This is a genomic window from Streptomyces sp. NPDC032822, from assembly GCF_055578825.1.
On record NZ_JBVIOL010000020.1, the window covers coordinates 1 to 115,343 of the forward strand.

The 115,343-nt window shown below is 69.9% G+C and carries 68 protein-coding genes; 39 read left to right on the forward strand and 29 right to left on the reverse strand.

Annotated elements, in window-relative coordinates; genetic code table 11:
• The first annotated feature begins 6 nt into the window (after window positions 1-6).
• Entirely contained in the window at window positions 7-18,573 is an 18,567-nt protein-coding gene (locus tag ACZ5VD_RS36780; protein ID WP_468684910.1) for a non-ribosomal peptide synthetase, read from the forward strand.
• Between the two features lie 60 nt (window positions 18,574-18,633).
• On the opposite strand, the gene ACZ5VD_RS36785 is transcribed toward ACZ5VD_RS36780, so the two are convergent.
• Window positions 18,634-19,611 carry a sulfotransferase family protein gene (locus tag ACZ5VD_RS36785; RefSeq protein ID WP_468553426.1) on the reverse strand — a complete coding sequence of 326 codons (978 nt, stop codon included), beginning with the start codon at window positions 19,609-19,611 and terminating at the stop codon, window positions 18,634-18,636.
• Between the two features lie 262 nt (window positions 19,612-19,873).
• Here ACZ5VD_RS36785 and ACZ5VD_RS36790 point away from each other — a divergent pair, with 262 nt between their 5' ends.
• The 14 genes from ACZ5VD_RS36790 to ACZ5VD_RS36855 all read left to right on the forward strand — a co-directional run bounded on the left by ACZ5VD_RS36790 (window position 19,874) and on the right by ACZ5VD_RS36855 (window position 53,866).
• Complete coding sequence (locus ACZ5VD_RS36790; protein ID WP_468684830.1) at window positions 19,874-39,733, forward strand: non-ribosomal peptide synthase/polyketide synthase; 19,860 nt, start codon at window positions 19,874-19,876, stop codon at window positions 39,731-39,733.
• 105 nt (window positions 39,734-39,838) lie between these two features.
• On the forward strand, window positions 39,839-40,771 hold the full coding sequence (locus ACZ5VD_RS36795) for an ABC transporter ATP-binding protein (protein ID WP_468553428.1): 933 nt from the start codon (window positions 39,839-39,841) through the stop codon (window positions 40,769-40,771).
• Window positions 40,768-42,318 (forward strand): ABC transporter permease, encoded by a 1,551-nt coding sequence (locus ACZ5VD_RS36800; RefSeq protein ID WP_468684831.1) that lies wholly within the window; start codon window positions 40,768-40,770, stop codon window positions 42,316-42,318. The genes ACZ5VD_RS36795 and ACZ5VD_RS36800 overlap by 4 nt, the downstream gene beginning before the upstream one ends.
• Entirely contained in the window at window positions 42,315-43,091 is a 777-nt protein-coding gene (locus ACZ5VD_RS36805; RefSeq protein ID WP_468553430.1) for an ABC transporter permease, read from the forward strand. Before ACZ5VD_RS36800 ends, ACZ5VD_RS36805 begins: the two co-directional genes overlap by 4 nt.
• A 244-nt stretch (window positions 43,092-43,335) precedes the next feature.
• Complete coding sequence (locus ACZ5VD_RS36810; RefSeq protein ID WP_468553431.1) at window positions 43,336-43,611, forward strand: hypothetical protein; 276 nt, start codon at window positions 43,336-43,338, stop codon at window positions 43,609-43,611.
• 43 nt (window positions 43,612-43,654) lie between these two features.
• Window positions 43,655-43,993: a hypothetical protein gene (locus ACZ5VD_RS36815; RefSeq protein WP_468684833.1), complete on the forward strand. Its 339-nt coding sequence runs from the start codon at window positions 43,655-43,657 to the stop codon at window positions 43,991-43,993.
• The gene (locus ACZ5VD_RS36820) at window positions 43,993-44,925 is read left to right on the forward strand and encodes a phytanoyl-CoA dioxygenase family protein (RefSeq protein ID WP_468684835.1); all 933 of its coding nucleotides are present in this window, start codon (window positions 43,993-43,995) and stop codon (window positions 44,923-44,925) included. Before ACZ5VD_RS36815 ends, ACZ5VD_RS36820 begins: the two co-directional genes overlap by 1 nt.
• 60 nt (window positions 44,926-44,985) lie before the next feature.
• Window positions 44,986-46,485, forward strand: a complete 1,500-nt coding sequence (locus ACZ5VD_RS36825) for a tryptophan 7-halogenase (RefSeq protein ID WP_468553434.1) — start codon at window positions 44,986-44,988, stop codon at window positions 46,483-46,485.
• 97 nt (window positions 46,486-46,582) lie between these two features.
• The gene (gene hppD, locus ACZ5VD_RS36830; RefSeq protein ID WP_468684836.1) at window positions 46,583-47,716 is read left to right on the forward strand and encodes a 4-hydroxyphenylpyruvate dioxygenase; all 1,134 of its coding nucleotides are present in this window, start codon (window positions 46,583-46,585) and stop codon (window positions 47,714-47,716) included.
• Window positions 47,713-49,029: an aminotransferase-like domain-containing protein gene (locus ACZ5VD_RS36835; RefSeq protein WP_468553436.1), complete on the forward strand. Its 1,317-nt coding sequence runs from the start codon at window positions 47,713-47,715 to the stop codon at window positions 49,027-49,029. Before hppD ends, ACZ5VD_RS36835 begins: the two co-directional genes overlap by 4 nt.
• A 91-nt stretch (window positions 49,030-49,120) precedes the next feature.
• Window positions 49,121-50,272, forward strand: a complete 1,152-nt coding sequence (dpgA, locus tag ACZ5VD_RS36840) for a 3,5-dihydroxyphenylacetyl-CoA synthase DpgA (protein ID WP_468684838.1) — start codon at window positions 49,121-49,123, stop codon at window positions 50,270-50,272.
• Window positions 50,266-50,997, forward strand: coding sequence for an enoyl-CoA-hydratase DpgB (gene dpgB, locus ACZ5VD_RS36845; protein WP_468553438.1), 732 nt, complete (start codon window positions 50,266-50,268; stop codon window positions 50,995-50,997). The genes dpgA and dpgB overlap by 7 nt, the downstream gene beginning before the upstream one ends.
• Window positions 50,994-52,331 carry a (3,5-dihydroxyphenyl)acetyl-CoA 1,2-dioxygenase DpgC gene (dpgC, locus tag ACZ5VD_RS36850; RefSeq protein ID WP_468684839.1) on the forward strand — a complete coding sequence of 446 codons (1,338 nt, stop codon included), beginning with the start codon at window positions 50,994-50,996 and terminating at the stop codon, window positions 52,329-52,331. Before dpgB ends, dpgC begins: the two co-directional genes overlap by 4 nt.
• A gap of 452 nt (window positions 52,332-52,783) precedes the next feature.
• The gene (locus ACZ5VD_RS36855; RefSeq protein WP_468553440.1) at window positions 52,784-53,866 is read left to right on the forward strand and encodes a prephenate dehydrogenase; all 1,083 of its coding nucleotides are present in this window, start codon (window positions 52,784-52,786) and stop codon (window positions 53,864-53,866) included.
• 1,375 nt (window positions 53,867-55,241) lie between these two features.
• On the opposite strand, the gene ACZ5VD_RS36860 is transcribed toward ACZ5VD_RS36855, so the two are convergent.
• Complete coding sequence (locus tag ACZ5VD_RS36860; RefSeq protein ID WP_468553441.1) at window positions 55,242-55,373, reverse strand: hypothetical protein; 132 nt, start codon at window positions 55,371-55,373, stop codon at window positions 55,242-55,244.
• 367 nt (window positions 55,374-55,740) lie between these two features.
• On the opposite strand from ACZ5VD_RS36860, the gene ACZ5VD_RS36865 reads away from it, so the two are divergent.
• Both ACZ5VD_RS36865 and ACZ5VD_RS36870 read left to right on the forward strand, forming a co-directional pair.
• The gene (locus tag ACZ5VD_RS36865; protein ID WP_468553442.1) at window positions 55,741-56,631 is read left to right on the forward strand and encodes a transcriptional regulator; all 891 of its coding nucleotides are present in this window, start codon (window positions 55,741-55,743) and stop codon (window positions 56,629-56,631) included.
• Between the two features lie 169 nt (window positions 56,632-56,800).
• Window positions 56,801-57,880: an alpha-hydroxy acid oxidase gene (locus tag ACZ5VD_RS36870; RefSeq protein WP_468553443.1), complete on the forward strand. Its 1,080-nt coding sequence runs from the start codon at window positions 56,801-56,803 to the stop codon at window positions 57,878-57,880.
• A 157-nt stretch (window positions 57,881-58,037) separates the two neighbouring features.
• Here the strand turns inward: ACZ5VD_RS36870 and ACZ5VD_RS36875 are convergent, their stop codons facing one another.
• The 10 genes from ACZ5VD_RS36875 to ACZ5VD_RS36920 form a co-directional block, all read right to left on the reverse strand.
• Window positions 58,038-60,104: an eCIS core domain-containing protein gene (locus ACZ5VD_RS36875; RefSeq protein WP_468684841.1), complete on the reverse strand. Its 2,067-nt coding sequence runs from the start codon at window positions 60,102-60,104 to the stop codon at window positions 58,038-58,040.
• 408 nt (window positions 60,105-60,512) lie between these two features.
• A complete protein-coding gene (locus ACZ5VD_RS36880; RefSeq protein WP_468553445.1) occupies window positions 60,513-61,385 on the reverse strand; it encodes an alpha/beta fold hydrolase in 873 nt (290 codons plus the stop codon).
• A 241-nt stretch (window positions 61,386-61,626) separates the two neighbouring features.
• Window positions 61,627-62,355: a polyamine aminopropyltransferase gene (locus ACZ5VD_RS36885; RefSeq protein WP_468553446.1), complete on the reverse strand. Its 729-nt coding sequence runs from the start codon at window positions 62,353-62,355 to the stop codon at window positions 61,627-61,629.
• Between the two features lie 112 nt (window positions 62,356-62,467).
• Window positions 62,468-64,153 carry a ribonuclease J gene (locus ACZ5VD_RS36890; RefSeq protein ID WP_468553447.1) on the reverse strand — a complete coding sequence of 562 codons (1,686 nt, stop codon included), beginning with the start codon at window positions 64,151-64,153 and terminating at the stop codon, window positions 62,468-62,470.
• Window positions 64,154-64,382: 229 nt separating this feature from the next.
• Window positions 64,383-67,751: a S8 family peptidase gene (locus tag ACZ5VD_RS36895; RefSeq protein WP_468684842.1), complete on the reverse strand. Its 3,369-nt coding sequence runs from the start codon at window positions 67,749-67,751 to the stop codon at window positions 64,383-64,385.
• A gap of 196 nt (window positions 67,752-67,947) precedes the next feature.
• A complete protein-coding gene (locus tag ACZ5VD_RS36900; RefSeq protein ID WP_468684843.1) occupies window positions 67,948-68,466 on the reverse strand; it encodes a GNAT family N-acetyltransferase in 519 nt (172 codons plus the stop codon).
• 321 nt (window positions 68,467-68,787) lie between these two features.
• Window positions 68,788-69,606 carry an SCO2400 family protein gene (locus tag ACZ5VD_RS36905; RefSeq protein WP_468684845.1) on the reverse strand — a complete coding sequence of 273 codons (819 nt, stop codon included), beginning with the start codon at window positions 69,604-69,606 and terminating at the stop codon, window positions 68,788-68,790.
• 224 nt (window positions 69,607-69,830) lie between these two features.
• The gene (locus tag ACZ5VD_RS36910) at window positions 69,831-69,992 is read right to left on the reverse strand and encodes a hypothetical protein (protein WP_468684847.1); all 162 of its coding nucleotides are present in this window, start codon (window positions 69,990-69,992) and stop codon (window positions 69,831-69,833) included.
• Between the two features lie 126 nt (window positions 69,993-70,118).
• A complete protein-coding gene (locus ACZ5VD_RS36915; RefSeq protein ID WP_468684849.1) occupies window positions 70,119-71,198 on the reverse strand; it encodes an endonuclease/exonuclease/phosphatase family protein in 1,080 nt (359 codons plus the stop codon).
• A 23-nt stretch (window positions 71,199-71,221) separates the two neighbouring features.
• Complete coding sequence (locus ACZ5VD_RS36920) at window positions 71,222-71,869, reverse strand: M15 family metallopeptidase (RefSeq protein ID WP_468684851.1); 648 nt, start codon at window positions 71,867-71,869, stop codon at window positions 71,222-71,224.
• Window positions 71,870-72,025: 156 nt separating this feature from the next.
• Here ACZ5VD_RS36920 and ACZ5VD_RS36925 point away from each other — a divergent pair, with 156 nt between their 5' ends.
• From ACZ5VD_RS36925 to ACZ5VD_RS36950, 6 genes are all read left to right on the forward strand, one after another.
• Complete coding sequence (locus tag ACZ5VD_RS36925) at window positions 72,026-72,721, forward strand: response regulator transcription factor (protein WP_468553454.1); 696 nt, start codon at window positions 72,026-72,028, stop codon at window positions 72,719-72,721.
• A complete protein-coding gene (locus tag ACZ5VD_RS36930; protein WP_468684853.1) occupies window positions 72,714-73,826 on the forward strand; it encodes a sensor histidine kinase in 1,113 nt (370 codons plus the stop codon). The genes ACZ5VD_RS36925 and ACZ5VD_RS36930 overlap by 8 nt, the downstream gene beginning before the upstream one ends.
• Window positions 73,827-74,355: 529 nt before the next feature.
• Window positions 74,356-75,171 (forward strand): oxidoreductase, encoded by an 816-nt coding sequence (locus ACZ5VD_RS36935; protein ID WP_468684854.1) that lies wholly within the window; start codon window positions 74,356-74,358, stop codon window positions 75,169-75,171.
• Window positions 75,172-75,523: 352 nt separating this feature from the next.
• Window positions 75,524-76,114, forward strand: a complete 591-nt coding sequence (locus tag ACZ5VD_RS36940; protein ID WP_468684912.1) for a TetR/AcrR family transcriptional regulator — start codon at window positions 75,524-75,526, stop codon at window positions 76,112-76,114.
• Between the two features lie 98 nt (window positions 76,115-76,212).
• Window positions 76,213-76,491 carry a hypothetical protein gene (locus ACZ5VD_RS36945; protein WP_468684856.1) on the forward strand — a complete coding sequence of 93 codons (279 nt, stop codon included), beginning with the start codon at window positions 76,213-76,215 and terminating at the stop codon, window positions 76,489-76,491.
• A 17-nt stretch (window positions 76,492-76,508) separates the two neighbouring features.
• Window positions 76,509-77,426 carry an alpha/beta hydrolase gene (locus tag ACZ5VD_RS36950; RefSeq protein ID WP_468684857.1) on the forward strand — a complete coding sequence of 306 codons (918 nt, stop codon included), beginning with the start codon at window positions 76,509-76,511 and terminating at the stop codon, window positions 77,424-77,426.
• A 317-nt stretch (window positions 77,427-77,743) separates the two neighbouring features.
• Here ACZ5VD_RS36950 and ACZ5VD_RS36955 read toward each other — a convergent pair whose 3' ends face one another.
• Window positions 77,744-78,424: a PepSY domain-containing protein gene (locus ACZ5VD_RS36955; RefSeq protein WP_468684858.1), complete on the reverse strand. Its 681-nt coding sequence runs from the start codon at window positions 78,422-78,424 to the stop codon at window positions 77,744-77,746.
• Between the two features lie 172 nt (window positions 78,425-78,596).
• Between ACZ5VD_RS36955 and ACZ5VD_RS36960 the strand changes: the two genes are divergently transcribed.
• Together ACZ5VD_RS36960 and ACZ5VD_RS36965 are read left to right on the forward strand one after the other, a co-directional pair.
• Complete coding sequence (locus ACZ5VD_RS36960) at window positions 78,597-79,265, forward strand: response regulator transcription factor (protein ID WP_468553460.1); 669 nt, start codon at window positions 78,597-78,599, stop codon at window positions 79,263-79,265.
• Window positions 79,262-80,683, forward strand: coding sequence for a sensor histidine kinase (locus tag ACZ5VD_RS36965; protein WP_468553461.1), 1,422 nt, complete (start codon window positions 79,262-79,264; stop codon window positions 80,681-80,683). Before ACZ5VD_RS36960 ends, ACZ5VD_RS36965 begins: the two co-directional genes overlap by 4 nt.
• Window positions 80,684-80,995: 312 nt before the next feature.
• Here ACZ5VD_RS36965 and ACZ5VD_RS36970 read toward each other — a convergent pair whose 3' ends face one another.
• The 6 genes from ACZ5VD_RS36970 to ACZ5VD_RS36995 all read right to left on the reverse strand — a co-directional run bounded on the left by ACZ5VD_RS36970 (window position 80,996) and on the right by ACZ5VD_RS36995 (window position 90,686).
• Entirely contained in the window at window positions 80,996-81,349 is a 354-nt protein-coding gene (locus ACZ5VD_RS36970) for a hypothetical protein (RefSeq protein ID WP_468553462.1), read from the reverse strand.
• 274 nt (window positions 81,350-81,623) lie between these two features.
• Window positions 81,624-82,022 (reverse strand): hypothetical protein, encoded by a 399-nt coding sequence (locus ACZ5VD_RS36975; protein WP_468684860.1) that lies wholly within the window; start codon window positions 82,020-82,022, stop codon window positions 81,624-81,626.
• Between the two features lie 225 nt (window positions 82,023-82,247).
• Window positions 82,248-82,643 carry an LD-carboxypeptidase gene (locus tag ACZ5VD_RS36980; RefSeq protein ID WP_468684863.1) on the reverse strand — a complete coding sequence of 132 codons (396 nt, stop codon included), beginning with the start codon at window positions 82,641-82,643 and terminating at the stop codon, window positions 82,248-82,250.
• Between the two features lie 381 nt (window positions 82,644-83,024).
• Window positions 83,025-86,609 (reverse strand): family 78 glycoside hydrolase catalytic domain, encoded by a 3,585-nt coding sequence (locus ACZ5VD_RS36985; protein WP_468684865.1) that lies wholly within the window; start codon window positions 86,607-86,609, stop codon window positions 83,025-83,027.
• A gap of 77 nt (window positions 86,610-86,686) precedes the next feature.
• Complete coding sequence (locus ACZ5VD_RS36990; RefSeq protein ID WP_468684866.1) at window positions 86,687-89,491, reverse strand: family 78 glycoside hydrolase catalytic domain; 2,805 nt, start codon at window positions 89,489-89,491, stop codon at window positions 86,687-86,689.
• A gap of 154 nt (window positions 89,492-89,645) precedes the next feature.
• A complete protein-coding gene (locus ACZ5VD_RS36995) occupies window positions 89,646-90,686 on the reverse strand; it encodes a LacI family DNA-binding transcriptional regulator (protein ID WP_468684868.1) in 1,041 nt (346 codons plus the stop codon).
• A gap of 344 nt (window positions 90,687-91,030) precedes the next feature.
• Between ACZ5VD_RS36995 and ACZ5VD_RS37000 the strand changes: the two genes are divergently transcribed.
• The 11 genes from ACZ5VD_RS37000 (at window position 91,031) to ACZ5VD_RS37050 (ending at window position 102,236) form a co-directional block, all read left to right on the forward strand.
• On the forward strand, window positions 91,031-92,359 hold the full coding sequence (locus ACZ5VD_RS37000) for an ABC transporter substrate-binding protein (RefSeq protein ID WP_468553467.1): 1,329 nt from the start codon (window positions 91,031-91,033) through the stop codon (window positions 92,357-92,359).
• Between the two features lie 66 nt (window positions 92,360-92,425).
• A complete protein-coding gene (locus ACZ5VD_RS37005; protein ID WP_468684870.1) occupies window positions 92,426-93,358 on the forward strand; it encodes a carbohydrate ABC transporter permease in 933 nt (310 codons plus the stop codon).
• Entirely contained in the window at window positions 93,355-94,182 is an 828-nt protein-coding gene (locus ACZ5VD_RS37010; RefSeq protein WP_468684872.1) for a carbohydrate ABC transporter permease, read from the forward strand. Before ACZ5VD_RS37005 ends, ACZ5VD_RS37010 begins: the two co-directional genes overlap by 4 nt.
• Window positions 94,183-94,408: 226 nt before the next feature.
• The gene (locus ACZ5VD_RS37015) at window positions 94,409-95,839 is read left to right on the forward strand and encodes an RICIN domain-containing protein (RefSeq protein ID WP_468684874.1); all 1,431 of its coding nucleotides are present in this window, start codon (window positions 94,409-94,411) and stop codon (window positions 95,837-95,839) included.
• A 78-nt stretch (window positions 95,840-95,917) separates the two neighbouring features.
• Window positions 95,918-96,241 (forward strand): transposase, encoded by a 324-nt coding sequence (locus tag ACZ5VD_RS37020; protein ID WP_468553479.1) that lies wholly within the window; start codon window positions 95,918-95,920, stop codon window positions 96,239-96,241.
• 154 nt (window positions 96,242-96,395) lie between these two features.
• Window positions 96,396-97,481: a barstar family protein gene (locus tag ACZ5VD_RS37025; protein WP_468684875.1), complete on the forward strand. Its 1,086-nt coding sequence runs from the start codon at window positions 96,396-96,398 to the stop codon at window positions 97,479-97,481.
• Between the two features lie 166 nt (window positions 97,482-97,647).
• The gene (locus ACZ5VD_RS37030; protein WP_468684878.1) at window positions 97,648-98,481 is read left to right on the forward strand and encodes a MerR family transcriptional regulator; all 834 of its coding nucleotides are present in this window, start codon (window positions 97,648-97,650) and stop codon (window positions 98,479-98,481) included.
• Window positions 98,482-99,360: 879 nt separating this feature from the next.
• Window positions 99,361-99,570 (forward strand): MmyB family transcriptional regulator, encoded by a 210-nt coding sequence (locus ACZ5VD_RS37035; protein ID WP_468684880.1) that lies wholly within the window; start codon window positions 99,361-99,363, stop codon window positions 99,568-99,570.
• 255 nt (window positions 99,571-99,825) lie between these two features.
• A complete protein-coding gene (locus tag ACZ5VD_RS37040) occupies window positions 99,826-100,419 on the forward strand; it encodes a TetR/AcrR family transcriptional regulator (protein WP_468684882.1) in 594 nt (197 codons plus the stop codon).
• A 114-nt stretch (window positions 100,420-100,533) separates the two neighbouring features.
• The gene (locus ACZ5VD_RS37045; protein ID WP_468684884.1) at window positions 100,534-101,271 is read left to right on the forward strand and encodes an NADPH-dependent F420 reductase; all 738 of its coding nucleotides are present in this window, start codon (window positions 100,534-100,536) and stop codon (window positions 101,269-101,271) included.
• 263 nt (window positions 101,272-101,534) lie between these two features.
• The gene (locus ACZ5VD_RS37050; RefSeq protein ID WP_468684885.1) at window positions 101,535-102,236 is read left to right on the forward strand and encodes a nitroreductase; all 702 of its coding nucleotides are present in this window, start codon (window positions 101,535-101,537) and stop codon (window positions 102,234-102,236) included.
• A gap of 156 nt (window positions 102,237-102,392) precedes the next feature.
• On the opposite strand, the gene ACZ5VD_RS37055 is transcribed toward ACZ5VD_RS37050, so the two are convergent.
• From ACZ5VD_RS37055 to ACZ5VD_RS37065, 3 genes are all read right to left on the reverse strand, one after another.
• Complete coding sequence (locus ACZ5VD_RS37055) at window positions 102,393-103,583, reverse strand: RNA-guided endonuclease InsQ/TnpB family protein (RefSeq protein ID WP_468684887.1); 1,191 nt, start codon at window positions 103,581-103,583, stop codon at window positions 102,393-102,395.
• Between the two features lie 246 nt (window positions 103,584-103,829).
• Window positions 103,830-104,501 carry an enoyl-CoA hydratase-related protein gene (locus tag ACZ5VD_RS37060; protein ID WP_468553473.1) on the reverse strand — a complete coding sequence of 224 codons (672 nt, stop codon included), beginning with the start codon at window positions 104,499-104,501 and terminating at the stop codon, window positions 103,830-103,832.
• A gap of 53 nt (window positions 104,502-104,554) precedes the next feature.
• Complete coding sequence (locus ACZ5VD_RS37065; protein WP_468684888.1) at window positions 104,555-105,166, reverse strand: TetR/AcrR family transcriptional regulator; 612 nt, start codon at window positions 105,164-105,166, stop codon at window positions 104,555-104,557.
• Window positions 105,167-105,666: 500 nt separating this feature from the next.
• Here ACZ5VD_RS37065 and ACZ5VD_RS37070 point away from each other — a divergent pair, with 500 nt between their 5' ends.
• Window positions 105,667-106,530: an endonuclease/exonuclease/phosphatase family protein gene (locus tag ACZ5VD_RS37070; protein WP_468684914.1), complete on the forward strand. Its 864-nt coding sequence runs from the start codon at window positions 105,667-105,669 to the stop codon at window positions 106,528-106,530.
• Window positions 106,531-106,996: 466 nt separating this feature from the next.
• On the forward strand, window positions 106,997-107,638 hold the full coding sequence (locus ACZ5VD_RS37075; RefSeq protein WP_468684890.1) for a nucleotidyltransferase domain-containing protein: 642 nt from the start codon (window positions 106,997-106,999) through the stop codon (window positions 107,636-107,638).
• An 860-nt stretch (window positions 107,639-108,498) separates the two neighbouring features.
• Here ACZ5VD_RS37075 and ACZ5VD_RS37080 read toward each other — a convergent pair.
• Window positions 108,499-109,350: a helix-turn-helix domain-containing protein gene (locus ACZ5VD_RS37080; RefSeq protein ID WP_468553476.1), complete on the reverse strand. Its 852-nt coding sequence runs from the start codon at window positions 109,348-109,350 to the stop codon at window positions 108,499-108,501.
• 16 nt (window positions 109,351-109,366) lie between these two features.
• Window positions 109,367-110,098 carry a DUF6879 family protein gene (locus ACZ5VD_RS37085; protein ID WP_468684916.1) on the reverse strand — a complete coding sequence of 244 codons (732 nt, stop codon included), beginning with the start codon at window positions 110,096-110,098 and terminating at the stop codon, window positions 109,367-109,369.
• Window positions 110,099-110,232: 134 nt separating this feature from the next.
• Here ACZ5VD_RS37085 and ACZ5VD_RS37090 point away from each other — a divergent pair, with 134 nt between their 5' ends.
• Window positions 110,233-111,423 (forward strand): RNA-guided endonuclease InsQ/TnpB family protein, encoded by a 1,191-nt coding sequence (locus ACZ5VD_RS37090; RefSeq protein ID WP_468684892.1) that lies wholly within the window; start codon window positions 110,233-110,235, stop codon window positions 111,421-111,423.
• Between the two features lie 535 nt (window positions 111,424-111,958).
• Here the strand turns inward: ACZ5VD_RS37090 and ACZ5VD_RS37095 are convergent.
• The 5 genes from ACZ5VD_RS37095 to ACZ5VD_RS37115 all read right to left on the reverse strand — a co-directional run bounded on the left by ACZ5VD_RS37095 (window position 111,959) and on the right by ACZ5VD_RS37115 (window position 115,297).
• Entirely contained in the window at window positions 111,959-113,212 is a 1,254-nt protein-coding gene (locus ACZ5VD_RS37095) for an acyl-CoA dehydrogenase family protein (protein WP_468684894.1), read from the reverse strand.
• 79 nt (window positions 113,213-113,291) lie between these two features.
• Window positions 113,292-113,864 carry a GAF domain-containing protein gene (locus ACZ5VD_RS37100; RefSeq protein ID WP_468684896.1) on the reverse strand — a complete coding sequence of 191 codons (573 nt, stop codon included), beginning with the start codon at window positions 113,862-113,864 and terminating at the stop codon, window positions 113,292-113,294.
• On the reverse strand, window positions 113,861-114,460 hold the full coding sequence (locus ACZ5VD_RS37105) for a GTP-binding protein (protein ID WP_468684898.1): 600 nt from the start codon (window positions 114,458-114,460) through the stop codon (window positions 113,861-113,863). Before ACZ5VD_RS37105 ends, ACZ5VD_RS37100 begins: the two co-directional genes overlap by 4 nt.
• A gap of 7 nt (window positions 114,461-114,467) precedes the next feature.
• Window positions 114,468-114,869: a DUF742 domain-containing protein gene (locus ACZ5VD_RS37110; protein WP_468684900.1), complete on the reverse strand. Its 402-nt coding sequence runs from the start codon at window positions 114,867-114,869 to the stop codon at window positions 114,468-114,470.
• Complete coding sequence (locus ACZ5VD_RS37115) at window positions 114,866-115,297, reverse strand: roadblock/LC7 domain-containing protein (RefSeq protein ID WP_468684902.1); 432 nt, start codon at window positions 115,295-115,297, stop codon at window positions 114,866-114,868. Before ACZ5VD_RS37115 ends, ACZ5VD_RS37110 begins: the two co-directional genes overlap by 4 nt.
• Window positions 115,298-115,343: the final 46 nt, after the last annotated feature.

Genomic DNA, 115,343 nt, shown 5'->3' on the forward strand with positions numbered 1-115,343 from the left:
TTCCGGATCGAGCCGGGCGAGGTGGAGGCCGTGTTGGCCGGGCATCCGATGGTGGCCTCGGCGGTGGTGGTGGCCTGGGGTGATGACGCGGATCGCCGTCTGGTGGCTTACCTGGTGCCGCTTGGCTCCTCGGTCGGTGTTCCGGATGTGGGCGTGCTGCGGGCGTTCACTGCTGATCGGCTGCCCGGTTTCATGGTTCCCTCGGTGTTCGTCGAGGTGGCGGGGTTGCCGCTGACCCCGAACGGCAAGCTGGACCGAGCCGCGCTGCCCGCACCGGAGGACACGCGGCTGGGCTCGGCCGTGGACTACGTGGCGCCGCGCACCGAGACCGAACGTGTGCTGGCCGGTGTGTGGGCGCAGGTGCTGGGTGTTGAGCGGGTCGGGGTCGAGGACAACTTCTTCGAGTTGGGCGGCGACTCGATCATCAGCATCCAAACCGTCGCACGAGCACGCGAACTCGGCGTTCATGTGTCGGTGGCGCAGCTGTTCGATCATCAGACGGTCGCCGGTCTGGCGTCTGTGGCAAGTGCACGCAGCTTGATCGACGCCGAACAGGGTCTGGTGGTGGGCGACTTCCTGTTGTCGCCGATCCAGCGCTGGTTCCTGGAGCGGGAGACACCCGAACCAGGGCACTTCAACCAGTCGGCTCTGCTGGAGATCACCGAGCGGGTCGAGCCCGAAGCGCTGCGGACTGCCTTGCATGCGGTGCTTGAGCAGCACGACGCGCTGCGTTCACGTTTCGTCCGTCAAAGCGGCCGGTGGACGGGCCGGCTGGTCGCAGCCGAGCCCTCCGAACTGTTGTGGGTGGTCGACGGGAGCGAGTGGGAGACCGTCGAGGCCCGTGGCGCGGAGGCGCAGGCGAGTCTGGACCTTGCGGATGGACCGCTGCTGCGCGCTGTCCTTTTCGAACGCGGTGACAAGCCGCAGTTGCTGCTGATCGTGGTGCACCACTTGGTGATGGACACCATCTCGTGGCCTGTCCTCTTGGAGGACCTGACCTCGGCGTGCGAGCAGTCCGCACTGCCGGCCAAGACGACGTCGTTCATGGCTTGGTCGGAGCGGCTCACCGAGCTGGCCCGATCGGAGGAACTGGCGGACGACGCCGCGTTCTGGCGACACACCGAAGAGGCGGCGGTCTCCCGACTGCCGCGTGATCACGACGGACCGAACGTGAACGCCTCGGTGCGCGACCTCGGTGCCGCTCTCTCGGTGGAGCAGACCGAACGGCTGCTGCGTGAGGTGCCGGGTGCGTTCCGGACCCAGATCAACGACGTACTGCTGTGCGTGCTTGGCGCGGTGCTGACGGAGTGGTGCCGGACGCCGTCGGTCGTGGTCGACCTGGAGGGTCACGGCCGTGAGGACGTGGGCGTCGACATCGACGTGTCACGGACGGTCGGCTGGTTCACCGCGGTGCACCCCGTGGCGCTCGGCGCGATCGGCGACGGCGACCTGGGCGCAGCCCTCCGCCGGACCAAGGAGAACCTACGAGCCGTCCCGCGGCGCGGCCTGAGCTACGGACTCCTGCGCCACCTCACCGACTGGACGCCCGGATCGGACAACAACGCCGAGGTGATCTTCAACTACTTCGGCCAGAAAGCCCAGATGCCACAGCAGGACGGCGCGGGCCGGGCGGTCGAGGGCGGCGGACGGTTCCGGCTGCGGCCGGGCTCGGTGGGCGACGCCCAGTCGGCAGAGGGCGAGCGCTCCCACCTGATAGAGATCAATGGTCTCGTGGTCGACGGCCGCCTGGAGATGAAGTGGACGTACGGCGGCCAGGTCCACGACGAGGCGACGGTCGACCGCCTGGCACGGCGGTATGTCGAGGTGCTGGGCGAGCTGATCGACTACTGCTGCCGTGCGGATGTCGGTGGACATACGCCGTCGGACTTCCCGTTGGCGGGTCTTGACCAGGCTGGGGTTGACCTGGTTGCGGGGCGGGCGGCGACGCTGGTCGACGATGTCTACCCGTTGACGGCATTGCAGCAGGGGATGTTGTTCCACACCCAGTTGGCCAGTGAGCCGGGGGTGTACTGGGTACAGAACGGGCTGCTGTTGGAGGGTGAGCTTGACCTGACGGCCCTGCGTCACGCCTGGGATCTGGTCTTCGCCCGCTACGAGGTGTTGCGCACCACGGTCGTCTGGGACGACGTTCCCGAGCCGCTCGCCGTGGTGTCGCGTTCGGTGCCGTTGCCGCTGGAGGTGCTGGACTTCTCGGAGCAGACGGGGCAGGGGGAGCAGGCGCTCGCGGACCACCTGGAGGCCGACTGGAGGCGCGGCGCCGACTTCGACGCCCCCACACTGGCCCGCATCGCCGTCATCCGGCTGGCGGAGGAACGGCACCAACTGGTCTGGAGCTACCACCACCTGCTCATGGACGGGTGGAGCGACCCCATTGTGCTGGGCGAGGTGCTGGAGGCCTATCACGCCTTCCGCGCCGGCCAGCAGCCGCAACTGGCTGCGCGCGCCCCGTTCCGCGACTTCGTGGGGTGGATGGCGGGGCAGGATCTGGACGAAGCGGGGCGGTACTGGCGCGAGCGGTTGGCCGGCATCACCGGGCCGACGCGGCTGGGGGTGGAGCAGTCCACTGGTGAGCAGGGCCAGGCCGAGGTCCGCGTCACCTTGCCGATGACGGTCGCCCGCGATGGTCTGGCGGAGTTCGCGCGGCGGCATCGGCTCACGGTGAACACGGTGGTGCAGGGTGCGTGGGCGTTGGTGATGGCGTGCTACTCCGGTGGCGACGACGTGGTGTTCGGTGTGACGTCGTCGGGTCGTGGCGGTCAGATCGACGGTATGGATTCCATGGTCGGTCTGTTGATCAACACGATTCCGGTGCGGATCGGTGTTGATCGTGATCTGCCGGTGGCGGAGTGGCTGGCCGGGCTGCAGGAGGAGCAGGTGCGGGCGCGGCAGTTCGAGCACACGCCACTGGTGATGGTGGCGGGCTGTGCTGATCTGGCCGCCGGGGAGTCGTTGTTCGACACGTTGTTCGTGTTCGAGAACTATCCGGTGGAGGAGTTGGAGGAGGGGCAGGAGCAGTCGGCGGCTGGGGGGCTGCGGGCGGGGTTCAATCATGGTCGTGATCAGGCGAATTATCCGCTGAGTGTGGCGGCGGGGTATGGCCGTGAGCTGATGGTCCGGTTGACGTATGACCGGTCGCGTTTCGATGAGGGTGTGGTCCGTCGGATGGCGGGTCACCTCGGGAGTGTTCTTGAGTCGGTCACGGCGGATGGTGGGCAGCGGGTCGGTGACCTGCCGGTCATGCCCGCCGTGGAACGGCATCAGCTGATCCATGAGTGGAACGACACGGCTACAGGCCTGCCGGGTGTGGGTGGGGTGCATGAGCTGATCGCGGAGCGGGCGGTGGTGTGTCCGGATGCGGTGGCGGTGGTGTGTGACGGTGTCTCACTCACCTATGCCGGGCTGATGGAGCGGGCGGGCCGGGTGGCGCACTACCTGCGTGAGGCGGGGGTGGGTGCGGAGTCCGTCGTCGGGCTGCGTCTCGGGCGCGGTGTCGACATGATCGTGGCGGTGCTGGGGGTGTGGCAGGCCGGCGGCGCCTATCTTCCGCTGGATTCGGACTACCCGTTGGACCGGCTGGAGTTCATGGTCTCCGACAGCGGTGCCGCGATGGTGATCGGTCCGCGCGAGATGGCTGCGGCGCTGGCCGGACCGTCCCGGACTCCCGAGATCGTGACCCATCCCGACCAGCTCGCCTATGTGATTTATACGTCGGGGTCGACGGGCCGTCCCAAGGGTGTGCAGGTCGCTCACGGCGGTCTGGTGAATCTGGCACTGGCATTGGGTCCGGTGCTGGGTGTCGGCGCGGGTGTGCGTTCGTTGCAGTTTGCTTCGTTCAGTTTCGATGCTTCCGTACTCGATGTGGCGGCGGTGTTGGTGTCCGGTGGCACGCTGGTGGTGGCGTCGGCTGAGGATCGGGCCGAACCTGTGCGGCTGACCTTGATGGCGGTGGCGGGTGGTGTGGCGTCCGCGAGTGTGTCGCCGTCGTTGCTGGGGACGTTGGATGCGGCTGAACTGCCTGCTGTGGGTTCGTTGTTGGTGGGTTCGGAGCGGGTGAGTGCTCGGGTGGCTGCTGACTGGGCGGCCGGCCGGCGGATGTTCATCGGGTACGGGCCCACCGAGGCCACGGTGATCTCCTGTGTTGGGGTTGCCGACGCGGAGAGTGTGGAGGCGCCGTCGATCGGGAAGCCGGTGGCCAACACCCGTGTGTATGTGCTGGATGAGCGGCTGAGCCCGGTGCCGGTCGGTGTGGCGGGCGAGTTGTTCATCGGCGGCGTGCAGGTGGCGCGTGGTTATGGCGGGCGTCCGTCGTTGACGGCGGAGCGGTTTGTGGCTGATCCGTTCGCGGGGGACGGGTCGCGGTTGTATCGCTCGGGTGACCGGGTGCGGTGGCTGGCGGATGGTGAGCTGGAGTTCCTGGGCCGCGCCGATGAGCAGGTGAAGGTGCGTGGGTTCCGGATCGAGCCGGGTGAGATTGAGGCGGTCCTGACCGCGCATCCGGGTGTGCGGGCGGCGGCGGTGAGTGTGTTCGGCGATGACACTGACCGCCGTCTCGCGGCGTACCTTGTGCCGGCTGATCAGGGTGAGGGTATTCCGTCGGTGGCCGAGTTGCGGATGCTGGCGGGGCAGGCTCTGCCGTCTCACATGGTTCCGGCCGCGTTTGTGGAGTTGGCCGCACTGCCGCTCACCGCGAACGGCAAGGTCGATCGGACGGCGCTGCCTTCCCCGGAGGGCGCCCGTCCCGAGCTCGGCGGATATATGGCGCCGCGTACCGAGACCGAACGTGTCCTGGCCGACGTATGGGCGCAGATACTCCGTGTCGAGCGGATCGGCGTCGAGGACGATTTCTTCGAACTCGGTGGGCATTCGCTGCTGGCGATCCAGCTCGCCTCCCGGATCCGGACGGTGTTCGGGATCGAGATGACGCTCGCCTCTCTGTTCGCCGAGCCGACCGTGCGCGGGCTGGCCGCCGTGATCGAGGGGCCGGGGCAGCGGGCCGAGGCGCCGCCGATGACGCCCGTCCCGCGCGACCAGGCGTTGCCGTTGTCGTTCGCGCAACAGCGGTTGTGGTTCCTCGACCAGCTGGACCCGGGATCGACCGAGTACAACGTGGTGATCCCCGTCCGGCTGGCCGACGAACTGGACGTGAGCGCGCTCGGCGCGGCCATGGACGCGGTGGTCGAACGGCACGAGGTGCTGCGGACCCGGCTGGTGACCGGCCCGGACGGGATCGCCCACCAGGTGATCGACCCGCCGACGCCGTTCTTGCTCCCGCTGGTCGACGTGACGGGCGCAGCCGATCCGATGGCCGTGGCCGGGCGGGTGGTGGGGCAGGACGCGACCACGCCCTTCGACCTCGCCGCCGGACCCCTGATCCGCGGAGCGTTGATCCGGCTCGCCGCCGATGAGCATGTGCTGGCACTGACGATGCACCATGTGGTCTCCGACGAATGGTCGGGCCGGATCCTGCGGCGTGACCTGTCGGCGCTCTACGAGGCGTTCCGCCGGGGTGGGCCGGACCCGCTGCCGCCGCTGCCGGTGCAGTACGCCGACTTCGCGGACTGGCAGCGCCGGTGGCTCTCCGGTGATGTGCTGGAGGGGCAGCTCGCTTACTGGCGCGGTCAGTTGGCCGATGCTCCGGTGCTGGAGCCGCCGATCGACCGGCCCCGTCCGGCTGTCCGTTCGTTGGCCGGCGCGCTGGAGCGGTTCGTCGTGCCGGCCGAGAGCGCGGAGGCGCTGCGCGCGCTGGCCCGCGAACACGGCACGACGATGTTCATGACGCTGCTGGCCGCCTTCGACGTGTTCCTCGCCCGCTACTGCGCCGTGGACGACGTCGTCGTCGGTACGCCGGTCGCGGGCCGCGACCGGGTCGAGACCGAGGATCTCGTCGGGTGCTTCGTCAACACGCTGGTGCTACGCACCGACCTGTCCGGCGACCCGACGTTCGACGAGCTGCTGACGCGGGTCCGGCAGACGGCGCTGGACGCCTTCGCCCACCAGGACCTGCCGTTCGAGCAGCTGGTGGACGCCCTGGTCACCGACCGGGACCGTTCTCGCACCTCGCTCTTCCAGGTGTTCTTCACCTACCTCCAGGAGGACGGCGACGACTCGCCCCCGCCGCGGGACGAGCACGAGCGCCGGACCGGGCCGGAGATGCCGGACACCGCGGCCTCGCGGCAGCTGACGTTGTCCGATCTGTCGATCACGTTCAGCGACTCCGGTACGGGCCCGCTCTCCGGCGACCTCGAATACAGCACCGCGCTGTTCGACGCGTCCACGGTGCGGCGGATGATCGGCCATCTGCTCACCGTGTTGCGGGAGGTCGTCGATTCCGGCCGCAGGATCGGCACCCTGGACCCGCTGTCGGCAACCGAGCGCGCGGAGTTGCTCTCCCTCGGTACGGGCGCCGAGACCACGGCGGACGTGGCCACTGTTCCCGCGCTCGTCCAGGAACAGGCACGGTGTGCGCCCGACACGGTCGCCGTCGTCATGGACGACCGACAACTCACCTACGGTCAGCTGAACGCCCGGGCCAACCAGCTCGCCCACCGCCTCACGGCCGACGGCATCGGCCGTGAGGACGTGGTCGGCGTGTGCCTGGAGCGCGGCCCGGAGCTGGTCGTGACCCTGCTGGGCATCCTCAAGGCGGGCGCGGCCTATCTGCCGCTCGACGTCGACCATCCCGAACAGCGGCTGCGGCACATGCTGGACGACTCCGGAGCCGTGCTGCTGATCACCGATGCCCGGTCGAAGGAACGACTGGCGTCCGTCACCACCCCGACCCTGCTCGTCGACGGCGACCACGCGACGATCGCCGCACACAGCACGGCCGACCCGGACACGGACGCCGGGCCGGACGACCTGGCGTACGTCATCTTCACCTCGGGCTCGACCGGCACGCCCAAGGCAGTGCTGATCCAGCACCGTTCGATGAGCCTGCGGCTGCTGGAGATGGGGCGCCGGTACGGGATCACCGCGGAGGACGTCGTCCTGCACCTCGCGTCCTTCACGTTCGACGCGGCACAGGAACAGCTCTTCCCGGTCCTCATGCACGGCGGGCGGCTCGTGCTGCGGGGCCCCGAGCTGTGGTCGGCCGACCAGATCGTCCGGGAGATCCGCCGTGAGGCCGTCACCTCGGTGGAGCTGACGCCCGCGCTGTGGGAACTGGTCACCCCGTACCTGGTGGCCGGGGACGCGCTGGGCCCCGGCTTCCGCCTGCTGGTCCTGGGCGGCGAGGCCGTCACGCCCGCCGCGCTGGCCCGCTGGTTCGACCGCACCGCCGTGCCGGTCTACAACACCTACGGGCCGACGGAGGCCACCATCACCTCCGTGGCCGCACCCCTTCGCGAGGCGGTCGCGGCGGTGCCGATCGGGCTGCCGATCGCGGACACGACGGTCTATGTGCTCGACTCCCGGCTGACACTGGTGCCGGTCGGGGTGGCGGGGGAGCTGTTCATCGCCGGTGCCGGTGTCGCGCGCGGGTACGGGGGCCGTTCCGCGCTGAGCGCGGAGCGGTTCGTGGCCGACCCGTACGCCGCCGACGGATCGCGGATGTACCGGTCGGGCGACCGGGTGCGGTGGCTGCCGGACGGACAGTTGGCGTTCCTGGGACGCGTCGACGACCAGGTGAAGGTGCGCGGGTTCCGGATCGAGCCGGGAGAGGTGGAGGCGGCGCTGATGACGCACCCGGCCGTCGCCACCGCCGTGGTGGCCGCCCGGGGCGAGGACGCGGACCGGCGACTGGTCGCCTACCTGATCCCGGCCGACCGTGCCACGGGACTGCCCGCCGTCGGCGAACTGCGTGAGCGACTGCGCCGGGACCTGCCGGACTACATGATCCCCTCGGCATTCACCGAGTTGGCGAGCCTGCCGCTGACGCGCAGCGGCAAGCTCGACCGGGCAGCACTCCCGGCGCCCGAACCGGCCGCGCCGGCCACGGACGGGTTCGAGGCGCCGTCGGGCGCCACGGAGGAACTGCTGGCCGGGATCTGGTCACAGGTGCTGGGTGTCGAACGGGTCGGCGCCGAGGACGACTTCTTCGAACTGGGCGGGCACTCGCTGCTGGCCACCCAGGTGATCTCCCGGCTCCGAGAGGTCTTCCAGGCCGAGGTCCCGGTCGCCGCGCTGTTCGACCGGCCCACGGTGCGCAGGCTGGCGGCGTTCGTCGACGGTGCGGCGCCCGGAGGCGTCGCACCGCCCATCACGGCCGTACCCCGCGGGCCCGACCTGCCGCTGTCGTTCGCACAGCAACGCCTCTGGTTCCTCGACCAGATGGAGCCCGGCGCGGTCGGCTACAACCTGCCGTCGCCGCAACAGTGGACCGGCGACCTGGACGTCGCAGCCCTGGGCGCCGCACTGAGCGCGGTCGTGGCGCGGCACGAGGTGCTGCGGACCCGACTGGTGCCGGGTCCGGACGGCGTGCCGCGGCAGGTGATCGACCCGCCCTCGCCGTTCCCGCTGCCGGTGGCCGACCTCTCCGGACTGGCCGATCCGGTGCCGGTCGTGCAGGGGATGGTCGCGGCCGACGCGGAGGCACCCTTCGATCTGGCGGCCGGACCGCTGATCCGCGCCATGCTGGTGCGGGTGGCCGCCGATGAGCATGTACTGGCGTTGTCCATGCACCACGTGGTCTTCGACGAGTGGTCGGACCGCGTCTTCAAGCACGAACTGGCGGCCCTCTACGACGCGTTCCGCGCGGGCGAGCCGGACCCGCTGCCGCCGCTGCCGGTGCAGTACGCCGACTTCGCGGTGTGGCAACGAGACTGGCTGACCGGGGAGGTCGTGGCGGCGCAGCTGGACCACTGGCGGGAGCGGCTCGCCGGGATGCCGGTCCTGGAGCTGCCCACCGACCGACCCCGTCCGTCCGTGCGCTCCAGCGCGGGTGCCGTGACCAGGTTCGAGATCTCCCCGCGGACCACCGCCGGCCTGCGCGCCGTGGCACGGCAGAGCGGCTCCACAATGTTCATGACGGTGTTCGCCGCGTTCGCCGCGCTCCTCGGCCGCTACAGCGGGCAGGACGACATCGTCGTCGGCACGCCGGTCGCGGGCCGCAACCGGGCCGAGACCGAGGACCTCATCGGGTTCTTCGTCAACACGCTCGTCCTACGCACCGACCTGTCGGGCGACCCGTCGTTCCACGAACTGCTGGCCCGGGTCCGGCGGACGGCGCTAGACGCCTACAGCCACCAGGACCTGCCGTTCGAGCAGCTGGTGGACGCCCTGGTCTCCGACCGCGACCGGTCCCGCACCCCGCTCTTCCAGGTGTTCTTCGGCTTCGACACCACCGACCCGCAGGACAGCGGCCGGGCCGCGACCGTCGACCCGACGACCAACGGCCGTCCCCGCGACGGCGGGCGGCGGTACGCCGACCAGCAGCACGAACCCCGTCCGGTGAAGTTCGACCTGGCCGTGCAACTGGGGGAGACCGACGGCTTCCTCACCGGTGAACTCCAGTACAGCACCGCCCTGTTCGACGCCACGAGTGTGGAACGGATGGCGGAACACCTGGCCACCCTGCTGGACGCGGTCGCGGCGGACGCGGACCGGCCGCTGTCACGGCTGCCGATCCTGACCGACCCGGAGCGGGACCAGCTCCTGGTGGCGTGGAACGACACCGCCGCGCCCGCACCCGGGACAGGCGGCGTCCATGAGCTGATCCGCGCCCGGGCCGCGGCCGGCCCCGACACGCTCGCCGTGGTCAGCGGCGACATGTCACTGACGTACGGCGGCCTGGTGGAACGGGCGGACCGGCTGGCGCACCGCCTGCACGCGGCAGGTGTCGGCGCCGAGTCGGTCGTGGGCCTGTGCCTGCCGCGAGGCCCGGAGATGATCGTCGCGGTGCTGGCCGTATGGCAGGCCGGCGGCGCCTATCTGCCGCTGGACCCGGACTACCCGCCGGAGCGGCTGGCGTACATGCTGGCCGACAGCCGGACCAGGGTCCTGGTCGGCCGCCGGGACGTGGCCGGCGGCCTCGTGGCCGAACACACGATCTGGCTGGACGAACCGGCGGCGCCCGCCGCGGTACCCGAGCCGTTCACACCGCCCGAGCCCGCCGTCACACCCGACCGGCTCGCCTACGTCATCTACACCTCCGGGTCGACCGGCCGGCCCAAGGGCGTGCAGGTCACACACGGAGGCATCGCCAACCTGACGGCGGCCCTGCGGGAGTCGATGGCCGTCGAGCCCGGCGCACGGGTGCTGCAGTTCGCCTCGTTCAGCTTCGACGCGGCCGCGCGTGACATCGCCACGGTGCTCGCGGGCGGCGGGACGCTGGTGGTGGCCGGCGCGGCACAGCGGGCCGAACCCGCCCTGCTGACCACGATGATCCGTGGCGACGGCGTGTGCTCGATGAGCATGTCGCCCTCCCTGCTGGGCGTCCTGGACCCGGCCTCGCTGCCGGGCGTCACCACGCTGAACGTCGGATCGGAACAGGTGGGCGCGCGGGTCGTGAGCGCCTGGAGTCCGGGACGCCACATGCACACCACCTACGGGCCGACCGAGACCACGGTCATCTCCTGCATCTCGCCCGCGGACCCGGACGAGCCGGCCGGAGCGCCGCCCATCGGCTCGCCGATCGCCAACACCCGGATGTACGTGCTGGACGAGCGGCTGGCCGTCGTGCCGGTGGGAGTGCCCGGCGAACTGTTCATCGGGGGCGCGGGACTGGCCCGGGGCTACGGACACCGGCCCGCACTGAGCGCGGAGCGGTTCCTCGCCGACCCGTACGCAGGCGACGGCTCCCGGATGTACCGGACCGGCGACCGGGCGCGGTGGCGGCCCGACGGGCAGCTGGACTTCCTCGGCCGGACGGACCACCAGATCAAGGTGCGCGGCTTCCGTATCGAGCCGGGCGAGATCGTGGCGGCCCTCACCGCCCACCCACGGGTGCGCTCGGCGGTCGTGACGGCCGTCGGCGAGGGCGTGGACCGGCGGCTGATCGGCTATCTGGTGCCCGCCGACCAGGCCGAGGGCATCCCGTCGGTCGGGGAACTCCGTGACCATCTGCGGCTCGGCATGCCCGACTTCATGATCCCGGCGGTGTTCGTCGAACTGGCCGGGCTGCCCCTCACCCCGAACGGCAAGCTCGACCGTGCCGCGCTGCCCGTGCCGGACGGCGTCCGGCCCGACGTGGCGGGCTACGTCGCCCCGGCCACCCCCACCGAGGAACTGCTCGCGGGGATCTGGGCCCGCGTACTGAACGTGGACCGGGTCGGCACCGCGGACGACTTCTTCGCGCTGGGCGGCCACTCGCTGCTGGCCACCCAGGCCATCTCCGGGATCCGCGAGGTGTTCGCGGCCGAGATACCGCTGTCGGCGCTGTTCGACCGGCCGACGATCGCCGGACTCGCCGCGGTGATCGACGAGATCACCCCCGGAGCGGTGGCACCACCGGTCACCGCCGTCAGCCGTGACCACGCGTTGCCGCTGTCGTTCGCGCAGCAACGGCTCTGGTTCCTCGACCAGTTGGAGCCCGGGTCGGCCGAGTACAACCTGCCGATGCCGATGCCCTGGCACGGTGACCTCGACGTCGGGACGCTGACCGCGGCCCTGACCGGTGTGGTGGCGCGGCACGAGGTGCTGCGCACCCGGCTCGTGACCGGACCGGACGGCGAGGCACGACAGGTGGTCGACCCGCCGTCGCCGTTCCCGCTCGCCGTCGTCGACGTCTCCCGCACGGCACACCCGCGCGCCCTGGCCGAACACCTGGTCGCCGAGGACGCCGGTACGCCGTTCGACCTCGCACACGGGCCACTGATCCGCGGATGCCTGATCCGGCTGGCCGCCGACGAGCACGTGCTGGCGCTGTCCATGCACCACGTGGTCTCGGACGAGTGGTCCGGGGGAATCCTCCGGCGTGAACTGTCGGCGCTCTACGCCGCCTTCGGCGCGGGAGAGCCGGATCCGTTGCCGCCGCTGGAGCTGCAGTATGCCGACTTCGCGGTGTGGCAGCGCGCATGGCTGGCCGGTGACGTTCTGGAGGCGCAACTGGCCTACTGGCAGGACACGTTGGCAGGCGCACCGGTGCTGGAGCTTCCCACCGACCGGCCGCGCCCCCCGGTGCGCTCGACCGAGGGCGCGGTCGCCGGGTTCAGCCTGTCGGCCGAGACCGTGGCCAGGCTTCACGGGGTGGCCCGGGCGGGCGGCGCGTCGATGTTCATGACGTTGCTGGCCGCGTTCGACGTGCTGCTCGGGCGGTACTGCGGCACCGATGACGTGGTGGTCGGCACCCCGGTCGCGGGCCGCAACCGGGCCGAGACCGAGGACCTCATCGGGTTCTTCGTCAACACGCTCGTGCTGCGCACCGACCTGTCGGACGACCCGACCTTCGTCGAGGTCGTCCGGAGGGTGCGGGAGACGGTGCTGAGCGCCCACGCCCACCAGGACCTGCCGTTCGAGCAGGTGGTGGACGCCCTGGTGACCGAGCGGGACCGCTCCAGGACGCCGCTGTTCCAGGTCTTCTTCAGCTACGCCCTGGGGGAGGGCTACGACAGCGGCACCGCCGCCGACCGTCCCGATGCCGCCGCCGGTTCGGCGCCCGCGATGTTCGATCTGTCCCTCGTCCTGGCGGAGAGCGGCGGCGCGCTCTCGGGCACGCTGCACTACAGCACCGCGTTGTTCGACGCCGCGACCGTGGAACGGATGGCGGCCCACCTGGTCATGCTGGTCGAGGCGATGGCGGCCGACGCCGACCTGCCGTTGTCGCGGTTCCCCCTGCTCACTCCGGCCGAGCGGGCCCTGGCGGTGGACGGCTGGAACGACACCGCCGCGGTGCTGCCCGACGTGACCACGGCACACGAACTGATCGCCGGGCGGGCGGCGGCCGTGCCCGACGCGGTGGCGGTGGTCGCCGAGGGAACGACGCTGACCTACGGAGCCCTGGTGACCCGGGCGGACCGGCTCGCACACCGTCTGCGCGAGGCGGGCGTGGGCCCAGAGTCCGTGGTCGGGCTCTGCCTGGAACGCGGCGTGGACATGGTGGTAGCGATGCTGGCCGTGTGGCGGGCGGGTGGCGCCTACCTGCCGCTGGACCCCGACCACCCCTTTGACCGGCTCCGGTTCATGCTGACCGACAGCGGCGCGTCCGTGCTGGTCAGCCACCGTGGCGTAGGCGCGGACCTCGCCGATGCGGCGGTGACGGTGTGGCTGGACGAGCCCGGCCACACCACGACACCCGGCCCCATGACACCTGGCCACCCCACGGCGGTTGATACGCCACCCACGGCTTTCCCTGTGGCCGGTGCCGCCGGGCGGTCGGCGTACGTCATCTACACCTCGGGCTCCACCGGACGGGCCAAAGGAGTCCAGGTCACGCACCACAACCTGGTGAACTTCCTGACGGCGATGGCCGAGCGGCCGGGTGTCACCGACGCCGACGTCCTGCTGGCGGTGACCACGCTCGGCTTCGACATCGCGGGCCTGGAACTCGTGCTGCCCCTCACGGCGGGCGCGCGGGTCGTCGTCGCGGGCCGTGACACCGTGCGCGAGCCGGGACCCCTCGCCGCCGAGATCGCCCGATCGGGGGCGACGGTCATGCAGGCCACCCCGGCGACCTGGCAGCTGTTGACCGGCGACGGCTGGGCCGGGGCGCCCGGCCTGCGGGTGCTGTGCGGCGGCGAGGCGCTGCCGGGCGGGCTGGCCGCGGCGCTGCTGGAGCGGACGGCCGGCGTGTGGAACATGTACGGGCCGACGGAGACCACCATCTGGTCGACCTGCGAGCGGCTCACCGCGGACGGGCGGGTGCTCCTCGGGGCGCCCGTCGCCAACACCCGCGTCCTGGTCCTGGACGAGCGCCTGCACCCGGTGCCGGTGGGCGTCGCGGGCGAGCTGTTCATCGGCGGCGACGGCGTGGTCCGCGGCTACCGGGGCCGCCCCGCGCTGACGGCGGAACGGTTCGTCGCCGACCCCTTCGCCGCCGACGGCTCGCGGCTGTACCGCACCGGAGACCTGGCGCGCCGACTGCCGGACGGGAACCTGGAGTTCCTCGGCCGCATCGACCAGCAGGTGAAGGTCCGCGGGTTCCGGATCGAGCCCGGCGAGATCGAGGCGACGCTGGTCGCGCACCCCGGCGTCCGGGCAGCGGTGGTGACGGCCTCGGGTGACGGCGTGGACCGGCGGCTGGTGGCCCACCTGGTCGCCGCCGATGCGCGGACCGGTGTCCCGGCGGTCGCCGAACTCCGCGACCATCTGCGGCGCGGCCTGCCGGAGTTCATGGTCCCCGCGGTGTTCACCGAGCTGACCGAGCTGCCCCTCACCCCCAACGGCAAGGTGGACCGGGCCGCGCTGCCGGACCCCTCCGGCGAGCGGCGGGGCACGGCGGCCTACGTGGCACCCGCCACCCCGGCCGAGGAACTCCTCGCGGGCATCTGGGCCGAGGTGCTGGACCTGGAACGGGTCGGGGCCGACGACGACTTCTTCGAACTGGGCGGCCACTCGCTGCTCGCCACCCGCCTGATCTCCCGGATCCGTGAGGTCTTCCGGGCCGAGATCCCGCTCGCCGCGCTGTTCGACCTGCCCACCGTCGCCCGGTTGGCGACGGTGGTGGAGAGCGCCGGCCGCGCCGCGGTGCCGCCGGTGACGCCGGTCGCCCGCGACCAGGTGCTGCCCCTGTCGTTCGCTCAGCAACGGCTGTGGTTCCTCAACCAGTTGGACCCGGCTTCGACCGAGTACAACATCGCGATCCGGATGGGCCTGGCCGGGGCCGTCGACCTCGCGGCCCTGGGCGCCGCCCTCTCCGCCCTCAGCGAGCGGCACGAGGTGCTGCGGACCCGGCTGGTCGCGGGCCCGGACGGTGTGGCGCACCAGGTGGTCGACGCGCCCGCCGAGCTCCGGCTGCCCGTCGCCGACGTGTCCGGAGAGCCGGACCCGAGGGCCGCGGCCGAGCGGGTGGCGGAGCAGGACAAGAACGCGCCGTTCGACTTCGCCACCGAGCACCCGGTCCGCGCGGTGCTGGTCAGGGTGGCGCCGGACCGGCACCTGCTGTCGCTCTCGCTTCACCACGTCGTCTTCGACGAGTGGTCGGGCCGGCTGCTGCGGCACGAACTGTCCACGCTCTACACCGCGTTCGCCGCCGGGCGGCCCTCGCCGCTCGCGCCACTGCCGGTGCAGTACGCCGACTTCGCGGTCTGGCAGCGACAGTGGTTCTCCGGTGAGGCCCTGGCCGAGCAGCTGGACTACTGGCGGGACCGGCTGGCCGGGATGCCGGTGCTGGAACTGCCCACCGACCGGCCGCGTCCACCGCTGCGCTCCGTCGAGGGCGCGGTGACCACGTTCACCGTCCCCGCGGAGGCCGTGGCCGGGCTGCGGGCGGTGGCGCGCGCGGGCGGCGCGACGATGTTCATGACGTTGTTCGCGGCCTACGGAGTACTGCTGGGCCGCTACAGCGGCCAGGAGAACGTGCTGGCGAGCACACCCGTCGCGAACCGGCACCGGGCCGAGATCGAGGACCTGGTCGGGTTCTTCGTGAACACGCTGGTCCTGGACATCGACCTGACCGGCGACCCGTCGTTCCCCGAAGTGCTGGCGCGGGTGCGGGAGATGGCGTTGGGCGCCTACGCCCACCAGGACCTGCCGTTCGAGCAGCTGGTGGACGCCCTGGTGGCCGGGCGCGACCGGTCCCGCAGCCCGCTCGCCCAGGTGTCCTTCAACTACGGGTACCAGGAGGCCGACGAGACCAGGACGGCGGACGAGAGCGAAGACCGGCCGGGCGACCCGGACGCGGCGGCCGGGTCGGGCACCCTGCCCGTCCAGTTCGACCTGGTGATGTCGCTGGACGAGGTGGCGGGCGGGGCCCTCGCGGGCGAGATCCGCTACAGCACGGCACTGTTCGACGCCTCCACGACGGAACGCATGGCACGCCACATGGTCGCGCTCCTGGAAGCCGTCGCGACGGACACGGACCAGGGCGTCTGGGATCTGCCGCTGCTGGCCGAGCCCGAGCGGCACCGGATCCTGGACGACTGGAACGACGTCACGACACCCCTGGCCGCGGTCGGCGGCGTGCACGACCTGATCGCCGAGCGAGCCGCCGCGATGCCCGACTCCGTCGCCGTCGTGTGCGACGACATGGCGCTGACGTACGGCGGCCTGCTGGAACGGTCGAGCCGCCTGGCGCACTACCTGCGCGGCACCGGGGTGGGCCCCGAGACCGTGGTCGGCCTGTGCCTGCCACGCGGTGTGGACATGGTCGTCGCGGTGCTCGCGGTGTGGCAGGCCGGCGGCGGCTATCTGCCGCTGGACCCCGAGTACCCGTTGGAACGGCTGGAGTTCATGCTGAGGGACAGCCGGGCGCCGGTCCTGATCGGCACCACCGAGGTGATCGACGACCTGTCCGTGGGGCGGCGCCGTACGGTCGCGGTCGACGACCCCATGGTGCAGGCGGCGCTGGCCGCGATGCCGGGCACGCCGCCCGAGGCGGTCACCCGGCCGGAACAACTGGCGTACGTGATCTACACGTCGGGTTCCACCGGGCGGCCGAAGGGCGTTCAGGTGACCCACGGGGGCGTGGTGAACCTGGTGCACGCCCAGCAGGCCGCGCTCGGTACCGGCGGTGACGACCTGGTGCTGCAGTTCGCGCCGTACAGCTTCGACGCCTCGGTGTGGGAGCTGGTCATGGCGCTGGGCACGGGCGCGACGGCGGTGGTGGCGACCCGGCGGGACCGCGCCGAGACCGACCGGCTGACCGAACTGGCCACGCGGGCCGGCGTCACCGTGGCGACCGTACCGCCGTCGCTGCTCGACGTCCTTGAGCCCGGCGACCTGGACGAGGTGGCGACGCTGATCACCGCGGGAGAGCGGCTCGACCCGCACCTGGCCGACACCTGGACGTGTGGCCGGCGGCTCTTCAACGCCTACGGCCCCACCGAGACGACGGTCTGTGCCTCGGTGGCGCTGTGTGCCCCCGAGACCGCCCCGCCGATCGGGGCGCCCCTCGCCAACACCCGGGTCTACGTGCTGGACGGCCGGCTGCGGCCGGTGCCGCAGGGTGTGGCGGGGGAGCTGTTCGTCGGTGGCGCGCAGGTGGCCCGGGGTTACCTGGGCCGCTCCGCGCTGAGCGCGGAGCGGTTCGTGGCCGACCCGTTCGCGGCCGACGGGTCGCGGATGTACCGGTCGGGCGACCGGGCGCGGTGGCTGGCGGACGGGCAGCTGGAGTTCCTCGGCCGCGCCGACGACCAGCTCAAGGTGCGCGGCTTCCGGATCGAGCCCGGCGAGGTCGAGACGGTGCTCAGCGCCCACCCGGCCGTGCGCACCGCCGTGGTGAGCGTCCACGGGGAGGGCGCCGACCGGCGGCTGGCCGCCTATCTCGTTCCCGCCGACCACGGCGAGGGCCTGCCGTCCGCGGACGAACTGCGCGACACGCTGCGGCGGAGCGTGCCGGAGCACATGGTGCCGGCGGTCTTCACCGAGCTGGGCAGCCTGCCTCTGACACCGAACGGGAAGATCGACCGGGCCGCACTGCCGGCCCCCGACGTGGTCCGGCCCGACACGGTCGAGTTCGTCGCCCCCGAGGGGGCCGCCGAGGAACTGCTGGCGGAGATCTGGCAGGAAGTGCTGGGCGTGGACCGGGTCGGTGCCCACGACCACTTCTTCGAACTCGGCGGCAGTTCGCTCCAGGTGACCCAGATCGTCGGCCTGCTGCGCGCCCGCGGTCACGACCTGAGCGTCAGCAGCCTGTTCGACCGCCCGACCGTGGCGGCCGCGGCGCCGCTCATCAAGATGCGCACCGAGGAACTGCGGTCGGCGGTCGCCATCCGGACCGGCACCGGGCTGCCCGCGCTGTTCGCCGTGCACTCGCTCACCGGCGAGGTGGCCGCGTACGCCGAGATCGCCGGGGCCGTCGAGGAGGGCCGGCAGGTGTTCGGGCTGCAGGCACGCGGCTTCTCCGGCGACGAGGCGCCGCCGGAGTCCGTCGAGGACATGGCGGCGGCGTACCTCAGTGATGTGCTCCAGGTGCAGCCGCACGGGCCGTACCTGTTCGTCGCGCAGTCCGGGAGCACGTACATCGCGGTCGAGATGGCCCGTCGGCTGGCGGCTCTCGGCAAAGAGGTCGCCGGTGTCTTCCTGCTGGCGCCCGCGCTGCAGCCCTACGCCGAGACCCTGCCCGAAAGCGCCTTCGACGAGACGGAACGGGCGATCCTGGACGATCTCAACGCCACCATCGGAGGCCCGCCCGGCACGCGGCTGGCCAAGGCCAACGAGAAGCGCCTGCTGAAGTACGGCACGCCGAGCAAGGAGATCAAGGCGGGGGTGCGCAAGGGCGACAAGCACGCGCTGCGGGTCATGCGATCCCTGGCCGTCAACCGGTCGGCGTACGCCTACTACGGCGAACTCCAGCACCGCGGGATGCGGCCCTACGACGGCCGGGTGGTCCTGTTGATCCCCGAGGGCGACCCGTCCAGTTGGAAGCGCAAGACGATCGAGAACTGGCGGACGGGCCTCCAGTCGGAGCCGGAGATCGTCGAGGTTCCCGGCAAGCACTCGTCGGTGTTCTACGGCGAGCCGGCGCGGGCGATCGGCTCCCTGCTCGGCGCCGAGCTGGAACGTCTGCGGCACAGCTGAAGCCCGGGTCCCCGGCGAGTGCCGGCCGGGGACCCGGGCTCATCGTCCTGGCGGGCGAGGTCAGACGTAGCCGTAGAGGGGGAGGACCTCGGCGAAGCGCTGCTGCGCGATGCGGCGGTGCTCGGCGGTGTAGACCTCCTTCCACGCGCCGACCTGGCCCTTGAAGAAGGTGAAGGCGTCGCGGTTGAACAGCTTCGTGGCCACGTCCTCGGGGGAGGCGTCGGCCGCGCCCAGGAAATCGATGAGACCCGCGGTGGCGCGGAGCTGCGCCTCGGCGGAACCGCCGCCGTCGGGCCCGACGAGTTCCTCGAACGAGGTCGAGTAGACGTTCGGGTGGTGGAGCAGCCACAGCATGCGCATGTAGTCGTGCGCCTGGGCGGGGAAGGACTCGTCGGTCAGCGCGTAGGTGAGCCGCTCCTCCAGGGTCGGCTTGGCGCGCAGGATGCTGCTGAACGCCTGCAGGTTGTTGATGGCGCTCAGGCCGCCCTTGGTGTGGCCGGAGACGAAGTTGATCATGGAGAGGGCCACATCGCGCGGATCACGGTAGTTGAAGATGATGCGCGGTTCGCCGTTCCTCGACCAGTCGCTCAGGAACGCCCCGTCGATGTTCCTGACGTCGAACTCGTGAAGCACCCAGCAGACGTTGGCGGGAGTCTGCGAGAACGGTGTGCCGCCTGTCCGCTCCAGGGCCTGTGCGACCAGGCTCCGGTTGACGAGCTCGGTGCTGTACTGGTTGACCAGCGGCATGCCCCACCGCAGCTTCCAGGCCCAGGCCAGCGCCTCCCACGCCTGGTCGGTCGCGTCCGTGAAGCCCGCCTCGTCCCGCGCCTTCAGCTCGGCCAGCTGCTCGTCGTCGTAGACCATGTCGGCCATGCGCCGGCGAGTCTCCAGGTCGAGCACCGGCTTGGTCTCGGGTCGGACGCGGACATGACCGTGCATTCGATAACCGAGCGCCGCCAACAGCTCGGTTATGAGATGTGTCCCCGATTTCATCATGGAGATCAAAATGATCCGCTCGGCGCGCGTGTTCTTTGGCACTCTTGCACTCCATTCTGTGCCGTGGGAAGGTCACGATAACCGGCTGTAGCTGTCGGTCGCCATGACGTGGGTGTTCAACTCGGGCTTTGCCGCAGTTGAACGCACCGACGGTCGACCGTGCTGGTGAGCTCACTGTTTTCGCCGCCCCGCCCGGCCGCGGCGGGCCGGGTCTGTCGCGGTGCGGCGCGCGATGCCATAGTGGGCGGGCCCGTTCGCCCCGACGGGTGCCGTTGACTCGGATTTCTCATCTCAGGGGACATTTATGCTTTCTGAAGCCAGGCGAGAATTGCTGAGACGGCGCCTGAAAGGGGAGCAGAGAATCGACCGGGGATGGGGGCCCAGGCCCGACGGACCCATTCCACTGTCATTCGCCCAGCAGCGATTGTGGTTCCTGGACCAATTGGCGCCGGGATCGGCCGAATACAACGTGCCGATGCGCGTCTGGTGGGACGGGACGCTGGACGTGGCGGCGCTCGGGGCGGCGCTCGACGCCGTGGTCGAGCGGCACGAGGTGCTGCGCACCCGGCTGGTCGCCGACCCCGACGGGGCGGCCCATCAGGTGATCGACCAGTCCTCCTCGGTGGCGCTGTCGGTGGCCGACGTGTCCACCGGCCCCGACCCCCTGCGTGGGGCCGAGCGCCTCGTCGCCGCCGACGCGGCGGCACCCTTCGACCTGGCGACCGGGCCACTGGTCCGGGCGTGCCTGATCCGGCTGGCCGCCGAGGAACACGTCCTGGCGGTGTCGACCCACCACGTGATCTTCGACGAGTGGTCGGCCGGGGTGTTTCGTCGTGAACTCGCCGCGCTCTACGAGGCGTTCCGCAGCGGCGGCCCCGACCCGCTGCCCCCGCTGGAGGTGCAGTACGCCGACTTCGCTTTCTGGCAGCGGGAGCTCCTGAGCGGCGAGGTACTCGAAGGCCAACTGGACTACTGGCGGCACCAGTTGACCGGGGCACCGGTGCTGGAGCTGCCCACCGACCGGCCTCGGCCGCCGGTGCGGTCCACTGCGGGCGCGGCGACCGCGTTCACCGTCTCGGCGCGCACGGCGGAGGGGCTGCGGGCCGTGGCCCGGGCCGGCGGCGCGTCGATGTTCATGACGCTGCTGGCGGCGTTCGACGTTCTGCTCGCCCGCTACTGCGGCGTCGACGACATCGTCGTCGGCACCCCCGTGGCGAACCGCAACCGCGCCGAGACCGAAGATCTCATCGGCTTCTTCGTCAACACCCTGGTCCTGCGGACGGACCTGTCCGGTGACCCCACGTTCAGCGACGTCGTGAGCCGGGTGCGGGAGGTCGCACTCGGCGCACACGCCCACCAGGACGTGCCGTTCGAGGAGCTGGTCGACGCCCTGACCACCGACCGGGACCGGTCCCGCACCCCGCTCTTCCAGGTGTTCTTCAACTACGTCGAGGCGTTCGGCGACGGCCGGGCGGCAGCCGAACGGACCGCGCTCGACCGTGACCGCGAGGTCGGCCCGGGCACCCTCTCCGCCAAGTTCGACCTCGTCCTGACGCTGGGCGAGACGGACGACGGCCTGTCCGGGACCCTGGAATACAGCACCGCCCTGTTCGACGCCGCCACCGTGGACCGCATGGCGGGACACCTGGTCACGCTGCTGGACGCCGTCATCGCCGACCCCGACCGGCACATCACGGACCTGCCCGTGCTGACCACGGCCGAACGCGACCGCGTGCTGGACGAATGGAACGACACTGCCGCCGAGCCGCCGCAGGCGCGCGGGGCACACGAACTGATCGCGGCCCGGGCGGCGGCGACCCCGGACGCAGTGGCCTGCGTCTCCGCGGACACCTCGCTGACCTATGCAGGCCTGCTGCGCCGGGCCGACCGGCTGGCGGGCCGGCTGCGCGAGGCGGGCGTCGGCGCCGAGTCGGTCGTGGCGCTGTGCCTGGAGCGAGGGCTCGACATGCTGGTCGCGGTACTCGCCGTGTGGCGGGCGGGCGGCGCCTACCTGCCGCTCGACCCCGGCTATCCGGCCGACCGGCTGACGTTCATGCTGGCCGACAGCGGGGCCGCCGTCCTGGTCGGCCACCGCGAGGTGGCAGCCGACCTGGCGGCGGGCACGGCGGTGCGGACCACCGTGTGGCTGGACGACCCGGCCGAACGCAGTGCGCCGACGACCGCACTACCCTCGGCCCCGGTGACGTCGGAGCAGGCGGCGTACGTCATCTACACCTCGGGCTCCACCGGACGGCCGAAGGGCGTCGTGGTGCCGCACGGCGGTGTGGCGAGCCTGGCGACGGCACAACTGCACGCCTTCGCCACCACCGCCGACGAAGTGGTGCTGCAGTTCGCACCGTTCAGCTTCGACGCCTCGGTGTGGGAACTGGTCATGGCGCTGGGCGCCGGCGCCACCCTGGCGGTGGCCACCACGGACGAGCGCACCGATCCCGCGCAGCTCGCGGAACTCGTGAAGCGGACCGGCGTCACCATGGCGACCGTGCCGCCGTCACTGCTGAACGAGCTGCGGCCGGACGACCTGAGCGGCGTACGCACCCTCATCACGGCGGGCGAACGCCTGGAAGCCGGCCCGGCCGCGCTGTGGCGCGGCGGCCGGAGGCTGGTGAACGCCTACGGACCGACCGAGGCCACGGTCTGCGCCAGCAGCGCGGTGATCGAAGACGACGGACCGCCGCCGATCGGGGCGCCGATCGCCCACACCAGGGCCTACGTGCTGGACCGTCATCTCCACCCGGTGCCGGCCGGGGTACCGGGCGAACTGTTCGTCGCGGGCCCGCAGTTGGCACGCGGATACGCCGAACGCCCGGCGCTGACGGCGGAACGGTTCGTCGTCGACCCGTTCGCGGGCGACGGGACGCGGATGTACCGCACCGGAGACCGGGCGAGGTGGCTCCCGGACGGGCGGCTGGACTTCCTGGGGCGCGTCGACGACCAGCTCAAGGTACGCGGCTTCCGGATCGAGCCGGGAGAGGTGGAGACGGCGCTGACCGCCCACCCCGGTGTGCGGACGGCCGTCGTGACCGCCTTCGGCGACGCCAGCGACCAACGTCTGGCGGCCTACCTCGTCCCGGCGGACCAGACCGAGGGCATCCCGGCCGTCGGTGAACTGCGGGAATTCGCGGGCCGACGACTGCCCGGCCACATGGTCCCGGCGGCCTTCGTCGAACTGGCGTCGTTGCCGCTCACGCCCAGCGGCAAGGTCGACCGGGCCGCGCTGCCCGCACCGGACGGAACCCGCCTGGGTTCGGCCGTGGACTACGTGCCGCCGCGCACCGAGACGGAACGCCTCCTGGCCGAGGTATGGGCACAGGTCCTCGGCATCGACCGGATCGGCGTCGAGGACAACTTCTTCGAGCTGGGCGGCGACTCGATCATCAGCATCCGGGTGGTGGCCCGGGCCCGCGAATCCGGCGTCCACGTCACCGTGGCCCAGCTGTTCGACCATCAGACGGTCGCCGGCCTGGCGTCGGTCGCCGGCGCACGCAGCTTGATCGACGCGGAACAGGACCTGGTCGTGGGCGACTTCCCGTTGTCGCCGATCCAGCGCTGGTTCCTGCAACGGGAGACACCCGAACCAGGGCACTTCAACCAGTCGACGCTGCTGGAGGTGACCGGAAGAATCGAACCCGCCGAGCTGCGCGCGGCGTTGACCGCGCTGATCGAGCATCACGACGCCTTGCGCTCGCGCTTCGTCCGTGCCGCCGACGGCGAGTGGCACGGACGGGTGGCCGCCGCCGAACCGGCCGAGCTGATACAGGTGATCGACGCCACCGAGAGGGGCGACGAGGACGAGTGGGCGTTCCTGGACGCCCAGGCCGGTCTCGTCCAGGCGAGTCTCGACCCGGCCGACGGGCCCCTGCTGCGGGCGGCCCTCTTCGAACGCGGTGACCAGGGACAGCTGTTGCTGATCGTCGCGCATCACCTCGTTGTGGACGCCGTGTCGTGGCCGGTCCTCCTGGAGGACCTCACCCTGGCCTGCGAGCAGGCCGAACTGCCGCCCAAGACGACCTCATTCCCGGCCTGGTCGGAGCGGCTCACCAAGCTGGCGAACTCGGACGAGACGACGGAGGAGGCCGCCTACTGGCGTGCCGTGGAGGCCGCCGCCTCCGAGCCACTGCCCCGTGACCACGACGGCCCCAACGACGCCGGATCGGCCCGCAAGGTGCGCGCGGCGCTCAACGCGGAGCAGACCGAACGGCTGCTGCGTGAGGTCCCGGGTGCGTTCCGGACCCAGATCAACGACGTACTGCTGTGTGCGCTGGGTGCGGTGCTGACCGAGTGGTGCCGGACGCCGTCGGTCGTGGTCGACCTGGAGGGTCACGGCCGTGAGGACGTCGGCACCGACATCGACGTGTCACGGACGGTCGGCTGGTTCACCAGCATGTACCCGGTGGCACTGGGCGGAGTCGGCGACGGCGACCTCGGGGCCGCGATCCGCACCATGAAGGAGTACCTGCGGGCCGTTCCCCGCAAGGGCCTCGGCTACGGCCTGCTGCGCTACCTGACCGACTGGACCCCCGGAGCGGACACCGCCGCCGAGGTGAGTTTCAACTACCAGGGCCGGGCCGGAGCGGGCGAGCGGCCCGAGTCCGCGGGCGGACGGTTCCGGCCCGCGCTGCGGGCCCTGGGCCGCGAACGTTCGACGCGCGGCGAGCGCCCTCATCTCATCGAGATCAACAGTCTCGTGGTCGACGGCCGTCTGGAAATGCTGTGGACGTATGGCGGTCAGGTCCATGAGGAGGCGACGGTCGAGCGTCTGGCGCGGCGTTACGTCGAGGTGCTGGGTGAGTTGGTCGACCATTGCTGCCGTCCGGAGGTCGGTGGTTGTACGCCTTCGGACTTCCCGCTGGCGAACCTGGACCAGCAGGCGGTCGACCATGTCGTGGCGGGTGTCTCCACGGTGGTCGAGGACGTCTATCCGCTGACCGGTCTCCAGCAGGGGATGTTGTTCCACACCGAGTTGGCCGGTGAGCCCGGCATGTACTGGGTGCAGAACGGTGTGCTGCTGGAGGGTGAGCTGGACCTGACGGCCCTGCGCCGCGCCTGGGAGCTGGTCTTCGCCCGGCACGAGGTGTTCCGGACCAGAGTGGTGTGGGACGACGTCCCCGAGCCGCTCGCCGTGGTGTCGCGTTCGGTGCCGTTGCCGCTGGAGGTGCTGGACTTCTCGGAGCAGACGGGGCAGGGGGAGCAGGCGCTCGCGGACCACCTGGAGGCCGACTGGGCCCGCGGCGCCGACTTCGACGCTCCCACACTGGCCCGCATCGCCGTCATCCGGCTGGCGGAGGAACGGCACCAACTGGTGTGGAGCTACCACCACCTGGTGTTGGACGGGTGGAGCGTCCCGATCGTGGTGGGCGAGGTGCTGGACGCCTACCACGCCTTCCGGACCGGCCGACGCCCCCAACTCGCGGTGCGGACGCCCTTCCGCGACTTCGCGGGGTGGACGGCGGGGCAGGATCTGGAGGCGGCGCGGCGGTACTGGTGGGAGCGGCTGGCCGGCATCACCGGGCCGACGCCGCTGGGGGTGGAGCAACCCACCGGTGAACAGGGCCAGGGCCAGGTCGAGGTGTCCTTGCCACCAGAGGTGGCGGGGACTCGCCTGGCGGAGTTCGCGCGGCGGCATCGGCTCACGGTGAACACGGTGGTGCAGGGTGCGTGGGCGCTGCTGTTGGCGTGTTACTCCGGTGGCGACGACGTGGTGTTCGGTGTGACGTCGTCGGGGCGTGGCGGTCAGATCGACGGTATGGATTCCATGGTCGGTTTGTTGATCAACACGATTCCGGTGCGGATCGGTGTTGATCGTGATCTGCCGGTGGCGGAGTGGCTGGCCGGGCTGCAGGAGGAGCAGGTGCGGGCGCGGCAGTTCGAGCACACGCCGCTGATGACGATCGCCTCGTGCACCGACCTGCCGTCCGGCCAGCCGTTGTTCAACAGCCTCTTCGTGTTCGAGAACTATCCGGTGGAGGAGTTGGAGGAGGGGCAGGAGCAGTCGGCGGCCGGAGGGCTGCGGGCGGGGTTCAATCATGGTCGTGATCAGGCGAATTATCCGCTGAGTGTGGCGGCGGGGTATGGCCGTGAGCTGATGGTCCGGTTGACGTATGACCGGTCGCGTTTCGATGAGGGTGTGGTCCGTCGGATGGCGGGTCACCTCGGGAGTGTTCTTGAGTCGGTCACGGCGGATGGTGGGCAGCGGGTCGGTGACCTGCCGGTCATGCCCGCCGTGGAACGGCATCAGCTGATCCATGACTGGAACGACACCGCTGTTGGTCTGCCCGCTGTGGGTGGGGTGCATGAGCTGATCGCGCAGCGGGCGGTGGTGTGTCCGGATGCGGTGGCGGTGGTGTGTGACGGCGTCTCACTCACCTATGCCGGGCTGATGGAGCGGGCCGGCCGGGTAGCGCACTACCTGCGTGAGGCGGGGGTGGGTGCGGAGTCCGTCGTCGGGCTGCGTCTCGGGCGCGGTGTCGACATGATCGTCGCGGTGCTGGGGGTGTGGCAGGCGGGCGGCGCCTATCTGCCGCTGGATCCGGAGTATCCGGTCGAGCGGCTGGAGTTCATGGTCGCCGACAGCGGCGCCGCGATCGTGATGGGCTCTGCCGAGATGGCTGCCGCGCTGGCGAGTCCGTCCAGTGGGGTTCAGGCTGTGGTTCACCCTGATCAGCTGGCGTATGTGATTTATACGTCGGGTTCGACGGGGCGTCCTAAGGGTGTGCAGGTTGCTCATGGCGGTCTGGTGAATGTGGCGTTGGCGTTGGGTCCGGTGCTGGGTGTCGGCGCGGGCGTCCGCTCTTTGCAGTTCGCTTCGTTCAGTTTTGATGCCGCGGTGTTGGATGTGGCGGCGGTGTTGGTGGGCGGCGGCACGCTGGTGGTGGCGTCGGTCGGCGATCGGGCCGAGCCTGCACGGCTCACCTTGATGTCAGTGGAAAGCGGTATTGGCTCGGCGAGTGTGTCGCCGTCGCTGCTGGGGACGCTTGATCCTGCTGAACTGCCTGCTGTGGGTTCGTTGTTGGTGGGTTCGGAGCGGGTGAGTGCTCGGGTGGCTGCTGACTGGGCGGCCGGCCGGCGGATGTTTATCGGGTACGGGCCGACCGAGGCCACGGTGATTTCTTGTGTGGGGGTTGCCGACGCGGCCAGTGTGGAGGCGCCGTCGATCGGGGTGCCGGTGGCCAACACCCGTGTGTACGTACTGGATGAGCGGCTGAGCCCGGTGCCGGTCGGTGTGGCGGGCGAGTTGTTCATCGGCGGCGTGCAGGTGGCGCGTGGTTATGGCGGGCGTCCGTCGTTGACGGCGGAGCGGTTTGTGGCTGATCCGTTCGCGGGGGACGGGTCGCGGTTGTACCGCTCGGGTGACCGGGTGCGGTGGCTGCCGGACGGTGAGCTGGAGTTCCTGGGCCGCGCCGATGAGCAGGTGAAGGTGCGTGGGTTCCGGATCGAGCCGGGTGAGATTGAGGCGGTCCTGACCGCGCATCCGGGTGTGCGGGCGGCGGCGGTGAGTGTGTTCGGCGATGACACTGACCGCCGTCTCGCGGCGTACCTTGTGCCGGCTGATCAGGGTGAGGGTATTCCGTCGGTGGCCGAGTTGCGGATGCTGGCGGGGCAGGCTCTGCCGTCTCACATGGTTCCGGCCGCGTTCGTGGAGTTGGCCGCACTGCCGCTCACCGCGAACGGCAAGGTCGATCGGACGGCGCTGCCTTCCCCGGAGGGCGCCCGTCCCGAGCTCGGCGGATATATGGCGCCGCGTACCGAGACCGAACGTGTCCTGGCCGACGTATGGGCGCAGATGCTCCGGGTCGAGCGGGTCGGCGTCGAGGACAACTTCTTCGAACTCGGCGGTGACTCGATCATCAGCATCCAGGTCGTCGCGCGGGCGCGTGATCTGGGTGTGCACGTCTCGGTGGCGCAGCTGTTCGACCTGCAGACGGTTGCCGGGCTGGCCTCGGTGGCGAGTTCGGACAGTCTGGTCGTCGCCGAGCAGGGTCTCGTGAGGGGTGACTTCCCGCTGTCGCCGGTCCAATGCCGCTTCCTGGAACGCGATACGCCGGACCAGGGGCACTTCAACCAGTCCATGGTGCTGGATGTCGTCGGACGGGTCGAGCCGGAGACGCTGCGCGCGGCGCTGCGGACGGTGCTGGAGCAGCACGACGCGCTGCGTTCGCGTTTCGTCCGGGACGGCGACGAGTGGACAGGCCGGATCGGGGCCGACGAGCCGGCCGAGTTGTTGTGGGTGGTCCACGAGGGCGACGAACGGGCCCTCGGCGCCGAGGCGCAGTCCAGCCTTGATCTGGCGCACGGACCTTTGCTGAGGGCCGTGCTGTTCGACGGCGACACGGGCGCTGACACGGACGGCGATGACCAGGGCCGTCGTCGTCGCCATGGCGAGGACAGTGGCGGTCAACGGCTGCTGATCGTCGTGCACCACCTGGTGATGGACACCGTCTCGTGGCCGATTCTCCTCGAAGACCTGGCGCTCGCCTGCGAGCAGGCCGAACTGCCCGCCAAGACCACCTCGTTCATGGCCTGGACCAGGCGTCTGGCCGAACTGGCCGACCCGGCCGAGTCCGCCTACTGGCACGGGGTGGAAGCCGAGATCGCTCCCTTGCCGCGCGACCACGAAGGCGGCAACTCCCATGCCCTGGCCTGCGAGGCACGGGCGACCCTGGGGCAGGAGCAGACCGAACGCCTGCTGCGTGAGGTGCCGGGAGTCTTCCGGACGCAGATCAACGATCTTCTTCTGAGCGCTCTGGGCGTGGTTCTCACCGAGTGGTGTGAACGTCCTTCGGTCGTCGTGGAGTTGGAGGGCCACGGCCGTGAGGACGTGGGTGCCGACATCGACGTGTCGCGTACGGTCGGCTGGTTCACCAGCATGTACCCGGTCACGCTGTCGGGACCGGGCGACGCCGACCTGGGCGCATTGCTGCGCCGTACCAAGGAGTACCTGCGGGCCGTTCCGCGCAAGGGGCTGGGCTACGGTCTGCTGCGCCATCTGCCTGACTGGACGCCCGGTATGACGCCCGAGGTGAGCTTCAACTACCTCGGCCAGACAGGCCCTCGGACCGCCGGTGATTCCGGTGGTGCCGGTGGGCGTTTCCGACCGTCCGGACCGCCGCTCGGGGAGCCCGAGTCGGGGCGGGCCGAACGGCCCCACCTGATCACGATCAACAGCCTGGTCGCCGATGGCCGCCTGGAGATGGCTTGGACGTACGGCGGCCAGGTCCACGACGAGGCCACGGTCGACCGTTTGGCGAGGCGCTACATCGAGGTGCTGAACGAGCTGATCGACTACTGCTGCCGTCCGGACGTGGGTGGCTGCACACCGTCGGACTTCCCTCTGGCGGGCCTCGACCAGACAGGCGTCGACCTGGTCACCGGACACCTGACGACGGTCGTCGAAGACGCCTACCCGCTCACAGCCCTGCAACAAGGCATGGTCTTCCACACCGAGTTGGCCGGTGAGCCCGGCATGTACTGGGTGCAGAACGGTCTGCTGCTGGAGGGCGAGCTGGACCTGGCAGCCCTGCGTCGTGCCTGGGAGCTGGTCTTCGCCCGGCACGAGGTGCTGCGCACCACGGTGGTGTGGGACGGCCTCCCCGAGCCACTGGCCGTGGTGTCACGTGCGGTTCCGCTGCCTCTGCGGGTGCTGGACCTCTCGGACCTGGACGAAGCGGCTCGACAACAGGCGGTCGCCGACCTCATGGCGGCCGACAGCGCGCAGGGCGCCGACTTCACCGCGCCGACACTCGCCCGGCTGACAGTGATCAGACTCGCGGATCGGCAACACCAGGTGGTGTGGGGCTATCACCACCTGCTGTTGGACGGCTGGAGCGTCCCGATCGTCCTCGGCGAGGTGCTGGAGGCGTATCACGCCTTCCGCGCGGGACGGCAGCCGCAACTGCCGGCGCGAGCGGCCTTCCGTGACTTCGCCGCCTGGGTGGCCGGACAGGACACGGACGAGGCCCGCCGCTACTGGCGGGAGCAGTTGGACGGCGTCACCGAAGCGGCACCGCTGGGCGTCGAGCGGGCCACCGGCGAGGAGGGCCAGGGGCAGGTACGGGTGCCGATCGCGGGCGACGGGCTCGCCGATTTCGCCCGGCGGCACCGGCTGACGCCGAACAGTGTCGTGCAGGGCGCGTGGGCGCTGGTCCTGTCGCTCTACTCCGGCAGCGACGACGTGGTGTTCGGTGTGACCTCGTCGGGTCGTGGCGGACAACTCGACGGCATGGACGCCATGGTCGGCCTGCTGCTCAACACCACCCCCGTCCGCATCGGTGTCGACCGTGACCGGCCGGTGGTGGAGTGGCTGGCCGCCCTCCAGGACGAGCAGGTACGGGCGCGGCAGTTCGAGCACACGCCGCTGATGACGATCGCCTCGTGCACCGACCTGCCGTCCGGCCAGGCGCTGTTCAACAGCCTCTTCGTCTTCGAGAACTACCCGGTCGAAGCGTTGGAGGCGGGCCGGGAGCAGTCGGCGGCCGACGGACTGCGGGCCGGGATCACCCATGGCCGCGAACAGGCCAACTACCCGCTGAACCTGATCGCCGGCCATGGTCGCGAACTCATGATCCGGCTGACCTACGATCGTGCGGTCTTCGACGCGGACACGATCGAGCGCATGGCCGGGCATCTCGCGACTGTGTTGGACGCGGTGTCCGAGGACCGCGGGCAGTGTGTGGGAGAGCTGCCGGTGCTGTCTGCTGCTGAGCGGCGTCGCCTCGTTCACGAGTGGAACGACACGGGCGGGCCGGTGCCGTTGGCCGGTGGGGTGCATGAGCTGATCGCCGCGGAGGCCGCGCTGCGTCCGGATGCGGTGGCGGTGGTGTGTGACGGTGTCTCACTCACCTATGCCGGGCTGTTGGAGCGGGCCGGCCGGGTGGCGCACTTCCTGTGTGAGTCGGGGGTGGGTGCCGAGTCCGTCGTCGGGCTGCGTCTTGGGCGTGGTGTCGACATGATCGTCGCGGTGCTGGGGGTGTGGCAGGCCGGTGGCGCCTACCTTCCGCTGGATCCGGAGTATCCGGTGGACCGGCTGGAGTTCATGGTCGCCGACAGCGGGGCCGAGAGGGTGATCGGTCCTGCCGAGATGGCTGCGGCGCTGGCCGGACCGTCGCGGACTCCCGAGATCGTGACCCATCCGGGCCAGCTCGCCTACCTGATCTACACGTCGGGCTCGACAGGCCGTCCCAAGGGCGTACAGGTCACGCACGGTGGTGCGGTCAATCTGACGGCGACCCTGCGGCCGTTGATGGGTGCCGCCCCAGGGATACGGCAGCTGCAGTTCGCCTCGTTCAGCTTCGACACCTCGGTGTGGGAACTGGTCATGGCACTGGGCGCGGGCGCCACACTCGTCGTCGCCACCGCACAGGAGCGCACCGAACCCCGCCTGCTGACCGCCATGTTGAACCGGGAGGGGGTGGGCCTGGCGACGGTCACGCCGTCCTTGCTGGGCGTACTGCGCCCTGCCGATCTGCCCGGCCTGCGGACCCTTGTCACCGCCGGGGAGAAACTGGATCCGGCGCTGGCCGCCGCCTGGCGTGGCGGACGCCGGATGCTGAACTCCTACGGGCCGACCGAGAACACGGTCGGCGCCACGCTCGCGGCGGTCGACGACGACGGGCCGCCGACGATCGGCGCGGCGACCGCGAACACCCAGGTGTATGTGCTCGATACCCGGCTGCAGCCGTTGCCGGTGGGCGTCGCTGGGGAGCTGTTCATCGCCGGTGCCGGTGTCGCGCGCGGGTACGCGGGCCGTTCCGCGCTGACCGCCGAACGGTTCGTAGCCGACCCGTACGCCGCCGACGGATCGCGGATGTACCGGTCGGGCGACCGGGTGCGGTGGAGGGCCGATGGACAACTGGAGTTCCTGGGCCGCGCTGACGACCAGGTCAAACTGCGCGGCTTCCGGATCGAGCCCGCCGAGATCGAAGCGGTGCTGGCCGCCCATCCGCAGGTGCGGACAGCCGTCGTCATCGCCTGGGGCGAAGAGCGCGACCGCCGTCTGGTGGCCTATCTCGTCCCGTCCGACCAGGCCGTCGGCGTGCCGTCCGTGGGAGAGCTGAGGGCGTTCGCGGGAGAGCGGCTCCCGGCCCACATGATCCCGGCGGTCTTCGTCGAACTGGCCGAGCTGCCGCTGACACCCAACAGGAAGATCGACCGCGCCGCGTTGCCGTCCCCCGTGGGATCCCGCGTGGAGCTGGACGGCTTCGTCGCGCCGCGCACGGAGACGGAACGTGTGTTGGCCGGGGTGTGGGCGCAGGTGCTGGGTGTCGAGCGGGTCGGGGTCGAGGACAACTTCTTCGAGCTGGGCGGCGACTCGATCCTGAGCATCCAGGTGGTCGCCCGGGCTCGGGAAGCGGGTGTGCAGATCTCGGTGGCCCAGCTGTTCGACCACAAGACGGTGGCGGGGCTCGCGTCCGTCGCCGGTACGCAGAGCCTGATCGACGCCGAGCAGGGTCTGGTGGTGGGTGACTTCGCGTTGTCGCCGATTCAGCGGTGGTTCCTGGAGCGGGAGACGCCTGAGCCGTGGCACTTCAATCAGTCGATGGTGGTGGAGGTCGCCGAGCGGGTCGATCCTGAGCGGCTGCGGCAGGCGTTGGCTGTGGTGGTGGGTCATCATGACGTGCTGCGCTCGCGGTTCGTGCGTGAGGCCGATGGCTGGAGGGGCCGGACGGTTGCGGATGAGACCGCCGAACTGTTGTGGGTGGTCGAGGGGGAGGACTGGGCTCGGGGTGCCCAGGCGCAGCGGAGTCTTGGTCTGGCGGACGGACCGTTGTTGCGGGCTGTTCTGTTCGAACGCGGTGATGCGCCGCAGCTGTTGCTGATGGTGGTGCATCACCTCGTTGTCGATGCGGTGTCGTGGCCGGTGCTGCTGGAGGACTTGTCGCTGGCCTGTGAGGGGGCGGGGTTACCGGCCAAGACGACGTCGTTCCGGGTGTGGTCGCAGCGGTTGGCCGAGCTGGCCGGCACGATCGACGCGGCCGAAGCCGACTACTGGCGTCAGGTCGAGGCCGCCGCGGCAACCCCGCTGCCGCGCGATCACCACGGTCCCAACACGAACGCGCTGGCACGCGATGTGGACGTCTCACTGGCTCCGGAGCAGACCGAACGGCTGCTGCGCGAGGTGCCGGGGGTGTTCCGGACGCAGATCAACGACGTACTGCTGTGCGTGCTCGGCGCGGTGCTCACCGAGTGGGCCGAACAGCCGTCCGTGCTGGTCGACGTCGAGGGTCACGGCCGTGAGGACGTGGGCGTCGACATCGACGTGTCGCGGACGGTCGGCTGGTTCACCAGCGTGCACCCCGTGGCGCTCGGCGCGGTCACCGACGGCGACCTGGGTGCGGCGCTGCGCCGCACCAAGGAGAACCTACGAGCCGTTCCGCGCAAGGGGATCGGCTACGGACTGCTGCGCCACCTGACCGACTGGACCTCGGCCGCGACTGCCGAGGTGGGCTTCAACTACGTCGGGCAGACCGCGCAGGCGGGTGGCCCCTCCGAGGGCGCCGGCGGGAGGTTCCGGCCGAGCGCACGGCTGCTCGGTGAGACCCGGTCGGCGCAGGGCGGGCGCACCCACCTCATCGAGATCAACGGCCTGGTCGTGAACGGCCGCCTGGAGATGAAGTGGACGTATGGCGGTCAGGTCCATGAGGAGGCGACGGTCGAGCGTCTGGCGCGGCGTTACGTCGAGGTGCTGGGTGAGTTGGTCGACTATTGCTGCCGTCCGGGGGTCGGTGGTTGTACGCCGTCGGACTTCCCGTTGGCGAACCTGGACCAGCAGGCGGTCGACCATGTCGTGGCGGGTGTCTCCACGGTGGTCGAGGACGTCTATCCGCTGACCGGTCTCCAGCAGGGGATGTTGTTCCACACCGAGTTGGCCGGTGAGCCCGGCATGTACTGGGTGCAGAACGGTCTGCTGCTGGAGGGTGAGCTGGACCTGACGGCCCTGCGCCGCGCCTGGGAGCTGGTCTTCGCCCGGCACGAGGTGTTCCGGACCAGAGTGGTGTGGGACGACGTCCCCGAGCCGCTCGCCGTGGTGTCGCGTGCCGTACCGCTTCCGCTGGAGGTACTGGACTTCGGCGACCTGAACGAGTCGGACCGGCAGCAGGCGATGGAGGACCACCTCGCCGCCGACTGGATGCGGGGAGCCGACTTCACCGCTCCCTCGCTGGTGCGCATCGTGGTCGTACGACTCGGCGAGAACCGGCACCAGCTCGTCTGGAGCAACCACCACCTGCTGCTGGACGGATGGAGCCTGCCGATCGTGGTCGGCGAGGTGCTGGAGGCCTACCACGCGTTCCGGGCCGGCCGCCGGCCGCACCTGCCCGCGCGTACCCCGTTCCGCGACTTCGTCGCCTGGAGCGCGGAGCAGGACCTGGACGAGGCGCGGGAGTACTGGCGGGAACAGTTGGCAGGTGTCACCGAGGCCACACGGCTGGGCGTGGAGCACGCCACCGGCGAGCACGGCCAGAGCCGGTTCCAGGTCGACGTGCCCGGGGCCGGTCTCGTCGAGTTCGCGCGGCGGCATCGGCTCACGGTGAACACGGTGGTGCAGGGTGCGTGGGCGCTGGTGATGGCGTGTTACTCCGGTGGCGACGACGTGGTGTTCGGTGTGACGTCGTCGGGGCGTGGCGGTCAGATCGACGGTATGGATTCCATGGTCGGTCTGTTGATCAACACGATTCCGGTGCGGATCGGTGTCGATCGTGATCTGCCGGTGGCGGAGTGGCTGGCCGGGCTGCAGGAGGAGCAGGTGCGGGCGCGGCAGTTCGAGCACACGCCGCTGGTGACCGTCATGGGGTGCACCGACCTGCCCGCCGGGGAGCCGCTGTTCAACTCGCTCTTCGTCTTCGAGAACTACCCCGTCCAGGACCTGGAGGAAGGACGGCAGGCCTCCGCCGCGGGCGGCCTCGAAGCGGGGTTCAACCACGGACGCGAGCAGGCCCACTATCCCCTCGCGGTCACCGCGGGGCTGGGGCGCGACCTGAGGGTCGGCCTGACCTACGATCGTGCGGCCTTCGACGCCGGCACGATCGAGCGGATGGCCGGGCATCTGGCGACGGTGCTGGAGGCGGTGTCCCTGGACCGTGGTCAGCGGGTCGGTGACCTGCCGGTGATGTCCGCGGCCGAAAGCCATGAGCTGATCCATGACTGGAACGACACGGCGGCCGGTCTGCCTGGCGCGGGCGGGGTGCAGGAGCTGATCGCCGCCCAGGGCGTTGTGCGTCCCGATGCGCTGGCGGTCGTGTGTGACGGCGTCTCGCTGACCTACACCGGCTTGCTGGAGCGGGTGAACCGGCTCGCACGGTATCTGCGCGGTGCGGGGGTGGGCGCCGAGTCCGTCGTCGGGCTGTGCCTGGGGCGTGGTGTCGACATGGTCGTGGCGGTGCTGGCGGTGTGGCAGGCCGGTGGCGCCTATCTGCCGCTGGATCCGGACTACCCGGTGGACCGGCTGGAGTTCATGCTCGCCGACAGCGGCGTGAGTGTGCTGGTGGGGCATCGAGAGGTTGCCGGGGACCTGACGGCGAACGCTCTCGTGGAACGCGAGGTGTGGCTGGACGATCCGGCCGTCACGGCCCGGATCGCCGCGATGCCCGCCACCGCGCCCGCCGTGACCGTGCACCGCGCTCAGCCGGCATGCGTGATCTACACGTCCGGATCGACCGGCATGCCCAAGGGCGTCGTGGTGCCCCACGCGGGGCTGGTGAGCCTCGTCATGGCCCAGAAGGACGCGCTGGGCACCGGCGAGGGCGACGTGATCCTGCAGTTCGCCTCGTTCAGCTTCGACGCCTCGGTGTGGGAACTGCTCATGGCACTGGCGCCCGGCGGAACGCTGGTCGTCGCCACCCCGGCGGAACGCGCCGAGCCCGCCCTGCTGGCGGACCTGGCCACACGTGCCGCGGTGACCGTGGCCACGGTGCCGCCGTCACTGCTCGACGTACTGAACCCGGACGACGACCTGCGCGGCGTGGGCACGGTGATCGCCGCGGGCGAGCGGCTCGACGCGGGCCTGGCCGCGGGGTGGTCCGACGGCCGGCGGCTGGTGAACGCCTACGGCCCGACCGAGAACACGGTCTGCGCCACCGTGGCGGTGGTGACGGGGGACGAGGGCGTGCCGCCGATCGGGTCGCCGATCGCCAACACCCAGGTGTACGTGCTCGACGACCGCATGACCCCGGTCCCGGTGGGCGTGGCGGGCGAGGTGTTCATCGGCGGTGCGCAGCAGGCGCGCGGCTACCTCGGCCGCCCCACGTTGACCGCCGGCCGGTTCGTGGCCAACCCCTTCGCGGGCGACGGGGCACGGATCTACCGGTCGGGAGACCGCGCCCGGTGGCGGGCCGACGGACGGCTGGAGTTCCTCGGCCGCGTCGACGATCAGGTGAAGGTCCGCGGCTACCGGATCGAACCCGGCGAGATCGAGACCGTACTGGCCGCGCACCCAGGCGTACGGGCGGCGGTCGTGACGGCGTCCGGCGAAGGCACCGAACGGCGGCTGGTGGCCCACCTCGTCCCCGCCGACCACGGCGAGGGCCTTCCCGAGGCCGGTGAACTGCGGGCGCACCTGCGCCGCAGTGTGCCGGACTTCATGGTCCCCTCGGCGTTCACCGAGCTGGCGGCGTTCCCGCTGAACCCGAGCGGCAAGGTCGACCGGGCCGCCCTCCCGGCGCCGGACGGCATGTCGAGGGCCGGGGCGATGGACACCTATGCGGCGCCGCGCACCGAGGTGGAGCGGGTGCTGGCCGAGATCTGGGCGCAGCTCCTCGACGTCGACCGGGTCGGCGCCGAGGACGGCTTCATCGACCTGGGCGGCCACTCGCTCCTCGCCACCCAGGTGATCTCCCGGGTCCGCACGGTGTTCGGCGTGGAACTCCCGCTGGCCGCGCTGTTCGACCGGCCGACGGTGCGCGGTCTGGCCACGGCAGTGGAGGAGGCGGCACAGGGCGTGGCCGCCCCGCGGGTGACCGCGGTACGCCGGGATCAGCCGCTGCCGCTCTCGTTCTCCCAGCAGCGCCTGTGGTTCCTGGACCAACTGGAGCCCGGTTCCGTCGAGTACATCGTGCCGACGCCGGTGCGGTGGGTCGGTGACCTGGACGTCGAGGCGCTCGGCGCCGCGCTGGGCGCGGTGGTGACACGGCACGAGGTGCTGCGGACCAGACTGGTCGCCGGCTCGGACGGCGTCGGACACCAGGTGATCGATCCGCCCGCTCCGTTCCCGTTGCCCGTCGCGGACGTGTCCGCCGAGCCGGAGCCGTTCCGTGCGGCCGAACGGCTGGTCAGGGCGGACGCGGTGACACCGTTCGACCTGGCGGTCGGACCGCTCGTGCGCGCCCTGCTGATCCGGATCGGCCCGGCCGAGCACGCGCTCGCGCTGTCGATGCACCACGTGGTCGCCGACGAGTGGTCCGGGCAGATCCTGCGGCGTGAACTGGCCGCGCTCTACGAGGCGTTCCGCGAGGGGCGGCCCGATCCGCTGCCGCCGCTCCCGGTGCAGTACGCCGACTTCGCGATGTGGCAGCGCCGCTGGCTGTCGGGAGAGGCACTGGAGCGGCAACTCGCCTACTGGACCGACCGGCTCGCGGACAGTGCGACGCTGGCCCTGCCCACCGACCGGCCGCGCCCGCGGGTACGCACCTCGGCCGGCGCGATGACCGAGTTCACCGTGTCACCGCGGACCGTGGAGGGGCTGCGAGCGGTGGCGCGGGAGAACGGCGCGTCGATGTTCATGACGCTGCTGGCCGCGTTCTCGGTACTGCTGGCCCGCTACAGCGGCCAGGACGACATCGTGGTCGGGACACCGATCGCAGGCCGCAACCGCGCCGAGACCGAGGACCTGATCGGGTTCTTCGTCAACACGCTCGTCCTGCGCACCGACCTGTCCGGAGACCCGACGTTCACCGAACTGCTCGGCCGGGTCCGCGAGACGGCGCTGAACGCCTACACCCACCAGGACCTGCCGTTCGAGCAACTGGTGGACGCCCTGGTCACCGAACGCGACCGGTCACGCAGCCCGCTCTTCCAGGTGCTCCTCAACTACTTCACCGATGAGGGGCAGGGCGTCCGTCAGGACCCGGACGACGACGCCGAGGCCATCGCGCTGCGCGAGGTGATCGCCGCGGTCGACCTGCGACTGATCCTGACCGACACGGGCCGGGGGCTGTCCGGGACGTTCGAATACAGCACCGACCTCTTCGACGCCACGACGGCCCAGCGGCTGGCCCGCCACCTGGTGGCCCTGCTGGAGACCGTCGCGGCCGACGCGGAACAGACGGTCTGGGATCTGCCGGTGCTCTCCCCGGCCGAGGGCGCGACGCTCGTCGACGACTGGAACCGCACGCCGGCTCCGACACCGGCCGCGACCGGGGTGCACGAGCTGATCGCGGGCGAGGCCGCAGTGCGCCCGGACGCGGTGGCGGTGGTGTGCGACGGCGTCTTCCTCACCTACGCCCGGCTGGTCGAGCGGGCGGCGCGGTTGGCGCACCACCTGCGCGCCGTGGGCGTCGGGCCCGAAACGGTCGTCGGACTGTGCCTGCCACGCAGCGCGGACATGATGGTCGCGGTGCTGGCGGTGTGGCAGGCCGGTGGCGCCTATCTGCCGCTGGATCCGGACTACCCGGTGGACCGGCTGGAGTTCATGCTGGCCGACAGCCGGGTGACCGTGCTGGTCGGCACCACCGACCTCATCGACGAACTGCCGGTGGGACGACGCCGCACGCTTGCCCTGGACGATCCCCTCGTCCGCACGACCCTGGCCACGATGCCCTCCACCCCACCCGAGGTCACGACCGCGGGAGAACAGCTCGCGTATGTGATCTACACGTCGGGGTCGACGGGCCGGCCCAAGGGCGTGCAGGTCACACACGGTGGGGTCGTGAATCTGGTGGCCGGCCAGGCCCCGGCCTTCGGGATCGGCCGTGGTGACCCGGTCGTACAGTTCGCCTCGTTCGCGTTCGACGCCTCGGTGTCGGAGATGTGGGTGACCCTGGCTCGCGGCGGAACCCTGGTGGTGGCCACCGCACAGGAGCGCGTGGAGCCGGGCGCGTTGGCCGGCCTGCTGCGGGCACGGGGCGTGCGCGTGGCGACGGTTCCGCCGTCACTGCTGCGGATGCTGACACCCGGTGATCTCGACGGCGTGGACTCGCTGGTGGCGGCGGGGGAGCGGCTGGACGCGGGCCTGGCAGGAGCCTGGGCCGAACGACATCGGCTGCTGAACGCCTACGGGCCGACCGAGACGACGGTGTGCGCGAGCATCGGCGTGGTCGAAGGCGAAGGCGAAGGCGAAGGCGAAGGCGGGGTCGTGTCGATCGGTGTGCCGATCGCCCACACCCGTGTCTATGTTCTGGACGATCGGCTCCGTCCCGTGCCGGTGGGAGTGGCCGGCGAGCTGTTCGTCGCCGGTGCGGGTGTCGCGCGGGGCTACCGCGGTCACCCGGTGCTGACGGCGGAACGGTTCGTGGCCGATCCGCTCGCCGGTGACGGATCGCGGTGGTACCGGACCGGTGACCGGGTGCGATGGCTGCCGGAGGGACGGCTGGAGTTCCTCGGGCGCGCCGACGACCAGGTCAAGGTGCGCGGATTCCGGATCGAGCCGGGTGAGGTGGAAACGGTGCTCGCCGCCCATCCCCTGGTGGGCGCGGCCGTGGTGACGGCCTGGGAGGACGGCCCGGACTGCCGCCTGGTGGCCTATCTCGTCCCCGCCGACCAGACGGTCGGAGTGCCGTCGGTGAGCGAGCTGAGGGCGTTCGCGGGGGAGCGGCTGCCGGACTTCATGGTGCCGTCGGTCTTCACCGAGCTGGCGGCCCTGCCACTGACACGGAACGGAAAGGTCGACCGGGCCGTGCTGCCGGCTCCACAGGAGGGCCGCATCGACGCGCGGTCAGCCTTTGTCGCACCGCGAACAGAGGTGGAAGAAACACTGGCGGCCATCTGGGCAGAAGTGCTCGGGCTGGAACGCGTCGGTGTGGAGGACGACTTCTTCGAATTGGGCGGGCATTCGCTCCTGGCGACCCAGGTCATCTCCCGGATCCGCGACGAGTTCGGCGTGGAGATATCCCTCGGCGCGATCTTCGACCGGCCCACGGTCGCCGCGACCGCCCTGGCCGTGACCACGTCGACCGCCGCCCCGGACGACGAAACCGAGTACGAAGTCTTCGAAATCTAGCCGCATCCCCCGTGCGAGGGACGCCATGGTCCCCCGCACGGGGGACAAGAGGATCGCTTCGCAACGTGACGACAGCACCGATGCCCTCTCCCTAGGATTTCACCCATGGAAGCGACGATCGAAGTGAACGGCCTCCGGAAACGCTTCGGCCAAGCCGTAGCCCTGGACGGAATGTCATTCACCGTAAAGCCCGGGCAGGTCACCGGATTCGCCGGTCCCAACGGCGCGGGCAAGTCCACCACCATGCGGGTCATTCTGGGTCTGGACTCCGTCGAGGCGGGCACGGCGCTGGTCGGCGGACAGCCGTACCGGAGCCTGCGGCGCCCCATGCTCCACCTCGGCGCGCTGCTGGACGCCGCCGCGCTGCAGCCGAGCCGCAGCGCCCGCGGCCACCTGCTGTGGCTGGCCCACTCGCAGGACCTCGGCGCCCGCCGGGTCGACGAGGTGATCCGGCTCGTCGGCCTGGAGAACGCGGCCCGGCGCAAGGCGGGCGGCTTCTCCCTGGGCATGCGGCAACGGCTCGGCATCGCCGCGGCGTTGCTCGGCGACCCACCCGTGCTGATGCTGGACGAGCCGTTCAACGGCCTGGACCCCGAGGGCATCGTGTGGATGCGCGGCTTCCTCCAGGGCCTCGCCCGGGAAGGACGTGCCGTCCTGGTGTCGAGCCACCTGATGAGTGAACTGCGCGACACCGCCGGCCACTTGGTGGTCGTCGGACGCGGCAAGGTCGTCGCCGACACCAGCGTGAGCGAACTGCTGGAGGCCGCCTCCCTCGGCCGGGTGCTGCTGCGCACCGCCGAGCGCGAGCGGGCGATGCCCCTGCTGGCACGGGAGGGCGCGACCGTCACCGCCACCGGGCCCGACACGCTCACCATCGCCGGACTGCCCTCCGAACGGATCGTGCAGCTCCTCGGCCAGGCCGATGTGCCGTTCTCCGAAGTGGCGGCGCACCGCCCCACCCTGGAGGAGGCCTACATGGAACTCACCCGGGACGCGGTGGAGTTCCGCGGCGCGACGGCGGAGAAGGCGGCACGATGACCAGCACGATCACGCCCTATCGCGCGGAGACGAAGCCAGGCCGGGCCGACTTCCCCGCGCTGGTGCGCGCGGAGTGGACCAAGTTCCGCACGGTGCGCGGCTGGGTCGTCGGCGCACTCGTCGCCGCCCTGGTCATGATGGCGCTCGGGCTGGTCGCCACGTCCGCGAGCACCCCACTGGGCGGGCGGGCCGAGGCACTTCCGACAGGGCCCGGCGGAGAGGCCGTGAACGACAGCCTCTACTTCGTCCACCAACCGCTCACCGGGAACGGTTCGATCACCGTCCCGGTGACCGCACTGACCGGCAGGGTCGACTACGCCGGCACCGCGCGCGACCGCGTCCAGGCCTGGGCGAAGGCCGGGCTCATCGTCAAGAAGGACCTCACCCAGGGATCGTCGTACGCCGCGGTCATGGTCACGGGCGCGCACGGCGTCCGGATGCAGTACGACTACACCCACGACGTCGCCGGCATGCGGGGGGACGTCACCGCGTCGTCACCACGCTGGCTGCGGCTCGTGCGCGCCGGCGACACGATCACCACCTACGACTCCACCGACGGCACCCGATGGACGAAGGTCGGCTCCGCCCAGCTGGCCGGGCTGCCGGGAACCGTGCAGGTCGGGCTGTTCGTCACCTCGCCACAGAACATGGAGGCCGCCACACCCGGCGCCACCATGGACCCGGCGACCGCGACCGCCGTCTTCGGCGACGCCGCACTGGAGGGCCAGTGGTCGCACAGCACATGGAAGGGTGAACAGCTGGGACGCGCGGGCACCTCGGGCAGCTATTCGCCGCGCCTGCCCGAAGCCGGCTACACCGAGGAACAGGGCGGCTTCACCGTCACCGGCGCGGGCGACATCGCACCGGTCGTGGGCGGACCGGCCCTGGGCAACGGCTTCAGCATCGAGAACTTCCTCGTCGGCACCTTCGCCGGGGCGATCGCCATGATGGTCGTCGCCACCATGTTCGTGACCTCCGAGTACCGCCGCGGCCTGATCCGCACCACCCTCGCCGCGAGCCCGCGCCGGGGCCGGGTCCTGGCCGCCAAGGCCCTCGTCATCGGCTCCGTCGCCTTCGTCGCCGGACTGCTCGCGGCCGCCTTCATGGTGAAGGTCGGTGAGAGCCGCGCCCGCGACAACGGCTTCCACGTGTTCCCCGTACAGGGAGCCACCGAAGTGCGGGTCATCGTCGGCACGGCGCTGCTGCTGGCCGTCGCCGCGGTCCTCGCCCTGGCCGTCGGCGCCATGGTGCGGCGCAGCGCCGCCGCGATCACCGCAGTCGTCGTCCTGCTCGTACTGCCCTATGTCCTGGCCATCGTGTCGGTGCTGCCCGACGGCGCGTCCAGCTGGCTGCTGCGGATCACACCGGCAGCCGGCTTCGCCATCCAGCAGACCGTGCCCCGCTACGACTTCGTGGCGAACGTCTATACGCCGTCCACCGGTTACTACCCGCTCTCACCCTGGGCCGGCCTCGCCGTCCTGTGCGTGTGGGCGGCACTGGCCCTGGGAGCCGCCACCGTTCTGCTCCGCCGGAGGGATGCCGAATGAGGCAGGCGCTGCACGCGGAGTGGACCAAGGTCCGCACACTCCGCGACACCAAGTGGCTCGTGGGCGCCATCATCGTGCTGACGGTGGCCCTCGGCGTCGCCGTCGCCTCCGCGATCACCTGCGACAAGGGAGGCTGCACCCAGGACACCACCAAACTCAGCCTCACCGGCGTGATGATCGGTCAGGCGGCCGTCGCCATCCTGGCGGTGCTGATGGTCGGCAACGAATACAGCACCGGAATGATCCGCACGACGTTCGCCGCGATGCCGGGCCGGTCCACGGTCCTGGCCGCCAAGGCGACCGTGCTCGCCGCCCTGGTGGCGGCGGCCGGCACCGTCGGCGTCCTGGTGTCGTTGCTCGCGGCGCGGTTCATCCTGTCCGGCAACGGATTCACGAACGAACACGGAGCCCAGGCACTGTCCCTGACCGACGGTGCGACCCTGCGCGCCGCCGCCGGATCGGTGATCTATCTCGTCCTGATCGGGCTGCTCAGCCTCGGTGTCACCGCCGTCTTCCGCGACTCCGCGGTGGCCGTGGGCATCGTCCTCGCCCTGCTCTACATCTTCCCGATCCTCGAACACGTGGTGCCGGACGAACGGCTGCAGCGGCGACTCGAACAGATCGCGCCCATGACGGCGGGGCTCGGCATCCAGACCACCCGCAACCTGCCCGCACTGCCTCTCGGCCCCTGGGAAGGGCTGGGCGTGCTCAGCACATGGAGCGCCGGGGCGCTTCTCGTCGGCGTGCTGCTGCTGCGATTCAGGGACGCCTGAGAAAGACCGAAACGCAAGGAAATCGATCCACCCGAGCGGCTTCGGACTTCTTGAATTCACCCTCCAGGATGCAAGGGAATCGGCAGGCAGGTCAACGTGGGGAACAGCCGGTGTTCAACCGGCGCGGAGTCGCAGTTGAACACCCGGGCCGCCCGGGGCCGATCTATGGGCTCCCGGGCGTCCCCGTCGTACTCTGAAGGCGCTGTGCAAGCATTTCGAGGCGCTTCGCTTTTCGGAGGTCCCGGTGAAGAAATACTGCAAGTCCTACGCGCTGGGTGAACTGCGCGCATTCTCCGGCTGGTCGGCGAGCGCGCACCCCGACGAACGAGAACTGCCCGACGACACTCCTGTGTTCCTCTGCGACGAATTCACCGTGCTCATCAGTCCGGTCGGAATCGACAAGGACAAACGCCTCTTCACCGAGGACACACCGGAGTGGCGGGAATTCTGCACGTCGACCCTGAAGTTCGAGATCCCGGCCGACCTGGCCTTCGCCTACGCCGACGCGGAGCAGGCTTGACCAGCCGGCCCGCCCATGCTGCGAGTCTTCTGAGAGGTGGCCCATGGATGAGCTGACCGAGCGCCTGACGCAGGAACAGTCGGTGGCGGTGGGCGGCCCGAAACCCACCCTGGAAGAACTGCGGACCAGGCTGGAGGACATCGGCACGGTCTTCGTGAAGTTCACCGGGACACGGGGCGGCACCGACCTCGGCATCCGGCTCGACCGTGACGCCTCCGACTTCGCCGCGGCCGACTTCGACCAGGCCGTCGGCACCGTGCACATCGAGGGCACGCTGATCCTGAACGACGATCCCGTGCGCTGCAGCGCGGACATCGATCTGGCGACGCTGAAGGGCACCGGCCGCCTCACGGTCGTGGAGAAGTCCGAACTGGTCGGCTGATGGACGGCCCACACGACGCCCGTGCTGACGCCGGGCGATTCGTTCTGACGCCCACCGAGGCGGAGTTACTGCCCTCGGCGCAGGACGTGCGGTCCTACCAGGAGCACGGCTGGTACCTGTCGAAGAAGCTGTTCACCGATGACGAGGTGGACACGATCCTGGCGGCGAGCGAGAAGTTCTACGGCGGCTACCGCGACCAGCTCCTGCCCGCGCACCCGCCCACACTCGCCTACTGGACGCCCGAGATGGGCGACGTGCTGCGCCACAACGACTACATCCACTACGAGGTCGACGCGATCAGGGAGATCCTGACCAAGCCGCTCGTCGGCGCGGTCGCGGCCCTGCTGGCCGGGGCGGACCTGATCCGCGTCTTCCAGGCGACGCTGATCTACAAGCCACCGCAGGCCGGGCACGAGACGTACGAGGTGCCGTGGCACTTCGACCGCAACTACTGGGCGACCAGTACGTCCGAGCGCATGCTGACCGCGTTCCTGCCGCTCCACGACTGCGACGAGGGCAACGGCACGATCGCGATGGTGGACGGCAGCCACCGATGGCGGGAGACCGGTGCCGCGGACGAGGGCACGCTGCACTTCGCGGCCCGCGACCGCGACGGCCTCGACGACCTGCTCGCGCGCAATGCCGCCTACAACGGCGGCGAGGTCCGCAAGGTCCCGATGACCATCCCCAAGGGGCACCTGAGCTTCCACCACTGCCGCACGTACCACGGCAGCGGTCCCAACCACTCCGGCGCACCGCGCCGGGCGATCTCGCTCCACCTCCAGGACGGCGACAACCGCTGGCGTCCGTACCACCTCGCCGACGGGTCGCTGCTCGCCTACAACCACGACCTCCTCGTGCGGCGCGACGCGGCGGGTGAACCGGACTACACCGACCCGGACTTCTGTCCGGTGATCTGGCAGCACGTCTGATCCGGCCGGCGGGTGGCCCCTCGTCGGACGCCCACACACATCAACGGAAGGTGACCGGGGATGAACTCCCAGAATTCCGAGGATTTCGACGTCGTGGTCGTCGGCGGTGGGCCCGGCGGCTCGACGCTCGCGACGCTCGTGGCCATGCAGGGACACCGCGTTCTCATCCTGGAGAAGGAGACGTTCCCGCGGTATCAGATCGGTGAGTCGCTGTTGCCCTCGACCGTTCACGGCGTCTGCCGCCTCACCGGCGTCAGCGAGGAACTGGCCCAGGCAGGCTTCACCCTCAAACGCGGCGGCACGCTGCGCTGGGGTGCCAACCCCGAGCCGTGGACGTTCGCGTTCTCGGTCTCGCAGAAGACGGCCGGCCGCACGTCGTTCGCCTACCAGGTCGAACGCATGAAGTTCGACAAGATCCTGCTCGACAACGCCCGGCGCAAAGGCGTGGAGGTACGGGAACGGTCCACCGTCTCCGACGTCGTGGAGGACGGGGCCGGCCGGGTGTGCGGGGTCGACTACACCGACGCCGACGGCGGTGAACACCGGATATCGGCCAAGTACGTGGTGGACGCCTCGGGCAACGGCAGCCGGATCTACAAGCGCGTCGGCGGCACCCGCGAGTATTCGGAGTTCTTCCGGAGTCTCGCGCTCTTCGGCTACTTCGAAGGTGGCAGGCGACTGCCCGCGCCCAACTCCGGCAACATCCTGTCCGCGGCCTTCGGCAGCGGCTGGTTCTGGTACATCCCCCTGAGTGACACGCTCACCAGCGTCGGCGCGGTGGTACGCCGCGAGGACGCGGAGAAGATCCAGGGCGATCCGGAGAAGGCGCTCATGAACCTGGTCGACGAGTGCCCGCTGGTCAAGGAGTACCTGTCCGGGGCCACCCGCGTCACCACCGGTGAGTACGGCCGCATCCGTGTCCGCAAGGACTACTCGTACCACCAGACGGAGTTCTGGCGGCCCGGAATGGTCCTCATCGGTGACGCCGCCTGCTTCGTCGACCCGGTCTTCTCCTCGGGCGTGCACCTGGCCACCTACAGTGCCCTGCTGGCCGCCCGGTCGATCAACAGCATCCTGGCCGGCCTCGTGGACGAGGCGCCCGCGTTCGGCGAGTTCGAGGCACGGTACCGCCGCGAATACAGCGTCTTCTACGAGTTCCTGATGTCCTTCTACGACATGCACGTCGACGAGAGCTCCTATTTCTGGTCGGCGAAGAAGGTCACGAAGAACACCCACACCGAGCTGGAGTCGTTCGTGGAACTCGTCGGCGGAATGTCGGCGGGGGAGTTCGACCTGAGCGATGCCGAGTCGGCCGCCATGCGTTTGAAGAGCCACTCCGCGGAGTTCGCCGACGCGGTCGACCAGGTCGTCGCCGACGGCGAACAGAGCATGCAGCCGCTGTTCAGGTCGCGCGTGGTCAGCCACGCCATGCAGCAGGGTGCGCAGGAACAGCACCGGGCACTGCTGGGGGACGACGCCGTGGACGACGCCCCGATGTTCACCGACGGTCTCGTCCCGTCCGAGGACGGTATGCACTGGACGGTTCCCGAGACCACCTGAGAGTTCACACGCGGACGAGTGAACCCCCTGCTGGTCCTGGGTTCTTGACCAGCCCCGATCCTTTCCTTGACGGATAAATTCCCACGTTGCGCCGCAGTTGAACACGACCGGACCGGTCTTGTTGTGTCGCGCCGGTGCGCGCCATAGTTCAGGCAGCGCACCGCGTGTCCTGTGCGGCGAGCTTCGCATTGAATTCAGGAGGCGGCTCATGGCTGTCAGGAGCGTCGGGTACGTCGAGTTGTACACGAACAAAAAGAAGTCGGTCATCGACTATTTCGTCTCGGCGATGGGATTCGAGCACGCCGCGGACTCGGCGGACGCAGAGGACAGTTCCGCGCTGCTGAGACAGGGCAGCGCGCAACTGGTCGTCACGACCGGTCCGGCGACCCGTGAGTTTCTGGACGCCCATGGAGAAGGAATCGCGGACATAGCCCTGACGTGCGACGACGTCGAGGAAACCGTGCGGGCCGCGGCGGCCGCCGGGGCCCGGATCACCGACCTGCACAAAGGCCACCCCTCGGTGTCGGGCTTCGGTGACGTCGTGCACACACTGCTTCCCGCGACCGACGACGCCACGCCCGCGCCGCCGGGGCCGTTCACCTGGGTCGCCACCCCGGAACCCGCGAACACACGTACCAGCAGGATCCGCTTGCTCGACCATGTCGCGGTCTGCCTGGACGGTGGCTCACTGGAGAAATTCGCTGATTTCTACCGAGAGGCCTTCGGGTTCTCCCGCTATTCCTCCGAGTACGTGGACGTCGGCGCACACGCGATGGACTCCGTCGTCGTGCGCAGCATGTCCGGCGACGTCACCTTCACGCTGGTCGCGCCGGACCTGTCGAAAGGACGGGGACAACTCGACGCGTTCCTCGAAAGGAACGGCGCCGCAGGAGTGCAGCACCTGGCCTTCCTCGTCGACGACATCATCTCGGCAGTACAGGACTTCCGTGGCACGGGCATGGAATTCCTCACCGTCCCGGACACCTACTACGACGCGTTGAGTGATCGCTTCACCGACATGCGGTCGGAGATCGAGCAGTTACGCGCCACGCAGGTGCTGGCGGACCGCGACGAGTGGGGCCACCTGCTGCAGCTGTTCAGCCGCTCACCCCACGAGCGCAACACGCTGTTCTACGAACTCATACAGCGCCGCGGCTCACGCGGCTTCGGCAGCGCGAACATCCGTGCCCTGTACGACGCGGTGGAACGCGACCGGACGACCACCGAATGAGCCCCGACGAAGCCGGTCGTCTGCGGAAATCGGAGCTGCACGCCAGTCTCAGCGATCCCGTGCTCGACACGATGAACTTCCTCAACGAGGTCACCCAGCGCTACCCCGAGGCGATCTCGTTCGCGCCGGGCCGCCCCTACGACGGCTTCTTCGACGTCGAGGAGATCTTCACGCACATCCGGCGCTACCTGGACCACCTGGCGGCGTCCGGAACCTCGCCCGCCGGGATACGCGACGCCCTCTTCCAGTACGGCCCGACCGCGGGCCAGATCCGGGAGCTGATCGCGGACTCGCTGCGCAAGGACGAGAACATCGACGTGCGGCCCGAGGCCATCGTGGTCACCGTGGGCTGCCAGGAAGCGATGTTCCTCGTGCTGCGCGCGCTCATCGCCGATCCGGACGACGTGCTCCTGGTCTCCACGCCCTGTTACGTGGGCATCACCGGCGCCGCCCGCCTGCAAGGCGTCGAGGTCGTCCCGGTCGAAGAGGGCGCCGACGGGTTCCGCTGCTCGGACCTGGAAGCCGCGCTGGCGGCCCAGCGCGCCCGGGGCCGGCGACCGCGCGCCTTCTACGTGGTCCCCGACCACTCGAACCCCTCGGGGACCACCGTGCCCCTCCAGGAGCGGCACGCGCTGCTCGCGCTGGCGGCCCGCGAGGACTTCCTGGTCCTGGAGGACAGCCCGTACCGGCTGGTCAGCCCCGGCGAGCAGGTGCCGACACTCAAGTCGCTCGATCGCGAACACCGCGTCGTCCACCTGGGCTCCTTCTCCAAGACCCTGTTTCCCGGCGCCCGGCTGGGGTTCGCCGTCGCCGACCAGCCCGTCGTCGACGAGGACGGTCGCACCGGGCTCCTGGCGGACGAACTCGCCAAGATCAAGAGCATGGTCACGGTAAACACCTCGCCGCTGAGCCAGGCCGTGGTGGCCGGCATGCTGCTCGCCGCCGACGGCCGGACCGCCGAGCTGAACACCCGGACGTCGGCGTACTACGGCGAGGCGATGCGAGCCATTCTCCAGCGGCTCGACGAGTGCCTGCCACCGCAGGACAGGGACGCCCTGGGCATCCGCTGGAACAGGCCGGACGGGGGCTTCTTCCTGACCGTCGACACCCCCTTCCGCGCCGACGCCGCCGCACTGACGCGTTCGGCGGAGGACCACGGTGTGATCTGGACACCCATGTCGTACTTCTATCCCCAGGGCGGCGGGGACCACAGCCTGCGGTTGTCCGTCAGCTATCTGACACCGGCCGACATCTCGGAGGGCGTCGCACGCCTCACCCAGTTCTTCAAGGCCGAATCCGCCAGAGCCGGTTGACCGCCACCCGGCCCCACCGAAGGAGACCTTCCGTGACCACGGCAGTACGTCTCATCCGCGGAAAGCCCCGCATGTGGGGGTGGACGTTCCGATGACTGCGGACCTCAGTGCTCCCGGCACCGGCCTGTTGGACATGCCGGCGCCGGAACCGGTGAAGGGCCCGGGCACCGCCCGGATCATGAGTGTCGGCACCGCCGTCACCGACCAGTCGTACTCCCAGCGAGAACTCCTCGACATCTTCGACATCCAGGACCCCAGGGTCCGGTCGGTCTTCCTCAACAGCGCGATCGAACGGCGCTTCCTCACCGTCCCGCCCACGGACGCCGACGGCGGCGTACTCCCCGAGACCCAGGGCCGCCTCCTGGCCAAACACAAGCGGCTCACCCTCGACATGGGCGCCCGCGCGGTCCGTACCTGTCTGGAGAACGCCGGCCTCGGCCTAGACGACATCGACTACCTGTGCTGCGTCACCACCACCGGCTTCCTCACCCCCGGCCTGAGCGCCCACCTCATCCGCGAGATGGAGATCCCGCCCCGGACCGGCCGGATGGACGTGGTGGGCATGGGGTGCAACGCCGGGCTCAACGCCCTCAACGCCACCGCCGGCTGGGCCGTGGCGAACCCCGGGAAGGTCGCCGTCATCCTGTGCGCCGAGGCGTGCTCCGCCGCCTACGTCATCGACGGGTCGATGCGCACCGCCGTGGTGAACAGCCTGTTCGGTGACGGAGCGGTGGCGATCACCCTGACCGCGGACCCGCCGGACGCCGCCTATGGCCTCGCCGGAGTGCCGGCCGAGCCGGCCGGCCCGCGCATCCTCGGATTCGCGAGCCACATGATCACCGAGGCGATCGACGCGATGCGCTACGACTGGGACGACACACAGAGCAAGTTCAGTTTCTACCTCGACCCGCTCGTTCCGTACGTCGTCGGTGCCCACGTCGAGCAGGTCGTCGACCGGCTGCTCGCGGGCGCCGGGCTGCGGCGCAGCGCCATAGACCACTGGCTCGTGCACTCCGGCGGCAAGAAGGTGATCGACGCCGTCCGGGTCAACCTGGGGCTCACCCGCCACGACGTACGGCACACCACGGCTGTCCTGCGCGACTACGGAAACCTGTCGAGCGGCTCCTTCCTGTTCTCCTACGAGCGGCTGCTCGACGAGGGAGTCGCCAAGGCCGGCGACCATGGCGTGCTGATGACCATGGGCCCCGGCTCGACCATCGAGACCGCGCTGGTGCAATGGTGACGACGAATCAGGTGAACGAGGCGATGAAGCCCACCCCCACGGCCGATGCCGAGCCGGTACCCGGGGCTCTCACCCTGCGGATCGACGGGCGGCACCTCCTGTCGGCCGAAGCGGTGGCGGCGGTCGGTGCCGTCTGCGACCGCGCCGAGGACCTCGACGGCCGGGCCCGCGTCGTCGTCCAGGTGTCCGGGGTCCCGCAGGGGCCATGGCCGGGCGAGCTGACGGTGTCCCTGGTGAACAAGTGGGAACGCGCACTGCGCCGTCTGGAGCGCCTGCCCGCACCCACGGTCGCCGTCGCCGACGGCGACTGCGGCGGACTGGCCCTGGACGCGCTGCTCGCCGCCGACTACCGCATCGCGACCAGGACGGTGCGATTGGCCGTCCCTCTCGCGGACGGCGCGACCTGGCCGGGAATGGCCCTGTACCGGCTGGCCGCGCACGGAGCGAACGGTGCCGCCCCCATCCGCCGTGCGGTCCTCTACGGCACCCCCATCGACGCCGCCGACGCGCACACCCTGCACCTGATCGACGAGCTGACGGGCGACGTGGCCGAAGCACTCGCCCGAGCCGACGAACGGGTCCGCGCCCTCGCTGGCACGGAACTGGCGATCCGGCGTCAGCTGTTGTTCGACGCCGCCACCACCAGCTTCGACGAGGCGCTCGGCGTCCATCTGGCGGCATGCGACCGCGCACTGCGGCGCGCGGCACGGCAGGCGGACGCATGACGGCCGGAGAGGTACAGGAGGGCCTGCGCGAGGTACGAGCGGAGCTGCCCCGGGCCAGGGCGTCCCTCGCGCGGGTGGCGGAGCGCACCGCGGACCTGCTGGACGCGCTGCCCGCTCCCCAGGACCGCTCGGCGGAACAGCGCGGCAGAGCCGAGGCAGCCACCGACACCGCCCGCACGCTGCGCGCGGCCTTCCTCGACACGCACGTCGACGCGGTCTACGACGAGCTCACCGACCGGCGTGCACGGCACCTGCGGGTGGACGAGCTGGCACAGGCCGCCGCGGCGGCCTTCCCCGGCCTCGTGCCCACCACCGAGCAACTCGCCGCGGAAGGTGCCCGGCCGCAGGCCCACAAAGAGGGCCACGAGATGGACCAGGGCATCTTCTTCAGCCGGGTGCTCCGCTCGTCCCGGGCCGGCCCGCACCTGCTCGACGCGATGCTGCGCCCGACGCGGCGTGCCCTCGCCCTCCTGCCGGAGTTCATCGACACGGGGCACCTCGACCTGGGATCAGTGCGCCTGGAGCGCACCGGAGCCGTGGCACGCCTGACCATGTGCCGCGACGACACCCTCAACGCCGAGGACAACGCGCAGGTCGACGACATGGAGACAGCCGTCGACCTCACCCTGCTCGACCCGGCGGCGGAGGTCGGACTGCTGCGTGGCGGCGAGATGACCCACCCTCGCCACCGGGGCCGACGGGTGTTCAGCGCGGGGATCAACCTCAAGAACCTGCACAGCGGCGACATCTCGCTGGTCGACTTCCTGCTGCGCCGCGAACTCGGCTACATCCACAAGATGATGAGAGGTGTCCGGTCCGACGACGAGACCAACTGGCGGTCCAGGACCGTCGAGAAGCCCTGGGTCGCCGTCGTGGACTCCTTCGCCATCGGCGGCGGAGCCCAACTGCTGCTCGCCTGCGACCATGTCATCGCCGCCGCGGACGCCTACCTCAGTCTGCCCGCCGCACAGGAAGGCATCATCCCGGGCCTCGCCAACTACCGTCTGACCCGCTTCGCGGGACCGCGCCTGACCCGGCAGATCATCCTGGAGGGGCGGCGGATCTGGGCGAGCGAGCCCGCGGCCCGGCTGTTGGTCGACGAGGTCCACGACCGCCCCGACCTGGACCCCGCCGTGGAGCGCAGTGTCGAACGGCTCCGGGGCAGCGCGGTGCTCGCCAACCGGCGCATGCTCAACCACGCGGAGGAGCCGCCGGAGGAGTTCCGGCGCTACCTGGCCGAGTTCGCCCTCCAACAGGCCTTGCGGCTCTACAGCCCCGACGTGATCGACAAGGTCGGCCGGTTCTCCGCCGCATCCGACGACAGACGGCGATGACCGCGTCAGGACCGGGAACCTCGCCGGCCCGACTCCCATGGTCGAGGCCGGTATTCACCATGCGCTCCGCAGCCCGTCCGGCATCCGGTGTGCGACCCGGGTGCCCATGGTGCGCCCGTGGCACCCCGACCCTACAGGTCCGGTCGCCGGCGCAGCCGCCTGTTCAACCGCGGCAGGGTGCAGTTGAACGGCTGAGCGGCGCAGTTGACGCCGAGTCCGCGAGCCCCCGTGCAGGGAGGCGAAAAACACCGCGGCGACGACCCGCACCTCGCGGAGGAGGAGATTCTCTTGGCGATGTCCAGCCTTGGTACCGACGGGAGTTGGCGGAACTCTCCCCACTCCGTCAGGCTGCTCTGGCGGCAGGGATTGTGGCCTTGGGCCGGCCGTCGGGCGGATCCTGTCCGTCTCTTGGGACCACATCCGCCGAACGGCCTGAGCCGGAAGGAGCCGTCGTGCGCTCCGCAGTCGTGGTTGGCACAGGACTCATAGGCACCTCGGTGGCCCTCGCGCTCAGCGCGCAGGGCGTCACCGTCTACTTGCGGGACACGGACCCCGCCGCGGCGAGGATCGCCGAGTCGCTCGGCGCCGGAACCACGGCGGCCCCGACCGCGGCGGCGGATCTGGCGGTCATGGCCGTGCCCCCCGCGCTCATCGGCCGGGTGCTGGCCGACCTGCAGGCCGCCGGACTCGCGCACCACTACACCGATGTCGCGAGCGTGAAGGTGGGACCTCGCGAGGACGCGGTCGCCCTCGACTGCGACACCGCCCACTACATCGCCGGCCATCCGATGGCAGGCGGGGAACGCAACGGGCCGCTCACTGCCCGTGCGGACATGTTCGAAGGCCGTGCGTGGATCCTCACGCCGACGTCGGACACCGACAGGGAGACGCTCAACACGGCCCTGGAGCTGGTGGCGATGTGCGGCGCGACGCCGGTCGTGATGGGCGCCGCCGAGCATGACCGGGCGGTCGGGCTGGTGTCCCACACCCCGCACATCGTGGCGGCCCTGGTCGCCATGCGCTTCGAACAGGCCGAGGAGCGTGCGGTGAGCCTGGCGGGCCCTGGCGTCCGGGATCTCAGCCGGATCGCGGGCGGCGACCCGGAGCTGTGGGTCGACATCCTCAGCGCGAACGCCGTCGTCGTGGCGGACATCCTGGAGGACATCGGCGCGAACCTGGAGGACGTCGTCACGGGCCTGCGCGCCATGGCGGCGACGGACGAGGCGAAACGCGACGAGGGCAGGCAGGTCATCGGCACGCTGCTGCGTCGGGGAAGGGCCGGGCGCGAGCGGATCGCCGGCAAGCACGGATCGCGGCCCGGCCGCTACCGGACCCTGGGGGTGTTGATCGGAGACCAGCCCGGCCAGCTGGCCCGCCTGTTCACGGATGCGAGCGGCTCCGGTGTGAACATCGAGGATATCCACCTGGAGCATGCCACAGACCAGCTCGTTGGTCTGGTCCAGTTGAGCGTGGAGCAGAGTTCCGCACCCGTTCTCGAAGAGGCGCTCCGCGCCCAGGGCTGGCGCACGCAGTGAACCCCACCCCTGAGAAGTCGTGATCCATCTCGCGATGATCGACCTCGCCGTGACTGACCTGATGAGCCGCTGCTTCGGCCACGAATCCGCCCGCGGCCGGTGCGACATATAAAAAGGGATCAAACCCGGATCGGTGGACGGAACCACGAATCGGGCTTTCGGTGGGAGCCAAAGGCTCGACAATGAGCGAGGCCGAAGCCGATGATAGGTGCTGCCAACGAGGAGCATCGCACGCCTGGGGGAAGGTGGTGATCATCGGCGTGGACGGGGACGGACAATTGACGAGGCCCTCCTGAGGTTTCTGGATTTATCCGCTCAGGGCCCCGGAATCTCATATTCAGTTCATGAAGCGAGCATTCCGATATCCGTCTCATGGTCGCATCGGGGGCTCGTGCACGGTGTCCGCAAACCGCCGCGGGGCGCTTCGGCATGCCCTGTGGTGATCCTGAGCCGCCACCGGATCAACTGTGCCGGACTTTCAGCTGGCTGCGGGCGGCGTCCATGGCCGTCCGGCGACGAGAGCGCGTAGGGCGGTGAGGGGGGTGGTGCCGTGGTGGCCTACGGCGGAGATGCGGGAGTGGATCCGGGCGAAGCACCTCGCGCAGGTCAGGGCCCTCCGGGATCCCGAGAAGCTCTGTGGTGCCGCGACCATCCTGCGGTCCCGCAGCCATGCGGCCGGTGTCCCGGCCTTGAGCCAGGGCGCTTCCACGGTGTGCGGGTTGACTACGACGCCGCACAACTACATGGGGCGACAACGTTGTTGAAGTCCGGCGGGTATGACGGGCGGGAGTGGGTCCCGTGCCGCGACGGCTGTCAGGTCCGGCGGAACACGGGCGCCGCGCAGGGCCTGCGCGGGACCGTGGACGGTACGAGAGGCCGGAGCGTCGCTGACCGGGGCGCCGGTGGAGACGAGCAGACCGGACGGGGTGTCCGTCGTCTCGGCCGCACGCGTGATCGACAGATGTCGGCCGGCCGACGGTCGGCGGACCGCTGCCCGTGGTGCCGCTTCGCATCCCGTGGTTGTCACCACCCGGTGTGGTGCCCTTGTGAGGAAGGTGTGCTCGAAGACGTCCACCACAGGGTGTGGCCGGCGTCCGGTGACCCGGGGCCGGAAGTCCTTTGGATCGAGAGCCTGTTGGGTCTGATCTCCCACGGTCACGACGCCGCTCGGGCGGTCTCTGTCGCTGCGGGCAGCCGGATGGCGACCGGCGACCGCGCCCGGACCGGCGTCCCGTTCCGGCCGTCGGCCCGGACCTCTCTTTGCCCGTCCCGGCTTGCACCCGGTGTGCTGCCGCAACGACTTCGGCGCGAGCCTCTCGCCCCTCCTGTCACGGGGCCGAGGCGTGGAGGAGCGGTGCGAACCGCATCCGTCCCCTCACTCCAACTCCGCGCACCACTGGACCTGTTCGGCAATCACCACCGTCGGCGCGGAGACCAGAAGCTTCCACTCCATGACCAACGCGGCGAGCTGTTCGTGCGAGGACTGCGGCGGTTGACCGGGGGTCACAAGATCGACGAACCCGGCCACCGGAACCCGCCTGCACGGCATCACCGCAGGCCATGAGTCGTCCAAACAGTCACTGAACGGGGAGATCTGAGTGAATCAGTCAGCCATTGTTTCCCGCGAGCCTGTGGACAGTGAACCCGTAAGAACTGAACCCGTTTTCCGGTCGGCCGCCCCGCCGAGTGGTGAGGAAGAGAGTAAGCAGGGACAGGAGGAAATCTCCATATCCACCTTACTGCCTGGCAAGTCACCGCGTTCCACGGGACCCGACGCGGAACACGTGGCACGTCTGGCCGAAGTCGAAGGACCACTGCCTCCCATTCTGGTCGACCGGCGCACCATGCGTGTGATCGACGGAGTACATCGACTCATGGCCGCATTTCTACGGGGCCAGGAGACTATCCGCGTAAGATTCTTCGACGGCAGCCACGACGACGCCTTTCTGCGTGCCGTCGAGGCGAATGTGACACACGGCCTGCCGCTGTCGCAGGCCGACCGGCGGGCCGCCGCAGCAAAGATCATCAAGTCGCACCCGCACATGTCGGACCGGGCCATTGCGCGTGCCTCGGGTCTGGGCGCGAAGACGGTCGCAGGGATCCGTCTGCGGTCCGGCGACGTGGTGCAGTTGCACGCGCGAGTCGGCCGGGACGGCAAGGTCCGCCCCCTCAACAGCGAGGAGGGCCGCAGGCGGGCCGCCGAACTGATCGCCGAGCGCCCAGAGGCATCGCTGCGCGAGGTGGCGAGACTGGCCGGGATCTCGCCGGCGACGGTGAGCGACGTTCGCCGGCGGCTCCAGATCGGCGAGGCTCCGGTGATCGAACGCGGGCGGCCTGCGGACCCGGAGACGGCGACCGACGCATCGGTGCGGGTGACGCTGAGGAGTGAGCGCAGGGCCGCCTCGGTCGACGGAGACCCCATGTCCGTGCTGCAGAAGCTGCTGCGGGATCCGTCGCTGCGCCACAACGAAGAGGGCAGGAACCTGCTGCGTCTGCTCCAGCAGAACGCGATCGGCATGCGGCAGCGGTCCGAACTCACCGCCGCCGTACCGCCGCACTGCGGCGACCTGGTGGTGTTCCTCGCACGCCAGTACGCGGAGACCTGGATGGAATTCGCCCAGCGGCTCGACGAGCAGATCCAGTCCTCCCGCCGCCCCGCGACGGTGAACAGCGAAGGCGACGAGGCGCCTGCCCCCGCGCCGGACTTCGGCCACCCCACCGCCTGGCGCGGGGCCGCCCCGGCGGTCGGCGGCAGACGCCTGTGAAGCCTCGCCGCGTCCGGCCGGGCGCCCGCGCCACGGCAGGCTGCCGCCGGTCCGCCGACATCGGCGACAGACCCTCTCGAAGGAGGGACGCCGTGGCCGAGAACACCGGATCGGTACGGCCGCGACCTGCGCAGCCCCGAGGTGCGGCACGCGATCGGCGGCCCGCCCGATGAACGATGGTGTCCACCGGGCGGCGGCAGCGGAGGCCCTCACCCTCAAGGACTTCGCCGATGTCGCCCGGGACCGGCTCTCCCCGGAGGTCTGGGACTTCCTCGAAGGCGGCGCCGGCGAAGAGCGGACGCTGAGGGAGAACCTCCGCGCCTACGACCGCACCCAGCTGTCCCCACGCGTCCTCACCGGCGCGGGCCCGCCCGTCACCGAGACCCGGATCCTTGGCCGGACCTGGGCGGTGCCGACGGGCGTGGCGCCCACGGCGTACCACACCCTCGCTCACCCGGAAGGCGAAGTGGCCACGGCACAGGGCGCGGGAGCTGCCGGTGTCCCCTTGGTGGTGAGCACCTTCGCCGGGCGCACCGTGGAGGACATCGCCGCCAACGCGACGGCGCCGCTCTGGCTCCAGGTGTACTGCTTCCGCGACCGCGCGACCACGAAGAGGCTGATCCAGCGCACCGAGCGTGCCGGCTTCGAAGCGCTGGTCCTCACGGTGGACACCCCCCGACTGGGCCGGAGACTGCGGGACCTCCGCAATGACTTCCGACTGCCCGCCGGAATCGCGCCGGCGAACCTCGACGGCGAGGGTTTCGCCTCGCCCAGCGGGCACGCGCTGGCCGAGTTCGACCCCGCCCTCGACTGGTCGGTCATCCCCTGGATGCGTTCCGTCAGCTCGCTCCCCGTTCTCCTGAAGGGCATCCTCACGGGACGCGACGCACAAAGGGCCGTCGAGGCGGGTGCGGACGGAATCGTCGTGTCCAACCACGGGGGACGTCAGCTCGACGGCGCCCCCGCGACCCTCCAGGTGCTGCCGGACGTCGTGGCGGCAGTCGCGGGCGCGTGCCCGGTACTGGTCGACGGGGGAGTGCGGCGCGGCAGGGACGTGCTGGCGGCCCTCGCGTTGGGCGCCGACGCGGCGCTGCTCGGCCGCCCCGTGCTGCATGCCCTGGCGGCGGACCAGGCGCGGGGCGTGGCACGGATGTTCGCCATCCTCGCCGAGGAACTGGCCGACGCGATGGCCCTCACCGGTGCTGCCTCGGTGACAGACATCGGCTCCGACCTCGTACGCGCTCCGTGACAGCGCCGGAACGAAACCGGCGGCGTGCCGCCACGGACCACCCGCAGCATCCGGCGAAGGCGCGGTGACCGTACAGTGCCGGCTCCCATCGCTTTCGTGGCCACGCCAGGTCAGCACCGGACCATCGAACGCACCCCTGTCCTGGCCCGCCTGCGGGTCACGCACCGGTGCTGCTGCGCTTGCCGATCAGGTCCCTGTACAAGGCCGCACGTTCCTCGGGTGCCTCCGCCTTGGCCAGTTCGGTCTTCCAGGCCTTCTCCAGGTCCTTGAGTTTCTGTACCCAGTCGCCGAACCCTTGCAGGTCGACAAGACGCTGGTTGGAACTGAGGGGGGCTTTGGCGCCGATCTTGTCGTCCTTGTGGCCGCCGAACTGGCTCACGGGATTGTTGTTCTTCTCACTGCTCGTCACACCGTGTTGGTAGCCATCGGGGGTCCTGCCCCCTGGCCCGGCGGTCTCGATACCGACCTGCAGTGCCCCGTCGCGCTTGCGGGTCGGGGGCTTGTAGCCCATGAACACGTGGCCGTACGACTCGTTCGGGAGGATGGTGTCGCCGTGGAAGTCCTTGTTTCCCATGCCTCCGACGGCTGCGGGCAGACCGTAGAGGTGGCTGTGGGGATCGAGCCAGTTCTGCACGGTGGCTCCGAATTCGCCCTTCTCCACGAAGTCGCCCCGCGTCCCGTCCGCCTGGTTGTCGCCGATCTCCATGTGATGGGTGGCGAATCCACGCCGGTACACCGGCTTGGCGGGCGTCGACTTGGGCTCCCAGGGCTTGCGGTCTTCCTTGGTGATGTGGAGCCACTGGGGCAGCTCGTAGCCGTGCTGGCCGTCGGCCAGTTGCGGAATGCGGATGTTGACGCGTCCGCCGTAGGCCAGGGCGTGGGCGACGTCGTCCTCGAAGTCCTCGTGAACACGCTCCTCCGGGTTGAAGACCTTCAGTCCGTCCTTCAGGATCAGGAAGATCTTGGTCAGCAACTCGGTGCCGCGTTCGACCCGTTGGCGGTGCTTGCCGGCATCCGGTACGTCGTCGCTGATACCGGGAGGGAGGAGGGTCTGGACGAATGTCTGGAAGATCTGCTCGTTCCGCTCCCCGGTGAGCTGTTCCTTTTCGGAGTCCGGGGTCTCGGCGGCGTGCATGGCCATGTGGCGGCCGAGCTGGTAGTCCGACCGGGTGGGCTTGGTCGGCGCTTTCTCCTCGGCGCGATCCTCGACGTTCTGCTGCCACCGCAGTGTGGCCACGAGCAGGCGTTTGCCCTCTGGCTGCTGGAGCCAGTTGTGGAAATCGCCCGCCTTGATGTAGGCCTCCGCTTCGGCGTGGGTGCAGATGCCCACGGTCTTCAGCCACTTGGGGTCCACGGACGCCACTGCCTCGATCGCCTGGAGCTCCTCGTCCGTGAACCGCGGGCCACCGCGCACCCGCCGGTGGAGGGCTTCCCGCACGGCCTTGTTGGTGATCTCCTGCTCCGTGCCGATGAGGAGCCGCGCCAGCCGGGGCACGGCCCCGGGCGAGGCCGTGGTCGGGGTCGCGCTCGTGGCCTCGGGGGCGGCACGATCCGCCCGCTGGACGGGGACGTCCCCCTGCACGCTGCGCTGCACCGCCCTGCCGGCTACGGCGGACCCGGGCAGCGCGAGGTCGGGGGCACCGCCGCGGGCCAGCTTGCGGCCGTTGGAGCCGGCGCTTCGTTCGAACGGGTCGTCCGGGTGGGAGACCTTCTCGCCCCCGCCGGTGGGCGTGCCGGGCACCGGCCCCAGGGCCTGCTGGCGCACGTGGTCGACCTCTTCGTACATCACCTCGTCGCTGACGCGGTTCCCGCCGAGCACGATGTGGGAGCCGGTGGTGTAGGCCAGGGCTCCGAGTTCCTCGGCCGAGCGCTGGGCGACGGGGCCGCTGTGCACGCGCACGTGGCCGAAGTCCATGCTGTAGGCCTGCTCGGCCCGTTGCAGGATGCGGGGCTCCAGTGGAAGGCCGGGGGAGCCGACGGCGTCGAACACCGATGACCGCCGCTGGACCGGCGCGGCCTCCCCGGTGGCGCGTCCCTGGGGCCCGCTCCGCTGCTCTTCGGGGCGCTGATCGTCGTCCCGTGCCCGCTGGATGGCGCGGGCCGTCGCAGCGTTGCCGGCGGCCTGTTGGAGAGCGATGAGCGGGGGCAGGGCCGCGGTCGGCCGGGACGCGGGGCGTGCGCGGACGCGGTCGGCGCTCTCGCGGTTCTCTGCCTGGATACGCATGGGCCGTTCCCCTTCGTTCGACGAGGGCCCTTCTCTCTTACCCGACCGACACCGGGAGTTGGGGAGTCCGAAGGGGCAGAGCCGGGGGCAGAGTTGTTCCTGACCGCGATGTGTTCGCCAGGCCAGATGCAGTGCCGGCGCGCTGGAGGTGAAGACGTGGGCTGTCTGCGGGGCATGGACACCGGTTGACGGAGCAGAGGTCACGCGCGCCTACGCGGTATCGGTGGGCCTGGTAGGACTCCGGTTCGGCCCCACGGCAGGCGGCTTCGTGCTCGCGTTCGCGCCGCGGCAGGTGCTGCTGGTGAAGGTGCCGATCGCCGCCCTCGCGTTCAACGGCACAAAAGCAGTGCATCCGCTCCCCTCCGGCAGCTCTGTGACCCGCTGGGTGAAGCTCGTGCACGGGGTACTTCAGTCAGCCGGTCCTCCGGCGAAGAAGTCCGCAAGGGAGGACGCGAGCGCCTCTGGAGCCTCCTCGGCCATGTGGTGCCCGGAGTCGATGCCATGGCCCCGTACGTCCGGTGCCCACTGCCGCCAGATCTTCAACGGGTCCCCGTAGAGGTCCTCAAGGTCGTCCCGGAGCGACCACAGCATCAGCGCCGGGCACCGGATCCGTGCCCCGGCGGCGCGGTCGTCCTCCTCATGCCGTCGGTCGAGGGTGAGGCCGGCCCGGTAGTCCTCCAGCATCGCCCGCACCACGTCGGGATTCCTCGTAGCAGCGCGCCACTCCTCGTAGTTCTCCTGTCCCATGCTCTGCGGATCACCGCGGTACCAACTGTCCGGATCGGCGTTGATCACCCGCTCGGGGATGTCCGGCTGGGCGAAGAAGAACCAGTGCCACCACTGCGTGGCGAACTCGGCCGTGATGCGGGACAGGTGCTCGGTGACGGGCAGACAGTCGAGCAGCGCCACCCGCGAGACCGTGTCGGGATGGTCGAGCGCGAGACGGAGCGCGGCACGGCCTCCGCGGTCGTGCCCGGCAAGTGCGAAGCGGACATGGCCGAGGGCGCGCATCACCTCGACCACGTCACCGGCGACGGCCCGCTTGGAGTACCCGGCGTGATCCGCGGTAGGCGCCGGGCCGGTGGAACGGCCGTAACCGCGGAGATCGGGACAGACCACGGTGAAACCGCGCCGGACCAGGAGCGGGGCGACACCATGCCAGGTCGCGGATGTCCGGGGGTAGCCGTGCAGCAGCACTACCGGCGGCCCCTCCCCGCCGTAGCGAACGAAGATCGATGCTTCATCGACCTGAACCTGTATGGCCTCAAAGTCCTCGAACAAGACCCGAACCTCCGCCGTCGTGGAAACACCGTCCCAGCACAGCCTTGCTCCTGCCCGCGGGTGCCGTGGAAACAACTGCCCGACCGGATCAGGACAGACGGCATTCGCCAACAGTGTCGTTCTGGCGCGGGCCCGCCCTCTGGCGGAGGGCGGGCCGCTGGTGTTTCGCGCTCGCGGCTTGGTGCCCTCAGACGTGCGTGAGCGGCCGTGTATCGCCGGATCCGGCCGGGGTGCCGTCGTCCTACGGTGTGTCCGGTGCCGTGGCGGCCACATAGACGGTGTTGGTGGAGGTACCGCCTTGCAGGGGGTTGTCGAAGTCGACGACATGGGCGACTGCCCGGGCGAAGACCTCGGTGAGCGTGGCGGTGAACTGCTCGTCCGGCGGATCGTTCGACCACAGGGCGAACACCCCGCCGGGGTGGAGGTGTTCGGCGAGAGCGCGGAGCCCGGCGCTCTGGTAGAGCGCCGCGTGCCGGGGATGGAGCACATGGCGCGGTGAGTGGTCGACGTCCAGGAGGATGGCGTGGAAGCGGCGGCCCGGCTCCTGGGGGTCGAAGCCGTGCGAACCGGCGGCCAGTGCGAAGAAGTCGCCGTGCACCAGACGGCAGCGGGCGTCCTCGGTCAGCCGGGCCCCGAGCGGCACCAGGTGTCGCTGGTGCCAGTCGATGACCTCGGCGAGCGCGTCGATCACGGTCAGCGAGCGCACCCGCGGATCGTCCAGGGCCGCCTGGGCGGTGTAGCCGAGCCCGAGTCCACCGACAGCGACGTCCAGTTCGGGGTTCGGCAGTGCCGCGAGTCCGAGTTCCGTGAGCGCGATCTCGCCGGCGGTGAAAAGGCTGGACATCAGGAACTCGTCGCCGAGCTTCACCTCGTACACGTCTTCTCCGGAGACCGGGTGGCGGCGTCGGCGCAGACTGATGTCCCCCATCGGTGTCGGCTGCCAGTCGATCTCCTCGAAGCGCAGGCTCATCGGTTCACCGTTCTGATGTTCGTGGATGTATGGGCGCCGTCGTGGGCGTGGTGGGGGTGGCGGCCCATGCCCCGCCCCGGCCTGGGGCGGGGGGCCGGGGCGGCGGGCCCGGTCAGGCGTCGATGATGACGGGGATGATCAGCGGCCTGCGGCGGTGGGTCCTGAAGGCCCAGTTGGCCACGGCGCGGGCGATGAGCTGTTCGAGCTGGCGGGCGTCACCGACACTCTCCTGGGCGGCGGAGGCGAGCGTCTTCTCGATGACGGGGATGACCGACTCGAAGGTGCTGTCGTCGTGGACGAAGCCCCGGGCCAGGAAGTCGGGGGCCTCGGCCAGGGCGCCGGTGTCGGCGTCGACGATGGCCACGACCGTGATGACGCCCTCCTGGGCGAGGGTGACCCGGTCCTTGAGGGACGCCTCTGTCGCGCCGCCGACTTCCGTGCCGTCCACGTAGACGTTCCCGGCGGGCACCTTGCCGGTGATGGAGGCGCGGCCGTCGACGAGGTCGACGACGACACCGTCCTCGGCGATGACGACCCGGTCCGGGTCGACGCCGGTACGGATGGCGAGGTCGGCGTTGGCCCGCAGGTGACGGAACTCGCCGTGGACGGGCATGACGTTGCGGGGCTTGACGATGTTGTAGCAGTACACGAGTTCGCCGGCACTGGCGTGGCCGGAGACGTGCACCTTGGCGTTGCCCTTGTGGACGACGTTGGCGCCCCACCGGGTCAGACCGTTGATCACCCGGTAGATGGCGTTCTCGTTGCCGGGGATGAGGGAGCTGGCGAGCAGGACGGTGTCGCCCTTGCCGATACGGATCGCGTGGTCGCGGTTGGCCATCCGGGACAGTGCGGCCATGGGCTCGCCCTGGGAACCGGTGCACACCAGGGTGATCCGGTGGTCGGGGAGCTTCTCCAGTTCCTTGGCGGGCACGACGAGACCGTTGGGCACCTTGAGGTAGCCCAGGTCGCGGGCGATGCCCATGTTGCGGACCATGGAGCGGCCCACGAAGGCCACCTTGCGGCCGTGCTGGTGGGCGGCGTCCAGGACCTGCTGGATGCGGTGCACGTGGCTGGCGAAGCTGGAGACGATGACGCGGCGCGGTGCGGTGCGCAGGACCTGTTCGATCGCGGGGTTCAGTTCGCGTTCGGAGGTGGTGAAGCCGGGCACCTCGGCGTTGGTGGAGTCGGTGAGGAACAGATCGACGCCCTCCTCACCGAGGCGGGCGAAGGCACGCAGGTCGGTGATCCGGTCATCGAGGGGGAACTGGTCCATCTTGAAGTCGCCGGTGTGGAGCACGAGGCCCGCTCCGGTGCGCAGGGCCACCGCGAGGCCGTCCGGGATGGAGTGGTTGACGGCCACGAACTCGCAGTCGAAGGGGCCGAAGCTGCGCCGGTCGCCCTCCCGTACACGCACGGTGCGGGGCCGGATGCCGTGCTCCTTGAGCTTGGCCTCCAGGAAGGCGAGGGTGAGCTTGGAGCCGACGACGGGAATGTCCGCCCGCTCTCTGAGGAGGTAGGGCACGCCGCCGATGTGGTCTTCGTGGCCGTGGGTGAGGACGACGGCGACGATGTCGTCGAGACGGTCCCGGATCGAGGTGAAGTCGGGCAGGATCACGTCGACGCCCGGCTGGTTCTCCTCCGGGAACAGGACACCGCAGTCCACGATGAGCAGCTTGCCGGCATGCTCGAAGACGGTCATGTTGCGGCCGATTTCGCCCAGACCGCCCAGGGCGGTGATCCTCAGCCCTCCTTGGGGCAGTGGTGGGGCGGCTTTGAGTTCTGGGTGCGGATGGCTCATACCCTGACGTTACCGAAAGGTCCGCCGGGGTGATCCACTGCCTGCACGGTCGACGCGCGGCGCGGTGCCAGGCACGGGCGCCGCGGCCGTCGCACAGGGCGGGCGAAGAGCGGCGTGAACGGTGGCGTCCACCACCGGATCGACGGGGTCCGTCCTGGTCCCCGCGGGTGCGGGGACCAGGACGGAGGGTTCACCGGTGCCGGGCTGCGGTCACCGGGGTGGGGTCACCTCAGGGAGCGAGCCGGTATGCGTTCGTGATCGTCTCGCGCACGGTGTTGCCGCTTTTGTCCTTCAGGTCCACCCGGAAGGACGTGGCCTTGGCGGTCGCCGGGTGCTTCACGCTCACCGAGCGCGCACCCTTCGCGTCGGTCGTCACGGTGAGCGCCTTCCAGGTCCGGCCGCCGTCGTAGGAGACCTTCACGGTCAGTGCGGCGACCTGCCCGGCCGCGGCGGCCTTGCCGCTCAGCTTCAGCGGCACCTTGAGCGTGCCGCCTGCCGGAGCCGTCCCGTGCAGGGTCAGCTTCGGCGCGAGCCGCACCGTCGACAGCGGGAGCTTGACCGTGTTGTCCGATGTCGGCCGGGCCGAGCTGAACGTCCACACCCCTGCCACCTTCGTACTGGTGGAGGTGTCCTTGGTGGAGCGGCTCGCCTCGACCGTGAGACGGTACGCGGCGGTGGCGGCGGGAACCTCGGCGCTCAGCCAGTCCGTGGCCGAGCCCTCGGCCAGGATCCGCCCGCCCGATTCCAGCCGGGCGAAGCCGCCGGTGACGATCGAGGACCCCAGGTTGCCGCCGCCGTCGTTGAACAGCGGGATCCTGGCGTCGATGTAGTCGCCGTTCCGCCTGGCCCCCTGCTCCTCCTGCGCGCCCCCCGCGGCGAGATCGGGGCCGACCACACCGGTGTTGAACTTCAGCGTGTGGCTGGAGCCCGGCTTGTAGGTCACCTTGTCCTTCGTGTAGATCATGCGTACCTCGCTGTCGGCGTTGAGCTGCGAGGCGGTCCAGGACCAGCGCACGCCGGCCGTGCTGAGGTAGTGCGTGGTGCTCCGCGGCAGGCTCTGCTCCTGCGGTTCCTGGATTCCGACGCCGCTCCCGAGCTCGTCCAGTGGCGTGATGTGGACCAGGCCCTTGGCTCCGGTGACGGAGGCGCCGAAGCCGAGCTTCACCTCGGCGACCTCGGCCCGGGTGACGGTGCGGGTCAGGCCGGTGAAGAAGCTCCCCTTGCGGTTGAAGGCGAGCCGGTAGTCGACGTTCTTGCCGGCCGCGCCGGGCGTCTTCCACACCCCGTTGAACTGGGCCCGCATCGTGGCCGATGCCGGGCCGAGGGCGGCGGTGCGGATCGGCGGCACCCCGCTGGTGGACCAGGAGTTGGCCAAGCCCACGGCGTCGTCGTAGTAGCCCACCCTGGAGGTGACGAGCTTGGCGGCCGGATCCGGGGCCTTCACGGCGAACGGCTTGGCCTTGCGGGAGTCGAGGGTGACCTTGACATCCTTGGTCACCTCCAGCACCGGCTGGACGAAGAAGCCCAGCTCGTTGTCCTGGGCGAAGACCAGACTGTCCAGCTGGTAGGACCCCTTGGGCATCCGCTGGACCACCGTGCCGTTCGCGCTGAACGGGAGCTCGACGGACTCGCCGACCCCGCCCACGGTTCTGATCGTCGTCGAGTACGCGGCCGGGCTCGCCCCGTCGGCGTCGATGTGCCGCACCGTGACGTCGTACGACTCCACCTCCCGCTCGACCACCAGACCGGTGCGCACCTGCTGGCCGTCCCCCGACGCCAGCACGGTGCCGCCGAACATGCCGTCGGCGGCGCCCTTGCGGGTGTCGGCGGTGACGGTGGTCGTCGCCGTGCCGCCGGCCGGAACGGTCAGCTGGGCGTCCTTGACGGTGAACATGCCGGCCGGGGCGGGGTCGCCCGACGGACCGACGCCGGAGGCACTCAGCTTCAGGGTGACGGCCTGGGTGCCGTAGTTGCGGTAGGTGAGGGTCTTGCCGGCCGGCTTGTCGTCGGCGTGCGGCCAGGCGTGTGTGCCGAAGCCGAGAGAGCCGGGCTCGGAGACGACCAGGGCCGTGGCGGCGCGCGCCAGATCCACCCGGCCCGCGCCCTGCTGGTGGGCGTTGAGCCGCGGGTTGGGCTTGGCCGAACCGGTCAGGAGCGCCTTCAGCCGGGCTCCGCTCCAGTCCGGGTGCTGCTGGAGCACCAGGGCGGCGGCGCCCGCGACGTGCGGGGAGGCCATCGACGTGCCGGAGAGCGGCACGTAGTCCTCGCCCGACGGAGGCTCGCTCTGCGTGGTCAGGGCGGCGGTGATGTCCACGCCGGGGCCGGTGATGTCCGGCTTGGGTGTGCCGTCGAGGTTCGGGCCGCGGCTGGAGAAGTCGGCGATCTGGTCCTGCTTGTCCACGGCGCCGACGGTGAGCGCCTCAGGGGCGCTGCCGGGCGTCCCGAGCGTGCGGGGCCCGTCGCCGTCGTTGCCCGCGGCGATCACGAACAGGGCCTTGTCCGAAAGCCGGGCGACGGCCGCCTCCATCGGGTCGACACCCGGTGCGTCGGGGGAGCCCAGGCTCATGTTGACGACCTGCGCGCCCTGGTCGACGGCCCACTGCATACCGGCGACGATGCCCGAGCGGTGTCCGAAGCCGTCATCACCGAGGACCTTGCCGTCCAGCAGCTTCACGCCGGGCGCCACGCCCTTGAAGCGTCCGCCTGACTTCGCACCGCTCCCGGCGAGGATGGAGGCCACGTGCGTACCGTGCCCGAAGCGGTCCTTGGCGTCGGGGGACGTGCTGAAGTTCTTCTCCGCTGTCTCGACGCCCTTGAGGTCCGGGTGGGTCTGGTCCACGCCCGTGTCCAGGACCGCCACCTTGATGCCCTTGCCGGTAAAGCCCGACTCCCACATGGCGGGCGCACCGATCTGCGGCACACTCTCGGCCAGGGTGGCCCGCACCTTCGCGTCCAGCCAGACATGGGCGACGGGCCGCGTGGGAGCGGCCGTACCGCCCGCCGTACGGGCCGAGGAGGCGCCGGTGACGGCCGCCCACAAGGCCGGGGCACCGGCCTTGGGTGCCTCGAAGGCCTCACCGCCGACCGCGGGCAGCGCACGACGCTTCCGGACGATGTCGCCCGCGAACGGGTCGCGGGCGGCGCTGCGGGCCCCTGCTTCGGCGCCGTCCTGCCGGTAGCCGACGATCAGCGGCAGCGTGGTCCGGTGCGCGTCGTCGTAGCCGTCCCTGACCAGCTGCGCGACGTCGAAGAGCTGCCGGTCGAGCACGCCGTCGGCGACCGGGCGCAGGGCGTCCTGCGGGACGACGTACGTGTGACCGGCCTCGCGCCGCACCGAGAAGCCGATCCCCCCGCGGCCCTCGCCGCGCACGAGCCGCACCACCTGACCGTCGGCGCCGACGTCCACCCGGTCACCGGTGATCAGCGTCACGGTCGCCGGCGGCTTCGCCTTGGCCTTCGCCGAGACCTTCGTCCCCTCCTGCGTGGCGGAGTCGGCGGCCTGGGCCGACTGACCGCCGCCCGACACCGCGCCCGCGACCAGCGCCCCGGCCACCATGGCGGCCAGAGCCGCCGTTCTCGCGCGTACTGTGGATCCCATTCGCGTTCCCCCGTCTCGTGTGCATGCCAAAGCGTTCTCCGGTATCACGCGGAGGGGAGGCGCCCGGTTCTCGGCGGCACTCACCAATTGGTGGAGAGGGACAGGCAGTCGAACCGAAGGACCTGGAACTGACGAGTGGCCGACAGGCGGCACCGGCCCGCGCCGGCCACCACACGCGGCCGGGCCCGACGTCGTGTCAGCGCGGCGGCCCGGCGACGGGACAGGTGTCGTCCACGGCGAGGGAGAACTCCAGCTCGGGCCGGTCCCACATCACGGCGGGCGGGTTCGCGGCCACTGTCCCCGTGAGCACCGCGCCCACACTGCGGTAGAAGCCCTCGGCGGGGGGATGCGACACGACCTGGACGCGATCGAGCCCGGCCGCCCGCGCCTGGGACTTCATGTGCGCGACGAGCAGCCGTCCGATGCCACGTCCCTGCGCCTGGTCGGCGACGAAGAGGAGGTCGAGTTCCGGCGGGACGAGGATGAGCGAGTAGAACCCGAGTACGTGGCCCTCGTGCCCGTCGGCCGCTACGGCTACGAAGACTCGGTGGGCCTCGATGTAGTCCGGACCGACACGGTAGCCCGCGACCATGGCCGCGTACTGCCCCTCGTAGGCGCTTGAGCCGCGCACGAGCCGCGTGAGCCGTTTGGCGTCCCGCGCGGCGGCCCGCCGGACCGAGACCGATCCGACCCGGTCAGTAATACTCCGATTCATCCGCAGAGTATTACGTACGGGGGAGTGCCGCCCAGCACCGGGTGAGGCTGCGCGGACCTGCCCGAGTCGTTGCGTGACGGCGCGCAGACCATGAGAGGCCGGCACTGACCGATCGCAAGGACACACTCACTCGGCAATCGCCGTAGGGAAGCACCTCGGCGGGCGGAGAGGAGCGAACCAACGCCCGGTCCCGGCAGATGGATGGGGCCGCCCTGGACGCCGACAAGACCAACTTGACACCTTGATAGGCGAGTTGCTCGCTGGCGTGGCGCGCCTCGGTGGGCCCGGAGACGACACGGGGCCCGCCGAGGCGCTCGAAAATCAGCTGATGCAGACCAGCCCGAGCACGCAGAGGCCCGAGGGCGAGGAGTCGGACGAGGAGTCGGACGGTGACGTGGTCGGCGACGAGGTGTCCTCGCCGCTGGCACCGGTGCCGGGTGTGGCCGAGGGCGTGGGCGTCGCCGAGGCTGTCGTTTCGGTGGCGGTGTCCGTGGCCTCGGACACCGTGGAGGCGGCCTGAGACTCGGCAGAGGGCGTCGCCGCCGTCAGGGGCGTCGTGACGTCGGTCCGCCGTATCGCCTTGGTCGCCGGCGTGGCCCGGGGTGCGTCGGCGGCCTGCTCGTGCGGCGCGTTCGTCGTGGCGGAGTGGGTGGCGGGCGACCTGTGCCGGGACGCGTGCGTCCCGGTCGGTGTCGACGAGGCCGGGGTGGGCTCCGTGGCCTGTTCCTCCGCGATCCCCATGGCCCTGTTGTCGGGCGCGGATGCCGCCTGCGTGCGATCCGTGGACTGTCGGCTCATCGAGGCGACGGTCAGGCCGCCGCCGACCAGGGCGACCGCGGTGGCCACCAGCGCCCTGCGCTGGGTCTTCTTCCAGCGTTCCCGCTGGCGACGCCGCGCCGCCCGGCCCGAGGGCGCGGGGGAGTCCGGGCTGTCGTACGGGTGCTCCTGCGGTGCCTCGCCGATCTCCTCCGCACCGGCTTCCGCGACGGGTTCCGTGTCGTGCCACAGGTCGGACGGTGCCGGCCATGCCGCTGCGGCCGTTTCGTCGGCGAGGGGAGCGATGTCCGGCGCGTAGACGCCGCACCCGGGGCACATCAGGGCGCCGTTGAGATGCCGACGGCACGTGGAGCAGTAGTCCATCTACGGTCTTCCTGTGTTCAGTTTCGTACGGGCGAGCGAGCCGCGAGAAAAGATAGCGAGGCTTTCGAAAGGGTGTGTGCAGCCTGTGTGGCACTTCTGCGCAGATCTGTCCGGAGCGTGATCACCGGAGGACACATCCACACGCCGTTTCCATGGCGTGCACGGCATTGGCCCGCTTCTCGGCTCGGTAGGTGCTGCTCAACTGCGGTGCAGCCGTGGTGAGTTCACTCCGGCCGGTCCGCGACCGGTTGTCCGAACTCGTGGTGACGCGCGACGGCAGGCCTGATCCCGTGGACGACGCGGTGCTCGCCGACTCGGTCGGGCTCGCGCTCGTCGTCGTCCTGGAGCCGCTCGGGCCGAGCGAGCGGCCGGCGTTCGTGCTCCACGGCCTGCTCGCGGCGTCGTTCGGTGAGGTCGGCCAGGTCCTCGGCAAGTCCACCGCTGCCACCAAGGTGCTCGCCGGCCGCGCCGGTGGGGAGGCGCGGGAGGGATCCGGCGGATTCACACGGTGCTCACCAGCTGATTCCGGCTGCCACCGGCAGGTGATCGCTGCCGGTGGCAGGCAGTACCCACGAGTTCTCCGGCTCCACGCCCCGGACCAGGATCTGGTCGATCCGCGCCACCGGGAACTTCGCCGGCCAGCTGAACCCGAAGCCGTCCCCGGCCGAGTCCTGGGCCGAGCGCAGGTGCGAGGTGATGGCGGCGAACGCACGGTCGTCCATGGTGCCGTTCAGGTCGCCGAGCAGCACCACCCGCTCGTTGTGCTCGGCGGCGATGGCCTTGGCGAGCGCCTGCGCGCCACGGTCCCGATCGCCCGTCGCGAAGCCGTTCCCGGGAAACACCCGCACGGACCCCAGGTGGGCCACATACACCGCCAGCGGACCCTGATCCGTGGCCACAGTGGTGCGCAGCGCCCGGTTGTAGGTCATCTTGATCTCGACCGGCTTGGCATCCCCCAGCGGCCCGTAGTCCATCTCGGTGTCGACCGCCCGGGTGTCCGACAGCGGCAGCTTGCTCCACAGCCCTACCGTGCCCTGCACCGTGTGGTAGGGATACGCGTTCGCCAGCTCTCTCTCGTACAGGGGCTTCGCCTGCGAGGTGATCTCCTCCAGGGCCAGCACGTCCGCGCCGGAGGTGGCCAGGTCGCGGGCCGTGCCCGTCGGGTCGGGGTTGGCGGCGTCGACGTTGTGGCCGACGACGGTGAGGTCGCCGCCCGAGTGGGACTTGTCGATGAGCAGTCCGCCGAAGAGACTCAGCCACACCACGACCGGCAGCAGCAGCGCGACCACCGCGGCGGCGGAGCGGCGCCACAGCGCCCCGGCCAGCAGCACCGGCACGAACAGGCCGAACCACGGCAGGAAGGTCTCCACCAGGCTGCCCAGGCCCCCGCGGTCCGTGATCTGCGGGTGCAGCAGCATGAGCAGGCCGAGCAGCAGCGCCAGCGCCGTGAGCACCGGGCCGCGCTTCCAGGGTCCCGGCCGGCAGCCGATACGGATGACCCCGCGGATGCCCGCGAGCCAGGTACCGGAGCCGGCGTCCTGGCGGCCGGCGTCCTCCTGTCCGACCGGCTCCGCCGTGTCGACCTGCACCATCGTCCGTCCTTGCTCACTGCCGGTCACTCTTGCATCCTCGGGTCCTGGGTGGGGTCGGCATACCGCCGCGGGCAGCCGTGATCGATCGCTTGGGGGCGCAACTCGTAGTGCCAGGGTTCGTTCCGGTAGATCTGACAGAGCCCGTGGTCGGCGCCGTGTTCGGACAGCCACGCCGTCGCATCGAAACGCCCGATGTCGACGGCCTGTCCCGACACATGAGGAGACGTCTTCGCGGTGGCCACCCACCGGGCGGCCTCGGCTTCGGAGCCGTACTGGGAGACCGCCTTGCGAAGAAGCCGGTCCTGGTATGCGGGGGAACGCCGGCCACTGGTGACGTAGAGGGCGAGTCCGTCGCCCGCGGCAGCCTTCGCGGCCTGTCGGAGGGCTTTGAGCAACCCCGGTTCGAGGTTGGCCACCGCCGGGATCTCGTCGTCGAAGACCGTCGTGCCGTTGGGGACGGACCCGTCGGCCTCGGCCAGCGCACCACGGGGCTCACCGCGAGGAGTCTTCGGGGGCGGGAGGTCCGAGGAGAACGAGGGCGGGGCGACCGGGGAATCCGACGGTGATGGAGCCGGGTGATCCGAGGGCGATGCGGCCGGGAACGAGGAGGAAGACGATGCATCCCGCGCCTGGTGGCCCAGGACCGCGGTGATCACTGCCGCGACGACCATCAGGCCGACGACAAGGAGCCGTCGAATCCGGCGGCGCGGTGTTCGTACGGATGGCGGGATCGGAGTCATACCGCCAGTCAAGGCAGCGCGGTGTTGCCGGCGGGTATGGGATTTTCGATACGCCGACGATATGCGCCGGCTCGTAGCATCGAGACCATGCGTGTTCTGGTCGTCGAGGACGAGCCCTATCTGGCAGAAGCCATCCGCGATGGCCTGCGCCTGGAAGCGATAGCGGGTGACATCGCAGGTGACGGCGACACCGCCCTGGAACTGCTGAGCATCAACACCTACGACATCGCCGTCCTCGACCGCGACATCCCCGGCCCCTCCGGTGACGAGATCGCCAAACGTATCGTCGCCTCCGGCAGCGGCATGCCGATCCTCATGCTCACCGCGGCCGACCGGCTCGACGACAAGGCCACCGGGTTCGAACTCGGCGCCGACGACTACCTCACGAAGCCTTTCGAACTCCAGGAACTCGCGCTCAGGCTCAGAGCGCTCGACCGCAGGCGCGCCCACAACCGACCGCCGGTGTGGGAGATCGCGGGTCTGCGGCTGGACCCGTTCCGCAGGGAGGTCTACCGGGACGGCCGCTATGTCGCGCTGACGAGGAAGCAGTTCGCCGTGCTCGAAGTCCTCGTCGCCGCCGAAGGCGGTGTCGTCAGCGCCGAAGAGCTCCTGGAACGGGCGTGGGATGCGAACGCCGACCCGTTCACCAACGCCGTGCGCATCACCGTCTCGGCACTGCGCAAGCGTCTCGGCGAACCCTGGATCATCGCCACCGTGGCGGGTGTCGGCTACCGCATCGACACGCAACCAGCCGGCGGACACGAGGGAGACGAGCGTGGATAGGCCACCTGGGGTGAGCGTGCGCCTCAAACTCACCCTCAGCTACGCCGGGTTCCTGATGGTGGCCGGCGTCCTGCTGCTCGCGGCCGTGTGGGTGTTCCTCCTCCGCTATGTCCCCGACCGTGCGATGCTCATCAACGCCGATGACAGGCCCACGAACGGTGTTTTTCCCATCCGGTCCGCCCTCCTGGACATTTTCGCGCCGAGGGCAGCGGCAGTGATGGCGTTCCTGTTGGTGTTCGGCCTCGGCGGAGGGTGGATCCTCGCCGGCCGCATGCTCGCCCCCCTGACCCGCATCACACACGCCACTCGCATGGCCACCAACGGATCCCTCTTCCACCGCATCCGGCTGCCCGGCCGCAAGGACGAGTTCCGCGAACTCGCCGACGCCTTCGACACGATGCTCGCGCAGCTCGAAGCGCACGTCGCCGAACAGCGGAGATTCGCAGCCAACGCCTCCCACGAGCTGCGCACTCCGCTGGCCATCTCGAAGGCACTTCTCGACGTGGCCCGCAGTGACCCGAACCACGACACCGGCGAACTCGTCGACCGCCTCCACGCCGTCAACACCCGAGCCATCGACCTCACCGAGGCACTGCTCCTGCTCAGCCGCGCCAACCAGCGCTCCTTCACCCGAGAGAGCGTCGACCTGTCCCTCATCGCCGAGGAAGCCACCGAAACACTGCTCCCCCTCGCGGAAAAGCACGGCGTCACCCTCAAGGCCAACGGTGACATCACCCCCACGAGCGGATCACCGGCGCTCCTGCTGCAACTGACCACGAACCTCGTGCAGAACGCGATCGTCCACAACCTGCCCGGACACGGCACCGTCTGGGTCCACACCGGCGTCCGCCCCGACACCGTGCTGCTCACTGTCGAGAACACCGGCGAGACGCTCACCCCGGAGCTGGCCTCGACACTCACCGAACCGTTCCAGCGCGGCACCGAACGCGTACACGCCGACCACGCGGGCGTCGGCCTGGGCCTGGCCATCGTCAAGACCATCACCCAGGCACACGACGGAACCCTCACCCTCACCCCGCGCCCTGCCGGCGGGCTCCGCATCACTGTGGAGCTCCCCGCGACGGCCTCGCCCACCGCCAGGTGAGGAATCAGAGAACCGATACGCGGCCACCCCCATGTTCCACGGGGCATGGTGGGCCACCGTTCCTGCAGCTCCGCCCTGTCGTACCAACGTGGGTCGACCTCGCGTACGTGCGCGACCTCGGAGGGTCGATCGCGTACGTCGGCGTGCCGAGGTCCTCGACCTGAGGCTCCTGGGGGCAGGGGGCTGTCTCGCGGTGCCCGCCACGACAGGCCGCCTCTTCGGTCCCCAGCGGTAGCGGTCTCTCGCGCTGTGCGCAGGACCGGAGCGCGCGGTTCACCGCCGCGGTAGCCAGGCGAGGCGTACCGGGCGGGAAAGCCGCAAGGCGGACCCATGCCGGGCTGTGCGCGTAAGGCCAGTCGGCAGTTCCGTCGCCTCGGCTCGCCGCCCGCTCGTGGTCTCTCCTGCACCGCGCCGCACGCCACCTTTCCCGGATTGCGGGGCGCGGCCACTTGCCATCGGTCGACGACCCCTCTATGGTCGTACGAACGTAAGGCATACGGACGTAATGCAAAGAATGAGGGAGTTCGTGATGACAACAACTCGGCCGGTGGCGCTGGTGACAGGTGCCTCATCGGGGATCGGCAAGGAGACGGCCCGTGCCTTCGTCGCGGCGGGCTTCGAGGTGATCGGAACCGGCCGCAAGACCGCCGGACTCACCCCGCCCGCCGGTGTGACGTACGTCGACCTCGACGTGGCCAGTGACGATTCGGCCACCGCCGCGGTCACCGAGGTGATCGACCGGTTCGGCCGCATCGACGTCCTGGTCAACAACGCGGGCATCGGCTCGGCGGGCGCCGTCGAGGAGAACTCCGTCACCCAGGCCCAGAACGTCCTGAACATCAACGTCCTCGGTGTCATCCGCATGACGAAGGCCGTCCTGCCGCACATGCGCGCCCAGGGAGGCGGACGCGTCATCAACATCTCGTCCGTCCTCGGGGTCGCCCCCCAGCCCTTCATGGCCCTCTACGTCGCTTCGAAGCACGCCATCGAGGGCTACTCCGAGTCACTGGACCACGAGGTCCGCGAGCACGGGGTCCGGGTCCTGCTCGTCCAGCCCGCCTATACCAGGACCAGCTTCGACACCAACGCCGTGCAGCCCGACACCCCGCTGCCCCTGTACGCGGAGCGACGGCGCGTCTTCGACGAGGTGATGGCGGTCGCGATGAAGGACGGCGACGACCCCGCCGTCGTCGCCCAGGTGATCGTCACCGCGGCCACCGACAAGAAGCCGAAGCTGCGCTACACCGCCGGCCCGCTGGCCTCACGCGTCACCACGGCGCGCCGCCTCGTCCCCGCGGGAGCGTTCGACAAGCAGATCCGCAAGAACAACCGCATGCCCGCCTGACCTCCAGGTCCCATCTCAAGGGCGCCGATTCCACCCGGATATCTGCGATGTGCCCGACCGCTCCGATGGCGCCGCAAGCCCATTGACCAGTCACCCGTTGATTCACCTGGTCCGTTCCCGTCTTGGGTGGACCGGGCGACTCCGTCCTGACCAGCGCGGACGGCGTCTCCTCGCCCTTCGCGACGGCGGTCCACGGCGACAGGCTGCACACCGACGACGGCGGGTCCCGACCCCACGACCCGAACCTTCCAGACCGGGAGGATCAACTTCGCCGCCCTCCCCGCAGGCGCGGCACACTGACACGACCAGGGCGGTATCCGGAGCGCAAGCCCCGGCCGCGATGGAGGAACACATCGTGCGCTACCCGAAAGAACACAAAGAGCGGACAAGGCAGCGGATCGTCGAGACGGCCGGTCGCCGGCTCAAGCGCAACGGCATCAACGGCTCCGGAGTCACCACGCTCATGAAGGACGCGGGGCTGACCAACGGCACCTTCTACGCCTACTTCGCGTCCAAGGACGAACTCGTCGCCACCGCGGTCGCCGACCAGATGCGCGCACAGCACGCCGACATCGTCGCGCAGGCGGCGCCCGGCCGGGCCGGCCTTGAGCAGATCGTGCGCTGGTACTTCTCCGCCGAGCAGCGCGACAACATCGAGGACGGCTGCCCCAACGCCGCCCTGCTCGACGAGATCGGACGCTCCACGGACCCCACCCGACAGGCGTACACCGAGGGCGCGCTGGTCCTCGTCGACGGCTTCGCCGCCCGCCTGGCACCCCACGATCCGCCCTCCGCGCGTCTGAGGTCACTCAGCCTCCTCGGCATGATGGCCGGGACGATGCAACTCGCCCGGGCCCTGACCGACCGGCAACTCTCCGACCAACTCCTCGAGCAAGGCATCCGCAACGCCCTCGCACTGCTGGATGCCGAGCAACACGACTGAGACCCCCCGGCGGATCGATCACGTGGCCGGCCTGGGCGAACAGGTTCGGCGGCCCCCTCGACCACCGCATCCGCGGCACCGTCGAGTTCACCGCCGCAGTGGCAGACGAGTTGCGCGCCTGCCGCACCGTTGTCCGGATCTCTCGCGGCAACCCGTTCGACGACATCGCGGAGCGCGACACCCACGCGCTGAACCCGGCACACGCGCGCCCTCGACCTACTCGACCGCGCCCGCGTACGCACCGCGGCTCCGCTGAACACCCCGGCCCCGCCACCTCCTACGGCGGCCGCGAGGCCGGCGACACCGACCACCCCACCCGCACCGCCCGACAACAGTCCCGGCTCTACCGGTCCTGGCGGGCCGGTATGCCCAAATGACCCCATGGAGGCATCACATGTCCGAGCACGCCGCAGTCGAACTGAGCCCGGAAGCAATCCAGTTCGCGGAATGGCTGGCCACAGGAGCGAATCCCCCCTCCGAGCTGGAGGCGGCGCGCATCCAGGCGGAGCAAGTCCATCTCGCGGCCCGCGAGCCGGAAGGCGTCACCTATCGGGAGGTGGACGCGGGCGGCGTGCTGGGAATCTGGTGCGAACCCCTCGACGCCAACGCGGACCACGTCCTCCTGCACACGCACGCCGGGGGCTCCGTACTGGCCTCGGCACACGTCGACCGAAAGCTCGCCGGCCATATCGCCAAGGCCGCAGGAGCCCCCGTCCTGGTCCTGGACTTCCGGCGCGCGCCGGAACACAAGTACCCGGCGCAGGTGGACGACGCGGAGGCGGCCTTCAACTGGCTGCTCTCCGAAGGGTATGAGCCGGGCAACATCATCACGATCGGCCACTCGATCGGCGGGTTCATCGCCGTCGCCCTCGCCCTTCGCCTCCGGGACGACAAGCAGCCGCTGCCCGGCGCCATCGTGTCGATCTCCCCCTGGTGCGACCTCGAAATCGCTCACGAGACCATCACGGCCAACGCCGGGACGGACAAGATCCTCAGCAAGGATCTGCTGACCTTCTTCCGGGATGCCTGGATCGGCGGCACGGGCATCGAGTTCACGGACACCCGGATCAACCTCAACCGGGCGGACCTGAGCGGCCTGCCCCCGACCCTCGTCTCCTGGGGTACCTACGAGGTCCTGGCCGGTGAGGACGAGGAGTTCGCCGCCCGCGTCAAGGACGCCGGAATCGACACGACGACCGTCGTGGTCCCCGGAGGCCAGCACTCCTACGTCTACGGCGCCGGCCGCATCCCGGAGACCGACGCCGCCATCGCGCAGATCGGCGCCTGGGTCCGCGAGAAGACGAAGATCTGACCGACAGACCGGTCCCGGTCCGGCAGGCGCGAAACCCGTGCGCCTGCCGGACCGGGACGTGGACGCACGCCGGGACCGAGCCCGGCATCGGTGCCGAGCGCCCCGCACACGACGGTAGGGGCACCCGGTGTCGGGTGCCCCTACCTGCGGGGTCGGGAAGGCGTCCTTCCTCAAGGGGGGAGTAGAGGATTCGGCCTTCCCGAGGAGGAGGAAGAGTCGCTCTCCCGGTGTGGGGGAGGGAAAGGGGCCCTTCGGGCGGGGGGTGACCGTTGGCCGACGCGGCGGGAGTCACATCTCCGGTGGTCTGTCCGCCTTGGTCAGTCGTTCGAGCGGTCGGCGGTGACCTTGCCGGAGTCGGGGTTCACGCGCCACTCGCTGCCGGTGCCGTCGGCGGCGGTGGTGTCGACGTCCCAGGCCTGGTCCCTGCTCTCCTCGTCGAGGTCGAGGGAGGTCACCGTGCCCTTGGCGGCGGCGGCCTCGGCTGCCTCCGCGGCGGTCACGGAGCTGCCCTTGAGGGCGGCACGGATCTGCGCGGTCTCGGCGGCGTCGTCACCGTCGTTGTCCTTGTCGATGTGCGAGCCGAGGACCTTGCCGTTGGCCGGGTCGATCTGGACGCTGTGCCAGGTGCCGCCGTTGGCCAGTACGTCGACCTCCCAGACGTGAGCCGTGCCCTCGTCGTCGAGGTCGGCCGAGACAGCCGTACCAGCCGTGTGCTTCAGCGCCGCCTTGATCGCGTCCGTGGCCGTGATCTGTCCGGCCTTCGCCGCGGCGGAGTTCTCGGCCTTGTCGCCGGCGTCCTCGTCCGTGGAGCGGGCGGCCTGGTCCCCGGCCTTGTCCTTGGCCGTGTCGTCGGTGTTGTTGACGTCGTCGCCGTTCGACACCGTCACGTTCTTCTTGGCCGGCCCCTCGTCGTCACCCGAGAGCGCGATGGCGGTCGCGGTGCCCCCGCCGATCAGAGCGGCGGCCGCGATGGTGGAGATGACGATGTTGCGCTTCATGGGATTCCTCCGGAATGCGAATGACTGCAACCAATAACGGATGGTGTTGTCGGTTGCAGTCGGCCTGTCCGCCTCGTCTGCTTTCGACGTGACCCAATCTGGCCGACCGACGCTGAAGCGAACCTGAAGCCCCCTGAAGGCCTCTTCAGGTTCGATTTGCCAAGCTGAACGCATGCGTCTGTTGATCGTGGAAGATGAGAAGCGGCTCGCGCTGTCGCTGGCCAAGGGCCTGACGGCCGAGGGGTACGCCGTGGACGTCGTCCACGACGGAATCGAGGGCCTCCACCGGGCGAGCGAGGGGGTCTACGACCTGGTGATCCTCGACATCATGCTGCCCGGCATGAACGGCTACCGCGTCTGCGCCGCCCTGCGCACCGCCGGTATCGATGTGCCGATCCTGATGCTCACCGCCAAGGACGGCGAGTACGACGAGGCGGAGGGCCTGGACACGGGCGCCGACGACTACCTGACCAAGCCGTTCTCCTACGTCGTCCTCGTCGCCCGGGTGAAGGCGCTGCTCAGGAGACGCGGCCCGGCGGGCGGAGCCTCACCCGTGCACACGGTCGGTGATCTGAAGGTCGACACCGCCGCCCGGCGGGTGTTCCTCGCGGACGAGGAGATCACCCTGACCGCCAAGGAGTTCTCCGTCCTCGAACAGCTCGTGATGAGAGCCGGTGAGGTCGTCTCGAAGTCCGACATCCTGGAACACGTCTGGGATTTCGCCTACGACGGCGACCCGAACATCGTCGAGGTCTACATCAGCACGCTCCGCCGCAAGCTCGACTCCGCGCTCATCAAGACCGTACGCGGGGCCGGATACAGACTGGAGGTCCGCCCGTGAAGCGCCTCGGCTCCGTGAGCGCGCGTGCCACCCTCGCCGCGACGCTCGTCGTCGCCATTGCCCTGGTCGCAGCGGGCACCGCCGTGCTGCTCTCGCTGCGGTTCACCCTCACCGACAAGGCGGATGCCGAGGCCGACTCCGTCGCCCGCAACGCCGCTTCGGCGCTGGCGAACGGGTTCGCGTACGACCAGCTGAAGTTGCCGGACGGCGACGAGAACCCCGTAGAGGTCCTGGACCGCGACGAGAAGCCCGTCGCGGTGGGCGAGGACGTCGAGGGCATGAACGTGACCGCCGCCGCCTCGGACCGGCTGAACTCCGAGACCAACGACGACGCCGACGACAGGGCGGAGGGCGATCGGGACACCGAGGACAACGACGCTCTCACCGCCGGGGAGGTCACCGACGAGACCTGGTACGGCGAGGGCACCGGGACCGTCGAAGGGGTGACGGCGACGTACCGGTTCGCCGCGGTCGACGTGATCACGCCAGGAGGTGTCCTGCTCACCGTCTACGCCGGCGCCCCGCTCTCCACCCAGGAAGAGGCCGTCGACGTCGCGTTGACGACGATGCTCATCGGGCTGCCCCTGCTGCTGCTGACGGTCAGCGGGGTGACGTACGTCGTCACCCGGCGGGCGCTGCGCCCGGTCGAGGGCATCCGCGCCGAGATGGCCGCCATCACGGCCTCCGAGGACCTGTCACGGCGTGTCCCCGAGCCGGACACCCACGACGAGATCGCCCGCCTGGCCCGCACGACGAACGAGACCCTCGCCGCGCTGGAGACCTCGGTCGCGCGGCAGCGCGCGTTCGTCGCCGACGCTTCGCACGAGTTGCGCAGCCCCATCGCGTCCCTGCGCACCCAGCTCGAAGTGGGCGCCGCGCACCCGGAGCTGCTGGACCTGGACGGGGCCGTCGAGGACACCGTACGACTGCAGAACCTCGCTGCCGACCTGTTGCTGCTCGCTCGTCTGGACGCGGGGGAGCGGCCCCCACCGGACGCGCGCTTCGACCTGGCGAAGGTCGTGGCGGAGGAAGTGTCCTCCCGGGACGGTGTGAGCCTCGACGGCGTCGAGTCCGTCGAGGTGCGCGGCTCCCGCAACCAGATCTGCCGCGTCCTCGGCAACCTCCTGGACAACGCCCAGCGGCACGCCCGCGACCGTGTCGCCGTCACTCTGCGCACGGACGCCGGCCAGGCGGTCCTCCAGGTCGCCGACGACGGCTCGGGCGTTCCCCTCGCCGACCGCGACCGCATCTTCGAACGCTTCGTCCGCCTCGACGAGTCCCGAGCCCGGGACGACGGCGGCGCCGGCCTGGGCCTCGCCATCGCACAGGACATCGCCCTACGCCACAGAGGCACACTGACCGTCACCGACACCCCCGGCGGAGGCGCCTTGTTCGAACTCAGGCTGCCGCTCACCTAGTCCGGCCGGAGATCCGTCGGCAGAAGCAGGCGAAGGAGCGCAGAACCTGTTCGACGGTCTGGGTCCAGTCTCCAGTTGAATGGCATGGGCCCTTCGCTCCGGTCCTTGCCCCTGCGCGGATATGCGGCTCCAGGGCCTGACACCCACGATGCGAGCAGCACTTCACCCCGACCGGCTCCCCACGGATCGCCGGATGCCGGTCGGGGTGCCGCAACAAGCGGGCTCAGCCCGGTGAACGAGGCCAACTCAGGACGCGCCGACGCCGTGTCCACGGCACCGGACCGGCAGACCCCGTGAGCAAGCCTCCCCGTCTCAGCGGAACTCGTGGACCACGCGGATCTCACCGACGATATGGGCGTTGAAGTCGTCCAGTTCCTCGGCCGGAACCCAGAGCTCAAGGATCGTCTGCCCGCCGGCCTGTTGGACGGGATACCGGCTCAAGAACTCCGACTCGACCTCGAAGCGGGTGACGAAACCGGCGCCATCGTGCTGCACGTTCCAGTCGCGCGCGATCCTGACCGCGTAGTCCTCGTTGAGGACCGGGTAGAAGATCGGCTGCTCGGGCAGCCGAGGCGGCCAGGCACGCCAGTTCAGCTCCCGCACCAGATCCAGCTCCTTGGGGCCGGTGGGGCGCCACAAGGTCGTCGTCGGGTGTCGGCTGGCCATGGACATCACTCTCTGAACGCAGGCCGCGGTGCGGCGGGCCGGGGAGACCGGACGATACCGGCACCGTGAGCTCGACAGCTACGCAGTTTCCGCACCACGGGCGGCAGTTGGGGGAGACGCTTAGGGAAGGCGAAGACCGGCGGAAAGTCACTGCCCTTGTCGAGTACGTCGGGGAAGCTGAACAGTGCGGGTGGCGTAAAGGTTGTTGACGAGGCCGCCGACGTCCAGGCGGCATGAGTTCCCAGCACCCCCGCGATTCACTGAACCGCGTTGCTCAGCCACCCGCTCCGGACACCGTGAGCGGGCGTACCGCCGGTTCGAGCAGTGACAACGTTCGCTCCCCTGCGTCGAGGGCGGCACGGATACCGACCGGCATCGGCAGATTCGGGCCCGCGTGTCCGAACTCCACGTTGCCCAGGACCGGGATGTCGCGGTCGCCGAGGACGTCCAGGACGAGCTCGGCCAGGGTCGGACCGCCGGGCGAACCGAGTCCGTCGATCGCCTCCGGAACGCCCACGACCGTGCCGGAGATCCGATCGAGAATCCCGCTGTGCCGCAGGATCTGCAGATAGTTCCACACGTGGGATGCCTGGCCGCCCAACTCCTCCCAGAACAGCACCGCGCCGTCGAAGCATGCGAGGGGCAGCGCGAACGGCGTCGCCTGCGCCAGCACGATGCGGTTGATGACTCCGCCGATCAGCCGGCCTTCGGCCCGCCCGGCACGCCAGCACTCCCACGACGGGCCTGCGGGGAGCGCGCCGATCGGCTCCGTTCCGGTCAGCAGCGTCGAGTACAGCTTCCCGAGCTCCTCCCGGCGGGCCGCTGATGCTCGGTGCCAGTGCCCTCCGAGGCCGGGCGTGGCGACGTCGGCATGGAACCCGACCAGGCCCGTGCGCGGCTAGAGCACCAGGTGCAGCAGTGAGATGTCGCTGTAGCCGAGGATCGGCTTGGGGTCGGTTCGGATCGCGTCGAAGTCGATCAGGTCGAGGTATCCGAACACCGTATGACCGCCGTCGTGCGCGACGATCGCGCGTACCTCGGGATCACGCAGCAGGTCGTTGAACTCCTTGGCGATCACGTCCGGCCGAGCCGCGCTCCACCAGCGTTGCCGTCCGGCTTCGAGGAGTGGCGCGAGACGTACACGGAATCCCATCCCTTGGAGCTCGGCCACCGCCCGTTCGAGGTCGGGCGCGTATCTGGCATCGAGCGGCCCGGACAGTGCTGCGATGACGACGAGGTCTCCGTGTGCCAAAGCGCGAGGTCGAAGCAGTTGGGGCAGTGACGTACGGGTCATCGAGGCAGTGTCCCGACACCCGTGACGACACGCTACTCATTTTGGCGGGAGACCGACACGGCCGTACCGGGTGATCGTCTTTGACGACTGCTTCTCGTCGGCGGCTTCGACCAGCGACAGGCGTGGAACGGCGGGCTTCGATGTTCCGACAGTTTGTGTCGGTACAGCTGCCGTCGCCCCTTGTCCGACCGTCCGACCGGGGCCGGCGCAAGGCCCACTGAAGACACGCTGTCCTGCCGGCCTTGTCCAGGCCGGCAGGACAGCGTGTCAGGGATGGTTGCCGTTGTTCCGGCGGGTGATCCTGGTCGGGATCGTGGAGCCGGGCAGCCGCATCGCGACGGGGGTCGCGATTATGGTGCGGTGTTCACTGGTGGGGCAGCGTCAAAGGTTTTCCTGGATGCGGTCGATGAGGACTCGCACCGCCGCTGCCTGGGAGGCCTTCAGCTTCTGCTTGCCAACCTGCTTGGCGGTCCATTCCTCGATGTCGCCCAGCCGTGCCAAGGCACGTTCCACGTGTTCATCGGCGGCGTGCGCGCCATCGGCCGTACGGGTGGTCCAAGCGGCCTCGATCGAGGTCTGCACCTGTCGGGCCAGTCGGCCGGCCGTCGATGTGCCCGGAGCGTCCATGCCTGCCAGCAGTTCCCGCAGTTCGCCGGTGTCCTTCTTGGCCTCGCCGAGGCCGCCGAGGACGGTGTCGACGCCGAAGTGGTAGGCGCCCGAACCGACTTCGAACACGGCTGCTCCGTTCTCCATGCGGAGGAACCGCACTCCGGTGGCTGCCTCGGCGGGCCGGCCGCCCTCGGTGACCGCCCAGCGGGTCTTGGAGGGCACGTGCACCTCGGCGACGGTGTTGACCGGCACCGTCACCTTCAGGTCGAGGGAGCCCTTGCGGGTCTTCCACTTCGAGGAGAGAAGGCCGTAGACGGTGTTGAGGCTTCCTGAGCCCTGCGTCAGGTTTCCGCCGGGCACCGGGGCGATCCGGGAGCGCTTGTAGCCGGGCTCGATCGCGGAGAGGCCGCCGATGTTCCGGAACATCCAGTCACCCACGGCGCCGTAGGCGTAGTGGTTGAAGGAGTTCATGTCGACCGGGCCGAAATCGCCGTTCGGCATGATCGAGTTCCAGCGTTCCCACATGGTGGTGGCCCCGTTGGCGACCTCGTAGCCCCAGGACGGGTAGTCCTTGTGGAGCAGCATCTTGTAGGCGAGGTCGTCCCGGCCGATTTTGCTCAGCGCGGGGAGCAGCAGCGGTGTGCCGATGAAACCGGTCCGCAGGTGATGGTCGGTGAGCGCCAGTTTGGCCACGAACTTCGCGCCGACCTTCTCGACCAGGGCCGGATCCGAGACCAGGTCCATACCGAGAGCCAGTGCGTATCCGGTCTGCGAGTTGCGCATGACCGTGCCGTCGGCTGCCACATAGGCCTTGGTGAAGGCGGTGCGGATGTCGGTGGAGAGCTTGCTGTAGTCGGCCGCCGCCCTCTCGTCACCCAGGGCCTTGGCCGCCTCGGCCATCATGCGGGCGTTCTCGGCGTAGTAGGCGGTGCCCAGGATGCCCTGTTCGGTGGGGTCGTCCAGGTGCAGCCAGTCGTTGGTGAAGAAGGTGGTGCGGCCGGGTTCGAGGAGGTCCGGTCCGGCGCTGTCGCGTACGAACTGGAAGAACTTCTGCATGGCGGGGTAGTTCTCGCGCAGGATGCGGGTGTCGTCGTAGGAGCGCCACACGGAGTAGGGCACGGTGATCATCACGTCGGACCAGCCGACGCCGCTGTCGCCGAACTGGCCCTGGGGCGTGGGTACGACCGCGGGCAGGTCACCGTTGGCGTATTGGGAGTTGCGGACGTCCGCCATCCAGTGGGACAGGAACGCACGGGTGTCGACGAGGTAGTTGGCCGTCGGCGCGAACAGGCTGATGTCTCCCGTCCAGCCCAGACGTTCGTCGCGGGCCGGCGTGTCGGTGGGGATGGACAGGAAGTTGCCCCGCTGGCTCCAGGAGATGTTGCTCACCAGCTGGTTGAGCATGCTGTCCGACGTCTTGAGGGTGCCGGTGGTGGGGAGGTCGGATCCCCAGACGACGCCCTTGACGTCGGCGAGAGCGGGAGGTGCGGTCACCCCGGTGATCTCGATGTAGCGGAAGCCGTGCTGGGTGAAGGTGGGCTCGTAGGTCACCGTTCCGGTCTTGGCGAAGACGTAGCGGTCGGTGACCGTGGCGGTGCGGAAGTTGTCGGTGTAGAGGGTGCCGTTCTTGTTGAGCACCTCCGCGTAGCGGATCTTGACGCTCTGGCCGGCGGAACCGGTCAGAGCCAGCCGTGACACGCCGACCATGTTCTGACCGAGGTCGTACACGTAGGTTTTGGAGGTGGGTTCGGTCATCTTGCGGGCCTTGAGCACCTGGGTCCGGCGCACCGGCTCGTCGCTCTGCGGGACCAGGAGGGCGGTGCGGGATTCGATGCTCGCGGCGGGTTCCCACTGCGCGTCGTCGAATCCGGGCCGGCTCCAGCCCGAGGGCTTCAGGCGGGCGTCATAGGTCTCGCCGTCCTGTAGGTCGGCCTTGACGTAGGGGCCCTCCGCCGTCTTCCACGTGTCGTCCGTGGTGATCCACTGGACCGAGCCGTCGGCGTAGGTGATGCGCATCTTCGCCACGAGGGCGGGGGCGTCCCCGTACTGGTGGCTCCAGCCGATCCCGACCTTGCCGGCCCACCAGCCGTTCGCCAGGGATGCGCCGATCGCGTTGGGGCCGCGGGCGAGCAGCTCGGTCACGTCGTAGCTCTGGGACTGGATGCGCTTGTGGTAGTTCGTCCAGCCCGGGGCGAGTACCTGGTCGCCGACCCGCTCGCCGTTGATCTCCAGCTGGTAGACGCCGAGCGCCGACGCGTAGACCCGCGCGGAGGCGACCTTCTTGCCCGCCTTGGTCGCGAAGTCCTTGCGCAGCAGGGGCAGTGGCCGGGCCGGGGGTCCGTAGAGGGCGTCCGTGGTGCCGGACACCGTGAGGGCGGAGTCGACGATCTCACCGCCGGTGAACGGGTTGCGGCCGGACGCGAAGTCGGTGTCGAGGAGCGTGCCGCCGTCGGTGGCGGTCACGACGGCGTCGTAGACGGTTCCCCGTTCGCCGCAACAGGCGTGGGTGCGGAAGCCGATGTAGCCCTTGGCGAACGTGGCATCGGTGAAGGTGCTGACCAGCTTGCCGTCGAGGGTCGTGGTGATGGTGGTGCCCACCACGTCGTAGCGCACGGTGTGCCGGTCGGCGAGGAGGCCGGCGTTGGTGAAGCCGTAGGGCGCGAGATCCACCTCCCGGATCACGGAATAGGCGCCCTGGACCTGCTGGTGCAGCCTCAGCGTCGGGGTCGGGCCCGTCACGTTGAACTGCCACATGTACCCGTTGCTCGCATCGGAGGCCCGCAGGAACATGCCGAGTGCGGCGCTGCCGAGGGTGAAGTCGACCGTGGCGGTGTAGTCGGTCCACTTGTCCAGCTCGCTCGGAGCGGCGGGCTGTGTGATCCACTGGGCGCCGCCCCAGTCACCGGAGTTGAGCAGGCCCGTCTCGAAGTGTGCCTGTGCGCTCCAGGGGCTCGCGGTTCCCCTGCCGTCCCAGGCCCGGACGCGCCAGTAGTACCGTGTGGCCGCCTTGAGGGCGGGACCGCCGTATCGGATGTCGGCCTGGCGGTCGGAGGCCACCTTGCCGGAGGACCACACATCGGTGGCCCCGGGCGTGCGTCCGACCTGGATCTCGTAGGCCTTCTGCGAAGTCGCCCGCCTCGTCGACGCCGACTGCCAGCCGAAGACCGGGTCCTCACCACCGATGCCCAGGGGGTTCGCCCGGCCGTTGGTGGTCAGGGCCTTCACGGAGAAGGGCGCGTCCGAGACGGACGCGGCAGGGGACAGGGACGCGGGCAGGGCCGTCATGGTGCCTCCGACCACGGCGAACACGAGGAAGCCTCTGAGGAGTACGAACAGGAGCGAGCGTTTGGGGAGCATGGCGGTCTCCATGGGAATCGTTCAGGCCGACGTGCTTCGCGGTGGTGTCGCCGCGAAGGGACGATGTGTGGTGGAGGTCAGTCCGCTGTGCGGCTGAGCAGGGTGCTGAGCTCGGCGGCGGCGTCGGCGCCGCCGTCCTCGACGAGGACCCTGTTCAGCAGCGCGGGCAGCCGGCCGGCGGGCAGGTCCAGGAAGGGGCCCATCCGCCGGGCCAGTTGGGCGGAGTCGGCACCCAGGCCATGGCGGGTCAGGACGTCTGCCGTGCGCCCCCAGAGGCCGGGCTCGTCCATCAGATCCCGCACGGTGAACACCTCGGCCGGTGCGGTGGCGGGGCAGGGGTCGTCGGTGGTCCAGGTGTGCGCGCCGTGGGCCACGGTCACCGGGGGCTCCCCGGAACCGGGCAGGTGGACGGTGGCCCGGGTGCCCGCGGGCACGAGCACCTTCAGGTGGAAGCGGCCGTCCTGGCGCCGCCAGCTCACCGAAGCCTCGCCGTACGGGGTCAGATGCGCGGCCGTGGCGTGGGTGAGCGCGCGGTCCGGCAGCGGGCGCACGCGGATCTCGCGGTAGCCGGGTGCGGCCGGGGCCAGCCCGGCGACCGTGCGGTGCATCCAGTCGGCGACGGCCCCGAGCGCGTAGTGGTTGAAGGATGTCATCTGGCCGGGGTTGACCGTGCCGTCGGGCAGCATGCTGTCCCAGCGTTCCCAGACGGTGGTCGCGCCCATCGTCACGGGATACAGCCAGGAGGGGCAGCCCTTCTCCAGCAGCAGCCGGTGGGCAAGGTCCGGATGGCCCGCGCAGGTGAGGGCGTCGGTCATCAGCGGGGTGCCGACGAACCCGGTGGCGATCCGGAAACCGCTCGTGCGCACGAGGTCGGCCAGCCGGTCTCCGGCCGCCGCACGATGCTGCGGGGAGGCCAGCAGGTCCCACTGCAGGGCCATGGCGTACGCGGTCGGCGAGTCGCCCAGGATCCGGCCGGCCGGGGTGACGAACACCCGGGCGAACGCCTCCCGGGTCCGCTCTGCGAGCGCGGAGTACCGTGCCGCGTCCTGCGAGCGGCCCAGTACCTCGGCGGTGCGGGCGACGACGTCGACACACCGCGCCAGGCACGCGGTGGCGACGACGTCCGTGGGCGTACGCGCGGCGAACGGGTCGTCGGGCGGTGCGGACGGGTCGAGCCAGTCGCCGAACTGGAAGCCGCCGGCCCACACGCCGTCGGTGGTCAGCGAGGCGGCCTTGTCGACCCAGGCGCGAGCGCTGTGGAACTGCCGTTGGAGGACGCCGCGGTCGGCGTACCGCTCGTAGAGCACCCAGGGCACCACCGGTGCCGCGTCGCCCCAGGCCGCCGCGGTCGGGGCCGCGTCGTCCAGGACGTCGGGGATCACCCAGGGCACCGCGCCGTCGGCATGCTGGTCGGCGGCGAGATCGGCGAGCCAGGAGGACAGGAAGCCCGCGGTGTCGAAGAGGAAGGCCGCGGTGGGGGAGAAGACCTGGATGTCGCCGGTCCAGCCGAGCCGCTCGTCGCGCTGCGGGCAGTCCGTCGGTATGTCGAGGAAGTTGCCGCGCGCGCCCCGGACGATGTTCTCGTGGAACTGCTCCAGATCAGGGTCCGAGCAGGAGAACCAGCCGGTGCGGCGCAGGTCGCTGCCGACGACGACGGCGTGCAGGTCCTGGGCCCTGAGGTCCGGCACGCCGGTGACGTCGGCATACCGGAAGCCGTGGAAGGTCAGTGAGGGTTCGAGGACGGTCTCCTCGGCGTCGGCCAGGAGGTAGGTGTCGGTGGCGTCGGCTGTGCGCAGGGGCCGGGTGCACAGCTCCTCGTTCTCCAGCACCTCGGCGTGCCGGACGGTGACCTCCGTGCCGGCCGTGGTGTCGCGCAGGCGCAGCCGGACCCAGCCGACGACGTTCTGCCCGAAGTCGACGAGCGTACGGCCGGACGGCGACTGCCAGACCTTCAGGGCGGGCAGCACCTCGGTGACGCGGACGGGCGGCCCCTCCGGGGCGACGAGCCGCGCCAGGTCCGCCTCCGTGCCGGACACCACGTCCACCGGGCCGTCGGCTTCGCCCGGAGTGAACCGCAGGTCGGTGCGCTGGCCCTTGTAGAGGTCGTCCGCGAGGATGCCGGTGTCCCGGGCCCGCCACTGACCGTCGGTGCCGAAGACCTCCACCGAGCCGTCGGCATAGCGGACTTCGAGCTGCGCGAGCAGGGCCAGTCGGTCGCCGTACAGGGCGCGGGCGCCCCACCAGCCGAGGTGGCCGCGGTACCAGCCGTTGCCGAGGACGACCGAGAGTGTGTTCTCGCCCTTCTTCAGCAGGGTGGTGACGTCGTGGGTCTGGTAGCGCAGCCGGTGGCGGTAGCTGGTCCAGCCGGGGGCGAGGACCTCGTCGCCGACCCGGGCGCCGTTCAGGGACGCCGTGTAGACGCCGTGAGCGGTGGCGTAGAGGCGAGCCGAGACCACGTCCGCCCGCAGCACGAGGGGCCGTATGAGCTCCGGGGCCGGCGCGTCCAAGGCGCCGTGGTGGCGGGGGGTGATGAAGCGGGCGGTCCAGTCGTCGGGGCGCAGCAGTCCCGTCTCCACGGCGGCCGACGCGCTCCAGCTGCTCCATCGCTCTCCCGAGGCCACCCGGATCCGGACGCTCACCCGGCTGCGGGAGGCCAGCGGCGCGAACGGCCAGGGCACCAGCACCTGCTCGGCCGACTCGACCCGTACCGTCGTGGCGCCGTCCAGTTCGACCTCGTACGCGCTCTGTCGCCAGGCGGGGTCGTTGGTGCGGACCTGCCAGGACAGACGGGGTTCCGTTGTGCCGACGCCGAGCGCCTCATCGCGGTGTTCGAAGCGAAGCGACACCACGTGGGTGTCAGGTTCGGGGCGCTCAAGACCCATGCCGGCTCCTCATTGTGTGGAACGTTCCACGCTGAAACGACTCAACCGTGAGGTGCGCACGCCCGGTGCGTCAAGAGGGGAGCGGGGAATTCGGCGGATCCGACATCCGCCCGGTTCGCGTGCTCGGCCCTGGCCGGATCCGCGGCCGGGCCGCTCAGGCGCGAGGAGGTGCGGTACTGCCGCGTGTCACCAGGTGAGGTGTCGATGCCGTGACGACCGTGCGGTCACGCCGCTTCTCGATCCGTTCCAGCAGCAGCCGGGCCGCGGTCCCGCCCATCATGGTGCCCGCCTGGTCGACGCTGGTCAGGCTCACCGGCGCGAGCGCGGCGACCGAGGTGTTGTTGTATCCGGCGAGCGAGAGGTCCTCGGGGATGCGCAGGCCGAGCTGGGCGGCGGCCCTGAACACACCGGTGGCGGCCACGTCCGCGCCGGCGAAGATCGCGGTGGGCGGACGTGCGGACGTGAGCAGTTCCATGGCGCCGCGGTAGCCGCCCTCGTCGGAGTACCCGGAGTGCACCACCCGGGCCAGGTCCGCCAGGCCGTGCCTGGCCATCGCCTCCTGGTAGGCGGCCCGGACGTGGTGCTCGGGCCGCTGCGTCCACTGGGTGCCGCGTACCGTCGGGTGCGACAGGTGGGCGATGTCCCGGTGCCCGAGGGCCACGAGGTGGTCGAGGACCAGGTCGACGCCGGCCCCGTCCTGGTTGACCACGCGGTCGTACGCGGGGGAGGGGTCGTGGTGGCCGATCACCACGGTGGGCACCTCGGCCGCGATCTGCACCACCTCCGCGCGGGGGACGGCGGGCGCGATCAGGATCAGACCGTCCATCTGCCGGTCCACCATGGCGTGGATCAGCTTGGTCTGCTCCTCCATCTCGGAGGAGCAGCTGGAGCCCAGGAACATGACGTACTCGGTGTTGCGCAGCGTCGCGTTCATGCCGTCCAGGAGGTCGGCGTAGAAGGCGTTGCGGGTGCTCGCCAGGAGGACGCCGATCGTGTAGGTGCGGCCCCTCATGCCGCGGGCGGCGGCGTGCGGGCGGTAGCCCAGCTCGGCCATGGCCCCCTGCACCCGCTCGCGCATCGCGGGGCTCACCCCGTAGGCGTTGTTGAGGACCTTCGACACCGCCGAGGTGGACACGCCGGCGCTGCGCGCGACGTCGGCGATCGTGGCCCTCTTCGAGCCGCCCGCTGGTTGCACTGGGGTCCCCGCCTCCGTCGTCATGCACCGCTTAGCCCCATCCGGCGTTTCGGGAACGTTACTCGCAGATGGCTTGACGGCTTCGGCCTCTTCGCCTCAATCTGTGTGGCACGTTACACGAAAGTGGATCGCGTCGGCCGTGTTGCGGCCCGGCCGCCCGGCGTCTCGGGGGCGGTCGGCCGTGAGCAAGGAACTCACGGCTCGTGAAGGGTCCGATCGGCCTGTCCGGCCGATCGGTGACTCCGTTGTCGCGGCGCTCCGAAGCCTGCCCCCGGGCATCGACCGAAGGCGTTGCCCCGCCGAATTGAATCGATTCAACTCCGCTCGAACGAAGGAACATCCCAATGCTGAGGTCAAGCACGCTCGCCAAGAGAAGAGCGGCTCTAGCCGCGGCCGCCGTTCTGCCGCTCGTGCTCAGCGCCTGCAGCGCCGGTTCCCTCGGTTCCTCCAGCGGGGACGGCAGCGCCACCACGATCAAGCTGCTCGTCGACAACGCGCCCGACAACCTCCAGGCCGCCAAGCAGCTGGCCAAGGACTTCCAGGCCAAGAACCCGAAGATCAGGGTGAGCGTGGAGACGCGTCCCGGCGGGACGGAGGGCGACAACCTCATAAAGACGCGCTTGCAGACGGACAGCATGGCCGAGGTCTTCTCCTACAACACCGGTTCCCTCTTCCAGCAGATCGACCCGACGAAGACCCTCACGCCGATCACCCGGGACTCCTACGTCAAGAGCCTCGACCCGTCCTTCCTCCCCCAGGTCACCGTCGGCGGCCAGACCTACGGCGTGCCCTTCGGTTCGGGTCTGGGCGGGGGCGTCCTCTACAACAAGAAGGTCTACGCCCAGCTCGGTCTGACCGTGCCGAAGACCTGGAAGCAGTTCCTCGCCAACAGCGAGAAGATCAAGGCCGCCGGCATCGCCCCGGTCATCCAGACCTATCAGGACACCTGGACGTCCCAGCTCCTCGTCCTGGGCGACTTCCACAACGTCGCCGCCGCGGAACCGGACTTCGCGCAGAAGTTCACCGACAACAAGGCGAAGTTCGCCACCGACGCGAACGCCGGCAAGGGCTTCGAGCGGCTGGAGCAGATCCACGACCTGAAGCTGCAGAACTCCGACTACGCGTCCGCCACCCTCGTCGAGGGCCTGAAGATGCTGGCCACCGGCAAGGGCGCCCAGTATCCGATGCTCTCCACCGTGATCGGCGCGATCAGGACGAGCAACCCGGACGAACTCAACGACGTCGGCTTCTTCGCCCTGCCCGGGGACGACGCCTCCGCCAACGGCATGACGGCATGGTTCCCGAACGCCTTCTACGTCCCCAAGAGCACCACCGGTGACAAGCTCGCCGCGGTCAAGAAGTTCCTCGCGTTCACCGCGAGCCCGGCGGGCTGCACCTCCCAGGCGAAGGCCTCCACGCCGACGGGCCCCTACATGGTCGACGGCTGCACCCTGCCCTCGGACGTTCCCACCATCACCAAGGACGTCGCGGCGTACTTCACGAACGACGCCCAGAGCCCGGCGCTGGAGTTCCTGTCCCCGGTGAAGGGGCCGAGCCTGGAACAGATCTGCGTCGAGGTGGGCTCCGGCATCACCGGAGCCAAGTCCGGCGCCGCCCTGTACGACAAGGACGTCAAGAAGCAGGCCCAACAGCTGGGGCTGTCGGGCTGGTAGGAACGTAAGCCAGTGCCTGCCCGCCTCCGGAAGGAGTGCGGGCAGGCGCCCGAGAGAGGTCGAACGATGACCACAGTTGCACCGGCCGGGCCACCGACGACCACGCAGCCGAAAGCGGCGGCCGGCACACGACGGCCCGCCAAGACCCACAGTGCCTATCCCACCTGGTTCTACCTGCCGGCGGCAGTGATCTACGGGACGCTGTTCCTCGTCCCGACGTTCGCGTCGTTCTACTTCAGCCTGACCAGGTGGACGATCTTCAAGTCGACCTTCATCGGGCTGGACAACTTCACCGCGTTCTTCCAGGAACCCGCCCTGGTCAAGGGCTTCGTCAACACGCTCCTCTACGCGGTAATCACCTCAGGCCTCAAGGTGGTCCTCGGCCTTCTCCTGGCGATCCTGCTGACCAGCCAGATCCGCGCCCGCGGCTATCTGCGCTCCGTGGTGTTCTTCCCCGTGCTGGTCAGCACCGTGGGCGTCGGAATCACCTTCACCGCCTTCATGGACCCCTCCACCGGCGCCATCAACCACGCTCTTGCGGCGGTGGGCATCGACGGCCCGGGATGGCTGACGGACCCCTCGCTCGCGCTGTTCTCGGTGGCCCTGGTCGACGTCTGGAAGGGCGTCGGGCTGGCCACCGTCATCTACATCGCCGGCATCGTGTCCATCCCGGACGAGTACCACGAGGCGGCGAAACTCGACGGCGCGGGCCCGTGGCAGCTGCTCCGCAACGTCATCCTTCCGCTGAGCTGGCCGGCGACGTCGACGGTCATCATCCTCTCCCTCATCGGCGGCCTGCGGTCCTTCGACCTCATCTGGGCGATGACGCGCGGAGGACCCGGCTTCAGCTCCGACGTGGTCGCGTCCGTCATCTACAAGCAGTACCAGGCGGGCTTCTACGGCCTGTCGACCGCCGGCAACGTCATCCTCTTCCTGGTCGTCACGGCGATCATCGTCCCGTTGTCCCGCTTCCTGGCGAGCAAGGAGGTGGAGCGGTGAAGACCCCCACCCGCACCTGGCTCGGCGTCCTGTCGGTCGCCGCCAGCGTCGTCGTCTTCGTCGTCCCGTTCGCGTTCATCGTGCTCACCGCCGTCAAGGACCCCCAGCAGGCCTCACAGCTCGACTTCTCCTGGCCACGCCACTTCCAGCTGGTGGACAACCTCGTCGAGGTCGTCCAGGCGCGGGACTACATCCTCGTCATCGCGTTCATCAACAGCGTGATCCTGACCGTCGCCAGCGTGGCCGTGATGGTCGTCCTCGGGGCCATGGTCGCCTTCGTGCTGCAGCGCCGGGTCACCCGCTGGACGGGGCTGATCAACTTCCTCGTCCTGTCCGGCCTGATCATCCCGCCGGCGGTGGTACCGACGATCTGGGTCCTGCAGAAGGCCGGCCTGTTCGGCACCCTGCCCGGACTGATCCTCGTGGAGATCGCGTTCGGCCTGTCCTTCTCCATCCTCCTGTTCCGCGCCTTCATCGCCACCATCCCGCGCGAACTCGACGAGGCCGCCATCATCGACGGGGCCTCACCGCTGCGGCTCTTCTTCCGGGTCATCTTCCCGGTGCTGCGGTCGGTCATCGTGACCGTGATCGTCGTGCAGTCGGTAGCCGTCTTCAACGACTTCACCAACCCGCTGTACTTCCTGCCCGGCGAACAGAACGCCACCGTCCAGCTGACCCTGTTCAACTTCCAGAGCCAGTACAGCACCAGCTACAACCTGCTCTTCATGGACATCCTCCTCATCACGATCCCGCCGCTGATCATGTTCCTGTTCTTCAACCGGCAGATCGTGGCGGGCATGACAGCCGGAGCCGTCAAGGGCTGACAACACCCCCGGGACCTCTCGCGGCCGTCCCGGCCATGCCGAGTCGGACCGGAACCCGGCCCCGCCTACGCCCCCACGGCGACGCGATCCCACGGAACCGCCGGCCCGGCTCGCGCCCGCGCACCGTCCCCGCCGGCGGACTTTCCACGGAAGACCGCGCTGCCCGAAACGGCAGGACCCAGGGGGACGTTCCCCGCCCTTCCACAGCGATACAAAGGAGTTTCGCATGCGCCTCCACCCCCGCCCGGGGCCGCGCCCCGGGGCCCGCGCAGGACGCGGACGGCCCGCACTCGCCGCGGTCCTGCTCGCCTTCCTGACCCTCCTCGGCCTGGTCACCGCATCCCCTTCCCAGGCGCTCGGCGGTGACGTCCGTATGCACGATCCGAGCCTCATCAAGGTGGGCAGCTGCTATTACGGCTTCTCCACCGGGTTCGAGAACGACTCGCTCAACCCCAGCGGATCCATCACCTTGCGCAAGACATGCGGCGCCACCGCGGCGTCCGGATGGACGAAGGTGGGGAACATCTGGGAGTCGACGCCGTCCTGGATCACCGACAAGCTCGGCTCGACCCCGCCCAACATCTGGGCCCCGGACATCAAGTACTTCAACGGCAAGTACCACCTGTACTACGCCGGCTCCCGCTGGGGCACGAACTACGCCGTGATGGGCCTGGCCACCGCCACCACCATCGAGGGCCCCTGGACCGACCAGGGCATGGTCACCGACGTCAACTACCCCATCGACCCCAACGTCGACTGGGGACCGGACGGCCGGCTGTACATCTCCTGGGGTTCCTGGACCGGCTCCGGCACCTACCTGCACGTCCTGGACGAGTCCACCGGCAAGCTGTCCACCACCGACCACAACCTGTGGCACATCGCCGTCGACATCGAGAATCCGACGATCATCCTCAACGGCGGCTACTACTACCTCTTCGGCTCGAAGGGGCTGTGCTGCAGCGGAACCAACAGCACCTACTACACCGTGGTCGGCCGGTCCACCAGCATCACGGGACCCTACCTCGACCAGAACGGCACCGACATGGCCTCCGGCGGCGGCACGACCGTCCTCACCGGTGCCTACCCCAGGGTGGCCGCCGGTGGCGCCGACGCCTACGACGACGGCACGTCCAAGTTCCTCGCCTACCACTACTACGACGGCGACAACTCCGGGCGGGAGGCCCTCGACATCCGCCAGGTGACCTTCGCGAACGGCTGGCCCGTCCTCGGCAGTCCGTTCGGCGCCGCGAACAACCACCTGCTGAACCGCAACAGCGGCAAGTGCGCGGACGTCTGGGGCCTGAGCACGGCGGACGGGGCAGCGGTGAACTCCGGCAACTGCAACTCCGGTACCAACCAGCAGTGGGTGCCCACCGCCGTCGGCAACTACCACCGGCTCGTCAACGTCAACAGCGGCAAGTGTCTGCAGATCTCCGGCGCCTCCACCGCCGACGGCGCGACGGCCGTCCAGTCGGCCTGCACCGGGGTCTCGAACCAGCTGTGGACCAGGACGGCGGTGATCGGCGGCTACGTCACCTTCACCAACGTCAACAGCGGCAAGTGCCTCCAGGTCGCCGGAGCGTCCACCACCAATGGCGCGGCCCTGGCCCAGGCGACCTGCACCTCCGGCGCGAACCAGCAGTGGATGGTCGTCTGAGACCCGCCGGCACACCCGACCGGTCATCGCTCCGGGCAGAACGAGACACACCTCCCCCTGCCCGGAGCGGACCAGGCACTGCTCAAGGAACTCAGCACCCGCTGCCCCGACCTCGCCACCGTCCGCACACTGGCCGAGGACTTCGCCGAGATCCTCGTCAACCGCCAGGGCGACGTGAAACTCGACGGCTGGCTCACCTCCGCCAAGACCAGCGGCATCCCGGAACTGCCCGGCTTCGCCGACAGTCTCACCGATGACCTCGACGCGGTCCGCGCCGGCCCGACCCTGCCCTCCAGCTCCGGCGTCGTCGAAGGCCACGCCAACCGCATCAGGATGCTGGAACGCCAGAAGTCCGGCCTCGCCCGACACCGCCTTCTGCGCCACCGCGTCCTCCTCGCCTGATCGCCACTGGAACGTGCCGCAGCAAGGCCGTGTGCACACCGGTTCGCCCGCCGACGGCCGGATTCGGCGGCCGGGCTCGGGAACATGAGCGCTCGGTAAGGTGGGGCGCCGAGAGATCATCGAACGAATGGCCGACCGGACGCCAGGAGTATGCGTGCAGGTTGAGGACAGTGACTGGGCCTGGGAGCGGGACCTCCCGCTGAAGTACCTCCTGGTGAGTGAGGACGAGGACGGCGAGGAGCGCCTCCTGGCGCGGATCTCGGAGGTCGAGGGGCTGTTCGAGGACCCGGCCCCGGTGCCGAGGGTTCGGCTGACCCTCGCGGGGTGCGTACTGGAGGGCCCGCTGCCGCAGGAGCTGTGCGTCGAGATCTGGGACGGCGACCGTCCCACCGGCTACCGGACGCTGCTCGGTGTCCGCGTCGTCGAGCAGCGCCCGCACGACGTGGTCCTCGAAGCGGGGGTGGAACCGCCGGAGGCCACCTACGACTGCCGGGAGCGGCCGGCGGCACCGCGCTTCGAGCTCTTCGGCCAGGGCTGCGTCCCCGTCGGCTCCTGCGAGCGGATCGAGGGCCTGCGCATTCCCCATCCACCCCGGCCGGACGTGCCGATGGAGCTCATCGGCTGCGAGCCCACCGAAAGACTGCCGGCCGCGCTCCGCGAGCCCGGGCACCATGGCTACACATGCCTGTGGGCCGTGGACCGCACCGGGCGCCCCATGGCGTTCCGTGCCGTCGCGCCGGACATCACCGCATCGCGCCCCTCCGCCCTCGGCGAGGGACTGATCGACATCACCCTCGCCGACCGCCTCTACGACCCGCCCCCGCTGCTGGCCCGTCCCCTCTGGGATGCCTGGTACGAGGGCATACCCCACACCCCCAACTCCTGGGCCCCGCACACACAAAGAGGCCGTCACGAGTGGCTCCTGCTCGCGATGGGCAACCGCGGACCACAGCGTGCGGCGGACCGCTCCGGAGGAACCCATCACCTCGACGGCCGGTTCGTCACCGACGTGTCCGGCCTGCACTGCGCCCTGGGCGAAGCCCTGCTGGGACCCGGCGCATACTACGGCTGGGGCGGGGACGGACTCGACTGCCTCAACGGCGGATGGGGCATGGTGCCGCCGTTCACGCTGGTGTGGCACGACGCCGATGTCGCCCGGCGGTCACCGGGTCTGCTCGGCTACTTCGAGGAGACCGTGCGGGAGCTGGAACGCCGCCGCGTCACGGTCGTCCTGCGGTAGCCGGGCACCCGTCGGCACCATCCGCGGCGTCGGCCGGACCTGGGGGCGGATGGCCCAGTGGTGATCAGGGCCCGGCTCTCGATGGTGTCGAGATGGTGGTTGTTGCACCTGCCGTAGCGGCATGTGATGTCGTCGAGGCACCACCGCAAGAAAGGCACGCTCTGCGATGTACCCCTCCGCCACGCCTCCGCGCCAGGTCAAGATCGGTGATGCCGCAGCCTTCGCCGGGACCACCCCACGCGCCATCCGCCACTACCACCAGATCGGTCTGCTGCGGGAGCCCGAGCGAGGCGCAGACGGCCGCCGCCGCTACGGCTACGACGACATGATCCGCCTCATGTGGATCCGCAAGATGGCGGAGGCCGGAATCAGCCTGGACGACATGCGGGCCGCCTTCGGCGGAACCCGGGACATCGAGGAGACCCTGGGCCGACTGGAGGAGACCCTGGCCGCTCAGGAGGCCGACATCAAGCGTCAACGCGCGGCAGTCCAGCGCCTGCGGGTCGTGGGCAGCCCGCTGGGTCTGCTCTCCCCACTGGTGACGGACCGGCTCAGCCACCTGCCTCCGAGCGCCCTGCGCCCTTCCGACCTGGACGCCCTGCTGGTCACGGAACGGGTCTTCGGACCGTTGGGAGCCGCTGTCCAGGCCAGCGTGTTCATGGTGCTGGCCACCCACGCCGACCTGCGGGCCGAGGCGGATCGCGTCGATGCGGCCGACGCCGCCCTCGACGACAGCGTCGATCCCCATGACCCACGTGTCGAAGAACTCGCCGCGCAGCACTGTGCCCACCACAAGGCCCTGGGGCAGGCCATCGAGGCGGACGGGCTGGAGGCGGCTGAGGAGAAGCTCTTCGAGGTCTACGACGCCGACCTGACGGGCGAAGAAGACGCCCAGATGAGTGTCTTCGAAGCGGTCACCAAAATGCCGTACGACCTTTCTCCCGCCCGGATGCGATGCATCGAACTCACGGCAGAACTCCTCGCCCAAGACGGAGAGTGACATCGCAACTGTCCACCTCGTCCGAACGCCAAGCGCGGGGACTCGTCACGTGGGTACGTCAGTCGGTGCGCTGGTACCCAAGTGCCAGGGTCGGCCTCCGGCCCGGACGGTCACCCGCCGCTTCAGGCGGAGACGCTCATGGGGGACTGCTGCGGTGACGGTCCAAACCGACTCGCGCGACCGACGCCCGCGCCGCACCGCGCGCAGACGGGTCGTCGACACACATCGGCGGGACGAACTGCTGCGCCAGGCCGAGGCGATCATCCTGACCGAAGGCTTCACCGCGGTCACCATGGATGAGCTCGCCCAGCGACCGGAGTGCTCCAAGTCGCCGCTGTCCAGCCTCGCCTCCATGAAGGAACAGCTGGTGCCGGCGGTCACTCGCGCCTTCTTCAGGGAGGCGACAGCCGAGATCGAACAGGCTGTCCAAGCCGAGCCCGACCCCCGGCAGCGCATCCGCGTCTACCTCGTCGGCGTCGGCACGGCCATGCGTCGGCATTCCCACGCCTTCTACGACGGCATGGTCGGCTACGAACCGACCGCGCAGATCTACCGCAAGAACTCCGCCGCGGCGGCGCACCGGGTCCACGAACTGATCGAGGAGGGCGTGCGGTCCGGCGTTCTCCGCGCGCTCGACGGGGACTTCGCCGCCCAGGTCGTAGCGGTCACCATCGATGCGGTTCAGTCGGGGATCCTCCTGGAGAGGACCGGCCTGACCGCCGGCGACGCCTTCTCCGAGCGCGGTGCCCTCCTGCTGGACTGGCTCAGCTCGGAGCAGGGCGCAGTCGAGCCTCCTTCCACGGCTGCGCGCTCGCCCAAGGACCAGGGGCCGCCCGGATCCTCGCCGAACTCCAGGAACACAGCCCCGAGTTCGTCCGCGTGTGGGAGCTCCAGGAAGTCGCCCAACGCTACGACGACTGCAAGACCATCCTCCATCCCGAACTCGGCCGCATCGACGTCGACGCCCAGCTCCTGTTCACCGAGAACCGCGCACAGACCCTGGTGGTGCTGACCACCCGCCCCGGCACGGAGAGCCACAGCAAACTCGCGCTGCTCTCCGGCATAGGGCCTCAGCAGCTCACGCCCTGACGTCCTGGACCGGGGGACGGGTCCGGGACGGGCTCGGCGCGGGAGCGGCCGGAGGAGGGACCCCTGGAATGGTGCATGCTGCACGGTTCTTTTACTCCGTGCTCTGTGGCCGGGACTGTCGGCCCTCTGTGCTGTGAGGCTTCCGTGACCGGGTCGCCGGTTTGACCGGATGGTGCCTCCGCTTTACTCTCGGGTGTGTACGGAGGCAGCATCCGTTTTGATGTGGCCGCAGGGTCATGGCAGGCAGGAGGGCGTATGAGCGCCGGTGAGCAGCGGGGGCGCAAGCCCCGTGCGGACGTCCAGCGCAACCGTGCGGTCCTTCTGGAGACCGCGCAGCGTCATTTCCTGCGGCACGGGGTGGGTACCTCGCTTGAGGCGGTGGCCAAGGATGCGGGTGTGGGGCCCGGCACCCTGTACCGGCACTTCCCCACCCGGGAGGCGCTGCTGGCGGCGGTGCTGCAGACGCGCTCCGATGAGCTGGTGGCCCGTCAGGCGGATATCGACCGGCTCGGTGACCCGGCCCAGGCGCTGGAACAGTGGCTGCGTGCGATGGAGGAGTACTTCAGCGCCTTCAGCGGGCTGCCGGATCCCCTCATGGCGGCGGCCCGGGCGCAGGAGCCGGACAACCCGCTGACGATTCCCTGCGGCATCCTCATCGCCGCCACCGATCAGTACGTGCGGGCCGCGCAGCTCGCGGGGCGCGTGCGCGCCTCGGTGCGGGGCAACGACCTGTTCCTCGCGGCCTGTTCCCTTGCCTGGATCAAGGGCAACGGCGCCGAGGAGGAGTCGCTCGACCGGCTCCGCATGCTTATCGCGAGCGGCTACCGCCAGCAGGACACCCGGGCGTAACCGCCAGCCACCCCCCCACCCCTGCCCACCCTCCCCGCAACGCCTGGCGGCACCACCACGCAGCCGTCACATCGCGCTGCCCTCGGGGCGGCACAACCATGCAAGGAACAAATAATGAAAATTACTGTCATAGGCGCTGGTGCGATCGGCGGGAACCTCGCTGCCAAGCTCACCGCGGCCGGTCACGAGGTCCTGGTGGCCGATGCCCGCGGCCGTGAGGTCGTCCGGGCGGACGTGCTGGAGAGCGGAGCCCGCGCGGCGGACCTTGCCGACGCCGTGCAGGGGCGGGACGTCATCGTGCTGGCTATCCCGTTCGGGGTGGCGGGGCAGCTGGCCGGCCTGTTCGCCCCGGTCCCCGCCGAGACGGTGGTCATCGACACCGCGAACTACTACCCCGGCATGCTCAGCGAGCCGGTCGAGGCCGTGGACCACGGCCAGGTGGAGAGCGTGTACACCGCCGAGCAGCTGGGGCGCCCCGTGGTCAAGGCATGGAACGCCGCGCTGGCCGGAACGCAGCAGAGCAGGGGTGTCGCGGCCGGAACACCCGGCCGCCTCGCCATCCCCGTCGCCGGCGATTCCGAGGCGGCACGCCGCGTGGCCATGCAACTCGTGGACGACACCGGCTTCGACCCCTACGACGCCGGCACGCTGGCCGACTCCTGGCGTCAGCAGCCCAACAGCCCCGCCTACTGCACCGAACTGACCCTCGACGAACTGCCGGCGGCCCTGGCCACGGCCGACCGCGCCAAGGACGAGGCCATCCGCGACAGCCTCCCCGACCGCCTCGCCGCCCTCGGTGCCAACCCCACCCTCGACGACATCGTCGAGATGAACCGCGCCGCCCACCGCTGACCCGCCCGACACGACTCCCGCGCACCCAACAGCACGACAGCGGCAGCACCGACACACCACGACCACCCACGACGAACACGAAGAACGCACAGTCTCCCGCGCTGCGGCCTGCAGCCTCGGCACGCCGCTGCCTGCGAGTATCCGCAAGGCCGCCGGCGTACAGGGCGCATCCTGGACCCGGCCCTCACGCCGGTTGCCTCACTGCACGGCCTGCCGTACTGCGCAGCGGCGCCGGCGACTGCGCACCATGGAGAGGAACCGCCTTGCCCGGCACCGCATCACCCTTCACCGACATCGCACGCTCCCGACGCTCCCCACGGCGGTTCCTGTCCACCGCCCTGTCCCCTTCGGACATCCGCGGCGTGCTGGAAGACGCACAGACCGCCCCCTCGAACAGCAACACCCAGCCATGGACGGTGCACGTCGTCTCGGGTGCGGCACGGGACGCCCTGGCCAAAGAGCTGCTCCGGGCCGAGGCGGAGGGACGGACCTCCCCGGATTTCACCGACGGCTACGGTGAGAAGGGCATTTACGTCGAACGGTCACAGGCCCTGGGCGCGAGTGTCTACCAGGCCCGGGGTGTCGAGCGTTCGGACCGGGACGGCAGGAGAGCGGCGGTCCGCGAGAACCTGGAGTTCTACGGCGCTCCCCACGCAGCCTTCCTGTTCATGCCGGCCCTCGGCGACGGGGTGCGGACGGCCGGCGACATCGGCATGTACGCGCAGAACTTCCTGCTCTCGCTGGCGGCCCGTGGGATGGCCGGCATCCCGCAGACCGTGCTCGGCGTCTACGCCGACACCGTCCGCGAGTTCCTGGGTGTCCCCGCGGAGCTCAAACTGCTGTTCGGCATCTCCTTCGGCATGGCTGACCCGGCGGCACCGGTGAACACGCTCCGCACAGAGCGGGCTCCGCTGCAGCGGAGCGTGGTCCTGCATGACACCTCAGGAGTCCTCGACAGGCCGTAGGTTCTCCGCCGCAGGAAGCAGCCGGCGAGCAGCCGGTGCCTGGCCTCTGAACGCAGATGGCTTCCGCATGTTCTGCCAGGACGGCACCAGTGCCCACACCGCGTTCTGTCTGGAAGGCTTCCTTGACTTCCTCCCCTTCCTGAAGGAGGGGGATTCCTACGGCTCGCGCTGTAGGGGTTTCTGCTTCATCGCCGACTGCCCGCCCGGAGTGCTCCGTTGAGGTCTTACGCCGGCTCCACAGACAGACGCCGTCAGCCCGACGGCCAGAATGTTGCGTGACGCATTCACATCACGGTCATGCACAGCACCGCACTCACACGTCCAGGTACGGACGTCCAACGCCATCTTCGCCGCAACCCTGCCGCAGACCCCGCACAGCCTGCTGCTGGGGAACCAGCGGTCGATCACGACGAGTTCACGTCCGTACCAGGCGCACTTGTATTCCAGCAGGGAGCGCAGTTCTCTCCAGGAGGCGTCGGAGAGGGCGCGGGCCAGGCTGTGGTTCTTGAGCAGGTTGCGGACGGAGAGGTCCTCGATCACGACCGTTTGGTTCTCACGGACAAGACGAGTCGACAGCTTGTGCAGGAAATCACGGCGCCGGTCAGTGATCCGCGCATGGATCCTGGCGACATGACGCCGGGCTTTCTCCCGGTTCGCCGAACCTTTGGCTTTACGGGAGAGCTCCCGTTGGGCTTTGGCCAGGCGCTCGCGGTCACGCCGCTCATGCTTCGGGTTGGTGATCTTCTCGCCCGTGGACAAGGTCACCAGGGAAGTGATTCCGGCATCCAGGCCCACTGCCGCTGTGGTGGCGGGGGCCGGGGTGATGTAGTCCTCGCACAGCAGGGACACGAACCAGCGCCCCGCCGCATCACGGGAGACGGTCACCGTGGACGGCTGTGTTCCCCCGGGCAGTGGACGCGACCAGCGGATGTCCAGCGATCCCGGCATCTTCGCCAGCGTCAGACACCCCTTACGCCAGGTGAAGGCGGAACGGGTGTACTCGGCCGACGCACCAGACTTCTTCCGGCTCTTGAAGCGCGGATACTTCGCCCGCTTGGCGAAAAAGCTGACGAACGCCATCTGGAGATGCCGCAGGGCCTGCTGGAGCGGGACCGAGGACACCTCGGTGAGGAAGGCGAATTCCTCGCTCTTCTTCCACTGCGTGAGCGCGGCAGAGGACTGCGTGTAGGAGATCCGGCGCTGCTCGGTGTGCCAGGCGCGGGTGCGTTCCTCCAGCGCCTTGTTGTAGACGAGGCGGACGCAGCCGAACGTCCGCGACAGCTCTGCCGCCTGACCGTCGGTGGGGTAGAAGCGGTACTTGAACGCCCGCTTGACCTGCCGCGCCATACCCCACAAGCTATCAGCTTCCATACAGGCAACGGGTGTTGGCCGGTGGCCGGTAACCGGCAGACGCGGGTCCGCCCCGGGGGCGGACCCGCTTTTCCTGCCCTGCTCCGCAGAAGCTTCGTTTCCTCCCCCGGCTGAAGCCGGGGGCATTCACGAAGAAACGCCACGATGACGATTTGCTGGGCGCGGCAGCCCGTTCCCCGGAGGCAGTCCGGGGAACGGAGTGTGCGGTCGGTGAGGTGCTGGTCACCCGAGCGGGTCGGTGGTGTCGCGCAGGGTGGCCAGGGCCGGGGCGTACATGCGGGTCTTGATGGTGCCAAGTGTGTCGCCGGCCTTGGCCACCTGTGTCTGGGCGATCTCGATGGCGGTGGAGCGTACGGCGTCCTCGGCGACCGCTTGGTCGACGATGCCGGCGGCCGCGGCGTCGGCGCCGCCGTAGCGGCGAGCGGTGACCATGGCCTCGTGGGCGGTCTGCGGCGCCAGACGGGACTGGATGAGGGCGGCCATGCCGCGGGTGAAGGGGATGTTGATGTCCGCCTCGGGCAGGCACCAGAAGCCGCGGTCGGCGCGCATCACGCGGAAGTCGTGGGCGAGGGAGAACATCGCTCCGGCGGCGAAGGTGTGCCCCTGGAGCGCGGCCACCGTGATGACCGGCAGCGACAGCATGCGCGCGAAAAGCTCATGGACCGAGACGACGTAGGAGTCGTACTGGTCGGCGTTGGCGAACAGCCAGTCCAGGTCGAGGCCGTTGGAGTAGAACTTGCCGGTGGCTGTGGTGACCAGGGCGCGTTGGCCCTCCGCCTTCTCCACCTCGTCGAGCGCGGCGCTGACGGCGGTGAGCCAGTCGGGGTGGAAGCGGTTCTCGCCGTCTCCGAGGTCGAGGACGAAGACGTTGTCGTGGCGGTCGAGTGAGGGCATGGCGATTCCTTCGGGGTGAGTTGGGTGAGGTGACCGGGGGGAGTGGCTGTGGGTTATGGCCGAGGTCCGGGTGCGGCGCCGGGGCGGGCGCGCAGGGTGTGGCGGAGCAGGTCGTGGATCTCGGCGGCGGCTGCCTCGATCGGGGCGGTGGTCTGCTCGGCTCGGCACATGATCACCGCGCCTTCGACCGCGGCGATGATGAAGGCGCCCAGCCGACGGCTGCGTTCCTCGGCCAGTCCGTGCCGGACGAACAGGGTCGCGAGGGCCTCCTGCCAGCGGGTGAAGACGGTGGCGGCGGAGCGGGCGAGGTGGGGTGCGTCGTCGTTGGTCTCGACGGCTACCGCCACGATCGGGCAGCCGGCCCGGAATCCGCTCTCCACGAGCCGGTCGCGCCACAGCGCGAAGAACGCGTCGACGGCCTCCACCGGATCGTCCGCCTGCAGGGCGGCATCGATCATTCCTGCGATGAAGTCCCCGGCCAGTGCCACCGCCTCGTCGATGAGCTGTGTCCGCCCGCCGGGGAAGTGGTGGTAGACCGAGCCCCGGGGGGCCCCGCTGTGGGCGAGCACACGGTCGATGCTGGTCGCGCTCGCCCCGTACTCACGCAGCAGGGCCGCGGCGCTGAGGATCATCCGGTCACGGCTGTCACTCCTGCGCGGGCTCATCCGCCCCCCCACTTTCCCGTCGGCGTGGCGGCCATCGACTGGGCTACCTGTCGGTAACTTATGGGGTGTGGCATAAAACATGCAAGGGGAGATCGGGTAGTGGTTCGCTCGGCGCCGATGAGTGTCGCCGGATCAGCAGACTGAACTCCGCAGCTCCGCTCGGCCTGCCGCGCCCCGCGTCTCTTGGGCCACGACTCCCGCCAGGACCTGCGGCGGGTGCAGGGGCCGGGTGCTGTTCCCTTGGCCGGACAAGTCGCGTGGGGCGGATGCTCGCTGGGGCAGGCCCTCCGATCAAGGAGACGGATCCTGTTCGAAGCCGAGCCGGCCCTTGAGCAGGGGGAGCACTCTCCGACAACGACCGACCTGCTCGAGCAGCGAACGGGCCGACGGATACGCGCCGATCCGTGGCGGAGGCTGAGACAAGGAGCCTGGTGAAAGTGGAGGAGCAGGTGTTGTTGGCACTCCTGTCGCATAACCTCGTGGGGGAGAGGCCGGATGTCATGCGTATACAGAGCGGGGAGGCGAGGGTGTTCGGAAGGGGCAGGCGGGTACTGGCGGGTGCAGCGATCGTGGCCTGCATGGTGCTGGTGGGCCCCGGTGCGCCGGGCGGCAGCCTGTTCGGCGATTCGGTGCGCGCCGAGGCCGTCAGGGAGGCGAATGCGAACCGGGTCATGACGTGGAACATCTGCAACCCTTGCGAGGAAAGCAGCGCTCACCAGGCAGGAGAGATCGCCGAGTACGCGCCCCAGGTCATCGGCCTGCAGGAAGCGTGTGTGCGTGACGTCGAGGGGATCCGGGATCGCCTGGAGCGCGAGTACGGGCTGGTGTACCACGTCAAATACGGCTCGGTTCTGCAGAGTTGGGGCCGCTGCGGGGGAGTGCCGTGGAATCCGGGAGGCTACGGCCAAGCGATCCTCTCCGCGGCGCCGATGACGGACCACGTGAAAGTGGAGTACCCCGATGGCGGATCCGAGGACCGTGGCTACATGGCAGTCACTACCACGGTGGGCGGCCAGTCGGTCCGCGTCTTCAACACGCATCTCGCCGAACGACGTCAGGAAGCAGTCCGGGCGGACCAGGCCAAGGTGCTGGCCGTGGAGGTCGCGCGGCACGAGCGCGCCATCGTCCTCGGAGACTTCAACGCCGTGCCCCAAGCTGTCGAACTGAACCGGATGTGGGCGCTGGCCACGGATACAGACCCTCAGTGTCACGTTTCGGCCGACGGCGCCTGCGAGGTGACCACCGACTGGCACAGCAAGTTCGACTACGTCTTCCTGCGAGGCATCACCTCGCGTCAGCATGGCGTGCACCCCAGTCCATACTCGGACCACCATCTGCTGCACAGTGACCTGGACCTGAGGTAGAGGCTTGCCGGTCCGGCGTCGCTGAGGAGCGACACCGCCGACGAGACCGCCCCGGTGCGATCAGGTGCGATCCGGGGTCCGCGCGGCGAGGATGACTCCCCGCCCGGGTGGGCGACCAGTCAGGCGGCCAGCGGCCCGGATTCGCGCGTCGGGAGCACATCGAGCGCACTGCGGGCTTCTCCACAGGTCAAGATGGTGAACAGGTCCGGCCCCGACAGATGGCGAAGTCGTCCACGCCCAGCGCCCGAGGCATGCCGGGCTGCGGGCCCGGCAGCGCCATGATCCTGTGCGGCATGGACATTCGCCCTGCGCTGATGTCCAGTTGGCCGGCCGGGCGTCGGCCCACGGATCCCCCGGCCTTGGACGAAGCTGCCTCGGACCGTCGTCCGGGAGATTGAGCGGCTCCTCAGGGGCCAGTTGAACCGCGTGTTTCTGAACTACCTGTGGGGGGCACTACGTTGGCCCGATGACTGATTCTGTGCCGCCCGGCGGCGTTGTCCTTGACGAGGACGAACTGAATGCTCGGTGGACGGATGCCTGGCGGCCGGAACAGATCGCGGAGCGGCTGGGCGGGGTGCGTGCGCCTTGGTGCGTCGCGGCAGGGTGGGCTCTGGATCTGTTTCTCGGAAGACAGTCGCGATCCCACGGCGATCTGGAGATCGCCGTGCCCGCGGCGGAGTTCGCGGAGATTCGGGACCGTTTCCCCGAGTACGTGTTTGACGCGGTGGGCTCGGGACGGGTCTGGGCGAGGGCAGGAACCGAGGTGCTCGCGGCCACGCACCAGACCTGGCTGCGGGATCCGGTGAGCGGTCAGTTCCTGTTCGATGTCTTCCGGGAGCCTCACGAGGGCGGGACGTGGATCTGTCGGCGGGACGAGAGCCTGCGGCTGTCGTACGACGCGATCATCGAGAGGTCTGCAGACGGCATCCCCTATCTGGTGCCGGAGCTGGTGCTGCTGTTCAAGGCGAAGGCGGCACGGCCCAAAGACCAGGCGGACTTCGACGCGGTCCTGCCGCTGCTGAGCCCGTCGCGACGCGGCACTCTCCATGGGTGGCTGACGCGCGTGCATCCTGGACATCCCTGGCTGGCGAAACTGGTAGGTCGGTAAACGCGGGCCCTGCCGGAGGAACACCGCTGATCGAGTAGCCGATTCGGCTCTCCGGCGTCGCCGGTCTCCAAAACAGCCGGTCGGTTCGGCTGCGCTGGCCGGAGAGATGCCGCGGGTCGTCCCCGCAGGGGTACGGCACGGACGACCGAGCAGACGCGCTTCCTCGCCACCCGTGAGGTTGCTCGACGCTTCGGCGCGATGTCTTCGACGGTCGGCACCTGGAAGGAGCGGGGCAAGATCTCGCCCACCCACACCGATCCGAGCCTGGGCAACCTCTACGATCCCGAGGAGCTGCCCGCTCCAGCCTCGCTCGCCTGAGACGGTTTGCCGGCTCAGTAGGCTCGGTGAGCTCATTGTTGGTGTAGCACGCGATATCAGGAGAGGGCCCAGACGACTGCTTTTCGTGGTGCCATCCGTGCCCTTGGCCTGGGTCAGTGGCTCCTCGGCCGCTGACCAGCGCTCACTGTCGCTGAGATGCCCGGCCCAGTCCGAGCATGTGTGTGCCCCGTATGGCACGGAGGAGCCCTTGCTGCCGTCGTCCGAATCGCTGCCGCACGAGTTGACCAGGCTCGCCAGCACGGCGACGGCCGACATGATCAGGCCCACTCTGCGCATCAGGTTCCCGCCCCTTCTGTCGCGCCGTCCCTGGCCCATCCGGGCAATTCAAGTACTCCGCCACCCGAACTGTCCGGGAACGGTAACTCGCCTACCGGGGAAGCTCGTTGCCCCGGCAAGGTGCCCGCTGGAGCCCGGCTTCCCGTCAGTCGTCCTATCCGGCCAAGTGGCACGGACCCCGTTCAACGTCACCGGCCCGAGTCGCCGAAATCGGCTGGCCCCGCCCGGCTGTCGGACATGGAGCTTCAGCAGGAGCTCAACGCTCGTCTTGCCGCACTGATGCGGTTCTGCGCGTCAACGCCGTACACGGCGGACTCCCGGAGCGACCTCCAGGTCCGCAGATACGTGTCGACACTCGCCTCGTCGTCGATCCACAACTCCGCGTGCCAGTTCTCAACGATCACCTGACGGTCGTCATAGATCCAGAAGGCGGTCGCCGGGGGGATCTTGAGCGAGGCGGACAGCGGGATGATCCCCAGCTCTACCGTGTCCAGGCCGACAGCTCCCGCGAGCCGGTCGAGCTGGGCCGCGAGCACCGAGGGCGGACAGATCAGGGTGTGAAGAGCGGCCTCCCACAGGATGAGGTGGAAACGCTTCGAGGAGTCGTACAGCCACTCTTGCCGTCTCATGCGGGACCGGACTGCTTCGTCGGTGTCGCGTGGCGATCGCTGCAGCTCCGCGTACCTCGTGAAGATCGACCGGGCGTAGTCCGGAGTCTGGAGAATCCCGAAGATCATGGAGGACTCCCAGCCACGGAACACGGAGGTGTCGGCGTGAGCGCTCAGGTGGGTGTCCTGGACCGGCTTGTGCCCGGCGGCCAGTTGTCGCCGCCATGACCGGATGTGGGACTCGAAGCCACGGAGGCGGGCCAGCAGTTCGTCGTACGCCTCGGGCTGGCCGGTTGCCTCCGCCCACTTGCGCAGGTCATCCGGTGTCGGAGTCTGCCTGCCGTTCTCCAGCCTGCTGACCTTGGACTTGTTCCACCCGTACTGCTCAGCGAGTTCCGTACCGGTGAGCCGGCGTCCCGGGACGGAGAGCCGGAGTTCGCGTAGCCGTACCCCGAGCGTTTCTCGTGCCTGCTGATAGTCCGTACTCACCGGTGCACACCTGCTCTCAGTCCTCCTTCACGGTCAGCTGCGCCGCGAACTGCTCGTACGGGACGGCGTGATGCATCGCCGCGTCACGCGCCATGGCGTACCGCAGGACTGCCGCAGGCTCCGTGATCAGTTCGACGTTGACAAGGTTGTCGGCGTCATCGAAGTTGAGGAGCGCGACCAGCCGGGTGTCGAAGATCCAGAAGTCTACGTCTGGCAGGCTGAGCCGGTCGGCATTCTCTTGCCACAGGTTGTGGATCTTCTCGCCGACGGCGCTGTTGCGGCGCGCGTTGTCGAGCAGATAGAGCTGGCCGGCCGTCGGCGGGTCGTCGACGATGCGAACACGCTCGAACCGTTTGCCGAGCCCGGTCTGCTCGCGGCGCTCGGCACACCACTCGGCGTCGACGCCTTCCCAGCTGACGGGCTCGCCGCGGGTGAACTGCGCGTACTGGTCCGTGAGCTCGTCGGACGCGTACCGGCGGCGGGTTTCCAGGCGCCACGCCGTGTGCTCGAACTGGGTGAAGAGCCGGTCGAACTCATCCAGCCCGATGATGTTCGGCACGCGAGTGACCTCCTTGGGGGCGAAGTCGACGAGCAGTTCCCGTGACACCACGATCGGCACCTCCCCCTCGTTCAGGTGCTGGAGCTGGGAGACGTCGTCAGGGTCGGTGAGGGCCGGGCCGTGCACGATGACCTCGCCCGTGTCGAGGTCTTCATCGGGGCGTTTCTTCGTGGGTACCTCCGGCTTCAGCCGGGGGAGGAAACGAAGCTTCTGCGGAGCAGGGCAGGAAAAGCGGGTCCGCCCCCGGGGCGGACCCGCGTTGGCCGGTTACCGGCCACCGGCCAACACCCGTTGCCTGTATCGAAGCTGATAGCTTGTGGGGTATGGCGCGGCAGGTCAAGCGGGCGTTCAAGTACCGCTTCTACCCCACCGACGGACAGGCGGCAGAGCTGTCGCGGACCTTCGGCTGCGTCCGCCTCGTCTACAACAAGGCGCTGGAGGAACGCACCCGCGCCTGGCACACCGAACAGCGCCGGATCTCTTACACGCAGTCCTCGGCCGCGCTCACGCAGTGGAAGAAGAGCGAGGAATTCGCCTTCCTCACCGAGGTGTCCTCGGTCCCGCTCCAGCAGGCCCTGCGGCACTTGCAGACGGCGTTCGCCAACTTTTTCGCCAAGCGGGCGAAGTATCCGCGCTTCAAGAGCCGGAAGAAGTCTGGTGCGTCGGCCGAGTACACCCGTTCCGCCTTCACCTGGCGCAAGGGATGTCTGACGCTGGCGAAGATGCCGGGGTCGCTGGACATCCGCTGGTCGCGTCCACTGCCCGGGGGAACACAGCCGTCCACGGTGACCGTCTCCCGTGATGCGGCGGGGCGGTGGTTCGTGTCCCTGCTGTGCGAGGACCACATCACCCCGGCCCCCGCCACCACAGCGGCAGTGGGCCTGGATGCCGGAATCACTTCCCTGGTGACCTTGTCCACGGGCGAGAAGATCACCAACCCGAAGCATGAGCGGCGTGACCGCGAGCGCCTGGCCAAAGCCCAGCGGGAGCTCTCCCGTAAAGCCAAAGGCTCGGCGAACCGGGAGAAAGCCCGGCGTCATGTCGCCAGGATCCATGCGCGGATCACTGGCCGGCGCCGTGATTTCCTGCACCAGCTGTCGACTCGTCTTGTCCGTGAGAACCAAACGGTCGTGATCGAGGACCTCTCCGTCCGCAACCTGCTCAAGAACCACAGCCTGGCCCGCGCCCTCTCCGACGCCTCCTGGAGAGAACTGCGCTCCCTGCTGGAATACAAGTGCATCTGGTACGGACGTGAACTCGTGGTGATCGACCGCTGGTTCCCCAGCAGCAGGCTGTGCGGGGTCTGTGGCAGGGTTGCGGCGAAGATGGCGCTGGACGTCCGTACCTGGACGTGTGAGTGCGGCGCTGTGCATGACCGCGATGTGAATGCGGCACGCAACATCCTGGCCGTCGGGCTGACGGCGTCTGTCTGTGGAGCCGGCGTAAGACCTCAACGGAGCACTCCGGGCAGGCAGTCGGCGATGAAGCAGAAACCCCTACAGCGCGAGCCGTAGGAATCCCCCTCCTTCAGGAAGGGGAGGAAGTCAAGACGGGGACGTTATCCACGTGCGGTCTCCTTCTCGGCACCCGTGCGCGAGGGGGTCAACGGGCTGGTAGTGCGACGGCGCTTTCGACGTTGTCGAAGGCTGGCGGTGCGGGCCAAGCACTCTCTTGGTCGGGGGAAGCAGTGTGGTGACTTGAGCTCCCGGCCCTGTATTGGGAGGCCGCAGGCGCGGCGCGTACAGGGCCGGGAGTGGCCCTCGTTCCCTGAACCACCGTCCGATCCGGGGAACGAGGGGGCTGGCGGGGGGCCGCACCGGGAAAGAGGAAGGCGGGATGATCGGGCTGCACCGTCGATGTCCTTGGTCTAGTGGTGGGAGATGCGCCCGGTGCGGGGGTAGTTCGGCGTCCGCTTAGGAGGAGTCCGTCGAGCCGTCGTCCCCGCACCGGGCTGGTGCCCCACGCCCGGCAACGGGGGATGCCTGACGTGAGAGATGGGACCCGCGCACGGCCCATGCGGATTGACGGGGTGAGCCGTGCGCGGGAGCTTCAGACGGCAACAGGCGGAGGGTGCATGCGGTCGGAGTGCAGAACGGACCATGGCGTGCGGGCGCTGGTGCCGGTCTCTTCCTGTAGGAGGTTTTCGGCGAGGCGGCGGCGTTGGACTTCGCCGGTGCCGGCGGGGGCGTAGGTGGTCTGCATGTCGCGCCAGATCCGCTGGACGGGGTCATCTGAGTCCAGGCCGTTGGCGGCGTGCAGTTGCATGGCGTCGTTGCCGGTGTCGGAGGCGAGTTCGTGGCCCAGGCTCTTGGCGGCGATGAGCTCGTTGTCGCAGGGCTGGCCGCGGTCGAGCATGTCCACGGCGTGGTAGGTGAGAATCTTGGCCATGATCAGCCGGGCGGACATGCGGCCGAGTCGTTCCCGTATGACGCCGAGGTCGGCGAGTTTGCCGTTGTAGCGGGGGCGGTTGCTGACGTACTGGGCGGTGAGGGAGACGGCCGTCTCGTGCAGGCCGAGGCTGAGGGCGGTGAGGTTGGGGCGCCCGCACAGGATGCTGCTGGACTGGGCGACGTCGAAACCCTGGCCCACGTCGCCGAGCACGTTTTCGGGGAGCACGCGGACCCGGTCGAAGCTGATCTGGCCGAAGCTGAAGCCACGCAGCCCCAGTTTGCCGCTGTGTCGCATGAGGCTCACGCCATGCTGGTCGCCCTGGACCAGGAATGCGGTGAGGGCCTTTGAGGTGCGGGTTCCGGCCGGAGCGGTGCGGGCGATGACCACGTGGAGATTCGCGATGTGGCTGTTGCCCACGTGGGCTTTGACCCCGGTGAGGACCCAGGACCTGCCGTCCCATTCGGCTGCGGCCTGCATGCCGCCGAGGTGGCCGCCCTGGTCCGGCTCGGTCACGGCGATTGACATCAGCATGCTGCCGTCCGCTACGCCCGGCAGCAGTGTGTTGTGCTGCTCTTCGTTGCCGTAGTAGAGCAACGCGGCGACCGGGATCAGGCTGGCCTGCAGGATGGCGGCGGCCGCACCGGAGACGCGGGCGAGACGGTGGATCAGGATCGTTTTGGCGACGTGCCCGGCCTGCATGCCGCCGAAGGCTTCGGGCACGGTGACGCCGAACCAGCGGCGGCCGGCCAGTAACCGGGCGATCTTCCGGTCCACGCGCTGCGGTGCGCTCTCCATGCGTTCTACCCGGGGCAGGATCTCCTGGGTGGCGAAGTCGTCGGTGGTCGCCCACAGCGCCTGATGGGCAGGCGTGATGAACCTGATGAGGGTGGCGGGTGTGGTGGGCATGGACATGGACGGTCCCTCTCCCTAAAAGGGGCTCACATGACGGCTGCGGCCGGAACCGCGTGTGGGGGGCCTGGGCGAACGTTCGTCAGGGGGCCGCCGAGGTGGGGATCTTGAGGATGTCGGCCGCTGTACGGGCGGTCTCCCGGACGATGGTCTGCAGCTGTGCCGCGTCGGCGAGGGTCCGGGGTTCCGGGTCGATGATGCAGACGGTGAGCAGGGCGAGGCCGGTCGCCTCGTCGAGGATGGGGCTGCCGAAGTAGGACTGGATACCGATCGCGTCGACGACGTGGTTGCTCTGGAAGCGCGGGGAGGCGGCCACGTCCGGCAGTGGCAGCCCGCGCTTGCGTTGGATGACCTCGGGACACCAGCCGTGGGAGCGGCTCATGGAGCGGCCGACGAGGGGATAGCCGGCCTCCCGCGGCGGGTTGTGCAGGCCCAGGAACGTCTGCTCGTCGCTGAAGGCGTTCACCATGGCGTAGAGGAAGCCGGTGCGCTCGGCCATGTCGGTGGCGATGTCGTCGAGTACGTCCTGCCCCTGCATGGGGATGCCCAGTTCGCTGAACCGGGTCAGGCGCAGGGACATCTCGGACAGTTCGGTGGCCGGGTCGTCCGTGTAGGTGTGGATCTGGTGCTGTGTGGTGCGGGCCGGGAAGGTCATCGGGCGTCCAGGAGGGTGGGGCGGGCGGATTGGGTCTTTACGACGTGCTGGACCAGGGCGATCAGGACGGAGGCCACGGAGTCGGGGTTGCGGGCGTCGCAGAACATCAGCGGCACGCGGGCGTCCACGTCGAAGGCCTCACGGATCTCCGGAAGCGTGCGGACAGGTGTGCCGGGGAACCGGTTGATCGCTATGACGAAGGGCATGCCGAGCTGCTCGAAGAAGTCGGCGGCGTGGAAGCTGGAGTCGATCCTTCGGGTGTCGACCAGGATGACGGCGCCGAGCGCTCCTTCGGCCAGGTCGTGCCAGAAGTCCCAGAAGCGCGGCTGTCCTGGGGTTCCGAACAGGTACAGCTCGATCGGGTCGGGTACGTCCCAGCCGACGCGGCCGAAGTCGAAGGCGACCGTCGTGGTCGTCTTCTCCTCCACCCCGTGCAGGCTGTCGGTCGCCGCGCTCTGCTCGGTCAGCAGCTCCTCGGTGCGCAGTGGACTGATGTCGCTGACCGCGCCGATCGCTGTGGTCTTGCCGACGCCGAACCCCCCGGCGATGACCACCTTGACGGTCACCCGCTCGCCCGGCTGCAGAGGCTGATTCATGCCACCATCACCCGGCCTTCGAGGCTGCGCCTGGCCACCGGCGCAGGAGAGCGGCACTCAGTGCCTGCAGCGTCTGCACGTCGCGTTCCTCGCCAGGCATATCCGGCACGTGCACGTTCACGGCCCCGGCGTCGATCAGGTCGGAGACCAGAACTGTCACCGCGGCGACGTGCAGGCTCAGCGTCCCGGCCAGCTCGGCCAGCGGACGCTGACGCTGCCGGCACAATTCGACGATCCGCACGCTCTCTTCCGGCATGCCGCGCGGCGGGCGTCGGCCGGGGCCCAGGACGGTGTGCATGCTGAGGTGGTGACGGGCTCGGGTGCGCCCGTCGGTCACCGCGTACAGCCGCACGATGCTGGCTGTCTCGTCCGAGGCAGCTAAAGAGGCCGGACCGGAGCGGGAGTTCATTCGGCACCGGAACCCTGACCGTCACGCGTGCGGACCGGGGTGGTCATAAAGGGGGCGAACCGCTGCACCAGGCGGCCGGCGGCGAAGGCAACGGTCCCGATGTTGGCGTCCGTGCGGGCGAGCACGACCAGGATCGTCGTGACGGTCTTGCCGGCGGAGTGGAAGGCGTGTCCCGTACCGGCCTCGGTGACCAGGAAGAGGGTGTCTTCGCGCTCGATGAGGATCTGGCCCGCCGGCATCTGCTTGTCCGTCGGCCCGGTCACGCCCTTGGACAGTCCTGACAATCCCGAAAAGGCGGCCGCCAGCCCGTCCGCCCAGTCGGGCTCCATGTGCGCCGGGATCGCCTGCCTCATTCCGTCGCGGGAGACCAGCAATGCGTGGGTGACGCCAGCGGTGTCCTCCACGAAATCGTCCAGCAGGCGGGCCATCTGCTGCTGGACCTCCTTGGGGGAGATCACGGGAACAGTCGTGTCG

Coding starts and splice junctions, on each gene's coding strand:
- ACZ5VD_RS36825 (WP_468553434.1), top strand. CDS start 44,986: ATGAACTCCCAGAATTCCGAGGATTTCGACGTCGTGGTCGTCGGCGGT.
- ACZ5VD_RS36865 (WP_468553442.1), top strand. CDS start 55,741: ATGGCCGCATTTCTACGGGGCCAGGAGACTATCCGCGTAAGATTCTTC.
- ACZ5VD_RS37040 (WP_468684882.1), top strand. CDS start 99,826: ATGAGCGCCGGTGAGCAGCGGGGGCGCAAGCCCCGTGCGGACGTCCAG.
- ACZ5VD_RS36990 (WP_468684866.1), bottom strand. CDS start 89,491: ATGGGTCTTGAGCGCCCCGAACCTGACACCCACGTGGTGTCGCTTCGC.
- ACZ5VD_RS36935 (WP_468684854.1), top strand. CDS start 74,356: ATGACAACAACTCGGCCGGTGGCGCTGGTGACAGGTGCCTCATCGGGG.
- ACZ5VD_RS37005 (WP_468684870.1), top strand. CDS start 92,426: ATGACCACAGTTGCACCGGCCGGGCCACCGACGACCACGCAGCCGAAA.
- ACZ5VD_RS37055 (WP_468684887.1), bottom strand. CDS start 103,583: ATGGCGCGGCAGGTCAAGCGGGCGTTCAAGTACCGCTTCTACCCCACC.
- ACZ5VD_RS36870 (WP_468553443.1), top strand. CDS start 56,801: ATGAACGATGGTGTCCACCGGGCGGCGGCAGCGGAGGCCCTCACCCTC.
- ACZ5VD_RS37075 (WP_468684890.1), top strand. CDS start 106,997: ATGACTGATTCTGTGCCGCCCGGCGGCGTTGTCCTTGACGAGGACGAA.
- ACZ5VD_RS36885 (WP_468553446.1), bottom strand. CDS start 62,355: ATGAGCCTGCGCTTCGAGGAGATCGACTGGCAGCCGACACCGATGGGG.
- ACZ5VD_RS37090 (WP_468684892.1), top strand. CDS start 110,233: ATGGCGCGGCAGGTCAAGCGGGCGTTCAAGTACCGCTTCTACCCCACC.
- ACZ5VD_RS36970 (WP_468553462.1), bottom strand. CDS start 81,349: ATGGCCAGCCGACACCCGACGACGACCTTGTGGCGCCCCACCGGCCCC.
- ACZ5VD_RS36790 (WP_468684830.1), top strand. CDS start 19,874: ATGCTTTCTGAAGCCAGGCGAGAATTGCTGAGACGGCGCCTGAAAGGG.
- dpgA (WP_468684838.1), top strand. CDS start 49,121: ATGACTGCGGACCTCAGTGCTCCCGGCACCGGCCTGTTGGACATGCCG.
- ACZ5VD_RS36820 (WP_468684835.1), top strand. CDS start 43,993: ATGGACGGCCCACACGACGCCCGTGCTGACGCCGGGCGATTCGTTCTG.
- ACZ5VD_RS36800 (WP_468684831.1), top strand. CDS start 40,768: ATGACCAGCACGATCACGCCCTATCGCGCGGAGACGAAGCCAGGCCGG.
- ACZ5VD_RS37110 (WP_468684900.1), bottom strand. CDS start 114,869: ATGAACTCCCGCTCCGGTCCGGCCTCTTTAGCTGCCTCGGACGAGACA.
- ACZ5VD_RS36835 (WP_468553436.1), top strand. CDS start 47,713: ATGAGCCCCGACGAAGCCGGTCGTCTGCGGAAATCGGAGCTGCACGCC.
- ACZ5VD_RS36895 (WP_468684842.1), bottom strand. CDS start 67,751: ATGGGATCCACAGTACGCGCGAGAACGGCGGCTCTGGCCGCCATGGTG.
- ACZ5VD_RS37030 (WP_468684878.1), top strand. CDS start 97,648: ATGTACCCCTCCGCCACGCCTCCGCGCCAGGTCAAGATCGGTGATGCC.
- ACZ5VD_RS36905 (WP_468684845.1), bottom strand. CDS start 69,606: ATGGACTACTGCTCCACGTGCCGTCGGCATCTCAACGGCGCCCTGATG.
- ACZ5VD_RS36915 (WP_468684849.1), bottom strand. CDS start 71,198: ATGGTGCAGGTCGACACGGCGGAGCCGGTCGGACAGGAGGACGCCGGC.
- ACZ5VD_RS37100 (WP_468684896.1), bottom strand. CDS start 113,864: ATGACCTTCCCGGCCCGCACCACACAGCACCAGATCCACACCTACACG.
- ACZ5VD_RS36875 (WP_468684841.1), bottom strand. CDS start 60,104: ATGCGTATCCAGGCAGAGAACCGCGAGAGCGCCGACCGCGTCCGCGCA.
- ACZ5VD_RS36985 (WP_468684865.1), bottom strand. CDS start 86,609: ATGCTCCCCAAACGCTCGCTCCTGTTCGTACTCCTCAGAGGCTTCCTC.
- ACZ5VD_RS37045 (WP_468684884.1), top strand. CDS start 100,534: ATGAAAATTACTGTCATAGGCGCTGGTGCGATCGGCGGGAACCTCGCT.
- ACZ5VD_RS37115 (WP_468684902.1), bottom strand. CDS start 115,297: ATGGCCCGCCTGCTGGACGATTTCGTGGAGGACACCGCTGGCGTCACC.
- ACZ5VD_RS37060 (WP_468553473.1), bottom strand. CDS start 104,501: ATGCCCTCACTCGACCGCCACGACAACGTCTTCGTCCTCGACCTCGGA.
- ACZ5VD_RS37015 (WP_468684874.1), top strand. CDS start 94,409: ATGCGCCTCCACCCCCGCCCGGGGCCGCGCCCCGGGGCCCGCGCAGGA.
- ACZ5VD_RS36890 (WP_468553447.1), bottom strand. CDS start 64,153: ATGAGCCATCCGCACCCAGAACTCAAAGCCGCCCCACCACTGCCCCAA.
- ACZ5VD_RS36920 (WP_468684851.1), bottom strand. CDS start 71,869: ATGGTCGTCGCGGCAGTGATCACCGCGGTCCTGGGCCACCAGGCGCGG.
- ACZ5VD_RS36805 (WP_468553430.1), top strand. CDS start 42,315: ATGAGGCAGGCGCTGCACGCGGAGTGGACCAAGGTCCGCACACTCCGC.
- ACZ5VD_RS36955 (WP_468684858.1), bottom strand. CDS start 78,424: ATGAAGCGCAACATCGTCATCTCCACCATCGCGGCCGCCGCTCTGATC.
- ACZ5VD_RS36815 (WP_468684833.1), top strand. CDS start 43,655: ATGGATGAGCTGACCGAGCGCCTGACGCAGGAACAGTCGGTGGCGGTG.
- ACZ5VD_RS36950 (WP_468684857.1), top strand. CDS start 76,509: ATGTCCGAGCACGCCGCAGTCGAACTGAGCCCGGAAGCAATCCAGTTC.
- ACZ5VD_RS37065 (WP_468684888.1), bottom strand. CDS start 105,166: ATGAGCCCGCGCAGGAGTGACAGCCGTGACCGGATGATCCTCAGCGCC.
- ACZ5VD_RS36960 (WP_468553460.1), top strand. CDS start 78,597: ATGCGTCTGTTGATCGTGGAAGATGAGAAGCGGCTCGCGCTGTCGCTG.
- ACZ5VD_RS36925 (WP_468553454.1), top strand. CDS start 72,026: ATGCGTGTTCTGGTCGTCGAGGACGAGCCCTATCTGGCAGAAGCCATC.
- ACZ5VD_RS36980 (WP_468684863.1), bottom strand. CDS start 82,643: ATGACCCGTACGTCACTGCCCCAACTGCTTCGACCTCGCGCTTTGGCA.
- dpgC (WP_468684839.1), top strand. CDS start 50,994: ATGACGGCCGGAGAGGTACAGGAGGGCCTGCGCGAGGTACGAGCGGAG.
- ACZ5VD_RS36795 (WP_468553428.1), top strand. CDS start 39,839: ATGGAAGCGACGATCGAAGTGAACGGCCTCCGGAAACGCTTCGGCCAA.
- ACZ5VD_RS37000 (WP_468553467.1), top strand. CDS start 91,031: ATGCTGAGGTCAAGCACGCTCGCCAAGAGAAGAGCGGCTCTAGCCGCG.
- ACZ5VD_RS37095 (WP_468684894.1), bottom strand. CDS start 113,212: ATGTCCATGCCCACCACACCCGCCACCCTCATCAGGTTCATCACGCCT.
- dpgB (WP_468553438.1), top strand. CDS start 50,266: ATGGTGACGACGAATCAGGTGAACGAGGCGATGAAGCCCACCCCCACG.
- ACZ5VD_RS37070 (WP_468684914.1), top strand. CDS start 105,667: ATGCGTATACAGAGCGGGGAGGCGAGGGTGTTCGGAAGGGGCAGGCGG.
- ACZ5VD_RS37105 (WP_468684898.1), bottom strand. CDS start 114,460: ATGAATCAGCCTCTGCAGCCGGGCGAGCGGGTGACCGTCAAGGTGGTC.
- ACZ5VD_RS36900 (WP_468684843.1), bottom strand. CDS start 68,466: ATGAATCGGAGTATTACTGACCGGGTCGGATCGGTCTCGGTCCGGCGG.